Annotated in this window: 109 protein-coding genes; 88 read left to right on the top strand and 21 right to left on the bottom strand. The window is 58.2% G+C overall.

The window, feature by feature from the left end; genetic code table 11:
• The first annotated feature begins 13 nt into the window (after nt 1-13).
• From AC1DWM_RS15760 to AC1DWM_RS15745, 4 genes are all read left to right on the top strand, one after another.
• Nucleotides 14-673, top strand: coding sequence for a transglutaminase-like domain-containing protein (locus AC1DWM_RS15760; protein WP_477795586.1), 660 nt, complete (start codon nt 14-16; stop codon nt 671-673).
• Nucleotides 674-716: 43 nt separating this feature from the next.
• A complete protein-coding gene (locus AC1DWM_RS15755; RefSeq protein WP_477795585.1) occupies nt 717-1,340 on the top strand; it encodes a glutathione S-transferase family protein in 624 nt (207 codons plus the stop codon).
• 131 nt (nt 1,341-1,471) lie between these two features.
• Nucleotides 1,472-2,404, top strand: a complete 933-nt coding sequence (locus AC1DWM_RS15750; protein ID WP_223516884.1) for an ABC transporter ATP-binding protein — start codon at nt 1,472-1,474, stop codon at nt 2,402-2,404.
• Entirely contained in the window at nt 2,401-3,180 is a 780-nt protein-coding gene (locus tag AC1DWM_RS15745) for an ABC transporter permease (RefSeq protein ID WP_223516886.1), read from the top strand. The genes AC1DWM_RS15750 and AC1DWM_RS15745 overlap by 4 nt, the downstream gene beginning before the upstream one ends.
• Before the next feature lie 171 nt (nt 3,181-3,351).
• Here AC1DWM_RS15745 and AC1DWM_RS15740 read toward each other — a convergent pair whose 3' ends face one another.
• The gene (locus tag AC1DWM_RS15740) at nt 3,352-3,867 is read right to left on the bottom strand and encodes a DUF2062 domain-containing protein (protein ID WP_223516887.1); all 516 of its coding nucleotides are present in this window, start codon (nt 3,865-3,867) and stop codon (nt 3,352-3,354) included.
• A gap of 135 nt (nt 3,868-4,002) precedes the next feature.
• On the opposite strand from AC1DWM_RS15740, the gene AC1DWM_RS15735 reads away from it, so the two are divergent.
• The 12 genes from AC1DWM_RS15735 (at nt 4,003) to AC1DWM_RS15680 (ending at nt 15,479) form a co-directional block, all read left to right on the top strand.
• On the top strand, nt 4,003-6,237 hold the full coding sequence (locus AC1DWM_RS15735; RefSeq protein WP_477795584.1) for a DNA internalization-related competence protein ComEC/Rec2: 2,235 nt from the start codon (nt 4,003-4,005) through the stop codon (nt 6,235-6,237).
• 98 nt (nt 6,238-6,335) lie between these two features.
• Entirely contained in the window at nt 6,336-6,974 is a 639-nt protein-coding gene (locus AC1DWM_RS15730) for a MotA/TolQ/ExbB proton channel family protein (RefSeq protein WP_223516891.1), read from the top strand.
• Entirely contained in the window at nt 6,971-7,402 is a 432-nt protein-coding gene (locus AC1DWM_RS15725; protein ID WP_223516893.1) for an ExbD/TolR family protein, read from the top strand. The genes AC1DWM_RS15730 and AC1DWM_RS15725 overlap by 4 nt, the downstream gene beginning before the upstream one ends.
• Nucleotides 7,402-8,412 carry a tetraacyldisaccharide 4'-kinase gene (gene lpxK / locus AC1DWM_RS15720; RefSeq protein ID WP_223516895.1) on the top strand — a complete coding sequence of 337 codons (1,011 nt, stop codon included), beginning with the start codon at nt 7,402-7,404 and terminating at the stop codon, nt 8,410-8,412. The genes AC1DWM_RS15725 and lpxK overlap by 1 nt, the downstream gene beginning before the upstream one ends.
• 25 nt (nt 8,413-8,437) lie before the next feature.
• Nucleotides 8,438-8,623 (top strand): Trm112 family protein, encoded by a 186-nt coding sequence (locus tag AC1DWM_RS15715; protein WP_007945752.1) that lies wholly within the window; start codon nt 8,438-8,440, stop codon nt 8,621-8,623.
• Entirely contained in the window at nt 8,620-9,384 is a 765-nt protein-coding gene (gene kdsB / locus AC1DWM_RS15710) for a 3-deoxy-manno-octulosonate cytidylyltransferase (RefSeq protein ID WP_223516897.1), read from the top strand. Before AC1DWM_RS15715 ends, kdsB begins: the two co-directional genes overlap by 4 nt.
• Nucleotides 9,384-9,848 (top strand): low molecular weight protein-tyrosine-phosphatase, encoded by a 465-nt coding sequence (locus AC1DWM_RS15705; protein ID WP_223516899.1) that lies wholly within the window; start codon nt 9,384-9,386, stop codon nt 9,846-9,848. The genes kdsB and AC1DWM_RS15705 overlap by 1 nt, the downstream gene beginning before the upstream one ends.
• Nucleotides 9,845-10,864, top strand: a complete 1,020-nt coding sequence (gene murB, locus AC1DWM_RS15700) for a UDP-N-acetylmuramate dehydrogenase (RefSeq protein ID WP_223516901.1) — start codon at nt 9,845-9,847, stop codon at nt 10,862-10,864. The genes AC1DWM_RS15705 and murB overlap by 4 nt, the downstream gene beginning before the upstream one ends.
• Nucleotides 10,865-11,105: 241 nt before the next feature.
• Entirely contained in the window at nt 11,106-11,576 is a 471-nt protein-coding gene (locus AC1DWM_RS15695; protein ID WP_477795583.1) for a (2Fe-2S)-binding protein, read from the top strand.
• The gene (locus AC1DWM_RS15690) at nt 11,573-13,903 is read left to right on the top strand and encodes a xanthine dehydrogenase family protein molybdopterin-binding subunit (RefSeq protein ID WP_477795582.1); all 2,331 of its coding nucleotides are present in this window, start codon (nt 11,573-11,575) and stop codon (nt 13,901-13,903) included. Before AC1DWM_RS15695 ends, AC1DWM_RS15690 begins: the two co-directional genes overlap by 4 nt.
• A complete protein-coding gene (locus AC1DWM_RS15685; RefSeq protein WP_223516906.1) occupies nt 13,903-14,886 on the top strand; it encodes an XdhC family protein in 984 nt (327 codons plus the stop codon). The genes AC1DWM_RS15690 and AC1DWM_RS15685 overlap by 1 nt, the downstream gene beginning before the upstream one ends.
• A complete protein-coding gene (locus AC1DWM_RS15680) occupies nt 14,883-15,479 on the top strand; it encodes a nucleotidyltransferase family protein (RefSeq protein ID WP_223516908.1) in 597 nt (198 codons plus the stop codon). Before AC1DWM_RS15685 ends, AC1DWM_RS15680 begins: the two co-directional genes overlap by 4 nt.
• Before the next feature lie 194 nt (nt 15,480-15,673).
• On the opposite strand, the gene rne is transcribed toward AC1DWM_RS15680, so the two are convergent.
• Nucleotides 15,674-18,874 (bottom strand): ribonuclease E, encoded by a 3,201-nt coding sequence (gene rne / locus AC1DWM_RS15675; protein ID WP_477795581.1) that lies wholly within the window; start codon nt 18,872-18,874, stop codon nt 15,674-15,676.
• A 700-nt stretch (nt 18,875-19,574) separates the two neighbouring features.
• Here rne and rluC point away from each other — a divergent pair.
• From rluC to AC1DWM_RS15660, 3 genes are read left to right on the top strand one after another with little or no spacing between them, the layout of a single operon-like run.
• Nucleotides 19,575-20,537: a 23S rRNA pseudouridine(955/2504/2580) synthase RluC gene (gene rluC, locus AC1DWM_RS15670; RefSeq protein ID WP_007945738.1), complete on the top strand. Its 963-nt coding sequence runs from the start codon at nt 19,575-19,577 to the stop codon at nt 20,535-20,537.
• Entirely contained in the window at nt 20,524-21,186 is a 663-nt protein-coding gene (locus tag AC1DWM_RS15665) for an HAD-IA family hydrolase (protein ID WP_477795580.1), read from the top strand. The genes rluC and AC1DWM_RS15665 overlap by 14 nt, the downstream gene beginning before the upstream one ends.
• Before the next feature lie 24 nt (nt 21,187-21,210).
• Nucleotides 21,211-22,200 carry a S49 family peptidase gene (locus tag AC1DWM_RS15660; protein WP_477795579.1) on the top strand — a complete coding sequence of 330 codons (990 nt, stop codon included), beginning with the start codon at nt 21,211-21,213 and terminating at the stop codon, nt 22,198-22,200.
• 48 nt (nt 22,201-22,248) lie between these two features.
• On the opposite strand, the gene AC1DWM_RS15655 is transcribed toward AC1DWM_RS15660, so the two are convergent.
• Nucleotides 22,249-22,827, bottom strand: coding sequence for a Maf family protein (locus AC1DWM_RS15655; protein WP_477795578.1), 579 nt, complete (start codon nt 22,825-22,827; stop codon nt 22,249-22,251).
• 106 nt (nt 22,828-22,933) lie between these two features.
• Here AC1DWM_RS15655 and AC1DWM_RS15650 point away from each other — a divergent pair, with 106 nt between their 5' ends.
• The 22 genes from AC1DWM_RS15650 (at nt 22,934) to araH (ending at nt 42,958) form a co-directional block, all read left to right on the top strand.
• Nucleotides 22,934-23,461, top strand: a complete 528-nt coding sequence (locus tag AC1DWM_RS15650; RefSeq protein WP_004371317.1) for a YceD family protein — start codon at nt 22,934-22,936, stop codon at nt 23,459-23,461.
• Between the two features lie 13 nt (nt 23,462-23,474).
• On the top strand, nt 23,475-23,657 hold the full coding sequence (gene rpmF, locus AC1DWM_RS15645; protein ID WP_003179396.1) for a 50S ribosomal protein L32: 183 nt from the start codon (nt 23,475-23,477) through the stop codon (nt 23,655-23,657).
• A gap of 4 nt (nt 23,658-23,661) precedes the next feature.
• A complete protein-coding gene (plsX, locus tag AC1DWM_RS15640) occupies nt 23,662-24,672 on the top strand; it encodes a phosphate acyltransferase PlsX (protein WP_477795577.1) in 1,011 nt (336 codons plus the stop codon).
• 126 nt (nt 24,673-24,798) lie between these two features.
• Entirely contained in the window at nt 24,799-25,737 is a 939-nt protein-coding gene (gene fabD, locus AC1DWM_RS15635) for an ACP S-malonyltransferase (protein ID WP_477795576.1), read from the top strand.
• 16 nt (nt 25,738-25,753) lie between these two features.
• A complete protein-coding gene (gene fabG, locus AC1DWM_RS15630) occupies nt 25,754-26,497 on the top strand; it encodes a 3-oxoacyl-ACP reductase FabG (protein ID WP_223518981.1) in 744 nt (247 codons plus the stop codon).
• A gap of 192 nt (nt 26,498-26,689) precedes the next feature.
• The gene (acpP, locus tag AC1DWM_RS15625) at nt 26,690-26,926 is read left to right on the top strand and encodes an acyl carrier protein (protein ID WP_223518982.1); all 237 of its coding nucleotides are present in this window, start codon (nt 26,690-26,692) and stop codon (nt 26,924-26,926) included.
• Nucleotides 26,927-27,038: 112 nt separating this feature from the next.
• Nucleotides 27,039-28,283, top strand: coding sequence for a beta-ketoacyl-ACP synthase II (gene fabF / locus AC1DWM_RS15620; RefSeq protein ID WP_007945728.1), 1,245 nt, complete (start codon nt 27,039-27,041; stop codon nt 28,281-28,283).
• A complete protein-coding gene (gene pabC / locus AC1DWM_RS15615) occupies nt 28,283-29,098 on the top strand; it encodes an aminodeoxychorismate lyase (RefSeq protein WP_223518983.1) in 816 nt (271 codons plus the stop codon). Before fabF ends, pabC begins: the two co-directional genes overlap by 1 nt.
• Nucleotides 29,099-29,101: 3 nt before the next feature.
• Complete coding sequence (gene mltG / locus AC1DWM_RS15610; protein ID WP_477795575.1) at nt 29,102-30,355, top strand: endolytic transglycosylase MltG; 1,254 nt, start codon at nt 29,102-29,104, stop codon at nt 30,353-30,355.
• 19 nt (nt 30,356-30,374) lie between these two features.
• Nucleotides 30,375-31,007 carry a dTMP kinase gene (tmk, locus tag AC1DWM_RS15605; protein WP_223518987.1) on the top strand — a complete coding sequence of 211 codons (633 nt, stop codon included), beginning with the start codon at nt 30,375-30,377 and terminating at the stop codon, nt 31,005-31,007.
• Nucleotides 31,000-31,986, top strand: a complete 987-nt coding sequence (locus tag AC1DWM_RS15600) for a DNA polymerase III subunit delta' (RefSeq protein WP_223518989.1) — start codon at nt 31,000-31,002, stop codon at nt 31,984-31,986. The genes tmk and AC1DWM_RS15600 overlap by 8 nt, the downstream gene beginning before the upstream one ends.
• A 94-nt stretch (nt 31,987-32,080) precedes the next feature.
• Nucleotides 32,081-32,866: a TatD family hydrolase gene (locus tag AC1DWM_RS15595; protein WP_452625427.1), complete on the top strand. Its 786-nt coding sequence runs from the start codon at nt 32,081-32,083 to the stop codon at nt 32,864-32,866.
• Between the two features lie 343 nt (nt 32,867-33,209).
• The gene (locus tag AC1DWM_RS15590) at nt 33,210-33,848 is read left to right on the top strand and encodes a TetR/AcrR family transcriptional regulator (RefSeq protein ID WP_274072967.1); all 639 of its coding nucleotides are present in this window, start codon (nt 33,210-33,212) and stop codon (nt 33,846-33,848) included.
• 139 nt (nt 33,849-33,987) lie between these two features.
• Nucleotides 33,988-34,956 (top strand): GTP 3',8-cyclase MoaA, encoded by a 969-nt coding sequence (locus tag AC1DWM_RS15585; RefSeq protein WP_223518993.1) that lies wholly within the window; start codon nt 33,988-33,990, stop codon nt 34,954-34,956.
• A gap of 170 nt (nt 34,957-35,126) precedes the next feature.
• Nucleotides 35,127-35,732, top strand: a complete 606-nt coding sequence (locus tag AC1DWM_RS15580; protein ID WP_223518995.1) for a DUF4823 domain-containing protein — start codon at nt 35,127-35,129, stop codon at nt 35,730-35,732.
• 16 nt (nt 35,733-35,748) lie between these two features.
• A complete protein-coding gene (locus AC1DWM_RS15575) occupies nt 35,749-36,309 on the top strand; it encodes a DUF1285 domain-containing protein (protein ID WP_223518997.1) in 561 nt (186 codons plus the stop codon).
• A gap of 192 nt (nt 36,310-36,501) precedes the next feature.
• The gene (locus tag AC1DWM_RS15570; protein ID WP_477795574.1) at nt 36,502-37,218 is read left to right on the top strand and encodes a FadR/GntR family transcriptional regulator; all 717 of its coding nucleotides are present in this window, start codon (nt 36,502-36,504) and stop codon (nt 37,216-37,218) included.
• Nucleotides 37,219-37,353: 135 nt separating this feature from the next.
• On the top strand, nt 37,354-38,229 hold the full coding sequence (locus AC1DWM_RS15565; protein ID WP_477795573.1) for an SMP-30/gluconolactonase/LRE family protein: 876 nt from the start codon (nt 37,354-37,356) through the stop codon (nt 38,227-38,229).
• Between the two features lie 196 nt (nt 38,230-38,425).
• Nucleotides 38,426-39,244, top strand: a complete 819-nt coding sequence (locus AC1DWM_RS15560; RefSeq protein WP_477795572.1) for an SDR family oxidoreductase — start codon at nt 38,426-38,428, stop codon at nt 39,242-39,244.
• A 123-nt stretch (nt 39,245-39,367) separates the two neighbouring features.
• Nucleotides 39,368-40,369 (top strand): substrate-binding domain-containing protein, encoded by a 1,002-nt coding sequence (locus AC1DWM_RS15555; RefSeq protein WP_477795571.1) that lies wholly within the window; start codon nt 39,368-39,370, stop codon nt 40,367-40,369.
• Nucleotides 40,370-40,432: 63 nt separating this feature from the next.
• Nucleotides 40,433-41,977, top strand: coding sequence for an L-arabinose ABC transporter ATP-binding protein AraG (araG, locus tag AC1DWM_RS15550; protein WP_477795570.1), 1,545 nt, complete (start codon nt 40,433-40,435; stop codon nt 41,975-41,977).
• A 12-nt stretch (nt 41,978-41,989) separates the two neighbouring features.
• Complete coding sequence (araH, locus tag AC1DWM_RS15545) at nt 41,990-42,958, top strand: L-arabinose ABC transporter permease AraH (RefSeq protein ID WP_223519351.1); 969 nt, start codon at nt 41,990-41,992, stop codon at nt 42,956-42,958.
• Nucleotides 42,959-43,168: 210 nt separating this feature from the next.
• On the opposite strand, the gene AC1DWM_RS15540 is transcribed toward araH, so the two are convergent.
• From AC1DWM_RS15540 to AC1DWM_RS15525, 4 genes are all read right to left on the bottom strand, one after another.
• Nucleotides 43,169-43,423, bottom strand: coding sequence for a hypothetical protein (locus AC1DWM_RS15540; protein ID WP_223519008.1), 255 nt, complete (start codon nt 43,421-43,423; stop codon nt 43,169-43,171).
• Between the two features lie 47 nt (nt 43,424-43,470).
• Entirely contained in the window at nt 43,471-43,806 is a 336-nt protein-coding gene (locus AC1DWM_RS15535; RefSeq protein ID WP_223519010.1) for a hypothetical protein, read from the bottom strand.
• Between the two features lie 83 nt (nt 43,807-43,889).
• A complete protein-coding gene (locus AC1DWM_RS15530; protein WP_477795569.1) occupies nt 43,890-45,095 on the bottom strand; it encodes an MFS transporter in 1,206 nt (401 codons plus the stop codon).
• A 112-nt stretch (nt 45,096-45,207) separates the two neighbouring features.
• On the bottom strand, nt 45,208-45,861 hold the full coding sequence (locus AC1DWM_RS15525; RefSeq protein WP_477795568.1) for an HD domain-containing protein: 654 nt from the start codon (nt 45,859-45,861) through the stop codon (nt 45,208-45,210).
• Between the two features lie 116 nt (nt 45,862-45,977).
• On the opposite strand from AC1DWM_RS15525, the gene AC1DWM_RS15520 reads away from it, so the two are divergent.
• The 6 genes from AC1DWM_RS15520 to AC1DWM_RS15495 all read left to right on the top strand — a co-directional run bounded on the left by AC1DWM_RS15520 (nt 45,978) and on the right by AC1DWM_RS15495 (nt 51,805).
• Nucleotides 45,978-46,460 carry a GNAT family N-acetyltransferase gene (locus AC1DWM_RS15520; protein ID WP_150780608.1) on the top strand — a complete coding sequence of 161 codons (483 nt, stop codon included), beginning with the start codon at nt 45,978-45,980 and terminating at the stop codon, nt 46,458-46,460.
• A 156-nt stretch (nt 46,461-46,616) separates the two neighbouring features.
• Nucleotides 46,617-47,609, top strand: coding sequence for a 2-dehydro-3-deoxygalactonokinase (locus AC1DWM_RS15515; protein ID WP_477795567.1), 993 nt, complete (start codon nt 46,617-46,619; stop codon nt 47,607-47,609).
• A 19-nt stretch (nt 47,610-47,628) separates the two neighbouring features.
• Nucleotides 47,629-48,249 (top strand): 2-dehydro-3-deoxy-6-phosphogalactonate aldolase, encoded by a 621-nt coding sequence (locus AC1DWM_RS15510; RefSeq protein ID WP_477795566.1) that lies wholly within the window; start codon nt 47,629-47,631, stop codon nt 48,247-48,249.
• 61 nt (nt 48,250-48,310) lie between these two features.
• A complete protein-coding gene (gene dgoD / locus AC1DWM_RS15505; RefSeq protein WP_223519020.1) occupies nt 48,311-49,459 on the top strand; it encodes a galactonate dehydratase in 1,149 nt (382 codons plus the stop codon).
• Between the two features lie 172 nt (nt 49,460-49,631).
• The gene (locus tag AC1DWM_RS15500) at nt 49,632-50,942 is read left to right on the top strand and encodes an MFS transporter (RefSeq protein ID WP_223519022.1); all 1,311 of its coding nucleotides are present in this window, start codon (nt 49,632-49,634) and stop codon (nt 50,940-50,942) included.
• Between the two features lie 59 nt (nt 50,943-51,001).
• Nucleotides 51,002-51,805: an IclR family transcriptional regulator gene (locus AC1DWM_RS15495; RefSeq protein WP_223519024.1), complete on the top strand. Its 804-nt coding sequence runs from the start codon at nt 51,002-51,004 to the stop codon at nt 51,803-51,805.
• On the opposite strand, the gene AC1DWM_RS15490 is transcribed toward AC1DWM_RS15495, so the two are convergent.
• Nucleotides 51,802-52,854 (bottom strand): NAD(P)-dependent alcohol dehydrogenase, encoded by a 1,053-nt coding sequence (locus AC1DWM_RS15490; RefSeq protein ID WP_223519026.1) that lies wholly within the window; start codon nt 52,852-52,854, stop codon nt 51,802-51,804. The genes AC1DWM_RS15495 and AC1DWM_RS15490 overlap by 4 nt on opposite strands.
• A gap of 190 nt (nt 52,855-53,044) precedes the next feature.
• On the opposite strand from AC1DWM_RS15490, the gene AC1DWM_RS15485 reads away from it, so the two are divergent.
• Nucleotides 53,045-53,935, top strand: coding sequence for an AraC family transcriptional regulator (locus AC1DWM_RS15485; RefSeq protein WP_223519028.1), 891 nt, complete (start codon nt 53,045-53,047; stop codon nt 53,933-53,935).
• A 174-nt stretch (nt 53,936-54,109) separates the two neighbouring features.
• Here AC1DWM_RS15485 and AC1DWM_RS15480 read toward each other — a convergent pair whose 3' ends face one another.
• Entirely contained in the window at nt 54,110-55,774 is a 1,665-nt protein-coding gene (locus tag AC1DWM_RS15480; RefSeq protein ID WP_223519030.1) for an electron transfer flavoprotein-ubiquinone oxidoreductase, read from the bottom strand.
• Nucleotides 55,775-56,325: 551 nt separating this feature from the next.
• Between AC1DWM_RS15480 and AC1DWM_RS15475 the strand changes: the two genes are divergently transcribed.
• From AC1DWM_RS15475 to AC1DWM_RS15430, 10 genes are all read left to right on the top strand, one after another.
• Nucleotides 56,326-57,075, top strand: a complete 750-nt coding sequence (locus AC1DWM_RS15475; RefSeq protein ID WP_007945693.1) for an electron transfer flavoprotein subunit beta/FixA family protein — start codon at nt 56,326-56,328, stop codon at nt 57,073-57,075.
• A gap of 2 nt (nt 57,076-57,077) precedes the next feature.
• Nucleotides 57,078-58,007 carry an electron transfer flavoprotein subunit alpha/FixB family protein gene (locus AC1DWM_RS15470; protein ID WP_223519031.1) on the top strand — a complete coding sequence of 310 codons (930 nt, stop codon included), beginning with the start codon at nt 57,078-57,080 and terminating at the stop codon, nt 58,005-58,007.
• A gap of 211 nt (nt 58,008-58,218) precedes the next feature.
• Nucleotides 58,219-59,046, top strand: coding sequence for a substrate-binding periplasmic protein (locus AC1DWM_RS15465; protein WP_223519033.1), 828 nt, complete (start codon nt 58,219-58,221; stop codon nt 59,044-59,046).
• 9 nt (nt 59,047-59,055) lie between these two features.
• Nucleotides 59,056-59,412: a DUF4398 domain-containing protein gene (locus tag AC1DWM_RS15460; RefSeq protein WP_223519035.1), complete on the top strand. Its 357-nt coding sequence runs from the start codon at nt 59,056-59,058 to the stop codon at nt 59,410-59,412.
• Nucleotides 59,409-60,221: an OmpA family protein gene (locus AC1DWM_RS15455; protein ID WP_223519037.1), complete on the top strand. Its 813-nt coding sequence runs from the start codon at nt 59,409-59,411 to the stop codon at nt 60,219-60,221. Before AC1DWM_RS15460 ends, AC1DWM_RS15455 begins: the two co-directional genes overlap by 4 nt.
• 211 nt (nt 60,222-60,432) lie before the next feature.
• Nucleotides 60,433-61,872, top strand: coding sequence for an aminotransferase-like domain-containing protein (locus tag AC1DWM_RS15450; protein WP_123432724.1), 1,440 nt, complete (start codon nt 60,433-60,435; stop codon nt 61,870-61,872).
• Nucleotides 61,873-61,954: 82 nt separating this feature from the next.
• Nucleotides 61,955-62,413, top strand: a complete 459-nt coding sequence (locus AC1DWM_RS15445; RefSeq protein WP_223519039.1) for a translation initiation factor 2 — start codon at nt 61,955-61,957, stop codon at nt 62,411-62,413.
• A gap of 166 nt (nt 62,414-62,579) precedes the next feature.
• Complete coding sequence (locus tag AC1DWM_RS15440; RefSeq protein WP_477795565.1) at nt 62,580-62,834, top strand: YkgJ family cysteine cluster protein; 255 nt, start codon at nt 62,580-62,582, stop codon at nt 62,832-62,834.
• 40 nt (nt 62,835-62,874) lie between these two features.
• Nucleotides 62,875-63,480: an START domain-containing protein gene (locus AC1DWM_RS15435; RefSeq protein WP_477795564.1), complete on the top strand. Its 606-nt coding sequence runs from the start codon at nt 62,875-62,877 to the stop codon at nt 63,478-63,480.
• Between the two features lie 284 nt (nt 63,481-63,764).
• Nucleotides 63,765-65,858: an LTA synthase family protein gene (locus AC1DWM_RS15430; protein ID WP_477795563.1), complete on the top strand. Its 2,094-nt coding sequence runs from the start codon at nt 63,765-63,767 to the stop codon at nt 65,856-65,858.
• Between the two features lie 71 nt (nt 65,859-65,929).
• Here AC1DWM_RS15430 and AC1DWM_RS15425 read toward each other — a convergent pair whose 3' ends face one another.
• Nucleotides 65,930-66,088, bottom strand: coding sequence for a DUF3309 family protein (locus AC1DWM_RS15425; RefSeq protein WP_172825980.1), 159 nt, complete (start codon nt 66,086-66,088; stop codon nt 65,930-65,932).
• A 280-nt stretch (nt 66,089-66,368) separates the two neighbouring features.
• On the opposite strand from AC1DWM_RS15425, the gene AC1DWM_RS15420 reads away from it, so the two are divergent.
• From AC1DWM_RS15420 to csrA, 3 genes are all read left to right on the top strand, one after another.
• Nucleotides 66,369-67,184 (top strand): SDR family oxidoreductase, encoded by an 816-nt coding sequence (locus tag AC1DWM_RS15420; protein WP_223519046.1) that lies wholly within the window; start codon nt 66,369-66,371, stop codon nt 67,182-67,184.
• 64 nt (nt 67,185-67,248) lie between these two features.
• Nucleotides 67,249-67,581, top strand: a complete 333-nt coding sequence (locus AC1DWM_RS15415; RefSeq protein ID WP_477795562.1) for a YnfA family protein — start codon at nt 67,249-67,251, stop codon at nt 67,579-67,581.
• Nucleotides 67,582-67,734: 153 nt separating this feature from the next.
• Entirely contained in the window at nt 67,735-67,920 is a 186-nt protein-coding gene (gene csrA / locus AC1DWM_RS15410; RefSeq protein ID WP_477795561.1) for a carbon storage regulator CsrA, read from the top strand.
• Between the two features lie 5 nt (nt 67,921-67,925).
• Here csrA and AC1DWM_RS15405 read toward each other — a convergent pair whose 3' ends face one another.
• The 5 genes from AC1DWM_RS15405 to mnmC all read right to left on the bottom strand — a co-directional run bounded on the left by AC1DWM_RS15405 (nt 67,926) and on the right by mnmC (nt 75,371).
• A complete protein-coding gene (locus tag AC1DWM_RS15405; protein ID WP_007945785.1) occupies nt 67,926-68,153 on the bottom strand; it encodes a YheU family protein in 228 nt (75 codons plus the stop codon).
• Between the two features lie 191 nt (nt 68,154-68,344).
• Nucleotides 68,345-69,535: an osmoprotectant NAGGN system M42 family peptidase gene (locus tag AC1DWM_RS15400; protein ID WP_223519052.1), complete on the bottom strand. Its 1,191-nt coding sequence runs from the start codon at nt 69,533-69,535 to the stop codon at nt 68,345-68,347.
• A gap of 143 nt (nt 69,536-69,678) precedes the next feature.
• On the bottom strand, nt 69,679-71,427 hold the full coding sequence (ngg, locus tag AC1DWM_RS15395; RefSeq protein ID WP_477795560.1) for an N-acetylglutaminylglutamine synthetase: 1,749 nt from the start codon (nt 71,425-71,427) through the stop codon (nt 69,679-69,681).
• A 3-nt stretch (nt 71,428-71,430) separates the two neighbouring features.
• Nucleotides 71,431-73,203: an N-acetylglutaminylglutamine amidotransferase gene (locus AC1DWM_RS15390; RefSeq protein WP_477795559.1), complete on the bottom strand. Its 1,773-nt coding sequence runs from the start codon at nt 73,201-73,203 to the stop codon at nt 71,431-71,433.
• Between the two features lie 188 nt (nt 73,204-73,391).
• Nucleotides 73,392-75,371, bottom strand: coding sequence for a bifunctional tRNA (5-methylaminomethyl-2-thiouridine)(34)-methyltransferase MnmC2/FAD-dependent 5-carboxymethylaminomethyl-2-thiouridine(34) oxidoreductase MnmC1 (mnmC, locus tag AC1DWM_RS15385; RefSeq protein ID WP_477795558.1), 1,980 nt, complete (start codon nt 75,369-75,371; stop codon nt 73,392-73,394).
• Between the two features lie 129 nt (nt 75,372-75,500).
• Between mnmC and pap the strand changes: the two genes are divergently transcribed.
• The 3 genes from pap (at nt 75,501) to AC1DWM_RS15370 (ending at nt 79,561) form a co-directional block, all read left to right on the top strand.
• Nucleotides 75,501-77,015: a polyphosphate:AMP phosphotransferase gene (gene pap, locus AC1DWM_RS15380; protein ID WP_223519060.1), complete on the top strand. Its 1,515-nt coding sequence runs from the start codon at nt 75,501-75,503 to the stop codon at nt 77,013-77,015.
• Nucleotides 77,016-77,117: 102 nt separating this feature from the next.
• Entirely contained in the window at nt 77,118-78,302 is a 1,185-nt protein-coding gene (locus AC1DWM_RS15375) for a thiolase family protein (RefSeq protein WP_477795557.1), read from the top strand.
• A gap of 299 nt (nt 78,303-78,601) precedes the next feature.
• A complete protein-coding gene (locus tag AC1DWM_RS15370) occupies nt 78,602-79,561 on the top strand; it encodes a DMT family transporter (RefSeq protein WP_223519064.1) in 960 nt (319 codons plus the stop codon).
• A 112-nt stretch (nt 79,562-79,673) separates the two neighbouring features.
• On the opposite strand, the gene AC1DWM_RS15365 is transcribed toward AC1DWM_RS15370, so the two are convergent.
• The gene (locus AC1DWM_RS15365; RefSeq protein WP_477795601.1) at nt 79,674-81,068 is read right to left on the bottom strand and encodes a class II fumarate hydratase; all 1,395 of its coding nucleotides are present in this window, start codon (nt 81,066-81,068) and stop codon (nt 79,674-79,676) included.
• A gap of 192 nt (nt 81,069-81,260) precedes the next feature.
• Here AC1DWM_RS15365 and AC1DWM_RS15360 point away from each other — a divergent pair, with 192 nt between their 5' ends.
• The 7 genes from AC1DWM_RS15360 (at nt 81,261) to AC1DWM_RS15330 (ending at nt 89,112) form a co-directional block, all read left to right on the top strand.
• A complete protein-coding gene (locus AC1DWM_RS15360; RefSeq protein ID WP_223519066.1) occupies nt 81,261-81,785 on the top strand; it encodes a DUF2059 domain-containing protein in 525 nt (174 codons plus the stop codon).
• A 12-nt stretch (nt 81,786-81,797) separates the two neighbouring features.
• Nucleotides 81,798-82,097 (top strand): BolA family protein, encoded by a 300-nt coding sequence (locus AC1DWM_RS15355; protein ID WP_008151216.1) that lies wholly within the window; start codon nt 81,798-81,800, stop codon nt 82,095-82,097.
• 181 nt (nt 82,098-82,278) lie between these two features.
• Complete coding sequence (gene trhO, locus AC1DWM_RS15350) at nt 82,279-83,220, top strand: oxygen-dependent tRNA uridine(34) hydroxylase TrhO (RefSeq protein WP_223519068.1); 942 nt, start codon at nt 82,279-82,281, stop codon at nt 83,218-83,220.
• Between the two features lie 39 nt (nt 83,221-83,259).
• Nucleotides 83,260-83,862 (top strand): DsbA family protein, encoded by a 603-nt coding sequence (locus AC1DWM_RS15345; protein ID WP_223519355.1) that lies wholly within the window; start codon nt 83,260-83,262, stop codon nt 83,860-83,862.
• Nucleotides 83,855-85,672: an ABC transporter ATP-binding protein gene (locus AC1DWM_RS15340; RefSeq protein WP_223519070.1), complete on the top strand. Its 1,818-nt coding sequence runs from the start codon at nt 83,855-83,857 to the stop codon at nt 85,670-85,672. Before AC1DWM_RS15345 ends, AC1DWM_RS15340 begins: the two co-directional genes overlap by 8 nt.
• A gap of 140 nt (nt 85,673-85,812) precedes the next feature.
• Nucleotides 85,813-88,272: an EAL domain-containing protein gene (locus tag AC1DWM_RS15335; protein WP_477795556.1), complete on the top strand. Its 2,460-nt coding sequence runs from the start codon at nt 85,813-85,815 to the stop codon at nt 88,270-88,272.
• 78 nt (nt 88,273-88,350) lie between these two features.
• A complete protein-coding gene (locus tag AC1DWM_RS15330) occupies nt 88,351-89,112 on the top strand; it encodes an iron-containing redox enzyme family protein (protein WP_263288352.1) in 762 nt (253 codons plus the stop codon).
• A 73-nt stretch (nt 89,113-89,185) separates the two neighbouring features.
• On the opposite strand, the gene AC1DWM_RS15325 is transcribed toward AC1DWM_RS15330, so the two are convergent.
• The 5 genes from AC1DWM_RS15325 to AC1DWM_RS15305 all read right to left on the bottom strand — a co-directional run bounded on the left by AC1DWM_RS15325 (nt 89,186) and on the right by AC1DWM_RS15305 (nt 94,203).
• On the bottom strand, nt 89,186-90,112 hold the full coding sequence (locus tag AC1DWM_RS15325; protein WP_223519076.1) for a GGDEF domain-containing protein: 927 nt from the start codon (nt 90,110-90,112) through the stop codon (nt 89,186-89,188).
• A 373-nt stretch (nt 90,113-90,485) separates the two neighbouring features.
• Nucleotides 90,486-91,226 (bottom strand): YciK family oxidoreductase, encoded by a 741-nt coding sequence (locus AC1DWM_RS15320; protein ID WP_223519078.1) that lies wholly within the window; start codon nt 91,224-91,226, stop codon nt 90,486-90,488.
• A 210-nt stretch (nt 91,227-91,436) separates the two neighbouring features.
• Nucleotides 91,437-92,108 carry an N-acetylmuramic acid 6-phosphate phosphatase MupP gene (gene mupP, locus AC1DWM_RS15315; protein WP_223519080.1) on the bottom strand — a complete coding sequence of 224 codons (672 nt, stop codon included), beginning with the start codon at nt 92,106-92,108 and terminating at the stop codon, nt 91,437-91,439.
• A 4-nt stretch (nt 92,109-92,112) separates the two neighbouring features.
• The gene (gene ubiG / locus AC1DWM_RS15310) at nt 92,113-92,811 is read right to left on the bottom strand and encodes a bifunctional 2-polyprenyl-6-hydroxyphenol methylase/3-demethylubiquinol 3-O-methyltransferase UbiG (protein WP_007945809.1); all 699 of its coding nucleotides are present in this window, start codon (nt 92,809-92,811) and stop codon (nt 92,113-92,115) included.
• 57 nt (nt 92,812-92,868) lie between these two features.
• On the bottom strand, nt 92,869-94,203 hold the full coding sequence (locus AC1DWM_RS15305; RefSeq protein WP_477795555.1) for a TRZ/ATZ family hydrolase: 1,335 nt from the start codon (nt 94,201-94,203) through the stop codon (nt 92,869-92,871).
• A 109-nt stretch (nt 94,204-94,312) separates the two neighbouring features.
• On the opposite strand from AC1DWM_RS15305, the gene mtnA reads away from it, so the two are divergent.
• From mtnA to AC1DWM_RS15220, 17 genes are all read left to right on the top strand, one after another.
• Entirely contained in the window at nt 94,313-95,389 is a 1,077-nt protein-coding gene (mtnA, locus tag AC1DWM_RS15300) for an S-methyl-5-thioribose-1-phosphate isomerase (RefSeq protein WP_477795554.1), read from the top strand.
• Nucleotides 95,390-95,806: 417 nt separating this feature from the next.
• Nucleotides 95,807-98,461: a DNA gyrase subunit A gene (gene gyrA, locus AC1DWM_RS15295; protein ID WP_007945812.1), complete on the top strand. Its 2,655-nt coding sequence runs from the start codon at nt 95,807-95,809 to the stop codon at nt 98,459-98,461.
• Nucleotides 98,462-98,730: 269 nt separating this feature from the next.
• The gene (gene serC / locus AC1DWM_RS15290; protein WP_223519086.1) at nt 98,731-99,816 is read left to right on the top strand and encodes a 3-phosphoserine/phosphohydroxythreonine transaminase; all 1,086 of its coding nucleotides are present in this window, start codon (nt 98,731-98,733) and stop codon (nt 99,814-99,816) included.
• Nucleotides 99,816-100,910 carry a prephenate dehydratase gene (pheA, locus tag AC1DWM_RS15285; protein ID WP_033055815.1) on the top strand — a complete coding sequence of 365 codons (1,095 nt, stop codon included), beginning with the start codon at nt 99,816-99,818 and terminating at the stop codon, nt 100,908-100,910. The genes serC and pheA overlap by 1 nt, the downstream gene beginning before the upstream one ends.
• Nucleotides 100,911-100,920: 10 nt before the next feature.
• On the top strand, nt 100,921-102,033 hold the full coding sequence (gene hisC, locus AC1DWM_RS15280; RefSeq protein ID WP_477795553.1) for a histidinol-phosphate transaminase: 1,113 nt from the start codon (nt 100,921-100,923) through the stop codon (nt 102,031-102,033).
• Nucleotides 102,034-102,061: 28 nt separating this feature from the next.
• The gene (locus AC1DWM_RS15275) at nt 102,062-104,269 is read left to right on the top strand and encodes a bifunctional prephenate dehydrogenase/3-phosphoshikimate 1-carboxyvinyltransferase (protein ID WP_477795600.1); all 2,208 of its coding nucleotides are present in this window, start codon (nt 102,062-102,064) and stop codon (nt 104,267-104,269) included.
• Complete coding sequence (cmk, locus tag AC1DWM_RS15270; RefSeq protein ID WP_223519092.1) at nt 104,266-104,955, top strand: (d)CMP kinase; 690 nt, start codon at nt 104,266-104,268, stop codon at nt 104,953-104,955. The genes AC1DWM_RS15275 and cmk overlap by 4 nt, the downstream gene beginning before the upstream one ends.
• Nucleotides 104,956-105,076: 121 nt before the next feature.
• Nucleotides 105,077-106,768, top strand: a complete 1,692-nt coding sequence (gene rpsA / locus AC1DWM_RS15265) for a 30S ribosomal protein S1 (protein WP_046031753.1) — start codon at nt 105,077-105,079, stop codon at nt 106,766-106,768.
• 218 nt (nt 106,769-106,986) lie between these two features.
• The gene (locus AC1DWM_RS15260; protein ID WP_477795552.1) at nt 106,987-107,265 is read left to right on the top strand and encodes a hypothetical protein; all 279 of its coding nucleotides are present in this window, start codon (nt 106,987-106,989) and stop codon (nt 107,263-107,265) included.
• Nucleotides 107,266-107,406: 141 nt separating this feature from the next.
• Complete coding sequence (gene ihfB / locus AC1DWM_RS15255) at nt 107,407-107,703, top strand: integration host factor subunit beta (protein ID WP_003369729.1); 297 nt, start codon at nt 107,407-107,409, stop codon at nt 107,701-107,703.
• Between the two features lie 27 nt (nt 107,704-107,730).
• Nucleotides 107,731-107,970, top strand: a complete 240-nt coding sequence (locus AC1DWM_RS15250; protein WP_223519096.1) for a lipopolysaccharide assembly protein LapA domain-containing protein — start codon at nt 107,731-107,733, stop codon at nt 107,968-107,970.
• Nucleotides 107,971-108,605: 635 nt separating this feature from the next.
• Nucleotides 108,606-109,835: a glycosyltransferase family 4 protein gene (locus AC1DWM_RS15245; protein ID WP_223519098.1), complete on the top strand. Its 1,230-nt coding sequence runs from the start codon at nt 108,606-108,608 to the stop codon at nt 109,833-109,835.
• Nucleotides 109,836-109,843: 8 nt separating this feature from the next.
• A complete protein-coding gene (locus AC1DWM_RS15240; RefSeq protein WP_477795551.1) occupies nt 109,844-110,701 on the top strand; it encodes a dTDP-4-dehydrorhamnose reductase family protein in 858 nt (285 codons plus the stop codon).
• Nucleotides 110,702-110,731: 30 nt separating this feature from the next.
• Nucleotides 110,732-111,742, top strand: a complete 1,011-nt coding sequence (locus tag AC1DWM_RS15235) for a polysaccharide biosynthesis protein (protein WP_477795550.1) — start codon at nt 110,732-110,734, stop codon at nt 111,740-111,742.
• Nucleotides 111,735-112,862, top strand: a complete 1,128-nt coding sequence (wecB, locus tag AC1DWM_RS15230) for a non-hydrolyzing UDP-N-acetylglucosamine 2-epimerase (RefSeq protein WP_223519104.1) — start codon at nt 111,735-111,737, stop codon at nt 112,860-112,862. Before AC1DWM_RS15235 ends, wecB begins: the two co-directional genes overlap by 8 nt.
• A gap of 12 nt (nt 112,863-112,874) precedes the next feature.
• Nucleotides 112,875-113,837 (top strand): UDP-glucose 4-epimerase family protein, encoded by a 963-nt coding sequence (locus AC1DWM_RS15225; RefSeq protein WP_223519106.1) that lies wholly within the window; start codon nt 112,875-112,877, stop codon nt 113,835-113,837.
• Nucleotides 113,834-114,193: MraY family glycosyltransferase (locus AC1DWM_RS15220; RefSeq protein WP_477795549.1), on the top strand; the 360-nt coding region annotated here is incomplete at its 3' end. The genes AC1DWM_RS15225 and AC1DWM_RS15220, both read left to right, overlap by 4 nt.

The raw sequence follows: 114,193 nt of genomic DNA, 5'->3' as shown, positions 1-114,193 counted from the left end.
GGAGATTATTCTCATGCACGAGTACTTGAGTCCCGGCCGCTTCATCGATAGTGACCATCCCTCGGTGGTGGAGTTCGCCGAACAACATCGCGGCAGCCGTCGAGACCCGGTCGAACAGGCGATCCACCTGTATTACGCGGTGCGCGAGGCCGTGCGCTACAACCCCTACACGTTCAGCCGCGACCCGCAGACCCTGCGCGGCAGTTATGCGCTGGCAACCGGGGAAAGCTATTGCGTGCCCAAAGCCACTTTGCTGGCTGGTGCCGCGCGACATTGCGGGATCCCGGCGCGGATCGGTCTGGCCGACGTGCGCAATCACCTGTCGACCCCGCGTTTGCTCGAATTGCTCAAGAGCGATGTGTTCGCGATGCATGGTTATACGGAGTTGTATCTGAATGGCCGTTGGGTGAAGGCAACCCCGGCGTTCAACCAAAAACTCTGTGAACTGTTCAATGTCGCGCCGCTGGAATTCGACGGGATCAATGACAGTGTCTTTCATCCCTACAATCGCGATGGCGCGCAGTTGATGGAGTACCTGGTCGATCACGGCCAGTTCACCGATGTACCGGAAGCATTCTTTTTCGAGCACCTGGAAAAGTGCTATCCGCACCTGTTCAGCGAGCAACAGCCCGTGCTGCTAGGGGATATGCAGAGCGATTTGAGTCGCGCCTGATCCGGCGTATGCTGCCTGCCCACTTGTCGAAAAAGAGGCGGTCATGCTGAAGATCTGGGGTCGGAAAAACTCGTCTAATGTCAGAAAACCGTTGTGGGCCGCCGAAGAACTGGGGCTGGCCTACGAGGCCATCGACGCGGGCGGCGCCTTTGGTGTCGTCGATACGCCGCAGTATCGGGCGATGAACCCCAATGGCCGCGTGCCGGTGATCGAAGACGACGGTTTTGTGTTGTGGGAATCCAATGCCATCGTGCGTTACCTGATGGCCCTTCATGCCAACGGCAGCACTTGGTATCCGGCGGATATAAAAGCTCGCGCCACGGCCGACAAGTGGATGGACTGGACGACCTCAAGTTTCGCCGGCCCATTGCGCACCGTATTTTGGGGCGTGTTGCGCACCCCGGCAGACAAGCAGGATTGGTCGGCTATCAACGCCGCTATCAAGGAGTGCGAAGATCTGCTGTCACTGGCCGATCAGGCACTGGCCGCCCAACCGTACCTGTCCGGCGACGAAATCGGCATGGGCGACATCCCGCTCGGTAGTTTTATTTATGCCTGGTTCGAGATGCCGATCGAGCGCGTATCACAGCCGCACCTTGAAGCCTGGTACGCCCGGTTGAAACAGCGTCCGGCGTATCAAAAAGCCGTTATGACTGCGTTGACTTAATACTCACTATCGACACACTTGACTGTACTTGTGTGGCGGCGACAAGCACCATTGCGCTCACGCGCCGCGGTTGTACCTGTCGCCGCCGGCCGTCTTTTATTCCTTTCTTCCTTCTTGGTGCGTAATCCGATATGAGTTCCGCTCTGTCCATCCGGCAGCTAACCAAAACCTACGGCAACGGTTTCCAGGCCCTGAGTGGTATCGATCTGGATGTCGCCGAAGGTGACTTCTTCGCCTTGCTGGGCCCTAACGGCGCCGGCAAATCCACGACCATCGGCATTCTGTCGACCCTGGTGAACAAGACCAGCGGAACGGTGAATATCTTCGGTCACGACCTCGACAAAAATCCTGCGCAACTCAAGCGCTCCATCGGCGTGGTACCCCAGGAATTCAACTTCAACCAGTTCGAAAAGACCTTCGATATCGTCGTGACCCAGGCCGGTTACTACGGCATTCCGGCGAAAATCGCCAAGGAACGCGCCGAGCAATACCTGACCCAACTGGGGCTGTGGGACAAGCGCGATACACCGTCACGCTCGCTGTCCGGTGGTATGAAGCGTCGACTGATGATCGCTCGTGCGCTGGTTCATGAACCGCGCCTGCTGATCCTCGATGAACCGACGGCAGGTGTGGACATCGAACTGCGTCGCTCGATGTGGACCTTCCTCACCGAGCTGAACCAGAAAGGCATCACCATCATCCTCACCACGCACTATCTGGAAGAGGCTGAGCAGTTGTGTCGCAACATCGGCATCATCGACCACGGCACCATCGTCGAGAACACCAGCATGAAACAGTTGCTCAGCCAACTGCATGTGGAAACCTTCCTGCTCGATGTAAAAAACACGTTGACCAGTGCGCCGCAGTTGCTCGGCTACCCGACCAGGCTGATCGACAGCCACACCGTGGAAGTCCAGGTCGACAAAGCCATGGGCATCACCGCGCTGTTCACTCAGTTGGCGCAGCAAAACATTGAAGTACTGAGCTTGCGTAACAAAACCAATCGCCTCGAGGAGTTGTTCGTGTCTCTGGTGGAGAAAAATTTGTCGAAGGTGGCGGTATGAGTTCGGAGCTGCAACCCAACCTCGTTGCCCTCAATACCATCGTTTACCGTGAGGTCCGGCGTTTTACCCGGATCTGGCCGCAGACGCTGCTGCCGCCGGCCATCACCATGGTTCTGTACTTCGTGATCTTCGGCAATCTGATCGGTCGCCAGATCGGTGATATGGGTGGCTTCACTTACATGGAGTACATCGTGCCGGGGCTGATCATGATGTCGGTGATCACCAACTCCTACGGTAACGTGGTGTCGAGTTTCTTCGGCAGCAAGTTCCAGCGTTCCATCGAGGAATTGATGGTGTCGCCGGTCTCGCCGCATACGATTCTGATCGGCTACACCTTGGGCGGCGTGCTGCGCGGGCTGATGGTCGGGATCATTGTGACGTTGCTGTCGCTGTTCTTTACAGATTTGCAGGTGCATCACCTGGGCGTGACCATTCTGGTGGTGGTGTTGACGGCGACGATCTTCTCGCTGCTGGGCTTCATCAACGCTGTGTTTGCCCGCAATTTCGATGACATCTCGATCATCCCGACGTTCGTGCTGACACCGCTGACCTACCTGGGCGGGGTGTTTTACTCGATTTCCCTGTTGCCGCCGTTCTGGCAGACCGTGTCCCTGGCGAACCCGGTGCTGCACATGGTGAACGCTTTCCGTTACGGCATCCTCGGCGTTTCGGACATCAAGATCAGCATCGCGATTACCTTTATGCTGGTGGCGACCATCGTGTTGTACATCGGTTGCGCACGGTTGCTGGTCAGTGGTCGCGGGATGCGTACCTGATCAGGACCGCGGCGCGCCCTTCGCGAGCAGGCTCGCTCTCACATGGGATCTGTTGTGAACACAAAATCTGTGTTCAGCACCAAACCCTGTGGGAGCGAGCCTGCTCGCGATGGCGTCAGCACAATCACCGCAATAAAAACGGCCTCCAAAAATGGAGGCCGTTTTGTATTCCTACATTCTGCTTTTCTTGCGCCGCTTCCACTGCCGCGCCACCCACCAGCGCCAATACATCATGGTCAGGAAATAGGCGAGGGCACCCAGCACCACTCCGGTGACGATCGAGCCCAGCAAAAACGGCTGCCATAACGTAGACAACTCGCCGCTGACCCATTCCCAGGACAATGAGTCCGGCAACTGGCGGGTGGGCACATCCAACAGCCAGGCACCGGTCTGGTACGTGCAGAAAAACACGGCTGGCATGGTGATCGGGTTGGTCAGCCAGACCAGACTCACCGCAATCGGCATATTGCCCCGCACCAGGATGGAAAGCACGGCGGCCAACAGCATTTGCATCGGGATCGGCAAAAACGCCGCGAACAGGCCGACTGCCATCGCCCGGGCCACAGAGTGGCGGTTGAGATGCCAGAGGTTGGGGTCATGCAGCAAGCTGCCGAGAAAGCGTAAGGATTTGTGTTCCTTGATGCTGGTCGGGTCTGGCATGTAGCGTTTGAACAAGCGCCGGGGCATAAGGCTTCTCGGTCGGTTAAGGCGGCAAGTATGTCTGGATTCTGCGAACCACCCATTCAGACTTTGTGACAATTATTAACGGCGTCTGTGCAACTAGCCGGCTAAGCCTAGGTGGGAACTCTCCAGGATGAGTGTATGCGCACAGGGATGTTGGCGCTGGCGTTGGGTCTGTTGACCCTGCGTTTTTTGCCGGTTTTACCGCCGGTCGGGTTATGGATGTTACTGCCGCCAGTGGGTTTGATGTTGTTGCCGTTTCGGACGTATCCGTTGGCGTTTTTCCTGTTCGGCTTCAGCTGGGCGTGTGCGAATGCACAGTGGGCGCTGGATGATCGCCTGCCACTGAAGCTGGATGGCGAAACCCGCTGGATAGAAGGACTGGTGACGGGGTTGCCGCAGAATGCCGACGGCGTGGTGCGATTCGAACTGACGGACAGCCAATCACGCCGAACGAAGCTGCCCGCGAAACTTCGGCTGGCCTGGTACGACGGGCCGTCCATCAACAGTGGCGAGCGCTGGCGACTGGCGGTCAAATTGAAGCGACCCTCCGGGCTGCTCAATCCGCATGCCTTCGATTACGACGCCTGGTTGCTGGCGCAACACATCGGCGCGACCGGCACGGTCAAGGCGGGTGAGCGACTCAACGAAGCCCGAGGGGCTTGGCGCGACGGCATCCGCCAGCGTTTACAAGCAGTCGATGCCCAGGGCCGAACCGCAGCGTTGACGGCGCTGGTACTCGGAGATGGCGCCGGGCTGAGTCGTGAGGAGTGGCAAGTGCTGCAAGACACTGGCACCGTGCATCTGCTGGTGATTTCCGGGCAGCACATCGGATTGTTGGCGGGGTTGGTCTATCTGCTGATCGCCGGGCTGGCACGTTTTGGCCTGTGGCCAGGACGTTTGCCCTGGCTGCCCTGGGCATGCGGGCTGGCGTTCCTGGCAGCGCTGGCTTACGGGCTGTTGGCCGGCTTCGATGTTCCGGTGCAACGCGCTTGCGTGATGATCGGTCTGGTGCTGTTGTGGCGGCTGCGCTTTCGTCACCTCGGGGCCTGGTGGCCGCTGCTACTGGCTCTGAATGGCGTTTTGCTGCTGGATCCGTTGGCCAGTCTGCAACCGGGATTCTGGTTGTCCTTCGCCGCCGTGGCAGTGTTGATCTTCACCTTTGGCGGGCGATTGGGGCCTTGGCGATGGTGGCAAACCTGGACCCGGGCTCAATGGCTGATCGCAATCGGGCTGTGCCCGTTGTTGCTGGTGCTCGGCTTGCCGATCAGCCTCAGCGGCCCGGTGGCCAACTTGCTGGCGGTGCCCTGGATCAGTCTGGTGGTGTTGCCACCTGCCTTGCTCGGGACATTGTTGTTGCCTGTGCCTTATGCGGGCGAAGGGTTGCTGTGGCTGGCAGGCGGTTTGATTGACGGGCTGTTCAAGGCGCTGACTTTGATGGCCGGGCAATTGCCCGCATGGGTGCCGGTGGCGGTGCCGTTGTGGTGTTGGGGACTTGGTACTTTGGGGGCCTTTCTACTCTTGCTGCCGCGCGGTGTGCCGTTGCGCCCATTGGGGTGGCCGTTGTTGCTGTTGCTGGTTTTTCCGCCTCGGCCGTTGTTGCCTGAAGGCATGGCCGATGTCTGGCAACTGGACGTCGGCCAAGGGCTGGCTATCTTCGTGCGTACCCGCCATCACACGCTGTTGTATGACGCCGGACCGCGTTTCGGCGACCTCGACCTCGGTGAGCGGGTGGTGCTGCCGTCATTGCGCAAACTCGGGGTAAAGGCGCTCGACCTGATGCTGATCAGCCACGCCGATGCCGATCACGCCGGCGGTGCGCGAGCAGTGGTCAATGGCTTGCCTGTCAAGCGGGTACTCAGTGGCGATCCCGAGGGTTTACCTGTCGAACTGCAAGCCCAAGGGTGTGAAAGTGGCCGGCAATGGAACTGGGACGGTGTGAATTTCCAACTGTGGCAATGGACGTCCGCCCATGACAGCAATCAGAAGTCCTGCGTCTTGCAAATAGAGGCCAGCGGCGAGCGTCTGTTGCTGACCGGCGATATCGACATCGCTGCCGAACGGGCCTTGCTTGAGAGTCCTCTGGCGGTGGCCACTGATTGGTTGCAGTCACCGCATCACGGCAGCCGCAGTTCCTCGTCGATGGCCCTGTTGAGTGTGCTGCAACCCAAGGCAGTGTTGATTTCCCGTGGGCAGGGCAATTCTTTTGGCCATCCGCACCCCACGGTCGTGGCGCGCTATCAGAAACGTGGCATGGCGATTTACGACAGCGCCGAGCACGGAGCCATTCGTCTGCAACTGGGGCATTTCAAGCCACCGTGGACAATGCGTCTGGATCGGCGTTTCTGGCGCGCTCCGCCATCTATCAATAAATAGCCGGGAGTTATTAAAGCCCGACCGGAAGCGACATCACGGTCTTCGGTGCGCTCACCCCCTATGTTAGAGTGGCGCACTTTTTCGAGGGGACTGTCACTGTGTGGGAATTGGTCAAATCCGGCGGTTGGATGATGCTGCCGATCATTCTGAGTTCCATCGCGGCCATGGCGATTGTCGCCGAGCGTCTCTGGACCCTGCGAGCCAGCCGTGTGACCCCGGAGCATCTGCTCGGGCAGGTCTGGGTGTGGATCAAGGACAAGCAACTCAATAAAGAAAAACTCAAGGAACTGCGCGCCAACTCACCGTTGGGCGAGATCCTGGCCGCAGGCCTTGCCAACTCCAAGCATGGTCGCGAGATCATGAAAGAGTGCATTGAAGAAGCCGCCGCGCGGGTGATTCACGAGCTTGAACGTTACATCAACGCGCTGGGCACCATTGCCGCCATGGCCCCGTTGCTCGGGTTGCTCGGCACGGTGCTGGGCATGATTGATATCTTCAGTTCGTTCATGGGCACGGGCATGACCACCAACGCCGCGGTGTTGGCCGGCGGTATTTCCAAAGCCCTGATCACCACGGCTTCGGGCCTGATCGTCGGTATCCCGGCGGTCTTCTTCCACCGGTTCCTGCAACGGCGCATCGATGAGCTGGTGGTGGGGATGGAGCAGGAAGCGATCAAACTGGTCGAGGTAGTGCAGGGTGACCGTGACGTGGACCTGTCCGAGGGCAAAAAAGCGTGAAATTCCGCCGCAAGCAACGGGAGAACGTGGACATCAATCTTGTGTCGCTGATCGACGTGGTGTTTGTCCTGCTGCTGTTTTTCGTTGTCACGACCACCTTTACCCGTGAAACCCAGTTGCGCGTCGAACTGCCGGAAGCGATCAGCGGCTCGCCGGCTGAAGATCAACAGGTCAAGCAACTGGACATCGGTATCAACGCCGAAGGCGTGTTCTCGGTGAACAATCAGGTGTTGCCCAAGAGCGACCTGACAACCGTGATGGAAGCGCTGCAAAAAGAATCCAACGGCGACACCAACCTGCCGCTGTCCATCAGCGCTGACGGCAAGACCCAGCATCAATCCGTCATCACCGCCATGGACGCCGCCGGGAAACTCGGTTTCAGCCACCTGCGCATGACCACCGTCGAGGCAGCGGCGCCCGCGCCCTGATGGCCATGTCTGATCGCCTGCTCGCCGCGTGGTACGAAGGTCATCCGGCCCTGAAACTGTTGCAGCCACTGGAGTGGTTGTATCGGCGGGTGGTCATGAACAAGCGCAAGCGGTTTCTGGCGGGTGAGGGCGATATCTATCAGCCGCCCGTGCCGCTGATCGTGGTCGGCAATATCACGGTAGGTGGCACCGGCAAGACGCCGCTGATTCTGTGGATGATCCAGCATTGCCAGCGCAGCGGTTTGCGGGTGGGCGTGGTGAGTCGCGGTTACGGCGCCAAACCGCCGCAACTGCCGTGGCGTGTTGAAGCGGATCAAAGCGCGGATATGGCGGGCGACGAACCGTTGTTGATCGTCCAGCGTACCGGCGTGCCGTTAATGATCGACCCGGAACGCAGCAGCGCGGTCAAGGCACTGCTGGCGAGCGAGCCGCTGGACCTGATTCTTTCTGACGACGGCATGCAGCATTACCGCATGGCACGCGATCTGGAACTGGTACTGATCGATGCCGCCCGAGGCTTGGGCAACCAGCGTTGCCTGCCTGCCGGACCATTGCGCGAGCCGGTCGAGCGCCTGCAAAGCGTTGACGCGGTGCTCTACAACGGCGCTGCGGATGATCGCGATGGCGGATTTGCCTTCCAGCTGCAACCCACCGCCTTGATCAATGTGCAAAGCGGTGAACGGCGTCCCCTCGACCACTTCCCCGCAGGCCAGGCGCTGCACGCCGTGGCCGGGATCGGTAATCCGCAGCGTTTCTTCACAACCCTCGAAACGCTACACTGGCAGCCAGTCCCGCATGCGTTTGCCGACCACGCCGAATACAGCGTGCAAGCCTTGAATTTCACACCGTCATTGCCGTTGGTGATGACTGAAAAAGACGCGGTGAAGTGCCGTGCTTTCGCTGCCGCCGATTGGTGGTACCTGGCGGTCGATGCTGTGCCATCGCCGGCCTTCGTGGCCTGGTTCGATACGCAGCTGATGCGCCTGTTGCCGGATCGTCTTTTGCCTTAACTCCGTTTTTACCCAGGGAATGCTCATGGACACCAAATTGCTCGACATCCTCGCTTGCCCGGTCTGCAAAGGCCCACTCAAGCTCAGCGCCGACAAGACCGAGCTGATCAGCAAGGGCGCTGGCCTCGCGTACCCGATCCGCGACGGCATCCCGGTGATGCTCGAAACCGAAGCGCGCACCTTGACCACCGACGAGCGTCTGGATAAATGACCACAGCCTTTACCGTTGTAATTCCATCGCGTTACGCCTCCACCCGTTTGCCGGGCAAACCGCTGCTGTTGATCGCCGGCAAGCCGATGATCCAGCATGTCTGGGAACAGGCCAGCAAAAGCAGCGCACAGCGAGTGGTCGTTGCCACTGACGATGCGCGCATTGCCGAAGCATGCAACGGGTTCGGCGCTGAAGTCGTGATGACTCGCGAAGACCACAATTCCGGCACCGACCGCCTTGCCGAAGTGGCAGCGAAACTCGGCTTGGCGCCCGACGCCATTGTGGTCAACGTCCAGGGTGACGAACCGCTGATCCCGCCGAGTGTGATTGATCAGGTCGCGGCCAACCTCGCAGCCCACACCGAAGCGCGCATGGCCACCCTGGCCGAGCCGATCGAAGACGTGGAAACCCTGTTCAACCCTAACGTGGTCAAGGTCGTCAGCGACCTCAATGGCATGGCGCTGACCTTCAGTCGCGCGCCGTTGCCGTGGGCCCGGGATGCGTTCGCCAAAAGCCGCGAGCAATTGCCCGAAGGCGTGCCGTATCGCCGCCATATCGGCATTTATGCCTACCGCGCCGGTTTCCTGCATGACTTCGTCAGCTGGGGCCCGTGCTGGCTGGAAGACACCGAATCCCTGGAACAACTGCGTGCCCTGTGGCATGGCGTGCGGATTCACGTCGCCGACGCGCTCATCGCGCCGCCTGCTGGTGTGGATACCATTGAAGACCTTGAGCGCGTTCGTCGCCTGCTGGAGGCCTGATGCGCGTTTTGTTCGTGTGCCTGGGCAACATCTGCCGTTCTCCAACGGCCGAAGGCGTGCTGCGGCGCAAACTGCGCGAAGCGGGGCTGGCCGATCAGATTGAAGTTGCCTCCGCCGGCACCGGTGACTGGCACGTTGGCAAGGCACCGGACAAACGCAGCCAGGCCGCGGCCAAATTGCGCGGTTACGACCTGTCCGCCCAGCGCGCCCAGCAAGTCACCCGTGCCGATTTCGCCACCTACGACCTGATCCTGGCAATGGACAACAGCAACCTGCGCCACCTCAAGGCCTTGCAACCGGCCAAGGGTAAAGCCGAGCTGGACTTGTTCCTGCGTCGCTACCAGTCGGAACTCGATGAAGTGCCGGACCCGTACTACGACGGCGACCAGGGCTTCGAACAGGTGCTGGACCTGATCGAGCGCGCCAGTGATTTGCTGGTGATCGAATTGAAGGGACGGTTATGAGTTTGCAGGTTCAATCGCAGGTTTCACTCAAACCGTTCAACAGCTTTGGTGTCGACGTTCAGGCTCGCCTGTTCGCCGAGGCCCACAGCGATGCCGACGTGCGTGAAGCCTTGGCTTACGCATCGGCACATGATGTGTCACTGCTGGTGATTGGTGGCGGCAGCAACTTGCTGCTGACCGCCGATATTCAATCGCTGGTGCTGCGCATGGCCACACGCGGGATTCGCATCCTCAGTGATGACGGCAGCAAAGTCGTGATTGAAGCCGAGGCCGGCGAGCCTTGGCATCCGTTCGTCCAGCACACCTTGGCGCAGGGCCTTTCGGGCCTGGAAAACCTCAGCCTGATCCCTGGCACCGTCGGAGCGGCGCCAATGCAGAACATCGGCGCGTACGGGGTCGAGATCAAGGACGTGTTCGCCGGCCTGACCGCGCTGGATCGCCGGACCGGTGAACTGCGCGATTTCACCCTGCAAGAATGCAACTTCGCTTACCGCGACAGCCTGTTCAAGCAAGAGCCGGGGCGCTGGTTGATCCTGCGCGTTCGTTTCACCCTCGATCGTGCTGCGCACCTGCATCTGGAATACGGCCCGGTGCGTCAGCGCCTGACCGAGCAAGGCATCGAGCAACCGACGGCCACGGATGTCAGCCAGGCGATTTGCAGCATCCGTAATGAAAAGCTCCCGGACCCCGCCGTGCTGGGCAACGCCGGTAGCTTCTTCAAGAACCCGTTGGTGCCCGCGGCGCTGGTCGCGCAGTTGAAGGGTGAATACCCTGATCTGGTGGCTTATGCGCAACCCGACGGGCGAATGAAGCTGGCGGCAGGCTGGTTGATCGAACGGGCAGGGTGGAAAGGTTTCCGTGACGCCGACGCCGGCGTGCATAAGTTACAGGCGCTGGTGCTGGTCAACTACGGCAGCGCGACCGGCCTGCAATTGCTCAATCTGGCGCAGCGTATCCAGAAAGACATTTCGGAACGTTTCCATGTCGACCTGGAAATGGAGCCCAATCAGTATTGAAGCTAAGCTTTCAAGTCTGAACTCAAAGCCCTGTACACCTTCAACTGTGCAGGGCTTTTTTGTTAATGCTGGGTTAACTTAGCCACCTAACGATGCAAGCATTTGCTCCACTAAAGGCCCGGTGCAGATATTCCCGTTGCATAAGAGAGCCTCATTAGCCTGAGTCGATCTGCGTGTAACCAATCAAGATCCCACGGCAGATTGCTCGACCCCATAACTCAAGAACTATGCGGGCGTGCCCATGATTACCCTGAAGCTCAACGGTCAAGACCATCCACTCGACGTCACCGAGGACATGCCGCTGCTGTGGGCAATTCGCGACGTGGCCGGTTACAGCGGCACCAAATTCGGCTGCGGCATGGGCCTGTGTGGCGCTTGCACGATTCACATCGACGGATCGCCCGCGCGCAGTTGCATCACGCCGATTGGCTCGGTGGTCGGGCAGAACATCACCACCATTGAGAACTTGCACGCCGACCCGATCGGGCAGGTGGTCCAGCAAGCCTGGCTCGATACCGCCGTCGCGCAATGCGGTTTCTGCCAGGGCGGGCAGATCATGTCAGCGACAGCGCTGCTCAAAACCAATCCGAACCCCACCGACGCGCAAATTGAAGAAGCGATGGTCGGCAACATTTGCCGTTGCGGGACTTACAACCGCATCAAAATCGCCATCCGTCAGGCTTCGTCTCACTTGAAGGAGGCCAAGGCATGAGCCAGTTATCGAATGATTTTGCCCTGAGCAATCTCAGCAACCTGAGTCGACGCGGTTTCCTCAAAGGTGTCGGCGCTACCAGTGCATTGGTGCTGGCGGCCAGTTGGGGCTGGCAGGACGCTTTCGCCGAAGAGACATCGAAGAAGTTCGGCGCCGACGGCATGCCCCACGGCGCGATTGATGATCCTAAGGTGTACGTCAGCATCGCCACCGATGGCACGGTGACCGTGGTTTGCAACCGCTCGGAAATGGGCCAGGGCGTGCGCACCAGCCTGACAATGGTGGTGGCCGATGAACTGGACGCCGACTGGGCGAGGGTGAAAGTGCAACAGGCGCCGGGCGACGAAGTGCGTTTCGGCAACCAGGACACCGACGGCTCGCGCAGCATGCGTCACTGGTACGAGCCAATGCGCCGTTGCGGCGCCGCCGCTCGAACCATGCTGGAACAGGCCGCCGCCGAGCAGTGGAAAGTGCCGGTTGGTGAGTGCCATGCGCAACTGCATAAAGTCATCCATACACCGACCGGTCGTGAGTTGGGTTACGGCGAGCTGGCCGTGGCGGCCGGTGCGCTGGCGGTGCCCGCTCGCGACAGCGTACGGCTCAAGGATCCGTCGCAGTTTCGCTACATCGGCAAGGAAGGCACCAAAGCCATTGATGGCGCCGACATCGTCAACGGCCGCGCCATTTACGGGGCCGACGTGCATTTCGACGGCATGCTCTACGCCACCATTGCGCGTCCGGCGGTATACGGCGGCAAGGTCAAAACCTTCGATGCCAGCGCTGCGATGAAAGTCCCCGGCGTGATTAAGGTGTTGCAGATCGGCGCCAGTCCGGTGCCGTCCGAATTTCAACCCTTGGGTGGCGTGGCCGTGGTGGCCAAGAACACCTGGGCGGCAATCAAGGGCCGCGAGGCGCTGAAGATCGAGTGGGATGACGGCCCGAACGCCAGTTATGACTCGATTGCCTATCGCAAGGAACTGGAAGCCGCGTCCCTCAAACCCGGCAAAGTGGTGCGCAATACCGGCAACATCGAGGAGGCCATGGACAGCGCCGACACTATCCTCGAAGCGTCCTACTACCTGCCGCACCTGGCGCAGGCGCCAATGGAACCTATGGTCGCCATTGCCCGCTTCAAGGACGGTGTCTGCGAAGCCTGGGGGCCGAGTCAGGCGCCGCAAGTCACCCGCACACGGATTGGCGAGCGCCTCGGCATCCCGTTCGATAACGTCACGTTCAATGTCACCTTGCTCGGCGGCGGCTTCGGTCGAAAATCCAAGCCTGACTTCATTATTGAAGCGGCGATCCTCGCTAAAGAGTTCCCTGGCAAGGCGGTGCGGGTGCAATGGACCCGTGAAGACGACATCCACTGTTCCTACTTCCACACCGTGTCGGCGGAGTATCTGAAAGCTGGCCTGAACAAGGACGGCCTGCCTTCCGCCTGGCTGCACCGCACCGTGGCGCCGAGCATCACTGCGCTGTTTGCACCAGGCATGAACCATGAAGCGGCGTTTGAGCTGGGCATGGGGTTCACCAACATGGCCTACGCGATTCCCAACGTGCGCCTGGAAAACCCGGAGGCGACGGCTCATACCCGCGTCGGCTGGTATCGCTCGGTGTCGAACATCCCGCACGGCTTTGCGATTCAAAGTTTTGTCGATGAACTGGCGCACAAGGCCGGGCAGGATCCGCTCAAGTACCAGATCAAATTGCTCGGCCCGGACCGTCAGATCGATCCGCGCACCTTGAGTGACGAGTGGAACTACGGCGAATCCCCCGAGCGTTATCCGATCGATACTGCACGGCTGCGCACGGTACTGGAAACCGCCGCCAAGGCCGCCGGTTGGGGGCGCGAGCTGCCGAAGGGCCGAGGCTTGGGGCTGGCGGTGCAATACAGCTTCGTCACCTATGTGGCGGCGGTGATCGAAGTCGAAGTCAAAGACGACGGCACTCTGATCGTGCACAAGGCTGACATCGCCGTGGATTGCGGGCCGCAGATCAACCCCGAGCGCATCCGCTCGCAGTTCGAGGGCGCCTGCGTTATGGGGCTGGGCAATGCAGTGTTGGGGGAAATCAGCTTCAAGGATGGCAAGGTCCAGCAGGACAACTTCCACATGTACGAAGTGGCGCGCATGTCGCTGGCGCCCAAGGAAGTCGCTGTTCATCTGGTCACCCCGCCAGGCGTTGTGCCATTGGGCGGTGTCGGCGAGCCTGGCGTGCCGCCGATTGCGCCGGCGCTGTGCAACGCGATCTTCGCCGCCACCGGTAAACGTATCCGCAGCCTGCCGGTTCGCTATCAACTGCAAGGTTGGCAGAAGGCACAAGCCTGATGGACAGCGTCGATCTGAATGTCCTGCGCAGCGTGCTCGAATGGCGCCGCGCCGGTCAGCGGGTGGTGTTGTACAGCGTGGTCCAGACCTGGGGCACCGCGCCTCGGGCACCTGGCGCCATGCTGGCCTTGCGTGAAGATGGCGTGGTGATCGGCTCGGTGTCGGGCGGTTGTGTCGAGGATGATTTGATTGCCCGGCTGCACGACGGGCGTATCCCGGCTGACGGGCCGCCCGTGCAGTTGATCACCTATGGCGTCACTCGCGAGGAGGCCGCGCGGTTTGGTTTGCCCTGTGGCGGTACGTTGCGCCTGACCGAGGAGCAGGTTGGCGATCCGCGTTGGGTCGCCGAGTTGCTGACGCGCTGTGAGGCGCATGAAATTGTCGCTCGTGCGCTTGATATTGCGACGGGTGAAGTGGTGTTGCAGTCAGCGGACAAGGCCGATGTGCTGAGTTTCGACGGCAACACGCTGCGCGCGATTTATGGTCCGCGTTGGCGCCTGTTACTGATCGGCGCGGGGCAATTGTCCCGTTACGTCGCGGAGATGGCCCGGCTGCTGGACTTCGAAGTATTGATCTGCGATCCACGCCCCGAGTTCGTTTACGGTTGGGAAGAGCAGCACGGTCGCTTTGTCTCGGGCATGCCTGATGAGGCTGTGCTGACCATTCAGGCCGACGAGCGCACGGCCATCGTCGCCCTGACTCACGATCCTCGTCTGGATGACATGGCGCTGCTCACGGCCCTGGACTCCAAGGCTTTTTATGTTGGCGCGCTGGGTTCGCGGGTCAACAGCCTGAAGCGCCGGGCAAACCTTGCAGAGCTAGGCTTGTCGCCACAGGCGATCGAGCGTCTGCATGGCCCGATCGGGTTGCACATTGGCAGCCATAGTCCGGCGGAAATCGCCTTGTCACTGATGGCCGAAATTGTCGCGATCAAGAACGGCGTCGAACTGAAGCAAAAGAAACCGTTTCAGGAGGTGGTATGAGTGAACCCATCGGCGTCATTGTGCTGGCGGCGGGGCAGGGCAGTCGTTTTCGTCAGGTGGCGGGGGCTGACAAGGACAAGCTGTTGGCGGATTGCACGGGGCGCGACGGCACTGTGCGTTCGGTGATCGAGCAGGTGTTGGTGAACGTGCCGACTTCGCTGGATAAACGCGTGCTGGTGACCACAGAGGATCGTCCGCAGGTAATTCGCATGGCTCAGGCCTACGATTTCGAGGTTGTATTGATCGAAACGACGGGCATGGGTGACAGCATTGCAGCTGGCGTGGCGGCATGTCCGCAGCTCGATGGCTGGTTGATTGTGCTGGGGGATATGCCGTTTATCCTGCCATCGAGTATTGAGCGGGTGGTGGCAGGGATTGCTGAAGACTCCGTCAGTGTGCCGGTGCATGCGGGCGATTACGGGCATCCGGTCGGGTTCGGTCGCAGCTTTGGGCCGGGGTTGACGGGATTGTCCGGTGATCACGGCGCCAAGCCGCTGTTTGCGCAGGGAAGGGTGGTTGAAGTGGCGGTGGATGATCCCGGGGTGTTGTGGGATGTGGATGTGCCTGAGGCGCTGACCTTCAAGCCAGCATAGATCCCCCCTGTGGGAGCGAGCCTGCTCGCGAAGCGAGCCTGCTCGCGATAGCGGTGGATCAGTCAGCATCAATGTTGAGTGATAAATTGCTATCGCGAGCAGGCTCGCTCCCACAGGGGATCGCAGTGAAATTCGGAGATATAAAAAAGCCCCGCTTGGGATTACCAAGCGGGGCTTTTTAATGGCCTGGGGAATTAGACGAGGGGTTTAGGCTCATGCTCTTTTTCCTGGGCTTGTTCGTGTTGCTCTACGGCTTCCTGAACGGAGCGCGGTGCTTCTTCGATGACCGACTCGGCAGGCGCCGCTTCGACCACTTCAGCTTCAACCGGAGCAGCAGCGGCAGCCAGTTCGGCTTCCTTCTGCAGACGCTCGGCTTCACGCTTGCGACGACGCACTTCACGTGGATCGTTCGGCGCACGGCCGCTAGGCGTCAGGGCGCTGACCGGGGCCGCTTCAACGGCCGGTTCCGCCACTTCGGCAACCACTGGAGCCGGCGCTTCAACGACTGGAGCAGGTTCGGCTGCCACAACCACTGGTTCGGAAACCATCGCTTCAGCCACCGGGGCTTCAACGACTGGCGCTGGTGCTTCGACGGCTGTCTCGGCAACCCAGTTGAACGCGGTTTGTTCTTCACGAACTTCGCGGACAGCTTCGGTCACAGTTTCAGTGACGGTTTCGGCAGCAGGTTCGGCAGCAACCACTGGCTCGGCGACAGGTTCAGCGAAGGTAGCATGCTCGGCGGCAGCTTCAACAACCGGCTGTGCTTCACGAACCGGAGCCACTTCGATTTCCGGAGCGGCAGTCGCTTCGACCGGAGTCGTTGCTTCAACCACTGGCGCTTCAACCGGAGCAGTTTCCTGAACAGCAGCAGTCGCGCGTTCGGCTTGCTCGTGAGCTTGTGCTTCAGCTGGAGCGCTGATCACGGTGCTGGCAACGGCTGCGGTCACAGCCAGGCCGGCGGCCAGATCAGAAGTGCTTGGCGCTTCATTGCTTTCGCCAGCTTCGCTACCTTCGGCGGACTCGGATTCTTCCGAACCTTCGATCACGTTACCGTTGGCATCACGCTGACGCTCACGACGGTTGCTGCGACGACGCTGGCCACGGGAGCGGCGGCGTGGACGATCGCCTTCGGCGCCTTCCTGACCTTCCTCCTGCAGTTGCTCTTCGTTTGAGGTCAGCTCTTCTTCAGCGACGGCGGCAGCGGCTTGTTCTGCACGTGGCTGACGTTCTTCACGCGGTGGGCGTGGAGCGCGTTCTTCACGTGGCTGGCGAGCTGGACGCTCTTCAGCGGTAGCAGTAGCGGCAGCAGCGGCCGGAGCGGTATCCAGAGGCTCGCGCAGTTCACGAACCGGACGCTCTTCGCGATCGCCACGTGGCTTGCGGTCTTCGCGTGGAGCGCGCGGTGCACGTTCTTCACGAGGCGCGCGAGGGGCGCGTTCTTCACGTGGAGCACGTTCTTCGCGGGCTACGGCCGGGGTTTCTTCGCGGGCTTCGCGCGGCTCACGGGGTGCGCGTTCTTCACGCGGTGCACGTTCCTCACGAGGCTTGCGCTCTTCATCGCGGCGACCATTACGGTTGCGGCTCTGCTGACGACCGGTGCGACGCTCTTCGTTACGGGCCGGACGCTCGGTGGTCGCTGGTTTTTCAACCACAACCGGAGCAACAGGCTCTTCCTTGGTGGCGAACAGACTGACCAGCGTCTTTACCAGGCCTTTGAACAGGCTTGGTTCTGGCACGGCAACCGGTGCAGCCACGGGGGCGGCAGCGACGACTTCGGTCGGAACCGGAGCGTTGGCGCGGGCCGGAGCGGTCTTGACCGCCGCTTCCTGGCGAACCAGGGTGCGGGTCGCAGCAGCTGGCTGGACTTCTTCAACTTCGGCAGCGGCAGCGGCGATTTCGTAGCTGGACTGATTGATGCTGGCTTCCGGGCTGTCATCGCGCAGACGCTGAACTTCGAAGTGCGGCGTTTCGAGGTGATCGTTCGGCAGAATGACGATGCGGGCGCGGGTGCGCAGTTCGATCTTGGTGATCGAGTTGCGTTTTTCGTTGAGCAGGAACGCGGCAACCGGAATAGGCACTTGTGCGCGAACTTCGGCGGTGCGGTCTTTCAGGGCTTCTTCTTCGATCAGGCGCAGGATGGCCAGCGACAGCGATTCAACATCACGGATGATGCCGGTGCCGTTGCAACGCGGGCAAACGATGCCGCTGCTTTCGCCCAGGGATGGACGCAGGCGCTGACGGGACATTTCCAGCAGGCCGAAGCGCGAGATGCGACCGACTTGCACGCGAGCGCGGTCGGCTTCCAGGCATTCGCGGACTTTCTCTTCCACGGCGCGCTGGTTCTTGGCAGGGGTCATGTCGATGAAGTCGATGACGATCAGGCCGCCGATGTCGCGCAAGCGCAACTGACGGGCGATTTCTTCGGCGGCTTCAAGGTTGGTCTGCAGTGCGGTTTCTTCGATGTCGCTGCCTTTGGTGGCGCGCGCCGAGTTGATGTCGATGGACACCAGGGCTTCGGTCGGATCGATAACGATGGAACCGCCGGAAGGCAGTTCAACGACGCGCTGGAAGGCGGTCTCGATCTGGCTTTCGATCTGGAAACGGTTGAACAGCGGAACGCTGTCTTCGTACAGCTTGATCTTGCTGGCGTACTGCGGCATCACCTGGCGGATGAAGGTCAGGGCTTCGTCCTGGGCTTCAACGCTGTCGATCAGCACTTCGCCGATGTCCTGGCGCAGGTAATCGCGGATGGCGCGGATGATCACGTTGCTTTCCTGGTAGATCAGGAACGGCGCGGAACGATCCAGCGAAGCTTCTTTGATGGCGGTCCAGAGTTGCAGCAGGTAATCGAGGTCCCACTGCATTTCTTCGCTGCTGCGGCCCAGGCCGGCAGTGCGCACGATCAGACCCATGTCGGCCGGGGCAACCAGACCGTTCAGGGCTTCACGCAGTTCGTTGCGCTCTTCACCTTCGATGCGACGGGAGATACCGCCGGCACGTGGGTTGTTCGGCATCAGAACGAGGTAACGACCGGCCAGGCTGATGAAGGTGGTCAGGGCGGCGCCCTTGTTGCCACGTTCTTCTTTTTCGACCTGAACGATGACTTCCTGGCCTTCGCTCAGGACGTCCTTGATATTGACGCGGCCTTCGGGGGCTTTCTTGAAGTATTCGCGGGAGATTTCTTTGAGGGGCAGGAAGCCGTGGCGCTCGGAGCCGAAATCGACAAAGGCAGCCTCAAGGCTTGGTTCGATGCGAGTAATCCGGCCTTTATAGATGTTGGCCTTCTTCTGCTCGCGTGCACCGGATTCGATGTCCAGGTCGTAGAGGCGTTGGCCATCTACCAGTGCAACACGCAACTCTTCGGGTTGAGTTGCGTTAATCAGCATTCTTTTCATGTAGTACCGTCGGTTTCCGGGCTGCCGGAAACGGCGTTCGGCACACACGACTTCTCACGGTCGGTGTCAGGTGCGTCAGGAGTGGTTGGCCACTCCAGTGTCTAGCGAACCCCGACCAATTGGGCCGGTGTCGCGACGTACGCGTCCTGCTTGCTGTGGCTACTTAAGCACTCAGTCAGGAGGAGGAATCAACCAGCGGCTGTGGACGAGATGAAGCGTCTTGATAAAGCCTATTGCTACACAGTCCAGCGGTTGTGCATCTCCACCCTACACGTATCCCTGATAATTCGGGTGCTGCCGCGCGCAGAATCCGCAGCGGGTTGGCATTTACCGTGAGCTCCGAAGGGGGAGGTCACGCATCATGGCTAATTTAGGCGTTGTTTCCGAAGCGTTCGCCCAGGGTCGTTCGTGGCTGACTGCACTTTGTGAACTGGCCGTGAATATTTGCTCGCAAGGCGAGTGAAAACTCTGCTTTGCGGCATGATTCAGGCCTCATGTCACCTGCGCTTGTTACAGCTGCAAACTCCACCTTTACGTAGCGAAAGCCCCGTAGGACGGCCTCGCGTCCTGGTGAATTGCGTTGGTCAGGGCCGGTTTTTGACCGTTGGTCCGCTGTCCAGGCCGCTTTTGGCGGCGTTCGCGACTATAGCAGCAATGATTAAGTGCTTCAATTCCATAAAAAATTGTTATCATCCGCGCCATGACGACTACAGCCCCTTCGACCCCAGCCGTACAACTGCTGGAGGTCTCGCCGGAATATGCCGGCCAACGTATTGATAACTTCCTTCTCGCTCGGCTTAAAGGCGTGCCCAAGACCTTGATTTACCGCATTTTGCGCAAAGGCGAAGTGCGAGTGAACAAAGGTCGGATCAAGCCCGAATACAAGCTGCAGGCGGGCGATATCGTGCGCGTGCCGCCGGTTCGCGTGCCTGAGCGCGACGAGCCGGTGCCGCTGGCCCAGGGCCTTCTGCAACGCCTCGAAGCCTCGATTGTTTTTGAAGACAAAGCACTGATCGTGATCAACAAGCCTTGCGGCATCGCGGTTCATGGCGGCAGCGGCCTGACTTACGGGGTGATCGAAGCCTTTCGTCAGTTACGTCCCGATTGCAAGGAACTCGAACTGGTTCACCGTCTCGACCGTGATACCTCCGGCCTGCTGATGATCGCCAAGAAGCGCAGCATGTTGCGTCACTTGCACACGGCATTGCGCGGCGATGGCGTCGATAAGCGCTATATGGCGCTTGTCCGCGGTAACTGGGCGGCCTCGATCAAGCAAGTCCGTGCGTCGCTGGGCAAAAGCAATCTGCGCTCCGGCGAGCGCATGGTCGAGGTCGACGAGGAGGAGGGTAAGGAGTCCGTGACCGTGTTCAAGGTCCTGCGCCGCTTCGGCGACTTTGCCACCCTGATCGAGGCTAAGCCGATCACTGGCCGGACTCACCAGATCCGCGTCCATACCCTGCACGCCGGGCATTGCATCGCCGGCGATACCAAGTATGGCGACGAAGGTTTCAGCAAGGAAATCCGCGATCTGGGCGGCAAGCGCCTGTTCCTGCACGCCTACATGCTGACGGTGCCGTTGCCCGATGGCAGCGAGTTGAAATTGCAAGCGCCTGTGGACGAGATGTGGGCCAAGACCGTGGAGCGATTGAGTGCGCCACTCTGATTACAAGCTGCTGATTTTCGATTGGGACGGCACGTTGGCCGACTCCATTGGTCGGATTGTCGAGGCAATGCATGTCGCGTCCGAGCGCTCCGGATTTCCGTTGCGTGATGATTTTGCGGTCAAAGGCATTATCGGCCTGGGTTTGCCAGAGGCGATTCGCACGTTATATCCCGAGATAGGCGATGCCGAATTGGCCGCATTTCGTCAGCACTATGCGGATCACTATATCGCCTCGGAAGCCGTGCCTTCGCCGCTGTTCGAAGGCGTAGTCGAGTCGATGGAGGCGTTCCGTGCCGAGGGGTATCATTTGGCTGTTGCGACCGGCAAGGCCCGTCGCGGGCTGGATCGGGTGCTGAAGTCGCACGGTTGGGGAGATTATTTCGATATCACTCGCGCCGCCGACGAAACCGCGAGCAAGCCGCATCCTCTGATGCTCGAGCAGATTCTCGCGCATTGCGAGGTTCGCCCCGAGCAGGCGCTGATGGTCGGCGATTCGTCCTTCGACTTGCAGATGGCGCGCAACGCCGGCATGGATTCGGTGGCGGTCAGCTACGGCGCGCAATCGATCGAGGCGTTGAAGTTGTTCGAGCCGGCACTGGCCATTGATCGTTTTTCAGAATTGCATGCCTGGCTGGGTCAGCGGGCTTAATAGGTTTTTGCTGGGGTAGATGTCATGACCGACGAATGGAAAGCGCCCGCCAAGGCGAGCGCAGAGAGCGGTGACGAAAAAAGCTGGAAGCTGCTGGAAAAGACCCTGCTGGCTGGTGTGCAGGAGCAGCGCCGATCGCGTCGCTGGGGGATTTTCTTCAAGCTGCTGACCTTTGTGTACCTGTTTGTCGCGCTGATCCTGTTCAYGCCGCTGATGGACATGGAAAAGAGTGCGACCAGCAGCTCCAACTACACGGCGTTGATCGACGTGACGGGCATGATTGCCGACAAGGAACCGGCCAGCGCTGACAACATCGTCGGCAGTCTGCGTGCGGCCTTCGAGGACGAGAAGGTCAAAGGCATCATTTTGCGCATCAACAGCCCTGGCGGCAGTCCTGTGCAGTCGGGTTATGTGTATGACGAAATCGTCCGTCTGCGCGGCCTGCATCCGGACACCAAAGTGTATGCAGTGATCTCGGATCTGGGGGCTTCGGGCGCTTACTACATTGCCAGCGCGGCGGATCAGATCTACGCCGACAAGGCGAGCCTGGTGGGCTCCATTGGTGTGACGGCGGCTGGCTACGGCTTTGTCGGCACCATGGAGAAGCTGGGTGTCGAGCGTCGTACTTACACGTCGGGTGAGCACAAGTCGTTCCTCGACCCGTTCCAGCCACAGAAGCCAGAGGAAACTCAATTCTGGCAGGGCGTGCTGGACACAACGCATCAACAGTTCATCAACAGCGTCAAGAAGGGTCGCGGCGACCGCCTCAAGGACAAAGAACATCCTGAGCTGTTCTCTGGTCTGGTCTGGAATGGTGAGCAGGCGCTACCGCTTGGTCTGATTGATGGTCTGGGTAATGCCAGTTCGGTTGCGCGTGACGTGATTGGCGAGAAAGAGTTGGTGGACTTCACCGTTCAGGAGTCGACGTTCGATCGCTTTTCGAAAAAGCTCGGAGCCAGTGTTGCTGAGCAATTGGCGATGTGGATGGGCTTTCACGGTCCATCGATGCGCTGATTCTGTGGCTGCATAAAGAAACCGGCCTTCGTGGCCGGTTTTTTGTGTTCAGGGAATTTGCACGCCTTCGGCCAGCAGCATGTCGATCAGGCGGATCAGTGGCAGGCCGATCAGGCTGGTGGCGTCAGGGCCTTCGGTGCTTTGAAACAGACTCACCCCCAAACCCTCGGCCTTAAAGCTGCCAGCGCAGTCGTAGGGCTGTTCGGCGCGCAGGTAGCGTTCGATGCGTGCCTGATCGAGTGCGCGCATGTGGACGGTGAACGGCACGCAATCAACCTGGCAGTCGCCAGTCTGGCTGTTGAGCAGTGCCAGTCCGGTGAGGAAGGTCACGCTGGCACCGCTGGCGGCCAGCAGTTGTTCGCGGGCCTTTTCGAAGGTGTGGGGTTTGCCGATAATCCTGTCACCGAGTACCGCGACCTGGTCGGAGCCGATGATCAGATGGGCGGTATGGCTGCCCGCAAGTGCCAAGGCTTTTTCTTTGGCGAGGCGTTTGACCAGTTCAATGGCCGGCTCGCCCGGTCGATGGCTTTCGTCGATATCCGGCGAGCTGCAGGTGAATGGCAGCTGCAAGCGGGCCAGCAATTCCCTGCGATACACCGAGCTTGAAGCGAGTAATAAAGGCAGCATGCGCAACTCCAAAAGTCAGGCGTGAATTCTAGCGGAGGCTTGCAAGTGACGGACAGGGCTGAATTTCCTTTGACATGGCTGGGGGCATCCCTATAATGCTGCGCCTATGTTGAATGACCCGATTCCACCTCACGTTGACCCGCGCAAATTGGCTGATCGTGGCACCACCCTTCAAGGTGAACTGCTGCTAGCCGATTTGGAGAGACTCTGCGACCCGCTTTCCGACACTGTCGGTACGGTGCAGGCTAAATTCGTTTTTGAACGAGATGAACGTAAATCTGTGGTCATCCACAGCTTTATCGACACCGAGGTCAAAATGGTTTGCCAGCGTTGTCTTGAGCTGGTCACCCTGCCGATCCATAGCGAATGCAGTTATGCTGTGGTGAAGGAGGGTGCGAATACCCAGTCGTTGCCGAAAGGTTATGACGTGCTGGAACTGGGCGAAGATCCTTTGGATCTGCAGTCACTGATCGAGGAGGAGCTTCTGCTCGCCTTGCCCATTGTGCCTGCTCATCATCCGGAAGAATGCCAGCAGCCGGCGGGTCTCGATGAGCCCGAACCGAGCGAGGACGAGGTAACGCGGTCCAACCCGTTCAGTGTATTGGCGCAGTTAAAGCGTGACCCAAACGTTTAGGAGTTAATCAATTATGGCTGTTCAGCAGAACAAAAAATCCCGCTCCGCCCGTGACATGCGCCGTTCGCACGACGCTCTCGAGGCTAGCACCCTGTCTGTAGAAAAAACCACCGGTGAAGTTCACCTGCGTCACCACGTATCGCCAGAAGGCGTATACCGTGGCCGTAAAGTGATCGACAAGGGCGCTGACGAGTAATCACTTGTCCGCTCAAGTCATCGCGATTGACGCAATGGGCGGGGACTTCGGTCCCCGCAGCATTGTTCAGGCCAGCCTCGCTTGCCTGTCTGCTACACCCTCGCTGCACCTGACCCTCGTCGGTCAACCCTCCCTTCTTGAAGAATTGCTCTCTGGCCAATCGGCTGTGGATCGCTCGCGCCTGTCGATTGCGCCCGCGTCTGAAGTCATCACCATGGACGAAAAGCCTGCGCAGGCCCTGCGCGGCAAGCCCGGCTCGTCGATGCGCGTGGCGCTTGAGTTATTGCGCGATGGCAAGGCTCAGGCTTGTGTCAGTGCCGGCAATACCGGCGCGCTGATGGCGTTGTCGCGGTTTGTGCTCAAGACCTTGCCGGGCATTGATCGTCCGGCAATGGTGGCGGCGATTCCGACGCAAAAGGGCTACTGCCAGTTACTCGATCTGGGCGCCAATGTTGATTGCAGTGCCGAGCACTTGTTGCAGTTCGCGGTCATGGGCTCGGTGGCGGCGGAAGCGCTCGGCATTGCTCGTCCGCGTGTCGCGCTACTGAACATCGGTACCGAAGACATCAAAGGTAATCAGCAGGTCAAGCTGGCGGCCACCTTGTTGCAGGCTGCTCGTGGCATCAATTACATCGGTTTTGTCGAAGGTGACGGTTTGTACCGTGGCGAGGCGGATGTGGTGGTGTGTGATGGCTTTGTCGGCAATATCCTGCTCAAGTCCAGCGAGGGGCTGGCGACCATGATTGCCGGGCGCATCGAAGCCTTGTTCAAGAAAAACCTCGCGTCGAAAATGGTGGGGGCCTTGGCGTTGCCGCTGATGAAGCGTCTTCAGGCTGAGCTCGCACCTGCGCGGCATAACGGCGCCAGCTTCCTTGGTTTGCAAGGGATTGTGGTGAAAAGCCACGGTTCGGCCGGGGTTCAGGGGTTTCAAAGCGCCATTTCCCGTGCGTTGATCGAAATTCAGGAAAATCTGCCGGAGCGGATTCACGGTCGTCTGGAGGATTTGTTGCTTTAGGCGTTTTCGTCGGACAATGCTTAAATGTGACCGCTTTGGTCAATTGGCCATCCAACTGTCAGTTTCTTGCGTCCCCCCACTTGGGACATCAATTCTCCGACGACAAGATCATTAGGGGCTTGTTAAATGTCTGCTTCCCTCGCATTTGTCTTTCCAGGGCAGGGTTCGCAGTCCCTCGGCATGCTGGCCGAGTTGGGCGCGCAACATCCGGTTGTCCTCGAAACATTCAAAGAAGCTTCCGATGCTCTGGGTTACGACCTGTGGGCACTGACCCAGCAAGGGCCGGAAGAGCAACTCAATCAAACCGATAAAACCCAGCCGGCCATTCTGACCGCCTCGATCGCCTTGTGGCGTCTGTGGCTGGCTGAAGGCGGCGCGCGTCCGGCTTACGTTGCCGGTCATAGCCTGGGCGAGTACAGCGCTCTGGTTGCTGCGGGCAGCCTGAGCCTCGGCGATGCGGTCAAGCTGGTTGAACGCCGTGGTCAGTTGATGCAGGAAGCCGTTCCGGCCGGGCAGGGTGGCATGGCCGCCATTCTCGGTCTGGACGATGCTGACGTGCTGGCAGCCTGTGCCGAAGCGGCGCAAGGCGAAGTGGTCAGCGCGGTGAACTTCAACTCCCCGGGCCAGGTGGTGATCGCCGGTGCCAAGGCGGCAGTGGAGCGCGCCATCGAAGGCTGCAAGGCTCGTGGTGCCAAGCGCGCCATGCCGTTGCCGGTCAGCGTGCCGTCGCACTGTGAGCTGATGCGCCCGGCGGCCGAGCGTTTTGCCGAGTCCATCGCTGCAGTCGACTGGCAAGCGCCGCAGATTCCTGTCGTACAGAACGTCAGCGCCAATGTGCCGGCCGATCTGGATACCCTCAAGCGCGATCTGCTTGAGCAGCTCTACAAGCCGGTGCGCTGGGTTGAATCAGTCCAGGCGCTGGCCGCCAAGGGCGCGACCCAACTGGTCGAATGCGGTCCTGGCAAAGTGCTGGCCGGTCTGAACAAGCGCTGCGCCGAAGGCGTGTCGACATCCAACCTCAATACCCCAGACGCTTTCGCTGCCGCCCGTGCAGCGCTGGCCTGAATCAGGAGAAACTTGCATGAGTCTGCAAGGTAAAGTTGCACTGGTCACCGGCGCGAGCCGCGGGATCGGCCAGGCCATCGCCCTGGAACTGGGTCGTCAGGGCGCCACCGTGATTGGCACCGCGACCTCCGCTTCCGGTGCCGAGCGCATCGCCGCAACCTTGAAGGAAAACGGAATTCAAGGCACCGGTCTTGAGCTCAATGTCACCAGCGACGAATCCGTTGCTGCAGTACTGGCGAGCATCACTGCACAGTTCGGTGCTCCGGCGATCCTGGTCAACAATGCCGGTATCACCCGCGATAACCTGATGATGCGTATGAAAGACGACGAGTGGCATGACGTTGTCGATACCAACCTGAACAGTCTGTTCCGCCTGTCCAAGGGCGTTTTGCGCGGTATGACCAAAGCCCGTTGGGGACGAATTATCAGTATTGGCTCGGTTGTGGGTGCCATGGGCAACGCAGGCCAAGTAAACTACGCAGCCGCCAAGGCCGGTCTGGAAGGTTTCAGCCGCGCACTGGCGCGTGAAGTCGGTTCGCGTTCGATTACGGTAAACTCGGTGGCCCCAGGGTTCATCGACACCGATATGACCCGTGAGCTGCCTGAGGCACAGCGTGAAGCCTTGCAGACGCAGATTCCGCTGGGCCGTCTGGGGCAAGCTCAAGAGATCGCGTCTGTGGTCGCTTTTCTTGCGTCCGACGGTGCGGCTTACGTTACTGGGGCTACAATCCCGGTGAACGGCGGGATGTACATGAGTTAAATGTGACGGATCGCTTCAAAAAAATGTCATACGAGCTGTCTAAAATCCGTTATAAAGCTGCAATCTATTTTATAGGCAGAGGGCTGTCGGGTTTGAGGAGTGAAGCTTTCAGTTGAAAAGCTGAAAAGTCTTTCTATACACTTACCCACTGGCCAGCTGCCTGAATTTGTCCATTAGGAGTGAAAACAAGGTATGAGCACCATCGAAGAGCGCGTCAAGAAAATCGTTGCTGAGCAACTGGGCGTTAAAGAAGAAGAAGTGGTCAACACTGCTTCCTTCGTTGAAGACCTGGGTGCCGACTCCCTTGACACCGTTGAGCTGGTGATGGCTCTGGAAGAGGAATTCGAGACCGAAATTCCTGACGAAGAAGCTGAGAAGATCACTACTGTACAAGCCGCAATCGATTACGTTACTAACCACCAGGGTTAATAGCTTGTAATCGTTGCTTGCTGTCATGGAAAAACCGCACTGCCATCACGGCGTGCGGTTTTTTCTTTAGGCATGATGCAAAGTCGTCATTTGAAAAAAAAAGGAGAGTGCTGTGTCGCGTAGACGCGTCGTAGTCACCGGTATGGGTATGTTGTCGCCACTGGGCACGGATGTGCCGAGCAGTTGGCAGGGCATTCTGGCTGGCCGCAGTGGCATTGGTCTGATCGAACACACCGACCTTTCTGCCTATTCCACCCGTTTTGGCGGCTCGGTAAAGGGCTTCAATGTCGAGGAATACCTGTCGGTCAAGGAAGCTCGCAAGCTCGACCTGTTTATTCAATACGGTCTGGCCGCAGGTTTTCAGGCTGTACGCAATTCCGGTCTGGAAGTCACTGACGCCAACCGCGAGCGTATCGGCGTGGCGATGGGGTCGGGTATTGGCGGTCTGACCAATATCGAAGAAACCAGCCGCACCCTGCATGATACTGGCCCACGACGGATCTCTCCGTTTTTCGTGCCTGGCTCGATCATCAATATGATTTCCGGTTTCCTGTCCATCCACCTGGGTGCACAGGGACCTAACTACGCCATCGCCACCGCGTGTACCACCGGTACTCACTGCATTGGCATGGCAGCCCGTAACATCATGTACGACGAAGCCGACGTGATGATTGCCGGCGGTGCCGAAATGGCAGCGTGCGGGCTGGGCATGGGGGGCTTTGGTGCTTCCCGCGCACTGTCGACCCGCAACGATGAGCCGACCCGTGCCAGCCGCCCTTGGGATAAGGGCCGTGATGGCTTTGTCTTGTCCGACGGTGCCGGTGCTCTAGTGCTAGAAGAACTGGAGCACGCCAAGGCGCGCGGCGCGACCATCTACGCCGAGCTGATCGGCTTCGGCACCAGTGGCGATGCTTACCACATGACCTCGCCACCGGCGGACGGTGCAGGTGCTGCACGTTGCATCACCAACGCCCTGCGCGATGCCAAGGTCAACGTCGATCAGGTTCAATACGTCAACGCCCACGGTACTTCGACCTCGGCCGGCGACCTTGCCGAAGCCTGTGCGATCAAGTCGGTGTTTGGCGATCACGCCTACAAGCTGGCCGTCAGTTCGACCAAGTCCATGACCGGTCACTTGCTGGGCGCAGCGGGCGCAGTCGAGGCAATCTTCAGCGTGCTGGCGATCAACAGCCAGGTAGCGCCGCCGACCATCAACCTCGATGAGCCGGACGAAGGCTGTGATCTCGACTTTGTTCCGCACACTGCGCGCAACATGGACATCGATGTGGTGCTGTCCAACTCCTTCGGTTTTGGCGGGACCAACGGCTCGCTGGTGTTCCGCCGGTTCGCTGACTGATGGACAGCTGGGTCGACGGTCAGCCGGCAGACGCTCTGTCGCTGAAAGATCGCGGCCTGGCTTACGGCGATGGTCTGTTCGAGACCATTGCTGTGCGTGGCGGGCAGCCGCTGTTGCTGGACCGGCACCTGTCGCGTCTGGCGCAAGGCTGTTCGCGCCTGGCGATCGCTGTTGATCACGAGCTGGTTCGCAACGAATTGCTGGCCTACGCCGCAGCGCTCGGTGAGGGTGTGCTCAAGCTCATTCTCACGCGCGGCGACAGCTTGCGCGGTTATGCTCCCGATCCTTCGGCGCAAGCCCGACGCATTCTGCAAGGCAATCCTCCTGCTGCTTATCCGTTTGTTCATGCAGAGCAGGGCGTCCGTCTGTTCCCCTGCGTCACGCGACTTTCCAGACAACCCTTGCTCGCCGGGCTTAAACATCTGAACCGTCTTGAGCAAGTGATTGCCCGTGGCGAATGGCAAGACACCGAACATGCCGAAGGCTTGATGCTCGATCAGGCCGGTCGCGTCATCGAAGGTGTGTTCAGTAATCTGTTCCTAGTGCGCGATGGCGTGCTGATCACCGCCGATTTAAAACGCTGTGGCGTGGCCGGCGTGATGCGTGCCGAATTATTGTTTCAAGCCGAGTCACTGGGGATTCCCACGCAAATCACCGACATCAGCCTAGATCAGCTGCAATGGGCCGATGAAGTCTTTGTCTGCAACAGCGTGTATGGCGTTTGGCCGGTGCGTGCCTATGCTGCGTTGAGCTGGCCGGTTGGGCCGCTCACCCGTAAACTCCAAACCATTGCCCGTGCGCTACTGGATGCTTGATACGTGAGACGTAAATTCTTGCTGCTGCTGGAAACCGGATTGGTTCTGGCCGGGCTGTGTCTGGGCGCTTCTGCCTGGAAAATCCATTCGGCGCTGGAACAGCCGCTGAACATCACCCAGGAAGAACTGCTGGAAGTGCCCAAGGGCACGACGCCAACCCGCACCTTCTATCGACTCGAAGCCAAGGGCGTCATCAAGGATGCGTTCTGGCTGCGCGTTTACTGGCGCTTCAATCTCCCCAAGCAACCTTTGCACAGTGGCGAGTACCGCATGATTCCGGGCATGACGGTTGAGGGGCTGATCGAGCTGTGGAAACGCGGCGAAATGGTTCAATACAGCCTGACCCTGGTCGAGGGCTGGAATTTCCGTCAGGTTCGCGCAGCCCTGGCCAAAGACGAAAAACTCGAGCAGACCCTCGACGGGTTGAGTGACGGTCAGGTGATGGAGAAGCTCGGTCACCGCGGGATCTTTCCGGAAGGTCGCTTTTTCCCCGACACCTATCGGTTTGTGCGTGGCATGAGCGACGTCGATCTGCTGAAAAAAGCCTATGACCGCCTCGACGAGGTCCTCGGCAAAGAGTGGGATCAGCGCGCTGCTGACGTGCCATACACCGAGCCCTATCAGGCGCTGATCATGGCCTCGCTGGTGGAAAAGGAAACCGGCGTGCCGCAGGAGCGCGGGCAGATTGCTGGCGTCTTCGTTCGACGCATGGCGATCGGCATGTTGCTGCAGACCGACCCGACGGTGATCTACGGTCTTGGTGATCGCTATAGCGGTAAATTGACCCGTGCCCACCTCAGGGAAGCGACCCCGTACAACACTTATGTGATCTCGGGCCTGCCGCCGACACCGATTGCCATGGTCGGTCGCGAAGCCATCCATGCCGCGTTGAACCCGGTGGCCGGCAACAGTCTGTATTTCGTCGCGCGTGGCGATGGCAGTCATGTGTTCTCAGATGATCTGGATGCTCACAACAACGCGGTGCGCGAGTTCCAGATCAGGCGTCGAGTCGACTATCGTTCCAGCCCGGCGCCGATCCCTGCGCCAGAGACGGCGAATGGCGAATCGCTGGACACCGAGGCGCCGATTCCGGCGGCTTCGCCGGGTCCCGATCCCGAGGCTTTGCCATCCGTGGCGCCGCAAGAACCGGCTCCTGAGCCGGCTCCTGCGCCTACACCTGAAGCGGCTCCTGCACCGACGCCTGAACCTGCACCTGAGCCCGCGCCGGATGCAGCCGCTCCGCAAAGCCCGCAATAATTCTGACTAAGGACTGCCCGTGACTGGCTTGTTTATTACCCTGGAAGGCCCGGAAGGTGCTGGCAAAAGCACCAATCGCGAATACCTGGCCGAGCGCCTGCGCGCTGCCGGTATCGAAGTGGTGCTGACCCGCGAACCGGGCGGTACGCCGTTGGCCGAGCGGATTCGCGACGTGCTGCTGGCGCCAGCTGATGAAGTCATGAACCCCGACACCGAATTGTTGCTGGTATTCGCCGCGCGCGCCCAACACCTGGCCGAAGTGATTCGCCCGGCGCTGGCCCGTGGTGCGGTGGTCCTGTGTGATCGCTTTACGGATTCTACCTACGCCTATCAGGGCGGCGGTCGCGGTTTGTCGCTGGAACGCATCGCGACCCTGGAAACTTTCGTCCAGGGCGATCTGCGCCCGGATTTGACGCTGATCTTCGACCTGCCGGTGGAAGTGGGACTGGCCCGTGCCAGCGCTCGCGGTCGACTGGACCGTTTTGAACTCGAAGGCCGAACCTTTTTTGATGCGGTGCGTAGTGCATTTCTCAAGCGCGCTGAAGCGGACCCTGCGCGGTATGTACTGGTCGATGCGGCCCAGCCACTGGCGCAGGTTCAGCGGTCTCTGGACGTTCTGCTGCCGCGTCTGCTGGAGTTGACACGTGGCTGAAGCCTATCCGTGGCAAGACAGTCTCTGGCAGCAGTTGGCCGGTCGTAAGCAACACGCTCATGCCTATCTGCTGCATGGCCCGGCCGGGATCGGCAAGCGCGCGCTGGCCGAACGGTTGATGGCCAGTTTGCTGTGCCAGCGCCCGACCGCGCAGGACGCTTGCGGTGAATGCAAATCCTGTCTGCTACTGAAGGCTGGCAGCCATCCCGACAATTACATCCTGGAACCGGAAGAAGCCGACAAGGCGATCAAGGTCGATCAGGTGCGCGAGTTGGTCAGCTTCGTGGTGCAGACCTCGCAGATGGGCGGGCGCAAAGTGGTGTTGATCGAGCCGGTCGAGTCGATGAATGTCAATGCCGCCAACGCCTTGCTCAAAAGCCTTGAAGAGCCGTCGGGCGATACCGTTTTGCTGCTGGTCAGCCACCAGACCAGTCGACTGTTGCCGACCATCAAAAGCCGCTGCGTCCAGCAAGCCTGCCCTTTGCCAAGCGAGGCGATGAGCCTTGCCTGGCTGGCCAAAGCCTTGCCGGACTGCGCGGAAGAAGAACGTATCGAACTGCTGACCCTGGCCGCCGGTTCACCACTGGCTGCGGTCACCCTGCAAGCCCAAGGCGTGCGCGAGCAGCGGGCACTGGTGGTCGATGGGGTGAAAAAGTTGCTCAAGCAGCAACAATCGCCAACGCAACTGGCCGAAGGCTGGAATGCGATCCCGCTATTGCTGTTGTTCGACTGGTTTTGTGACTGGTCGAGCCTGATTCTGCGTTATCAATTGACTCAGGATGAAGAAGGCCTCGGGCTGGCGGACATGCGCAAGGTGGTTCAGTACCTGGCGCAGAAAACCAGTCAGGACAAAGTCCTCGGTATTCAGGACTGGATCCTCGCCCAGCGCCAGAAAGTGATGAGCAAGGCGAACCTGAACCGGGTGTTATTGCTGGAAGCGCTGCTGGTGCAATGGGCGTCCTTGCCTACCCAGAAGTGACCGTCTGCGCCTAGACTCTGTGCATCTGCACCCACCTGGCCGGAGCCCTCAAGTCCGACCGTCCCACTCATACGATGTAAGTTGCAGCCCTTTTATGCTCGTAGATTCCCATTGTCACCTTGATCGCCTCGACCTCGCCGCCCACGACGGCTCTCTGGATGCCGCACTCGATGCGGCTCGTCAGCGCGGGGTAGGGCACTTCCTGTGCATCGGCGTCAGCGTCGACAACGCCGCCGACGTCAAAGCCCTGGCCGAACGTTATGACGACGTCGACTGTTCGGTCGGCGTGCATCCGCTGGATGTGCAACCGGGCGCTGCGCCCGCGCTGGATTGGCTATTGCGCGAGCTCAATCACCCCCGTGTGGTCGCGATTGGTGAAACCGGTCTGGATTATCACTACGAACCGCAAGCGGCAGAGTTGCAGCAGGAGTCGTTTCGTCTGCACCTGCAAGCGGCCCGGCAGACTGGCAAGCCAGTCATCATCCACACCCGTGGTGCCCGCGCCGATACCCTGAGCTTGTTGCGTGAAGCGGCACTGCCTCAGGCCGGTGTACTGCATTGCTTTACCGAAGACTGGGATATGGCCAAGGCTGCCTTGGACATGGGCTATTACATTTCCTTGTCCGGTATTGTCACTTTTCGCAATGCCGATGCATTGCGCGATGTGGCCAGCAAGGTGCCGGCCGACCGTTTGCTGGTGGAAACCGACTCACCGTACCTCGCGCCGATCCCGTATCGCGGCAAGCCGAATCTGCCGCAGTACGTGCGTGAAGTTGCGGAGTTTCTGTCAATGTTGCGAGGCGAGCCCTACGAGCGATTTGCCGAGCAGACCACTGAGAACTTCAAGCGGCTGTTCCCGCTGGCGCATGTGAAAGGTTAAATCGCAGGCAAAAAAAACCCGGGTTCTGGGGGGTGAATCCGGGTTAAGACCATTAGGAGTAAAACAATGGCACGCGGTCCGTTGGTACCAATATCGGCGAAACACTTGGGGGAGATGTCTCGCCGACAGTTCAAGTATTGATCACTATTGCGCCTCGTCCAGTTTACCGGTCGCGATTTTTAAACAATTTTGGAATACGGCCGCTTCGGAAGAGTTCTCATCAGTGGGCGACCCTGCTGGAAATCATCACGAAACACAGATATGGTCGGATGATCCGTGCATTTTTGCGTAAGTTAGGCATAATACGCGGCTTCGAATTTTGACCCCCAACAGACCTTTTCTTATGCATAAAGAACCTCGTAAGGTCCGTGAGTTTCGTCGCCGCGAGCAAGAAATTCTCGATACCGCGCTCAAGCTGTTCCTCGACCAAGGTGAAGACAGTGTCACCGTCGAGATGATTGCTGATGCCGTCGGTATCGGCAAAGGCACGATCTACAAGCACTTCAAATCCAAGGCGGAGATTTATCTGCGCCTGATGCTCGATTACGAGCGTGATTTGAACGAGCTGTTGCATTCGGCCGATGTCGACAAGGACAAGGAAGCGCTGTCCCGGGCTTACTTCGAATTCCGCATGCGTGATCCGCAACGCTATCGTTTGTTCGACCGACTGGAAGAGAAGGTGGTCAAGGGCAATCAAGTGCCGGAGATGGTCGAGGAACTGCACAAGATCCGCGCCTCCAACTTTGAACGCCTGACCCTGCTGATCAAAGGCCGGATCAGCGAAGGCAAGCTCGAAGACGTGCCGCCTTACTTCCATTACTGCGCGTCCTGGGCGCTGGTGCATGGCGCCGTGGCGCTGTATCACTCACCGTTCTGGAGCAATGTGCTGGAAGATCAGGAAGGCTTCTTTCAGTTCCTGATGGACATCGGCGTGCGCATGGGCAACAAGCGCAAGCGCGATAACGACACTCCGAGCAGCTGAATCATTCAGCTGCCTGATTGCGCCATGATTTAGCTATATGGCGCAGTACCGCAGGAATATACTCAGGCATGGGACTTGCTAAAACTTGAATTCTGAGTCAAGTTTTGCGCGTTCCAATTTCCCATCGCCGGAGTGATCCATGATCGTTGACCGTCAAGGCAGGCGTTTTCGCAATTTGCGGATCAGTCTGACTTCAGCCTGCAACTACGCTTGTACCTACTGCGTGCCTAACGGCAAGCGTCTGGTGGCTGCGCAGGATGAATTGTCGGCCGAGGCGATGGCGCGCGGCGTGGCGTATTTGATTGAAGCGGCGGGCATCGAGCGTTTGCGCATCACCGGTGGCGAGCCGCTGGTCAGCCCCAAACTCGAAGCCTTCATGACCGCCGTCGGCCAGATGGGCCTGCAAGACATCAGCCTGACCACCAATGGTCAATTGCTGGCGAAAAAGCTGCCGTTGCTGGTAGATGCCGGCATTCGTCGTATCAACGTTTCCCTCGACACCCTGGACGCCAGCGCTTTTCGCAGCATTGCGCGCGGCGGTGATCTGGCGACCGTACTTGACGGTATGGATCAGGCCAGCGCAGCGGGTATCAAGATCAAGGTCAACATGGTGCCATTGCGCGGACAGAACCTTGATCAGGTGATGCCGCTGCTCGATTACTGCCTGGAGCGCGGCTATGAGTTGCGCTTCATCGAACTGATGCGCATGGGCCATCTGGCCACCGACTCCAATGCTTTCCTGCAACAGTTCGTCAGCCTCCAGCAGTTGCTGAGCCTGATTGGCGAGCGCTATGAATACCTGCAAGCCGATGCGCCGGTCGATGCCACTGCGGTACGTTATGAAATTCCAGGGCTGGGTCACTTCGGCGTGATCGCCAACGAAAGCGTTCCGTTCTGCCGTACTTGCTCACGTTTGCGTCTTTCATCCACGGGTTGGCTGCATGGCTGCCTGTCGTCGAGCAATCGCCATTACGTCGGCGACTTGCTGGACAAGCCTCGCCATCAAGCGCTGCCTGCTTTGCAGCGGCTGCTGGTGAAGGCCTTGGGTGACAAGCAGGAAGTGGCGTTTTCGGGTGGTGCGACGATCATGAAGATTATTGGCGGCTGACTCTCCCTCATCGCGAGCAGGCTCGCTCCCACAATGATTTGCGCAAAACCTGTGGGAGCGTGGCTTGCCCGCGATTGCGATCTATAAGGCGATAATCAACTTGAGCTGGCGCGGAAGCTGCATCCAATGGCCATTCGCCGGTTTTCCGTCACCGGCCTCTGGAGGGTAGGATGCGTAGTCTGGTTTTGCTTCTGGCAGTTTTGGCGCTGGGTGGCTGCATGAATGTCAGCGACATGGCTGAAGAGACTCGCTACCAGATGAGCGACGTGGGACTGCTGGATCACAGCAACAGCCGTCGGGTAAACAACCTGCGCATTCAGCCGGACTCGTTCATCTACATCGCCCAAGGTCCGTTCGCGCCACCGGGCAGTGTCTATCCGCGCCCTAACGCGGTGGCCGAAGAGGCCTTCAACGGCTTTATCGAATACTTCCCGATGGTACGCCGCGCCCGCACACCCGAAGGTATCGACCGAGCCATGGCTGAAGCCCGCGCCGCCGGTGCCCATTACCTGCTTTACACCCGGTTCGCCAACGCTGACGACCGCATCGGCAACATGGATGACTGGATCGATCAGGAATACGTGGATCGCCTCGGTATCGACAGCGGCGTGATTCAGATCATGTTGATCGAGACCAACACCCAGTATTTGATTGATACTGCAACCATCAAGAGTCGTGGCGGTTTACTGACGTTCCACGACAACAGGCCAGAAGACCTGATTGGCCCGCCGCTGCAGCAATATGCGCGCAGCCTGATCGGGATCAGCGACCAGTAAATTCAAGGAGTACGCCATGAGTGACCCGCAAAAAGCCAACGATTTGTTGGGGCAGATCCCCAAAACAAAAGGCTTGCCGCCGGTTCACCTGTGGAACCCTGATTTCTGTGGCGACATCGATATGCGCATCGCCCGCGACGGCACCTGGTATTACCTGGGCACGCCGATCGGGCGCAAGCCGATGGTCAAACTGTTCTCTACCATCATTCGCCGCGATGGCGATGACTATTTCCTGATCACGCCGGTCGAGAAGGTCGGGATCAAGGTCGATGATGCACCGTTTGTGGCGATCACCGTGGATGTGGAAGGCGAGGGCGAAGCTCAGCTCCTGCGGTTCACCACCAACGTTGATGAAACCAGCGAGGCGGGCGCAGAGCACCCGATACGCGTGGTAATCGACCCTGTCACCCAAGAGCCGGCGCCCTATGTCCACGTGCGCACCAACCTCGAAGCGCTGATTCATCGAAACGTGTTCTACCAACTGGTGGAACTGGCAGTGACCCGTGAAATCGACGGACAGCGCTGGCTTGGGGTGTGGAGCGGTGGCGAGTTCTTTCCCATCGGTCTCGAACCTTAAGCAACTCAAAATGTAGGAGTGAGCCTGCTCGCGATGGCGGTGTGACATTCAACATTAATGTTGAAAGTTATGGCCTCATCGCGAGCAGGCTCGCTCCTACATTTGATCTCCATGTTTCCCGAAGAATCCAATTGACACTCAATCATATGATGATTAGCGTGTTGCTACTTCGCGCGCGGTTTTGAGGTTTCCATGTCCAGCAGTTTTCATGCATCGACCGTTGATTGGCTGGGTTGCTGGATTGCCGCTGGCCAAGTGAAGCCCGGCGAAACGCTCAAGGTTGAAGCCGATCTGGGCGAGCAGCTCGGTGTCAGTCGCACGGTCATTCGCGAAGCCATCAAAACCCTGGTCGCCAAAGGCATGCTCGAAGTCGGGCCGAAAGTCGGCACCCGAGTGTTGCCGGTGCGCCGCTGGAACCTCTTCGATCCACAAGTCGTCGGCTGGTTGTCACGCAGTGGTTTGCCGGAAAACTTCGTCGACGATTTGCTAGATCTGCGCCGCACCATCGAACCCATGGCCGTACGCTGGGCCTGTGAGCGGGCGACGGTCGAGCAAGTGCAGGCGGTGCTTCTGGCCTACAACGCGCTGGAGCGGGCAGTGGAAAGCGGTGTCGATTACAACCGCGCGGACCAGATTTTCCACGAGTGCATCCTTGCCGCCAGCCACAATCAATTCATTGAGCAAATGGTCCCGGCCCTGGGCGCGCTGCTAGCGGTGTCGTTCGAAGTCTCTGCGGCCGATCCTGACGAACTGCGCCGTACGCTGCCGATTCACAAAGACATGGCCGACGCCATCGCCGCCCGCGACACCGCGCGTGGGGTGTGGGCCTGCATGACCCTGATCGATAACGCGGACCTGGCGATCAAGCGCTTTTACCCGCAAGTCATGGCCGACAAAAAAGCCGGCTGACCCCACAAATCCCTTGTAGGAGCCGAGCTTGCTCGCGATAGCGGTTTGTCATCCGACATCATTGTTGCCTGATCCACCGTTATCGCAAACAAACCCGCTCCCACACATAAAAACAAGAACAAGGCAGGAGGTTTCATGACGTTGAATGCGTTGACCCAGCACCGCGCGCGACTTGGCGAAAGCCCGTTCTGGGACGTACCGACACAGGCGCTGTATTGGGTCGATATCGCCGGCAAACAAGCGCTTCGGCTGATAGGCGCCAACGTCGAGATCTGGGAAATGCCGGAACATATCTCCGCATTCATCCCCTGCGAAAGCGGTGACGCGTTGGTCGCGTTGAGCAGTGGCGTCTATCGGCTGGACCTCGACTCACCGGGCCTTGAACCGCGCCTGACCCTGCTCTGCGTGGCCGACCCGCAACCCGGCAATCGCCCCAATGAAGCCCGTTGCGATGCGCAGGGTCGGCTCTGGCTCGGCACCATGCAAAACAACATCGGCGAAAACGGTGAAGACCAGCCTGTCACCCGTCGCTCCGGCGGCCTGTTTCGTATCGACCGTGATGCGCGGGTGACGCCACTGCTTCGAGGGCTGGGGATTCCCAACACACTGCTATGGAGCGAAGACGCAACGACGCTGTTTTTCGCCGACAGCCTCGACGCCACGCTGTACCGGTATTTCATCCATGCCGACGGCAATCTGGATACCGCTTACGTCTGGTTCGGTCCGGATAAGCGTGGGGTTCCCGATGGCTCGGCCATGGACGCCGAAGGCTACATTTGGAACGCCCGCTGGAATGGCAGCTGTTTACTCCGGCTGACCCCGGACGGTCATGTTGATCGAATCATCGAACTGCCCATCAGCCGTCCCACCAGTTGCGTATTCGGCGGCGAAGACCTGAAAACCCTGTACATCACCAGCGCTGCGAGTCCGCTCAACCATCCGCTGGATGGTGCGGTGTTATCGATTCGAGTGGATGTGGCCGGAAAGCCATGCGTGCGTTTTGCTGGTTAAATCCCAAAATATGGGATGCGAAATTATATATTGAGATTGTTTGGTGGGCGGGTTTATAGTCGGCCATCAGTTACACGCACTCACACTTAAAAAAACAAAACAGGTGAAGTGATGCAGCGATTTTCCAAACAGTCTTTTGACCGGACATCGACAGATGCCCGGTTTTTGTTGTGCCGGCAAAAAGGAGCGTTGATTCATGGCTGAATCTCTTTCCTTGCCACCGGTGGCTGAACCGCCCAAGGGCGAGCGCCTGAAAAACAAAGTGGTGCTGCTGACCGGTGCCGCTCAAGGCATCGGTGAGGCCATCGTTGCAACGTTTGCAGCCCAGCAGGCCAAGTTGATCATCAGCGACATCCAGGCTGAAAAAGTCGAGAAAGTCGCGGCGCATTGGCGCGAACAAGGCGCCGATGTGGTGGCGATCAAGGCTGACGTATCGCGCCAGCAAGACCTGCACGCCATGACCAGACTGGCGATTGACCTGCACGGCCGGATCGACGTATTGGTCAACTGCGCCGGGGTCAACGTGTTCCGTGATCCTCTGGAAATGACCGAAGAAGACTGGCATCGCTGCTTCGCCATCGACCTCGACGGCGCTTGGTACGGTTGCAAGGCAGTATTGCCGCAAATGATCGAGCAGGGCATCGGCAGCATCATCAACATCGCTTCGACCCATTCCACCCACATCATCCCCGGCTGCTTCCCGTACCCGGTGGCCAAACACGGTTTGCTCGGCCTGACCCGCGCACTCGGCATCGAATATGCGCCGAAGGGCATTCGCGTCAACGCCATCGCACCGGGCTACATCGAAACCCAATTGAACGTGGATTACTGGAACGGTTTTGCCGACCCGCAGGCCGAGCGCCAGCGCGCGTTTGACTTGCATCCACCGCGTCGCATCGGTCAACCGATTGAAGTAGCCATGACCGCCGTATTCCTGGCCAGTGATGAAGCGCCGTTCATCAATGCCTCGTGCATCACCATCGATGGCGGGCGCTCAGTGATGTATCACGACTGAACAAAACGGCTTTCAGGCGCGGAACTCCGTCTGAAAGCCAATCATCATACGATATGACTATTAGCTTCATCGTTTACACCGGCTTTCAAATAACGCTCAAAAAAAATAACAAGGAGTCAGCTTATGAATCGTCGTCGGATCCGTTCCCTGTGCTGTGCCGCTTTGGCGGTCACCGCGGTTAGCCTGAGCAGTACGCTGCTGGCGGCCGAGGAAGTGAAAATCGGTTTCCTGGTCAAGCAAGCGGAAGAGCCCTGGTTTCAGACCGAATGGGCATTCGCCGAAAAGGCCGGGAAAGAGAAGGGCTTCACGTTGATCAAGATTGCGGTGCCGGACGGCGAAAAAACCCTCTCGGCCATCGATAGCCTTGCCGCCAACGGTGCCAAGGGCTTCGTGATCTGCCCGCCCGACGTGTCCCTGGGCCCTGCGATCATGGCCAAAGCCAAGCTGAACGGTTTGAAAGTGATCGCCGTCGATGACCGCTTTGTCGATACCAGCGGTAAGTTCATGGAAGACGTTCCGTACCTCGGCATGGCTGCGTTCGAAGTCGGCCAGAAACAAGGCAGCGCCATGGCCACCGAAGCGAAGAAACGTGGCTGGGAATGGAAAGACACCTACGCGGTGATCAACACCTTCAACGAACTCGACACCGGGAAGAAACGCACTGACGGTTCGGTCAAAGCGCTGGAAGACGCCGGCATGCCCAAAGACCACATCCTGTTCTCGGCGCTGAAAACCCTCGACGTACCGGGCAGCATGGACGCCACCAACTCGGCGCTGGTGAAACTGCCGGGCTCGGCGAAAAACCTGATCATCGGCGGCATGAACGACAACACCGTACTCGGCGGCGTGCGCGCCACCGAAAGCGCCGGTTTCGCTGCTGCCAATGTCATCGGGATCGGCATCAATGGCACCGACGCCATCGGCGAACTGAAGAAAGCCCACAGCGGTTTCTTCGGCTCGATGCTGCCTAGCCCCCACATCGAGGGCTACAACACCGCCAGCATGATGTACGAGTGGGTCACCACCGGCACGGAACCGGCGAAATTCACCGCGATGGACGACGTAACGCTGATCACGCGCGACAACTTCAAGCAGGAACTGGAAAAGATCGGCCTGTGGAACTGAGGCTCGGTTGATTTCAACGGTGGCCCCGGCGACGGGGCTGCCTGACCTGTGAAGAGGTGTTTTATGCACGCGCAAGTACAGACATACGAACACAGCGTTGGCGGCAGCCTGCGCTTCAACGGGATCGGCAAGACCTTTCCCGGGGTGAAGGCGCTGGATGGCATCAGCTTCGTTGCGCACCCGGGGCAGGTTCACGCGTTGATGGGCGAGAACGGCGCCGGCAAATCCACACTGCTGAAAATCCTCGGCGGCGCTTACACGCCCAGCAGTGGCAACCTGCAGATCGGCGAGCAGACGATGGCATTCAAATCCACCGCCGACAGCATCGCCAGCCGCGTCGCGGTGATCCATCAAGAGTTGCACCTGGTGCCCGAAATGACCGTGGCAGAGAACCTGTTTCTCGGCCACCTGCCGGCCAGTTTCGGCCTGATCAATCGCGGCGCGTTGCGCCAACAGGCATTGGCTTGCCTCAAAGGCCTGGCCGATGAAATCGACCCGCAAGAGAAAGTCGGGCGCCTGTCCCTTGGTCAGCGGCAACTGGTGGAAATCGCCAAGGCGCTGTCCCGTGGCGCGCATGTGATTGCCTTCGACGAACCGACCAGCAGTCTGTCGGCGCGCGAGATCGACCGTTTGATGGCGATCATCGGACGCCTGCGCGATGAAGGCAAAGTGGTGCTGTACGTCTCCCATCGCATGGAAGAAGTGTTCCGCATCTGCAACGCGGTGACGGTGTTCAAGGACGGTCGTTACGTGCGCACCTTCGAGGACATGAGCGAACTGACCCACGACCAATTGGTGACGTGCATGGTCGGTCGCGACATTCAGGACATCTACGATTACCGTCCTCGCCAGCGTGGCGCGGTGGCGTTGAAAGTCGATGGCCTGCTCGGCCCCGGCTTGCGCGAGCCAGTGAGTTTCGAGGCACACAAAGGCGAGATCCTGGGGTTGTTCGGACTGGTCGGTGCCGGGCGCACAGAGTTGTTCCGTCTGCTCAGCGGGTTGGAGCGCAACACCGCCGGACGCCTGGAATTACGCGGCCATGAACTGAAACTGCGCTCACCTCGTGATGCAATTACGGCCGGGATTTTGCTGTGCCCCGAGGACCGCAAGAAGGAAGGCATCATCCCGCTCGCCAGTGTCGCCGAGAACATCAACATCAGTGCACGCGGCGCCCACTCCACCTTCGGTTGTCTGTTGCGCGGCCTGTGGGAAAAGGGCAATGCCGACAAGCAGATCAAGGCGCTGAAGGTGAAGACGCCGAATGCGGCGCAAAAAATCATGTACCTGTCCGGTGGCAATCAGCAGAAGGCCATTCTCGGCCGATGGCTGTCGATGCCGATGAAGGTCCTGTTGCTGGACGAGCCTACACGCGGCATCGACATCGGGGCCAAAGCCGAGATCTACCAGATCATCCATAACCTGGCCGAAAGCGGCATCGCGGTGATTGTGGTGTCCAGCGACCTGATGGAAGTGATGGGTATTTCCGACCGCATTCTGGTGCTCTGCGAAGGCGCGATGCGCGGCGAGTTGTCTCGCGCCGAGGCCAATGAATCCAACCTGCTGCAACTGGCTTTGCCGCGCCAACGCGCTGACGGCGTGGCGAACTGAGAGGTGACTATGATGACAACCCAAAACAACGCTCTGCCGACCCAGCGTAAACCCCTGGACCTGCGGCGCTTTCTCGATGACTGGGTGATGCTGTTGGCGGCGGTCGGGATCTTCGTGCTCTGCACGTTGCTGATCGACAACTTCCTCTCGCCACTGAACATGCGCGGCCTCGGGTTAGCGATTTCCACTACCGGGATCGCCGCGTGCACCATGTTGTATTGCCTGGCGTCCGGGCACTTTGACTTGTCGGTGGGTTCGGTGATCGCTTGTGCCGGCGTGGTCGCGGCAGTGGTGATGCGCGACACCGACAGCGTGTTCCTAGGCGTGAGTGCCGCGCTGGTGATGGGGCTGATTGTCGGGCTGATCAACGGGATTGTGATTGCCAAGCTGCGGGTTAATGCGTTGATCACCACGCTGGCGACCATGCAGATCGTTCGCGGTCTGGCTTACATCTTCGCCAACGGCAAAGCGGTCGGCGTGTCGCAGGAGCAGTTCTTCGTCTTCGGTAACGGCCAGATGTTTGGCGTGCCGGTGCCGATCCTGATCACCATCGTCTGCTTCCTGTTTTTCGGCTGGCTGCTGAATTACACCACCTACGGGCGCAACACCATGGCCATCGGCGGCAACCAGGAAGCGGCATTGCTGGCCGGGGTCAACGTTGACCGGACCAAGATCATCATCTTCGCCGTGCATGGCGTGATTGGTGCGCTGGCCGGGGTAATTCTGGCGTCGCGCATGACCTCCGGGCAGCCAATGATTGGCCAGGGTTTTGAGCTGACAGTGATTTCGGCCTGTGTGTTGGGCGGGGTGTCGTTGAGTGGCGGGATCGGCATGATTCGGCACGTGATTGCCGGGGTGTTGATTCTGGCGATTATTGAAAATGCGATGAACCTGAAGAACATCGACACGTTTTACCAGTATGTGATTCGCGGTTCGATTCTGTTGCTGGCGGTCGTCATTGACCGCCTGAAACAGCGCTGATACCCCGTACTGGTAGGAGCGGCGGTGCGGCGATCGACTTGACCGCGAAAGCGGTATGTCTGACGCATTAGTATTGGATGTGCCGACGCCTTCGCGGGCAAGCCCGCTCCTACAGTGGATCTGCGTCACACACAGATCCCTTGTGGGAGCGAGCCTGCTCGCGATGGGGCCAGTAAATTCAACAACAATCCTGAGTTTTACCCAGAGTGTTCAGCTATCCAGTTTGCGTGCCGCCTCAACCCCGGCACTGCTGAGTTTGATCGGCAGATTCACCGTGTGCTCGCCAGCCTCATCGCAGGTCACATGGCCGTGTTGAATCAGCCCCCGGTCCTGCAGGGCTGCGAGGGTACTGGCCACGACTTTCTCCCCCCGATAATTGTCCAGAACCTCTTTGCCCAAGCCACTCGGGTGGGCATGCAACAGGCGGATCAGGACTTCTTTTTCCAGTTTTTTATCGTCGTTCATGCTTACCTCTTGATGTGTGTGGAGAGGTCGCTCGCGTGGGCGAACTATTAATAGGCACCGCCCTCGGAGCCCGAGCCACCGGTGGTGGTTTTCGAGCCGATGCCGCTGCCGGCATTGTCGGGTGTCTGGGTGTCGGGCATGTTCAGTCCGCTTTGACGGCCCGCGTCATTGCCCTGGATCCGTGGGTCAGTGCCCGTCGCGGGCGGCAGGTTACTGTCGATACCGGTGCCGTGGGTGTTCATGCTGGGTGCGCTCTGGATGGCGGGCGCTTTCGGGCCCTCGACCGGGTTGGTCGGGCCCGTTCCTTCAGCGAGTGTGGCGGCGAACGCAGCAGAGGACAGCAGTGTGGCGAGAGCGAGGGCGGTCAACCTGGACATGAACATGGCATCGTCTCCGTTTAATAGAGTCTCTACCTGATATTGGTCCGCCTCGCGTTCGGATTGGTGCCTGATGAATGACGAACGGTTCAGGCCTGCTGCACGGATTTAACCGGCGCGACGCGACGCCAGATCAACCGGCCTACGGTGATCAACCAGTTCAGTATAGCCACGGCCAGCACGGTCAGGAGCAACGCGGGCATCCCTTGTTCGACTATGATTTTTCCGGCCAGCAAGGGAAAACCAAACACGCCGATGAAGTAGGAGAGGCTGAACAACAGCAAGGCTTGCGAGGTCGTGCCGTGCGGCGCTTCGTTGGCCGCCAGGCCGTTGATCACCGAATAGGTCAGACCGTATCCGACCCCGAGCATCACGGCTGCCAGTACATAACTGAGCCCGCTGTCGACCACGAAACCAAACAGCACAATCGACCCCATCATCAGGCCCGACAACAGGCACGATGCGCGGAACGGGTCACGTTTGACCACGATGCCGGCAATCAGCATTCGGCTGCTGATCGCCGCGCCCATGAAGCCAAAAAAGAACAGCGAATAATCCAGCGAGCGGGATTCGGCGTAACTGGTCTGGAAGCTCGACAGGCCGCCGAACACGCAACCACCAAGACCGACCATGAGGATCGGGAACACGGCCCGGGACGACAGCACCTGGGCCGTTGCGCGCCAGGAAATTCGCGCGACCGAGGTGGCGGGCGCGGGCGTTTTTCTGATCTGTGCATCCAGTCGCCAGAACAGTAAAACGCCGATCAGGCTGGCCATTGCAGCGAGGTAAAACGCGGCGGTTACCGGATAGCCGAGGGCGCTGGCAGCGCGGCCCAGTAAAGGGCCGCTGCCGATCCCGGTCATCATGCTGCCCGACAGCAGCGCAAAGTATTTGGCCCGTAGGGCCGGTGTCACCAAGCTGGCCACAATGATCGGCCCGAGGGTGTAAAACACGCCCCAACCCAGCCCCAGCAACAGTCCAAAAAACAACAGCGCAGTGCCGAAGCCCGGGGTCAAGGCGAAGCCGAGGCTGGCCGCCACCAGTAAGACGCCGAACAAGGCAATCGAGCGCGCGGCACCGAGCCAGTCAGACAAATGCCCCGAGACGATCACCGCCGCGAACGTGCTGAGCATGGCCGCCGAAATCACACTGCCTGCATCGTGTTCATTGCCACCGCGTGAGCCGATCAGCAACGACAGCAAAAAAGTCGAGCCGTAGGACAGCGACAGCAAATAGCTGGCAAGGCAAAACAGGCCGAACAACCGGCTGGAGACTGGGGGTGTTGCGCTGGACATGACGCGGTTCCTTGAGCCGATAGAAATGAGCGTCTGATATCTATCACGCATCGCGCCGATGTTAGGTCCTGGGTTAGCGATTTCAGGATTAGCGCTGGCCGGAGTATTGCCTTCAGCAGACGCCGATCTCTTCCTTGAACTRCTCCATGAAACCTTTCAGACGCTCATGCCTGAGCTGTGCCAGGCGTCGACCGGTGGCGGTCTGGAAACCGTTTGCCAGGTGCAGCAACTTGGTCTGGAAATGATCGAGGCAAAAGCGTGTGTCGTCGTAGTCACGGTACTTTGCTTCTGGATCCTGCGGGTCGTACAACGCGCTGCCCATGCGCCCGGCAACGTAGAACGTGCGCGCGACACCGAGCAAGCCGAGGGAATCGAGGCGATCGGCGTCTTGCATGATTTTCGCTTCGAGCGTAGTGGGGGTGATGTTGGCAGAAAAGCTGTGTGCTTCGATAGCGTGGGCTACTGCGCTGATTCTTTCGTTCGGCCAATGTAGGTCGGCCAACACGCCGGACGCTTTTTCGGCAGCCAGTCGAGACGCCTGCGAACGCAACGGCGAGTTCTTCTCCACCGCCACGCAATCATGCAACAGCACCGCTGCCAGCAGCACCTCAAGCTCGCCACCTTCTTGCGTATGAATCGTGCGCACGTTGTGCCAGACCCGCTGCAAGTGCGACAGGTCATGAGCACCGTCCTCTGAGGGCTCCAGCGCGTAGGGCAGCAATTGAGCGGCGAGGTTTTGCAGGGGGGCGAAAGTATCAGTGGTCATAACAGTCCTTTGAATGTGAAAACGTTGCACCATAGTTCAGCTTTGAATTTCCAGTGTGACGGACGCAGCCTGGCAACTTAGTATGGCGTTTTCAACCTTTGACGAAGGCACGTCCCATGACGATCGAGATCCGCCCGGCGACCCCCAGCGATGCACCGCAAATCCTCGGGTTCATCACTGAACTGGCCGACTATGAACGTGCCCGCCACGAAGTCATCGCCAGCGTCGCCGACATCGAGCGCAGTCTGTTCAGCGAAGGCGCCACCGCTCACGGCCTGATCTGCCTGCGCGACGGTCAGCCGATCGGCTTCGCCGTGTTCTTCTTCAGCTATTCCACCTGGCTCGGCAGCAACTGCCTGTACCTCGAAGACCTCTACATCACCCCCGAACAACGCGGAGGTGGTGCGGGCAAAACCTTGCTGCGCCACCTGGCGAAAATCGCCTGCGCCAATGATTGCGGGCGTTTTGAATGGAGCGTGCTGGACTGGAACAAACCGGCGATCGAGTTCTATAAATCGTTGGGTGCGCAACCACAGGAAGAGTGGGTGCGATACCGGATGGATGGGGCGGTGTTGCGCGAGTTTGCCGAGGGTAATTAAACGCCAGCATCGCCGGTTAAAAGATCGCAGCCTTGAGTTGCGATTTTTTTTGCGTTAATCCCAATATATGGGAGTGATATTTATATATTGAGATTATTGCGCTTCCCGGTTTATAGTCCCGCTCACTCACTGCCAATAAACAAAACAGGTGAAGCGATGCTGGCGCAATTGATCGCGCTCGATTGGGGGACAACCTCATTACGTGCTTACAAACTCGCTGCGGATGGCCTGGTGCTCGAACAACGTTCGTTGTCTTCGGGGGTCATGCAGCTGCCCCGGACGCTGCGAATCATCAAAGGTCAGGAATGTTCAGACGGTTTTGAACTGGCCTTCGATGAGGCCTGTGGTGACTGGCTCGACGCGCAGTCGGATTTACCTGTGATTGCCTGTGGCATGGTCGGCAGCGCTCAGGGCTGGCGCGAAGCGGCCTACCGCGATACGCCGGCGAACGTCGCCAATCTCGGAACTTCCCTACAAACGGTTCGCAGTCTTCGCGGTGTCGATGTGCACATCGTGCCGGGTGTGATTCAGCGTTCGCCGTTGCCGAACGTGATGCGCGGCGAAGAAACCCAGGTACTTGGCGTTCTGCACACTCTTCAGGGCGAGGCGGGCAACGATCTGCTGATCGGCTTGCCAGGCAGTCATTCGAAATGGGTGGAAGTGGCCGACGGCTGCATCGTGCATTTCGATACGTTCATGACCGGCGAAATTTTTGCCGTGCTCAGCGAACACAGCATTCTGGGGCGCACCCAGCAAAAAGGCGTGTCTTTCGATGGCCAGGCTTTTGATCGTGGGGTGCAAGTGGCCTTGTCGGTGGACGGCGAGATCGGCCCGTTATCGACATTGTTCAGTGCCCGCAGCCTCGGGCTGATCGGTGATCTGAGCGCCACGGCCCAGGCGGATTACTTGTCGGGGCTGTTGATCGGTCATGAACTGTCAGCGCTGGCGACCGCCCAGCGACGTCGGCGCAATAGCGTACACCTGCCTTCGATCATCCTCATCGGTAATGCCCAACTCTGTGCCCGCTACAGCCGGGCCCTCGACGCCTGCGGTTTTGCTCGGGTGCTGCTGGCTGAGCAAGCCACCGAACGCGGGTTGTGGCAATTGGCGCTCGCCGCTGGACTGATCACACCCAACCCATCCCGTTAAACCTGACTGGAGGTCTGACATGCTCAAACACGCCTTGGCGCAAAACGGCCTGATCGCGATCCTGCGTGGCCTGCGCCCGGAAGAAGCGGCGGCCATCGGCGAAGTCCTGTACGCCGCCGGATTTCGTGTCATCGAAGTGCCGCTCAATTCCCCTGAGCCGTACGAAAGTATCCGCATCCTGCGCAGTACCTTGCCTGCCGATTGCCTGATCGGTGCGGGAACGGTGCTGACACCGGAACAGGTCGAGCAAGTGAAAGCCGCGGGCGGCCAAGTGATCGTCATGCCGCACAGCGATCCCAAGGTGCTGCGCGCGGCGAAAGCGGCGGGGTTGTTCCTGTCACCGGGTGTGGCGACGCCGACGGAAGCCTTCGCCGCATTGGCCGAAGGTGCGGACGTGCTGAAGATGTTTCCCGCCGAGCAGATGGGGCCGGCCGTCGTCAAAGCCTGGCTCGCGGTATTGCCTGTCGGAACCGTTCTGGCGCCGGTCGGCGGTATCACGCCGGACAACATGCAGGTGTTTATCGACGCGGGCGTCAAAGGCTTCGGCCTTGGTTCAGGTTTGTTCAAGTCGGGGATGACGCCAGCGGACGTGGCCGTCAATGCCAACGCCTACGTGACTGCCTGGAAAGCCCTTCGCTAAGACTTTTTGGCGCTGTGAGCGCTGCATCTATAAGAGCTGCATTTATAAAAAGAGAGCAGAGATGAAAATTACTAAACTCACCACCTTCATCGTTCCACCGCGCTGGTGCTTTCTCAAGGTCGAAACCGACGAGGGCGTGACCGGTTGGGGCGAGCCCGTGGTTGAAGGCCGCGCCCACACGGTTGCGGCTGCGGTTGAAGAATTGTCCGACTACCTGATCGGCAAAGACCCACGCAACATCGAAGACATCTGGACTGTGCTGTATCGCGGCGGCTTCTACCGGGGCGGCGCGATCCATATGAGCGCGCTGGCCGGTATCGATCAGGCGTTGTGGGACATCAAGGGCAAGGCGCTGGGCGTGTCGGTCAGTGATTTGCTCGGTGGTCAGGTGCGGGACAAGATTCGTGTGTATTCGTGGATCGGCGGCGACCGGCCAGCGGACACTGCGCGCGCGGCGAAAGAAGCGGTCTCCCGTGGTTTTACTGCGGTAAAAATGAACGGTACCGAAGAACTGCAATTTCTCGATTCCTTCGAGAAAGTCGACCTGGCCCTGGCCAATGTCGCCGCCGTGCGTGACGCGGTCGGACCGAACGTCGGCATCGGCGTCGACTTCCATGGCCGGGTGCACAAGCCCATGGCCAAGGTGCTGATGAAGGAACTCGATCCGTACAAACTGATGTTCATCGAAGAGCCGGTGCTCAGCGAAAACTATGAAGCGCTGAAGGAACTGGCGCCGCTGAGCAGCACCCCGATTGCCCTCGGTGAACGGCTGTTCTCGCGCTGGGATTTCAAGCGCGTACTGAGCGAAGGTTACGTCGACATCATCCAGCCGGATGCGTCGCACGCCGGTGGCATCACCGAAACCCGTAAAATCGCCAACATGGCCGAAGCCTACGACGTGGCGCTGGCGCTGCATTGCCCGCTGGGGCCGATCGCCTTGGCGGCGTGCCTGCAACTGGACGCGGTTTGCTACAACGCGTTCATCCAGGAACAGAGCCTGGGCATCCATTACAACGAGAGCAATGACCTGCTCGATTACGTGAAAGATCCGCGGGTGTTCGACTACGACAAAGGCTTCGTGAAGATCCCGAATGGCCCGGGCCTGGGTATCGAGATCAACGAGGAATACGTGATCGAACGCGCCGCCGTCGGCCACCGCTGGCGCAACCCGATCTGGCGTCATGCCGATGGCAGTTTTGCTGAGTGGTGAGTTCTCTCTGACCCACCTCAAATCCCCTGTAGGAGCTGGCTTGCCAGCGAAAGCGTCCTGTCAGTCACATCAATGTCGGACGTCATGCCGCCTTCGCTGGCAAGCCAGCTCCTACAGGGGGCGCTGCAAGTCTTCTAGACGACCTCAATAAACATAAGAAGAGGCACTCCTCATGCAATCGCAAACCCTCACCGGGCAAGCGTCGTTGGTGACGCCCAGTCGCAAGCGATTTTTCATCATGGTCCTGCTGTTCATCACCGTGGTGATCAACTACCTGGACCGCAGTAACCTGTCCATCGCAGCCCCGGCGCTGACCAGCGAACTGGGCATCGATCCGATCCACGTCGGGCTGATCTTCTCGGCCTTCGGCTGGACCTACGCCGCGATGCAAATTCCCGGCGGCTGGCTGGTGGACCGTGTTCCACCGCGCATCCTCTACAGCGTCGCCTTGTTGCTGTGGTCGATCGCCACGGTCATGCTCGGTTTCGCCGCGAGTTTCATCGCGCTGTTCGTCTTGCGCATGGCGGTCGGTGCCCTGGAAGCCCCGGCCTATCCGATCAACAGTCGCGTGGTCACCACTTGGTTCCCCGAGCGCGAACGCGCCACTGCCATCGGTTTCTACACCTCTGGGCAGTTCGTCGGCCTGGCATTCCTGACGCCGGTACTCGCATGGTTGCAGCATGAATTTGGCTGGCACATGGTGTTCATCAGCACCGGTGCGGTGGGCATTCTGTGGGCGGTGATCTGGTACGCGGTGTACCGCGAGCCTCGGGATTTCAAAGGCGTCAACGATGCTGAAATCGACCTGATCCGCGAGGGTGGCGGGCTGGTGGATATCCAGGCCGAGCAAGCCAAAGTCAAAGCGAAGTTCAGCTGGACTGACCTCGGGATTGTTCTGACTAAACGCAAACTGTGGGGCATTTACCTCGGCCAGTTCTGCCTCAACTCGACGCTGTGGTTTTTCCTGACGTGGTTCCCGACTTACCTGGTGAAATATCGCGGCATGGACTTCATCAAGTCTGGCCTGCTGGCGTCGCTGCCGTTTCTCGCCGCCTTCGTCGGTGTGTTGTGTTCGGGGTTCTTCTCTGACTTCCTGATCCGTCGCGGTTACACGGTAGGTTTCGCCCGTAAATTGCCGATCATTGGCGGCCTGCTGATTTCCACCTCGATCATCGGCGCCAACTTCGTCGAATCGACGCCGCTGGTGATTGCCTTCCTCGCGCTGGCCTTCTTCGGCAACGGTCTGGCGTCGATCACCTGGTCGCTGGTTTCAACCTTGGCACCGGCACGATTGTTGGGACTGACCGGAGGGGTGTTCAACTTCATCGGCAACTTGTCGGCGATCACCACGCCGATTGTCATCGGTTTCCTGGCGACCGGTGATTCGTTTGCCCCGGCGATTACCTACATCTCGGTTCTGGCATTGATTGGCGCGCTTTCCTACATCTTGCTGGTGGGCAAAGTCGAGCGTATCAAGTTGTAGTTGCGGGCATCGGGCGACCATAATGCCGCCCGTCACTCGCTCAACGGTAAAGGCTGGATATGCAGGAAGACGCCCCAAAAATCGCCAAGGACGCCGCGCCGACCGGCACCCAGACACTGCTTCGTGGTTTGGGTGTGGTTCAGGCTGTGGCCAGCGGCGCCCGCGATCTCAAGGAAATCGCCCGGCTGATCGGCACGACGCGCAGCACCACCCATCGTCTGGCCAGTTGTCTGGTGGACGAGCGTTACCTGCGTGTGGTGCCGCAGGTCGGCTACCTGTTGGGGCCAAAGCTGATCGAACTGGGTTTCCAGGCGCGCGAAGAGTTGCCACTGGTGACGTTGGCCGGGCCGTATCTGGATGAATTGTCGGCGTTGACCGGCGACACCATTCACCTGGCAATTCGTGAGGGCGACGAGGTGTTGTACCTGCACAAGAATCCGGGTCGCAATGGCCCGGAAATGCGTTCGCGGGTCGGCCATCGCATGCCGTTGGCGCGCACCGGGATCGGCAAGGCGCTGATGCTGGATGACACTCAGGAAGAATGGCAGCGGCTGTACGAAATCAGCTTGCCGGCGGGTGGGAAAAATCTGTTTTGGCCGCAGCACCCGGAGCAATCCTGGGAGCAGTTTCAGCAGCGCATGGTCGAGTACGTGGCGGGCGGTTATGCCTTTGATCTGGAAGACAACGAACCGTCGATCCGTTGTGTGGCGGCGCCGATTCGTGATGCCAGCAAGCGCATCGTCGCCGGCATCAGCATCGCCAGCACCGTGCCGTACATGCCGCTGGAAAAAATGGCCGAGCTGATTCCCCTGATCAAAGGGGTCACAACCCGGCTGTCGGCAGAACTGGGCTTGAAGGTTTAGACCTTCAAGGTCGCCATGTCGATAACGAAGCGGTATTTCACATCCCCGGCGATCATGCGGGCGTAAGCCTCGTTGATCTGGCGGATGTCGAGCATTTCGATGTCGCAGGTGATGTTGTGCTCGGCGCAGAAATCCAGCACTTCCTGGGTTTCGGCAATACCGCCGATCAACGAACCGGCGAGCACGCGACGTCCCAACACCAGTTTGGCGGCGTGGACCGGTGGATCGATCGGTTCAATCAAACCCACCAGAATGTGCACGCCGTCGAAACGCAGGGTGTCGAGGTAGGGGTTGAGGTCGTGCTGCACCGGAATGGTGTCGAGCAGGAAGTCGAATTGGCCAGCTGCAGCCGTCATCTGCTCGGCATCGGTAGACACGATCACGTGGTCTGCGCCCTGGCGACGACCTTCTTCGGCCTTGCTCGCCGAACGGGTGAACAGGGTGACTTCGGCGCCCATCGCCTTGGCGAACTTGATGCCCATGTGACCGAGGCCGCCCATGCCGAGGATCCCGACTCTATCACCGGCCTTGACGCCGTAATGCTTGAGCGGCGAGTAGGTGGTGATGCCGGCGCAGAGGATCGGCGCGGCGCTGGCCAAGGCGAGTTTTTCCGGGATGCGCACGACAAAGTGCTCGCTGACCACGATGCTGTCAGAGTAGCCGCCCATGGTGTTGCTGCCATCGACCCGGTCCGGGGTGGCGTAGGTCATGGTCGGACCTTCGAGGCAATATTGTTCAAGGTTGGATTGGCAGGCTTCGCAGCTGCGGCAGGAATCGACCATGCAGCCGACGCCAACCAGATCCCCGACCTTGTGCCGGGTCACATTCGCACCGATGGCGGTCACTTTGCCTACGATCTCGTGACCGGGCATCAGCGGGTAAACGGCAATGCCCCACTCGTTGCGCGCCTGGTGGATGTCGGAATGGCAGACGCCGCAGTAGAGAATCTCGATCGCCACATCATCGGCTCGCGGGCTGCGGCGTTCGAATTTCACGGGGGCGAGGGGAGTGGTGGCCGACTGGGCGGCGTATCCGATGGCGGTGTACATGAGGAACCTCGCAAAAGCTGTGACAGGTGAGGCGGTGCATTCTGGGCGCCGCACCTTGCACCGGCCATGGCGATTCCTCCGGGTGTCATGCCTATTCCTCCGGCATCCACGTGCGATTGATCAAATGGATGATCAGACCTGCGAAGATGCTTTCATCCCTTTTTCCGCGACTTTTTTGTGAAGAGCTCCCATGTTGTTGACCCGTCATCTCGATGCCAATGCCACGCTGGTTTCGTTGATCCAGCCGCTGACCACTCGCGACGGCTTCGCGCCCACCGCGTTGCCGGGAGTGCAGGTGTTGCGTGCCAGTTGCGATGTCGCCCGTGGCCCGCAGATTTATGAGCCGAGCCTGGTCATCATCGTCCAGGGCAGCAAATTGGCGTACCTGGGCCCGCGAACTCTGGAGTACGGCGCTGGGCATTATCTGATTCAGGCATTGCCGGTGCCGTTTGAGTGCGAAACCTTTGCCGCGCCGGATGGGCCGATGCTGGGCATTTCCATCGCGATAGACCGGATTTTGCTCGGTGAATTGGTGTTGGCCATGGGGCTCGTGTCCGGGCGCAGTATTGCTGCGCAAACGCTGGAGTCCATGACCTCGACAGTGCTCGACGACGCGATGCGTGGATGCGTGGAACGGTTGCTGCGTTGCCTGCACGATCCGCTGGAATGTCAGGTCATGGGCCAGGCGCGTTTGCGTGAGTTGTTGTTCGTCGCGTTGCGCGGGCCGCAAGCCGATGTGTTGCGCGCGCTGGTGGAGCAGCAGGGGCAATTCGCCCGGGTTGCGGCATCGCTTAGCCATCTGCATGCGCATTACACCGAGCCGCTGAATGTCGAGACCCTGGCCAGTTGCGCGAATATGAGTGCGTCGACGTTTCATGAGCATTTCAAACGCAGCACGTTGTTGTCGCCGGTGCAGTACTTGAAGCGTTTGCGCTTGCTCAAGGCGCAGCAGTTGTTGCTGTCTGAAGGCTTGGGGGTGGCGCAAGTGGCGCATCGGGTGGGTTATCAGAGTACGTCGCAGTTCAGCCGGGAGTACAAGCGCTACTTTGAGCGTAATCCCGGAGAAGAACGCGCTGCCTGAGTTGGCAAAAGATCCCCTGTAGGAGCCGAGCTTGCTCGCGATAGCGGTGTGTCAGCCAACATCACGGTCGACTGACACGCCGCTATCGCGAGCAAGCTCGGCTCCTACAAAAACGGGAATCGCGGGCAACAAAAAGGCCCCCATTTCGGGAGCCTTGATGTTCAGGCGTTCAACTTACATGTTCGGGTAAGTCGGGCCGCCAGCACCTTCCGGCGTCACCCAGGTAATGTTCTGTGCAGGGTCCTTAATGTCGCAGGTCTTGCAGTGAACGCAGTTCTGGGCATTGATCTGGAAGCGCTTCTCGCCGTCTTCCATGGTGATCACTTCGTACACGCCAGCCGGGCAGTAGCGCTGGGCAGGCTCATCGTACAGCGGCAGGTTTTTGCTGATCGGGATGCTTGGGTCGGCCAGCTTCAAGTGGCACGGCTGTTCTTCTTCATGGTTGGTACCGGAGATGAACACCGAGCTGAGTTTGTCGAAGCTGATCTTGCCGTCCGGTTTCGGGTAGTCGATCTTCTTGCAGTCGGCGGCGAGCTTGAGGCAAGCGTAATCCGGCTTGGTGTCGTGCAAGGTGAACGGCAGTTTGCCGCCGAAGATATTCTGGTCCAGCCAGTTGAAACCACCGCCGACGATCGCGCCGAACTTGTGAATCGCCGGGCCGAAGTTGCGGCTGGCGAACAGCTCGTCATAGAGCCAGCTTTTCTTGAACGCGTCGACGTAAGTGGTCAGTTCTTCGGTGCCATCTTTCTCGGCGAACAGCGCGTCGGCCACGGATTCAGCGGCGAGCATGCCGGACTTCATCGCGGTGTGGCTGCCTTTGATCTTGGCGAAGTTCAGGGTGCCGAGGTCGCAACCGATCAGCGCGCCGCCCTTGAAGACCATTTTCGGCAACGAGTTCAGGCCGCCTTTGCTGATGGCACGGGCGCCGTAGCTGATGCGCTTGCCGCCTTCCAGGTACTGCTTGAGCACCGGGTGGTGCTTGAGGCGCTGGAACTCATCGAACGGCGACAGGTAAGTGTTGCTGTAGGACAGATCGACGATCAGGCCGACAACCACCTGGTTGTTTTCCAGGTGATAGAGGAAGGAGCCACCGGTGTTCTCGGTGCCCATGATGTCCAGCGGCCAGCCGGCGGTGTGAACCACCAGGCCTGGTTGGTGCTTGGCCGGGTCGACTTCCCAGATTTCTTTCAGGCCGATGCCGTAGTGCTGGGCGTCGGCTTCGCTGTCGAGGTTGAAACGCTTGATCAACTGCTTGCCGATGTGGCCACGGCAACCTTCGGCGAACAGCGTGTACTTGCCACGCAGTTCCATGCCCGGGGTGTACAGGCCTTCTTTCGGATTGCCTTCGCGATCAACGCCCAGGTCGCCGGTAATGATCCCGCGCACCACGCCGTTCTCGTCGATCAGTGCTTCCTGAGCGGCGAAGCCAGGGTAGATTTCTACGCCCAGGTTCTCGGCCTGCTGGGCCAGCCAGCGGCACAGGTTGCCCAGGGAGATGATGTAGTTACCTTCGTTGTGCATGGTCTTGGGCACAAAGAGGTCAGGAATTTTTTGCGCGCTGTCTGCGTTTTTCAGAACGAAGATGTCATCGCGGGTGACCGGCGTGTTCAGCGGGGCGCCGAGTTCTTTCCAGTCCGGGAACAATTCGTTCAGGGCGCGTGGTTCGAACACGGCGCCAGACAGGATGTGAGCACCGACTTCGGAGCCTTTTTCGACCACGCAGACGCTGATTTCCTTACCGGCTTCAGCAGCCTTCTGCTTCAAGCGGCAGGCAGCGGAAAGACCAGCGGGGCCGGCACCGACGATGACGACGTCGAATTCCATGTATTCGCGTTCCACAGGTTATCTCCTACTCAAGGCTCAACAGTTTTTTTTCTAATTTTGGAGGTTTGGTGTCGCATCCATGAATCCCTGCGCGAGCGCGGAACAGGACAATCGATAGTCCACCTTTCTCTCTGGGTGGCGCATTATATCTACACCACTCCCAGCGTCCAATACAAACGTTTGTTTGAATTGGCTCAAAGCCAGAGAAATCAAAGTCACGCGGCTTACGAACGGCCATTTTACCGTATTGACCGGAATAGGCGTTCCGGTCAAGATACGGTCGGTTTTGCGCTCGCCGTAGGCACACTGTTGGTTTCAAGAGCACCTCTAAAGACAGGGCGATGGCAGTACAAGGTGATGCGCAGTGCACGTATAGCGCGCAGTTTACACGCCGCGATAATGAATGACTCGTCGGTCACCACTGACAAACGGTCATCATCATCATTGTGAGCGATGGTCACTTGACACTTTTGCCAGCGTTTTTAGAGGTGCCCTTGCGCCGATGAGCATCAACCGCCAGGTTCGCCTAGGCGACTTTCTTTTCACCGGAGAGTAACGAGGAATCCATGAAGGTTCTTGTAGCTGTCAAACGCGTTGTGGACTACAACGTCAAGGTCCGCGTCAAGGCGGACAATTCCGGCGTCGATCTTGCCAACGTCAAGATGTCGATGAACCCGTTCTGCGAAATCGCCGTGGAAGAAGCCGTACGCCTGAAAGAGAAAGGTGTTGCGACTGAAATCGTCGTCGTCTCCGTCGGCCCGTCCACCGCTCAAGAGCAACTGCGCACCGCGCTGGCTCTGGGTGCCGACCGCGCCATCCTCGTCGAATCCGCCGAAGACCTGACTTCGCTGGCCGTTGCCAAACTGTTGAAAGCTGTTGTCGACAAGGAACAGCCTCAGCTGGTGATCCTTGGCAAACAAGCCATCGACAGCGACAACAACCAGACTGGCCAGATGCTCGCTGCATTGAGCGGCTACGGTCAGGGCACGTTCGCGTCCAAAGTTGAAATCAGCGGCGACAGCGTTGCCGTGACTCGCGAAGTCGACGGCGGCGCGCAGACAGTTTCCCTGAAACTGCCGGCCATCGTCACCACCGACCTGCGTTTGAACGAGCCGCGCTACGCGTCTCTGCCAAACATCATGAAAGCCAAGAAGAAGCCTCTCGAAGTGCTGACTCCGGACGCTTTGGGCGTTTCCACCGCCTCTACCAACAAGACCGTGAAAGTCGAAGCGCCTGCTGCACGCAGCGCGGGTATCAAGGTCAAGTCGGTGGCTGAACTGGTCGAGAAACTGAAAAACGAAGCGAAGGTAATCTAATCATGACTATCTTGGTAATCGCTGAGCACGACAACAAGGTTGTGGCTCCTGCCACCCTGAACACCGTTGCTGCTGCCGCCAAAATTGGTGGCGACATTCACGTTCTGGTCGCTGGCCAGAATGTGGGTGCTGTTGCAGAAGCCGCGGCGAAAATCGCTGGCGTGTCTAAAGTGCTGGTGGCCGACAACGCCGCCTACGCTCACCAACTGCCAGAAAACGTCGCGCCGCTGGTTGCAGAGTTGGGAGCTGGTTACAGCCACATCCTGGCTGCCGCCACTTCCAACGGCAAAAATATCCTGCCGCGCGTTGCTGCGCAGCTGGACGTTGACCAGATCTCCGAGATCATCTCGGTCGAAAACGCTGACACCTTCAAGCGTCCGATCTACGCCGGTAACGCCATCGCTACCGTTCAGTCCAACGCTTCGGTGAAAGTCATCACTGTGCGTGCTACCGGTTTCGACCCGGTTGCAGCTGAAGGTGGTTCGGCTGCCGTTGAAGCCGTTGCCGCTGCTCACGACGCTGGCACTTCCAGCTTCGTCGGCGAAGAACTGGCCAAGTCCGATCGTCCGGAACTGACCGCTGCCAAAATCGTCGTTTCCGGCGGTCGCGGCATGCAGAACGGCGACAACTTCAAACACCTGTACGCACTGGCTGACAAGCTGGGCGCTGCCGTCGGTGCTTCCCGCGCCGCGGTCGACGCAGGTTTTGTACCCAACGACATGCAGGTCGGTCAGACCGGCAAAATCGTTGCGCCACAGCTGTACATCGCGGTCGGTATCTCCGGCGCGATCCAGCACCTGGCCGGCATGAAAGACTCCAAAGTGATCGTTGCGATCAACAAGGACGAAGAAGCGCCGATCTTCCAGGTGGCCGATTATGGCCTGGTAGCTGACCTGTTCGAAGCTATCCCAGAGTTCGAGAAGCTGGTCTAATCCAGCGGCCTGACTTATAAAGAGCCCGACCTTTTGGTCGGGCTTTTTTTTTGTTCTTCTGTAGGAGCTGTTGTAGGAGCTGTCGAGTGAAACAAGGCTGCGAATTTTCAGGTCCGCTCGAATCCCAAGCGGAAGATCAAAAGATCGCAGCCTCGTTTCACTCGACAGCTCCTACAGGCGATATAACAGGGTTTTAGTGGAGAGTGTTGCCATGGATCTGCGTCGCGTGTGCGGCTGGCCATTACTGCTGGGTTTGATGATGTTGCCGGCGCTGTCCAATGCGGCGGGCAAGTGCGAGCGACTGGTCGTGACCGGCAGCCCGGACGCACCTCCGTACCTGTGGCAAGACCCGCAAAATCCTGAAAAACTGATCGGTGCCAGTGCTGATCTGTTGCAGCACGTGGCGGGGGAGTTGGGCATCAAGGTTGAACTGCTTTATGCCGGCAAACGCTCCCAGGCGCTGGACGAAGTGCGCAGCGGGCGCATGGACATGTTGGCCGATGCACCGTTGACTGTCAGCGAACTGGAAACCCTGGATTACATTCATCCGTCGCTGCTGGAAAACGACTACCTGGTCTGGACCCGCAAGAATTCGACATTGATCTACAACGAAGCTCAGGACCTTCACGGTCATCCCGGCGCAGTGTCGGAAAAGTCTCGAATGACCCCGGCATTCGGCACTTTTGCCGAGCAGCAATTGACCCTCATCCGTACACCCAACCTGACCCTGGCCTTCCAGAAGTTGCTCCTGGGTGAGGTGGAATTTGTCCTTGCTGGACGCTATTCAGGTATGGCGGTCGCGCAGACGCTGAGCATGGCCAACGACCTGATCGCCTACCCGCAACCGATCGACAAGCCCGGTCTGTACCTCGCGGTTTCCCATAACTCCGCTTGCAACGATCCGTGGTTGCGCGGACAGCTGGCCAAAAAGATGACAGAATTGCCCGCCTCAGGACTGACGGACGCCGCGTTGCAACGCAATATCGAGCGTTGGAAGGTGCAGCAACAGCAACAACCTGTCAGTACCCCAAAACAGTAGGGATTTTTAGTGAGTATTCGACCTCTTTTCGCTGCCCTGGCCGTTCTGGCTCTGGCGGGTTGTGCAGCCGATCCGGCGCCGAATGAACAGATTCGCCTGACCGAACAGGCACTCGTACAAGCCAAAGCCGTGGGCGCCACCGCCGATGACATGCCGGAAATGAAACTGGCCGAAGAAAAATTCGCTCGTGCCCAAAGCAACATGACCGAGCAGTCCTACAAACGTGCGCGCATGCGAGCCGAGCAGGCCGAACTGGACGCGCGCCTGGCCGAAGCCAAGGTGCTGACCCTCAAGAGCGAGGAGCAATTGAACGTGCTCAATACCCGCATCACTCGTCTGCGCAAGCAACTGGGAGATGCCCAATGAGCCTCAAGTCAAAAGTGCTCGGCAGCTTGATCCTCGCCGGTTGCGCCAGTCTGTATGGCTGCGCCGGGCAACACAGTGAAGCCGCGTTGCAAGAAGCGGGCGCCGACTTCCAGAAGGTCAAGGAAGATTCCAATGTGCTGCGTATCGCGCCCAAAGACGTGATCCGCGCCGGTGAATCCCTGGCCCGCGCAGATCGTCTGTCCAGCTATTGGGGCAGCGGTTCGGACGTGGTGCATTACGCCTACCTGAGCCAGCGCTACAGCGAAATCGCCCGTGAACACACCAATCAAGTGCTCAACGAAGAGCGTGCGGCGAAGCTCGAACTGGAGCGTCAGCGTCTGCAATTGGCGCTGCGCGAATCCAAATTGCTCAGCGTTCAGCAGCAGGGCAAGTGGCTTGAAGAACAGATTGTCGCATTGGCGACCACCCAGACTGACCGGGGCCTGGTGATGACATTGGGCGATGTGCTGTTCGATACGGGTGAGGCCGAGCTCAAAAACTCGGCGAACCGTGTGGTGCTGAAGATTGTTCAGTTCCTGCAGCTCAATCCGAAACGCGTGGTGCGGATCGAAGGCTACACCGACAGCACCGGCGGTAAACACGACAACCTCAAACTTTCGCGTGACCGTGCGCAATCGGTGGCTGACGTCTTGATGGACTTGGGCATCGACGACAAACGCATCCAGGTCGAAGGCTACGGCGATGAATACCCGGTGGACGTGAACGCTTCCGAGCGTGGCCGTGCGCAGAACCGTCGGGTGGAAATTGTGTTCTCCGACGAAAAAGGCCAGCTCGGCGCTGCCCGCTAAGGGTCGCGTCTCTGGAAAACCCGGCCTGCCAGACAGCGCCGGGTTTTTTTGCGCCTGCCAATTGTCTGGGTACATGGAAAAAAGCAGTACAGATTTTGCTGACACTGCACTGTACGGTCGACTATTGTGGCAACTGTCCCCGTACACTTCTAAACTGTTCCGGTATTGTTTCACACAAGAATAAAATGCCCGTGAAATCGAGTGCTGCGTCATGACCAATCTCTTGCTCTACCAACGTATTGCTCAACAACTGGCCGAAGACATCCGTCGTGGTGTCTATCAACCGGGGGAGCGCGTGCCTTCGGTGCGCAAGATGAGTTCGCAGCTCAACGTCAGCCATGCGACGGTGTTGCAGGCGTATGCCAATCTTGAAGACCAGGGGCTGATCCGGGCCCGGCCGCAGTCGGGCTACTACGTTCACCAGACGCCAGCCCTGACCGCGCCGACGCCGGACATCGCCCGGGTCGAGCGTCCGGGTCTGGTCACGCGCAGCAGCATCATTCAACAAGTGTTGGTCGAATCCCGCCGCGAGGGTGTTTTTCCGCTGGGCGCCGCAGTGCCCAGCGTCGATTACCTGCCGGTTCGGGCGCTGCATCAGCAATTGGCCAAAGTCACCCGATTCCATAGTCCGCGGGCGTTCAGCTACATGTTCAGCCCCGGTTTTGAGCCATTGCGCCGGCAAGTGGCGATCCGCATGCGCGATGCCGGCGTGGTGGTTGACCCCTCCGAAGTGGTCATCACCCATGGCTGCGTCGATGCGTTGCAGATGTCCCTGCGTGTACTGACCCGTCCTGGCGACCTGATCGCCGCCGAGTCGCCAACGTATTATGGCCTGCTGCAACTGGCAGACTTGCTCGGCCTCAAAGTGATCGAAATTCCGAGCGACCCGGCCACAGGCATGAGCCTCGAAGCCCTGCAACTGGCGGCCAACCAGTGGTCGATCAAGGCGCTGGTGCTGACCACGCGCTTGAGCAATCCATTGGGTGGGACCATGCCCGAGGAGCGGCAAAAACAATTGCTGCGCCTGGCGTCGGATTTTGATATCCAGATTGTCGAAGACGATATTTACGGCGAGTTGATGTTCGAGCAGGGGCGCACCAAATCGCTCAAGGCCTACGATCGGCTGGATCGGGTCATCTATTGTTCAAGCTTCTCCAAAACCCTGTCGCCAGGCGTGCGGATCGGCTGGATGATTGCCGGCAAGTACCAGCAGGAAATCCAGCGGCTGCAGACGTTCAGTACCCATTCGGCCTGCAGCGTCACGCAAATGGGCATTGCGGCCTATCTGGAAAACGGTGGTTACGACCGTCACTTACGTTACATCCGTCAGGAATACCGCAAGAACCTCAGCGCCTTCCAACTGGCAGTCCAGCAGTACTTCCCTGAAGGCACGCAGATGACCCGGCCGACTGGCGGCTTCATTTTGTGGGTCAGTTTGCCGGGGCGGGTCAACACACAGGAATTGCACGTGCGGGCGTTGCAACAGGGCATCAGTATTGCGCCGGGGCTTATCTTCAGTAACACCGAGCAGTTCAATCACTGCATTCGGCTGAATTGCGGCACACCCTGGAACCGTGAGGCCGAGCGTGCATTGATGACCCTTGGGATGTTGGCCACGCAACTTTGCCAGGAAACGGCCGGCGGCTTCTGAGTCGGTCGTTCACTGCGGTGCTTGTCATGTGGCGTGCAACAGGGGAGCATATGGCCCTCTGCCGTTTTTTGCTGTTGGGTTCATGAAACCGATTTTTTCTGCCGCCTGCCTGTTTTTTTGCCTCTTGATGAGCGTTCACGCTGAAGGCGTCATGGCGGCGGGTCATGAAGAACCGGCGACCGGCGAAACCGCGGAAGAACCGGCGCCTGCCAAAAAAGCCGAGCCTGTCAAGGTGGTGAAAAAGCGTCCCCCCACTGCCTCCAAGTCAAAAGCGGCCAGCGAAGTGGTGAAAACCCAACTCCCGCCCGCCAAACTTGATTTGAAGTTGCCCCCGCAAATGGCACAAGAACTGAAACCGATCGGTACGATGCCATTGCCCCAAAACGATGCACTGCTGCCACCCATGTTTGGCGAAAAGACCGGCAGCAGCCCGTTTCAGCTCAACGGTCGGCTGCTCAATAACGAAATGCAGCTGCAACTGCGCAATGATGAGCGCCACGAAGTCGAAGGCGCGGCGCTGGATTTCGAGTTCAAGCGGTAAATCCTTCACTGTCCGTGACCCGCTGGCCAGACGCTTTGTCGGAGACTGGTCAGTCACGTTGATTTGAACGGAAAAACCCCGGTTCAGGTAATTTTAAACAACTGTTTTAGCGGTTACTCTGTGCCCGTCCTTTTTACACATCACTCCTCGTGAGGAGCCCGTCATCATGAAATGCCGTGAAGGCTGTGGCGCCTGTTGCATAGCCCCTTCCATCAGCTCAGCGATTCCCGGTATGCCCAATGGCAAAGCCGCTGGCGAACGTTGCGTACAACTTTCGGTCGATAACCTGTGCCTCATTTTTGGCCGTCCACAACGCCCGGCGGTGTGTTCGGCCTTTGAAGCTGATGTCGAGGTGTGCGGAAGCAGCCGTGACGAAGCGATCAAATTGCTGGGATGGTGGGAGCAAATGACGGCGGTGTGATGTGTTCAACAACGGAACTTCAACAACAAGGAATAAAACTATGGGTTCGCTGCATCGTATCGCTGTGTTGTGTGGATTGACCGCTGTGCTCGCCGCGACGGCCGCCCAGGCTGAAGACTGGAAGGTCGCCAAGAACGAAGACGGCATCAAGATCTCCCTGAGCGAAGTGCCTGGCTCGGACTACAAGTCCTATCAGGGTGTAACGTTGATGAAGACCACCGTTGCCAAACTGCGCGCACTGCAAGAAGACGTGGCCGGCGCCTGTGCCTGGATTCACGAGTGCAAAATGCAGAAGCTGCTCAAGCACGAGGGCGACCAGAGCTGGACCTACACCCAATTCAACACCCCATGGCCGGTTACCCCGCGTGACTCGGTACTGCACGTCACCACCGTTGAAGGCGCCGATGGCAGCCTGACCCGCAAGCTCGAAGGCGTACCGAAGTACATTCCGGAAGTAGAAGGTTTCGTGCGCGTCGCCAAGGTCGACGGGTTCTGGAAGTTCGTACCCAAGGGTGACCAGGTTGAAGTGACCTATCAGGTGCACACCGAGCCAGGCGGCAGTGTGCCGTCGATGGTCGCCAACAAGTTCGTGGTCGATGCGCCGTTCAATACCTTGAAAGCCCTGAAAGAACGCGCCGAGAAGTAATCGCACCGTTGTTCTGCAAAACGCCCCGACTGGTTCGGGGCGTTTGTGTTTTTACCAGTGCGCGGCTTTATTGTGTTTCCGGATATGCGTTGCACAAAATTTTCACAAAGCCTCCAAGACAATCCGCCCCGCATCTGCCAGCCAAACAGTAATCAATGGCAATGAGGCGGGTGATCGTGCAACATTTGCGCACCGCGCAAGCCCCGGGGTCAGGTATTGGCCAATAGAGGGCAATGCGCCGCCGTATTTTTGAAACTTCAACTTCCAATGGGTCCTAAAACGACATGGCAATCCCGGACGCCCTGAATCAGCAGCGAGCTTCTAGTCGCCTGCTGCAACCGACCGTCAAATCGCATCTGGCCTATACGCTGTTGTGCGCCTTGATCATGATGGTCATGTTCAGCCTGCTGCGTGTTGCGCTGCTGGTCTACAACCGCTCGATGATCCTCGACACACCGGCTGCGACCTTTCTTGAAGCGTTCGCCAACGGCCTGCGTTTCGACCTGCGTCTGGTGGTCTACCTCTGCATTCCGCTGTTGCTGGCACTGTTCAGCGCCCGGGCGATGGCTGCTCGCGGGTTCTTCCGCTTCTGGCTGACCCTCGCTTCGAGCATCGCGCTGTTCCTCGGCCTGATGGAAATGGACTTCTACCGCGAGTTTCACCAGCGCCTCAACGGCCTGGTCTTCCAGTATGTGAAAGAAGACCCGAAAACCGTGATGAGCATGCTCTGGTACGGTTTCCCGGTGGTTCGCTATCTGCTGGCGTGGGCCTTTGGCACATTGATCCTGACTTTGGCGTTCAAGGGCGCCGATCGTGCGACCCGTCCTCGCGGCCCGTTCAGCGGTGGCAGCATCAGTACGCGCCAGATCGCCCCGTGGTATGCACGCATCGGCGTGTTCGTCGTCTGCCTGCTGATTTGCGTGGTCGCTGCTCGTGGCACTCTGCGTCAAGGCCCACCGATGCGTTGGGGTGACGTCTACACCACTGACTCGATCTTCGCCAACCAGTTGGGCCTCAACGGCACGCTGTCGCTGATCGCGGCGGCCAAGAGCCGGATGTCCGAAGATCGCGACAACATCTGGAAAGCCACACTGCCGCAGCCGGTGGCTCAGCAGACCGTGCGTGACATGCTGGTGATGAAAGACGAAAAACTGGTGGATGCCGAGACAGCCGCCGTGCGTCGTGATTACACGCCACCGGCCGACAAGACCCTGCCAATCAAGAACGTGGTCGTGATCCTGATGGAAAGCATGGCTGGTCACTCGGTCGGCGCGCTGGGTGGACCGGGTAACATCACGCCGTACCTCGACAAACTGTCGAAGGAAGGCCTGTTGTTCGACCGTTTCTTTTCCAACGGCACCCACACCCACCAGGGCATGTTCGCCACCATGGCCTGCTTCCCGAACCTGCCGGGTTTCGAATACCTGATGCAGACCCCGGAAGGCAGCCACAAACTGTCCGGCCTGCCGCAATTGCTCAGTGCCCGTGACTTCGAAGACGTGTACGTCTATAACGGCGACTTCGCCTGGGATAACCAGTCGGGCTTCTTCAGCAACCAGGGCATGACCAACTTCATCGGCCGTAACGACTACGTGAACCCGGTGTTCTCTGATCCGACCTGGGGCGTGTCTGACCAGGACATGTTCGACCGTGGCCTGGTGGAGCTCAAGGCTCGGGAAAACGGCAAGCCGTTCTATGCCTTGCTGCAAACGTTGTCCAACCACACGCCGTATGCCTTGCCGACACCTTTGCCGGTCGAGCGCGTCACCGATCGCGGCAACCTCAACGAACACCTGACCGCCATGCGTTACTCCGACTGGGCGCTGGGTCAGTTCTTTGAGAAGGCGCGTAAAGAGCCGTACTTCAAGGAAACCCTGTTTGTCATCGTGGGTGACCATGGTTTCGGTAACGAGCAGCAAATCACCGAAATGGACCTGGGTCGCTTCAACGTGCCGATGCTGATGATCGCACCGGGTATCCAGGAAAAGTTCGGCCAGCGTGACCACACCGTGGGCACTCAGATCGACATCGTGCCGACCATTATGGGCCGCATCGGTGGCGAAGTGCGCCATCAGTGCTGGGGTCGTGACCTGCTCAACCTGCCGGAAGGTGACGCCGGTTTTGGCGTGATCAAACCGTCGGGCAGCGAACAGACCACGGCCATTCTCACGGCTGACCAGATTCTGGTGCTACCGAAAGACAAGGATATGGAGCCTAAGATGTACCGCTACGAGCTGGGCGCCAATCCGCGTTCCGAGATCGTTCCTAACGATCCACACACTGCGGAGTTGAAGCTTAAGCTCGAATCGTTCCTGCAAACAGCGACCAAAAGCCTGCTCGATAACACCGCTGGTGTGGTTGATGGCAAGCCGGACTAAGTTTTCGGCGCAATAAAAAAGAGGCCCTTTTTCAAGGGCCTCTTTTTTTGTCTGTTAACTCGTTATGTCCGTTATATCCGGCCAAGCAATAGCAGGATCAACAGCACCACCAGCACCACACCGATGATACCCGACGGGCCATAACCCCAACTTCTGGAGTGTGGGAAAACCGGCAGACCACCGATCAGCAAGAGGATCAGAATAACGATCAGAATTGTGCCCATGTCTATTTCCTTGTTGAAAGTCTTCTGGAATGACCTGTCTTTAAACTGTCAGCTGGAAAGCAATAATTTCTAGCTGCTTACAAAATCCGACTGGTGCGCGAGTMGGAAAATTCCATGTTTTTTTAATGTTTTTCGAAGACAGACTTATTTCATTTGTTCCAGTGTTAGTTGAATCACACGCGCCCACGGTTTGCTCGGGCCATTCAGCAATCTGATGGAGCGTGGGTCGGGCAATGTCCTTCGCTACACTCAGCGAATCTTCCCCGGAACCACAAGGCTGTTTGCTATGCAAAATCGCATGATGATCACTGGCGCGGGCTCGGGCCTGGGTCGCGAAATCGCGCTGCGCTGGGCGCGCGAAGGCTGGCAACTGGCCTTGTCAGATGTCAGCGAACCCGGCTTGCAGGAAACCCTGAAACTGGTTCGCGAGGCCGGGGGTGACGGATTTACCCAGCGCTGCGACGTGCGCGATTACAGCCAGCTGACCGCATTCGCTCAGGCCTGCGAAGAAAAGCTGGGTGGCATCGATATCATCGTCAATAACGCCGGTGTTGCTTCGGGCGGTTTCTTCAGTGAACTGTCGCTGGAAGACTGGGACTGGCAGATCGCGATCAACCTGATGGGGGTGGTCAAGGGCTGCAAGGCGTTCCTGCCGCTGCTGGAAGAAAGCAAAGGCAAAATCATCAACATCGCGTCGATGGCCGCCCTGATGCAAGGCCCGGCCATGAGCAACTACAACGTGGCCAAGGCCGGCGTGGTGGCGTTGTCCGAAAGCCTGTTGATCGAGCTGGCACAGCAGGAAGTGAGCGTGCATGTGGTGTGCCCGTCGTTCTTCCAGACTAATTTGCTCGACTCTTTCCGCGGTCCGACCCCGGCGATGAAGGCGCAGGTCGGTAAATTGCTGGAAAGTTCGCCGATCACCGCCTCTGACATTGCCGACTACATCTACCAACAGGTGGCCGCCGGTGAGTTTATGATCCTGCCTCACGAACAGGGCCGCATGGCCTGGGCGATCAAACAGAAGAACCCGCAACTGCTCTACAACGAAATGACCGTCATGGCCGATAAAATGCGCGCCAAGGCCAAACAAAACGCTGGCTGAACTTGCCCGTAGGCAACAGCGTCGTTAGGGTGGCCGCCACCGGCCATCCTCACGAGGCATCTGCATGCTCAATTACTTGTGGTTTTTCCTCGCGGCGCTGTTTGAAATCGCCGGCTGTTTCGCGTTCTGGATGTGGTTGCGCCAAGGCAAAAGCGTTGTGTGGGTGTTTCCGGCGCTGCTCAGCCTGACCTTGTTCGCGCTGCTGCTGACGCGTGTCGAGGCCTCCTACGCAGGGCGCGCCTATGCCGCCTACGGTGGCATTTACATCATTGCTTCAATTGGCTGGCTGGCGGTCGTCGAGCGAATCCGTCCATTGAGCTCGGACTGGATTGGTGTGGCGCTGTGCGTGATCGGGGCCAGCGTCATTTTGTTTGGCCCGCGCTTTACCGCGTCCTGAAGGAACGGTCCTGCATTCAATCGATTTGTCGGACGCATCCGTCAGAGGTGATCGTCCAGCGCTGTAGGGCTGGGCTGATTTGCCGTCCTCGCCTTGAAGACCCGCTAAACGCCGGGCATCTTCAAGGACCGGCAATCCTCAAGGACCAATACCATGCTTGTACTCAGTCGCGTTGTGGGCGAGGTGATTTCCATCGGTGACAACATTTCACTGCGTGTCCTCAACGTCAGCGGCAACAGTGTGCGCTTTGGCGTCGAAGCGCCGCTGAACGTCAATGTGCATCGGGCTGAAGTCTATGAGCGCATCCAGGCAAAACTGGCCAAGACCAAGGGGCGCTGAGCCGTTCAGTCAAACAGGTGCTTGGGCACATCGTGCTTGAGCATCAATTGGCATTGCTCGCTTTCCGGGTCGAAAACGATCAGTGCCTGGCCTTTGGTCAATGCCTGGCGGACCCGCAACACACGGGTTTCCAGCGGCGTGTCATCACCATTGTCCGTACCGTCACGAGTCACGAAATCCTCGATCAGGCGGGTCAGGGTGTCGACTTCAAGTTGGTCGTAGGGGATCAGCATAGGCACCTCGGCTAAACAATGGCGCGATGCTACGGCGAATGATCGGTGGCGGCTAGCCTCGGCCTGATGTGTCGCCTGTGCGGCCGCCTTCGTCGGAACGCCGCCCGGAGCAAGCTCGCTCCCACAGTTGACCGCAGTTCCCTGTGGGAGCGAGCCTGCTCGCGATAGCGCAAGATCAAACAATGAAGATGTCAGCTATCGGAGCGCTGCCCCACCAGGCTATCCACCGATGGCACCCGCGTATCACTTTCCATCTGCGTGTCATGTTCGATCTGATGACTGAACCGGTCCAGCGACCCCTTCGCCGGTTGCGCATCGCTGGCAAAAACCGGCGGGCTCAGAATGTAGGCACCCAGTAAGCGGCTCAATGCCGCCAGGCTATCGATATGCGTACGCTCATAACCGTGCGTCGCATCGCAACCAAAGGCGAGCAGGGCGGTGCGAATGTCGTGCCCGGCGGTCACCGCCGAGTGCGCATCGCTGAAGTAGTAACGGAACAGGTCGCGGCGCACCGGCAATTCGTTGTCACTGGCCAAGCGCAGCAAATGTCGCGACAAGTGATAGTCATAAGGTCCACCGGAATCCTGCATCGCCACACTGACGGCGTGTTCGCTGGAATGCTGGCCGGGCGCGACGGGCGCAATATCGATGCCGACGAATTCGCTGACGTCCCACGGTAATGCTGCCGCCGCGCCGCTGCCGGTTTCCTCGGTGATGGTGAACAGCGGATGGCAGTCGATCATCAATTCCTCGCCACTGTCGACGATGGCTTTCATCGCCGCAAGCAATGCAGCAACACCGGCCTTGTCGTCCAGATGGCGGGCGCTGATGTGACCGCTTTCAGTGAATTCCGGCAAGGGGTCGAAGGCCACGAAATCGCCAACGCTGATCCCCAGCGAGTCGCAGTCGGCACGGGTGGCGCAATAAGCGTCCAGTCGCAACTCGATGTGATCCCAACTGATCGGCAACTCGTCCACGGCGGTGTTGAAGGCGTGCCCGGAAGCCATCAGCGGCAATACGCTGCCGCGAATCACGCCGTTGTCGGTGAACAGGCTGACCCGGCTGCCCTCGGCAAAACGGCTGGACCAGCAACCGACCGGCGCCAGTGTCAGACGACCGTTATCTTTGATGGCGCGAACCGCCGCACCGATGGTGTCCAGGTGGGCGGAAACTGCGCGGTCGGGACTGTTTTTCTTGCCTTTGAGGGTCGCACGGATGGTCCCGCGACGGGTCATTTCGAATGGAATACCCAGCTCTTCAAGGCGTTCGGCGACATAGCGCACGATGGTGTCGGTGAACCCGGTCGGGCTGGGAATGGCGAGCATTTCCAGCAGGACTTTTTGCAGATAGTTGAGATCCGGTTCGGGAATTTTGCTGGTCATGGAAACTCCTGATGGGTACAGAACTGATCGTTCCCATGCTCTGCGTGGGAATGCAGCCGGGGACGCTCTGCGTCCCAAGGGCGGACGCGGAGCGTCCGGTGAGGCATTCCCACGCAGAGCGTGGGAACGATCAAGACACATCACTAGGAAACCGCCGGCTGACTATGCGGAAACAACAAATCCACAAACCGCTCAGCCGTCGGCTGTGGTTCATGGTTGGCCAATCCGGCGCGCTCATTCGCCTCGATAAACACATACGCCGGCTGATCGGCAGCGAGCACCATCAAGTCGAGTCCGACCATCGGGATATCCAGCGCCCGCGCCGCACGCACCGCAGCATCCTCCAGAGTTGGATGCAGAATCGCCGTGACATCCTCCAGAATCCCGCCTGTATGTAGATTCGCCGTACGCCGTACGAACAAATGCTCGCCCGCCGGCAGAATGCTGCTGTAGTCGTAACCCGCCGCATGTAACGTGCGCTGGGTCTCATGATCCAGGGGTATTTTGCTCTCTCCGCTGGTCGCCGCCTGTCGACGCCGGCTCTGGGCTTCGATCAGCGCACCTATAGAATGCTGGCCGTCGCCGACCACCTCTGCCGGCCGCCGAATCGCCGCCGCCACCACCTCAAACCCGATCACCACAATCCGCAGGTCGAGGCCTTCGTGAAAACTTTCCAGCAGCACTCGACTGTCGAACTGGCGAGCGGCTTCGATGGCTTGCTGCACCTCTTCAATCGTCCGCAAATCCACGGCAACCCCTTGACCTTGCTCGCCATCCAGCGGCTTGACCACCACCCGCTCGTGCTCATCGAGAAACGCCAGGTTGTCATCGGCATTGCCCGCCAGTTGTTGCGAAGGCAGGTTCAGCCCTGCGCCTTTGAGCACTTTGTGCGTCAGGCTTTTGTCCTGACACAGGCTCATGCTGATGGCGCTGGTCAAGTCGCTCAACGATTCGCGGCAGCGCACCCGGCGCCCGCCGTGGCTGAGGGTGAACAGGCCGGCATCGGCATCATCCACGTGCACATCAATGCCGCGCCGATGGGCTTCCTCGACGATGATCCGTGCATAGGGATTGAATTCGGCCTGCGGCCCCGGCCCGAGAAACAGCGGCTGATTGATGCCGTTCTTGCGCTTGATGGCAAAGGTCGAGAGGTTGCGGAAACCAAGTTTGGCGTAAAGGCTTTTCGCCTGCCGGTTGTCGTGTAAAACCGACAAGTCAAGGTAACTCAGCCCACGGCTCATGAAGTGTTCGATCAAATGTCGCACCAACACTTCACCGACACCGGGCCGCGAGCAGCAAGGGTCGACCGCGAGGCACCACAGGCTGCTGCCGTTTTCCGGGTCGTTGAACGCCTTGTGGTGATTGAGGCCCATGACACTACCGATGATCGCGCCGCTGTCTTCATCCTCGGCCAGCCAATACACCGGGCCACCCAGATGGCGCGGGGTCAGCAGACTTGAATCGATGGGCAACATGCCGCGGGCCTGATACAGCTGATTGATTGCCAGCCAGTCCGCATCACTTTGTGCCCGACGGATACGAAAACCGCGAAACACGCGCGTCGCCTGACGGTAATCACTGAACCACAACCGCAAGGTGTCGGACGGGTCAAGAAACAGCTGTGCGGGTTCAAGCCCCAGCATTTGCTGAGGCGCGGCAACGTACAACGCAATGTCGCGTTCGCCCGGCTGCTCATTGAGCAACTCTTGGGCGAGGCTGGCCGGATCGGGAAAGGTGTGCCCGATCAGCAACCGGCCCCAGCCGCAATGCACGGCGATCGGCGCGGCACTCAGTTCGCTGCCGTCTTCGGCCAGACGCGCCTGCAAGCGTTCATAGGAAGGCGTCTGGCCGCGCAACAAGCGTTGGCTGTAAGCCGTGGCGTTGGGTTTCATCGATCAGATTCCTTGCTCGCTGAGCCACAGGTTCAGGGCCGCCAATTGCCACAGCTTGGAGCCGCGCAGCGGGGTCAATTGACCTTGCGGATCTGTCAGCAGCCGGTCGAGCATGGCCGGGTTGAACAGGCCGCGATCCTGACTGGGATCGAGCAGCAATTCGCGCACCCAGTTCAGCGTATCGCCCCGTAAGTGCTTGAGGCCGGGCACCGGGAAGTAACCCTTCTTGCGATCGATGACTTCACTCGGAATCACCAGTCGCGCCGCTTCCTTGAGGACTTGTTTGCCGCCGTCCGGCAGTTTGAATTTACCCGGCACGCGGGCCGACAATTCCACCAGCCGATAGTCGAGAAACGGCGTGCGTGCTTCCAGACCCCAAGCCATGGTCATGTTGTCGACGCGTTTGACCGGGTCGTCGACCAGCATCACCGTACTGTCCAGACGCAGGGCCTTGTCCACCGCCGCGTCGGCACCGGGTTGTGCGAAATGTTCCTTCACGAAGTCACCGGCGGCGTCATTGGCTGTCAGCCATTTCGGCTGCACGGTGGCTGCGTAATCGTCGTAGCTACGGTCGAAGAACGCCTCTCGATAGGCCGTGTACGGATCGGCAGCACCGTCGACCTGCGGGTACCAGTGATAACCGGCAAATAACTCGTCCGCGCCCTGGCCGCTCTGGACCACTTTGCAATGTTTGGCCACTTCGCGGGATAGCAGATAGAAGGCGATGCAGTCATGGCTGACCATCGGCTCGCTCATGGCGCGGAACGCTGCCGGCAGTTGCTCGATAATCTCTTTTTCGTCGATGCGCAATTGATGGTGTTGGGTGCCGTAGTGCCTGGCGATCAGGTCCGAATACTGAAATTCGTCGCCACGCTCGCCGCCGGCATCTTGAAAACCGATGGAGAAAGTCGCCAGGTTTTCCACGCCGACTTCACGCAACAGCCCGACCAGCAGGCTCGAATCGACACCGCCCGAAAGCAATACGCCGACGTCAACCGCCGCACGTTGACGAATCGCCACTGCGTCGCGAGTGCTGTCGAGCACACGGTCACGCCAGTCTTCGAGGGTCAGGTTCATTTCGTCAGCGTGTGGGCCGTAGGGCAGGGTCCACCAGGTTTTCTGCGTGGTGCTGCCATCAGCTTCGATACGCATCCAGGTGGCTGGTGGCAGTTTTTCGATGCCGGCCAGCAGGGTGCGTGGCGCCGGGACCACGGCGTGGAAGTTCAGGTAATGATTGAGCGCCACCGGGTCGAGCATCGGGTTGATGTCGCCACCTTTGAGCAACGCCGGCAGTGCCGAGGCAAAGCGCAGTCGTTGACCGGTGCGCGACAGGTACAGCGGCTTCACGCCGAGGCGGTCGCGGGCGATGAACAAGCGCTGGGCGTCACGTTCCCAAATGGCGAACGCGAACATGCCGTTGAGCTTGGGCAGCAAGGCTTCGCCCCAGGCGTGATAGCCCTTGAGCAGCACTTCGGTGTCACCGCCAGAGTAGAAGGCATAACCGAGGCTTTCGAGCTCGGCGCGCAGTTCCGGGAAGTTATAGATTGCGCCGTTGAAGGCCAGGGACAAGCCCAATTGATTGTCGATCATCGGCTGCGCCGAGCCGTCCGACAGGTCCATGATTTTCAGGCGCCGATGGCCCAGGGCAATCGGCCCTTGAGCGTGAAAGCCCCAGGCATCCGGGCCGCGAGGGGCCAGGTGATGAGTGATTCGTTCAACGGCCGCGAGGTCCGCCGGTTGATGATCAAAGCGTAACTCGCCAGCTAATCCGCACATAAAATCCTTACCGGTTTTCCGTTGGGGAGGGTCAATCGATACCCGGCCAAAGCGGCGGGTACTCAGAAACTGACCCAGTGGGGTAGCGGGAGTTTTAGATCGATAAGTAATAAGCCCGTGGGACGGGCAAGGAGGGCAACGCCACCGGGACCGTGCGCCTGACCCGGGGCATCATGAGTCGAGTGGATTCACTTACCTCGGATCAAACGCCGCAAGGTAAAACGGTTTGGATGACAGGCTTCGGCCACCGCTCTGGGCAATGGCAGTGGTTCGTCATCCAGCCACGCAGCCAGCAACTCGCCCGACAACGGCGCGGTGATCAGCCCTCGTGAACCGTGGCCGCTGTTGACGTACAAGCCGTCCAGCCATGGGCAAGGGATGTCCGGGGTTTGCCGGGCATCCTTGCTCAGGGCGATGTAGGCGTCGGCAAAAGCCTGGCTGTCCGCCAAGGGGCCGACAATCGGCAAGTAATCCGGGCTGGTGCAGCGAAACGCTGCGCGACCTTCAAGTGCTTCAGGTTGCAAGGTGTCTGCGCCGAGCCGAGCAACCAGATCCACCGAAATTTCTTCAAGCATGTGCAGGTTGCCGGCATGCTCGGCCGCCGTTGGCGTCAGGTCATCGTTGTTGAAATCGAAACTGGCGCCCAGCGTGTGTTCACCCAATCGAGCCGGTGCGACATAACCTTCGGCGCAAACCACGGTGCTCAGGCTTTGGCTCTCAGGTGTCTGATGCAGGCGAGTGATTTGTCCGCGAATACGTTTGAGCGGCAGTTCGCTGCTGTAGGGGAAGCGCTTGATCTCGGCGGCGCCGGCGAGCACCACCACCGGTGCGTCAGCTAATAATGATTCGCCATCCCAGGCTTGCCAGTGCCCGTCGACGCGGCGCAGTTCCAGCACCTCACGATGGGTCAGAATCTGGATGTTCGGATGCGTCGCTTGCCAGTGGCACAGGGCGGGCGGATGCACCCAGCCGCCTTCGGGGTAAAACAGACCGCCTGATTGCAGTGCGATACCGGCGTGAATCTCGGCGTTTTCTCGATCCAGCACGTGCAGCAGATCTTCGGGAAACGCCGCCGCCAATTGCGCCTGACGTTGCGCTTCCTTGGCGTTAAAGGCCAGTTGCAGCACGCCGCAGTCGTCCCAGTCGACACCGCGTTGCAAATGCTCCAGCAAGCGTCGGGTGTGGCCAAAACCACTGACGATCAACTGAGACAATGCGGTGCCATGGGCGGAAAGCTTGAGGTACAACACGCCTTGTGGGTTACCTGAGGCTTCCTGGGCCAGTGCGTCATGTCGCTCCAACAAACTGACTTGCCAACCCCGCGTGGCGAGGCTGGCGGCTGTGGCGCAACCGGCCAGGCCGCCACCGATTACCAAGGCTCGACGTTCGCCAGTCAAGGCTGTCGGTCGAGCAAACCAGGGTTTTGCAGCAACGGGTGCCTCGGTGTCTTCGGGCCAGCCAAGGAACACACCCCGCAGGATTTCCCACTTGTGGCCAATGCCCGGTGTGCGCTTCATCTTGAAGCCTGCCGCATTCAGCAAACGGCGAACCCAACCGGTGCTGGTGAACGTACTGATGGTCGAGCCTGGCGCTGCCAGCCGTGCCAGTTCGGCAAACAATTCGGCGGTCCACATGTCGGGGTTTTTCGCCGGGGCGAAACCGTCGAGAAACCAGGCGTCAATCTGCGCGTCCAGTTGCGGCAGCTGCTCAAGAGCATCGCCGATCAGCAAGGTCAGCGTCACGCGGCCGTTGTCCAGGATCAATCGCTGGAAGCCTTGATGGATCGCTACGTACTGCGCGAGCAATTGATCGGCGAACCGTTTGAGTTCTGGCCATAACGCCAGGGCGCGTTGCAGATCGGGCAAGCTCAGCGGATATTTTTCGACGCTCACAAAGTGCAGTCGCGCACCCGCCACCGCATGCTGTTCAAATAATTGCCAGGCACACAGAAAATTCAACCCGGTGCCGAAGCCGGTCTCACCAATGACCAGTCGACCGCCGTCCGGTAACGCGGTGAAACGTTCACGCAGATTGTTTTGCTCAAGGAACACGTAACGGGTTTCTTCAAGGCCCGACTTGTCCGAAAAATACACGTCGTCGAACACCCGCGAATACGGGCGACCCTGGTCGTCCCAGTCGAGTTGGGCGTGAGGCAATACAGGTTTCATGGCAGGCTCGGCGGCGGCAAGGTCGCCATTCTAGCCCCCTCGCCACAAAAGCCCACATCGCAGGGGATTTCTCTGCTTGCTATCGGCCCAATCCGCTAGTCTTGTTCAATCTGGAAAGGGAGCCGTCCAATGTTCGAATCCGCTGAAATCGGTCACGCCATCGACAAAGAAACCTATGACGCCGAGGTGCCGGCGTTGCGCGAAGCCTTGCTTGAAGCGCAGTTCGAACTTCAGCAGCAAAAACGTTTCCCGGTGATCATCCTGATCAATGGCATCGAAGGCGCCGGCAAGGGCGAGACGGTCAAGTTGCTCAACGAATGGATGGACCCGCGTCTGATAGAGGTCCGCACCTTCGACCAGCAAACTGATGAGGAACTGGCGCGACCACCGGCCTGGCGTTATTGGCGGATGCTGCCGGCCGCGGGGCGCATGGGGATTTTCTTCGGCAATTGGTACAGTCAGATGCTGCAAGGCCGGGTTCATGGCCTGTTCAAAGACGCGGTGCTGGATCAGTCGATCAACCAATCCGAGCGTTTTGAAAAGATGCTGTGCGACGAAGGTGCGCTGATCTTCAAGTTCTGGTTCCACCTCTCCAAAAAGCAAATGAAAGCGCGCCTCAAGGCCCTTGCCGACGATCCGCTGCACAGCTGGCGCATCAGTCCGCTGGACTGGCAACAATCCAAGACATACGACAAATTCGTGAAATACGGCGAGCGTGTGTTGCGCCGCACCAGTCGCGACTACGCGCCGTGGCATGTGATTGAAGGGTTGGACGCCCATTACCGTAGCCTGGCGGTGGGCAAGATCCTGCTTGAAGGTCTGCAAACTGCGCTGAAACGCCCCGATGTCCATCCCGACAAGGTCAATGCCGCACCGCTGCCGATTCATATCGATCAGATCAACCTGCTCGACAGCCTCGACTTGACCCTGCAGCTGGACAAGGACGATTACGAAGAACAACTGATCACCGAGCAGGCGCGGTTCTCTGGCCTGATGCGCGATAAACGCATGCGTCGGCACGCGTTGGTGGCGGTGTTCGAAGGCAACGATGCGGCGGGCAAGGGCGGGGCGATTCGGCGAGTCGCGGCGGCGCTCGATCCGCGTCAGTACAGCATCGTGCCGATCGCCGCGCCGACCGAAGAGGAGCGGGCACAGCCGTATCTGTGGCGGTTCTGGCGCCACCTCCCGGCCAAGGGCAAGTTCACGGTTTTTGATCGCTCCTGGTACGGGCGGGTGCTGGTGGAGCGCATCGAAGGCTTTTGCCCGCCGACGGACTGGCTGCGGGCTTACAGCGAGATCAACGACTTCGAAGAACAGATTTCCGACTCGGGCGTCATCGTGGTCAAGTTCTGGCTGGCCATCGACAAGCAGACACAACTGGAGCGTTTCCAGGCCCGGGAAGAAATTCCCTTCAAGCGTTTCAAGATCACCGAAGACGACTGGCGCAATCGAGATAAGTGGGACGCTTACCGCGCTGCGGTGGGTGACATGGTCGATCGCACCAGTACCGAAATCTCGCCCTGGACGCTGGTGGAGGCCAATGACAAGCGCTGGGCGCGGGTCAAAGTCTTGCGCACGATTAATCGGGCGCTGGAAGCCGCGTTCGAAAAGTCCGACAAGAGGGCCAGGAAGCACAAGAGCTGAGTCGATGGTTACGCATACGCGGGATGAATGATTGTCGCGGTCAGTTATGAGGTGGACTTATGCTCGGTCCACTCTCAACCGATAACAACAATGAGGTATGCCATGCGTGAAGTGGTGATCGTCGACAGCGTGCGGACTGGCCTGGCCAAATCCTTTCGCGGCAAGTTCAACCAGACCCGGCCAGATGACATGGCGGCGCATTGTGTCGACTCGTTGTTGGCACGAAATGGCATCGACCCGGCCAGCGTCGAAGACTGCATCGTCGGTGCGGGCTCCAACGAAGGCGCGCAGGGCTACAACATCGGTCGCAACGTCGCCGTGTTGTCGCGTCTGGGCATCGGCACCGCCGGCATGACCCTTAACCGCTTTTGCTCCTCGGGCTTGCAGGCGATCGCCATCGCCGCCAACCAAATTGCTTCGGGTTGCAGCGACATCATCGTTGCCGGTGGCGTCGAATCCATCAGCCTGACCATGAAAAGCGTCAATACCGATAACCTGATCAACCCGTTGCTGAAGGAGCAGGTGCCGGGCATCTACTTCCCGATGGGCCAGACCGCCGAAATCGTCGCGCGTCGTTACAACGTCAGTCGCCAAGAGCAAGACCTGTATGCCCTGCAAAGTCAGCAGCGCACCGCTCAGGCTCAGGCCGCCGGTCTGTTCGATGATGAAATCGTGCCGATGGCGGTGAAGTACCGGGTTGAAGACAAAAACACCGGTGAAATTCAAATTCTCGATGGCGTCGTCGATCGCGACGACTGCAACCGCCCGGACACCACGCTGGAAAGCCTGGCGGGCTTGAAACCGGTGTTTGCCGAAGACGGTTCGGTCACGGCGGGCAACTCGTCGCAACTGTCCGACGGGGCGTCGATGACGCTGGTGATGAGCCTGGAAAAAGCGCTGGAACTGGGCTTGAAGCCCAAAGCGTTCTTCCGTGGTTTCACGGTCGCCGGGTGCGAGCCGGATGAGATGGGCATCGGTCCGGTGTTCTCGGTGCCCAAGTTGCTCAAGGCCAAGGGTTTGCAGATCGTCGACATTGATCTGTGGGAACTCAACGAAGCGTTTGCTTCGCAGTGCCTGTACAGCCGCAATCGGCTGGGGATCGATAACGAGAAGTACAACGTCAGTGGCGGGTCGATTTCCATTGGCCACCCGTTCGGCATGACCGGTTCGCGTCAGGTCGGGCATCTCGTGCGCGAATTGCAGCGGCGCAAATTGCGTTACGGCATCGTCACCATGTGCGTGGGTGGCGGGATGGGCGCGACGGGGTTGTTTGAAGCAGTACGTTAAATCCGGAAAACTGTGTCGCCTGATCAACCGCCATCGCGAGCAGGCTCACTCCTACAGTTGACCGAGTTCTTCCTGGAGAAATGCGATCAACTGTAGGAGTGAGCCTGCTCGCGATGGCTGCGCCTCGGTTTATCGGCGGGCACTTAAAATCCGCATCTGCTCGATATACACCCGAATCTCCAGCTCCGCCGCCTGCGACCTGCACAGTTTCATTCGCGCCTGCTCGCCAACTGTCCCTGTGTGCCAGACGCCTCTGCGCCTAGAATGACGATTCTCGCCTTCTGGCTGTTGGGGTTCGCATGCACATTTCATCCGGTCGCTGGGTCTACGGTCTGTTTCTGGCCTTGTTGACTGCGCTGTTGTGGGGAATCCTGCCGATCAAACTCAAGCAAGTGCTGCTGGTGATGGACCCGGTGACCGTCACCTGGTTTCGCCTGATCGTGTCCGGTGGGTGCCTGTTTGTGTATCTGGCGGCGACCAGGCGTTTGCCGACTCGTAAAGTCCTCGGCCCGCGAGGTGGCTGGCTGGTGTTGATGGCGGTGCTCGGTCTGGTCGGCAACTACGTGCTGTACTTGATGGGCCTGAACCTGCTCAGCGCCGGCACTGCGCAATTGGTGGTGCAGATGGGCCCGATCATGTTGCTGATCGCCAGTCTGTTTGTGTTCAAGGAACGTTTCAGCATGGGTCAGGGGATTGGCCTGTTGGTGCTGCTGATCGGTTTCGCCCTGTTTTTCAATCAGCGCCTGGCCGAGCTGCTCACTTCGTTGACCGAATACACCACCGGCGTGCTGTTGGTGTTGTTGGCGTCCACGGTCTGGACCTTCTACGCCTTGGGGCAGAAGCAACTGCTGACGGTGTGGAATTCGTTGCAGGTGATGATGGTGATTTACCTGTTCTGCGCGTTGTTGCTGACACCGTGGGTGCATCCGCTTGAAGCGCTGCAATTGAGCCCGCTGCAAGGCTGGTTGTTGCTGGCGTGCTGCATGAATACCCTGATCGCCTATGGCGCGTTTGCCGAAGCGCTGGCCCATTGGGAAGCGTCGCGGGTGAGTGCGACGCTGGCGATCACGCCATTGGTGACGTTTGTCGCGGTGGCCGTGGCCGCGTGGTTGTGGCCTGACTTCGTACAGGCCGAAACGATCAATGGTTTGGGTTATGGCGGGGCGGTGCTGGTGGTGTTGGGGTCGGCGCTGGTGGCGTTGGGGCCTTCGCTCATTGCAGGGCTCAAGGCGCGAAAAGCCAAAATGGCGCTAGGCTGAACATCTTCATCGCTGCCAATCGCGAGCAGGCTCGCTCCCACAGGAAAATGCGATTCCCTGTGGGAGCGAGACCGGCTTGCCGGCGATGGCAATCTAACTGACACTACAAATCTCAGCCCTTGGCCCCTGCCTCCAGCATATTCTCCGGCCGCACCCAGGCATCAAACTCTTCATCCGTCAGATACCCCAGCTGCAACGCCGCCTCCCGCAACGTCAGCCCTTCGGCGTAAGCCTTCTTGGCAATCTCCGCCGATTTGTCGTAGCCAATATGCGGATTCAGCGCGGTCACCAGCATCAACCCCTGCTCCAGATGTTCAGCCATTTTCTCTGCGTCCGGCTCAAGTCCGGCAATGCAATGCTGTTGGAAGTTGCTGCAGCCATCCCCCAGCAGTCGGATCGATTGCAGCAGGTTGTGAATGATCACCGGTTTGAACACGTTCAATTGCAGATGACCCTGACTTGCCGCGAACCCGATCGCGACGTCATTCCCCATGACCTGACATGCCAGCATCGACAGCGCCTCGCACTGTGTCGGATTGACCTTGCCCGGCATGATCGAGCTGCCCGGCTCGTTGGCTGGTAATTTCACCTCGGCGAAACCGGCCCGGGGACCAGAGCCCAGCAGGCGCAGGTCGTTGGCGATTTTCATCAGCGTCACCGCCAGGGTCTTCAGCGCACCCGACAGGGTCGTCAACGGTTCATGACCGGCCAGCGCGGCGAATTTGTTCGGCGCGGTGATGAAGGGCAGACCGGAGAGGGCGGCCAGTTCGGCAGCAATCGCTTCGCCAAAACCGTGAGGTGAATTCAGGCCCGTGCCGACAGCAGTGCCGCCCTGGGCCAGTTCACACACGGAAGGCAGCGCGCTACGGATTGCCCGTTCGGCGTAATCCAGTTGCGCGATAAACGCCGAGATTTCCTGGCCGAAGGTAATCGGCGTGGCGTCCATCATGTGTGTTCGACCGGTCTTGACCAGTTTCATGTGTCGCACCGCCAGCTCGGACAACCCGCCCGACAATTCACTGATGGCCGGCAGCAAGTCTTGCTGCACCGCTTGGGCTGCCGCGATGTGCATGGCGGTGGGGAAGCAGTCGTTGGAGCTTTGTGAGCGATTGACGTGATCGTTGGGGTGCACCGGCGACTTGCCGCCGCGGGGGTTGCCTGCCAGCTCGTTGGCGCGACCGGCGATCACTTCGTTGACGTTCATGTTGCTTTGGGTGCCGCTGCCGGTCTGCCAGACCACCAGAGGGAACTGGTCGTCGTGGTCGCCATCGAGCACTTCGTCGGCAGCCTGTTCGATCAGCCGGGCGACATCGGCGGGCACGTCGCCGTTACGGTCATTGACCCGCGCTGCGGCTTTCTTGATGAGCGCCAGGGCATGCAGCACCGCAAGCGGCATTTTCTCGCTGCCGATGGCGAAGTTAATCAGCGAGCGTTGCGTCTGAGCGCCCCAGTAAGCTTCATCCGGGACTTCCACCTGGCCAAGGCTGTCGGTTTCGATACGGCTCATCATGCACACTCCTGTAGGTCTGATAGCGCAGTTTAGGCTGTGATCGGCGGCTGTGGTTCCATCTGATCGGTTTTTGCCCCTTCAACCCCTCTAATTCAGTCCCGACAAGGCTTGGGGTTGAGCGACACACTTTTTTAGGCGCAGAATGGACGCCCTTGGGGTTTTACCTCGCCTGCTAGAAAAGGAAACTCGATGACTCGTCTTCGTGCCATCTGTACCGCGGTTGCACTGGTCTGCGCCAGCGGCCCAGTTTTTGCCGATACCGCCAGCCACAACGCCAGTGCCGAAGCTTTCCTGACCCTGGCGCACGCTGACAAATTGGGCACTCCGGTGTACATGCAAGTGCAGCAAATGTTCGCTCAGCGCTTTGAACAGACCAAAGCTCCTGAATCGAAAAAAGCCGTGCTGGAAACGTATCAGGCCAAAGCCAACGCCGCGCTGGACCAAGCCATTGGCTGGAATAAGCTGAAGCCGGACATGGTCAAGCTCTACACCACCAACTTCAGCGAATCCGAGCTTAAAGACCTGGTTGCGTTCTACCAGTCGCCACTGGGCAAGAAAGTCCTGGAAAAAATGCCACAGCTGACTCAGCAATCGGCCCAGATGACTCAAGCCAAGCTGGAAAGCGCGGTGCCTGTGGTCAACAAGCTGCTGGCTGACATGACCGCCGAGCTGGAGCCTAAAGGCGCCGCCGCTCCAGCCAAGAAAAAGCCTTAAGCGGAGTTCGGTATGACCATGCAACAACGCATTGAATCGACGCTGGGCCTGTTACAGCCACAGCATCTGCAAGTGCTGGATGAGAGCCACATGCACAGCCGTGGGTTGCAGACCCACTTCAAGGCCGTGGTGGTCAGCCAGCAGTTCGAAGGGCTGAATCGGGTCAAGCGTCATCAAAAAGTCTACGGCACGCTCGGCGAGCTGATGGGCGAGTTTCATGCGTTGGCGCTGCATACCTACACGCCTGAGGAATGGGCACAGATCGACGCGGCCCCGGCCTCACCGACCTGTGCTGGCGGCAGCAAACACTGAATTCACCACCTGTAGGAGTACGGCTTGCCGGCGATGGCGATCTTGAATACGCCATCGCCGGCAAGTCGTGCTCCTACAGGGGGGGTTATTTTTGTTAGACTGCACAACGCGCCGCTCACCCGGCGCGTTTTTTTTGAATCCGGTTCACCCTTTGCGAGGGTAGCCACCTGGAGAAACACCCATGACACAACAGATTGTCGTGGCGGCACTGTATAAGTTCGTCACCCTGGAAGATTACGTCGCTCTGCGCGAGCCACTGCTGCAAGCAATGGTCGACAACGGCATCAAAGGCACGCTGCTGATCGCCGAAGAAGGCATCAACGGCACCGTGTCCGGCAGTCGCGAAGGCATTGACGGGCTGATGGCCTGGCTCAAGAACGACCCACGCATGGACGACATCGATCACAAAGAGTCGTACTGCGACGATCAGCCGTTCTATCGCACCAAGGTCAAACTCAAGAAAGAAATCGTCACCCTCGGCGTTGAAGGCGTGGACCCGAACAAAAAGGTCGGCACCTACGTTGATCCACAGGACTGGAATGCGCTGATCAGCGATCCGCAAGTGTTGCTGATCGACACCCGTAACGATTACGAAGTCTCGATCGGCACCTTCGAAGGCGCCATCGACCCGAAAACCACCAGTTTTCGCGAATTTCCCGACTACATCAAAGCCAACTTCGACCCAGCCGTGCACAAGAAAGTCGCGATGTTCTGCACCGGCGGCATCCGCTGCGAGAAGGCGTCGAGCTTCATGCTCAGCGAAGGCTTCGATGAGGTCTATCACCTCAAAGGTGGCATTCTGAAGTACCTCGAAGAGGTGCCGCAGGAAGAAACCAAATGGCAGGGCGACTGCTTTGTGTTCGACAACCGAGTGACCGTGCGTCATGACCTCAGTGAAGGCGACTACGATCAATGTCATGCCTGCCGTACGCCGATCAGCGTCGAAGACCGCGCCTGCGAGCATTACGTGGCCGGTATCAGCTGCCCGCATTGCTGGAACACGCTGAGCGAGAAAACCCGCCGCAGTGCCATTGATCGGCAGAAGCAGATCGAACTGGCCAAGGCTCGCAACTTGCCGCACCCGATCGGTTACAACTATAAGCAAACCCCTTCCGAGGCTTGAATCATGTCTGCGCGCCGCCTGCTCTATGTGATGGATCCGATGTGTTCCTGGTGCTGGGGCTTTGCGCCAGTGGCTAACGCCTTGGTCGAACAGGCGCACGCAGCGGGCGTAGAGGTGCATCTGATCGTCGGTGGTTTGCGCACCGGCAGTGGTGCGGCGCTGGAGCCGACCACCCGACGCTACATTCTTGAGCATTGGCAAGCGGTTACCGAGGCCACCGGCCAACCGTTCAAAACCGAAGGCGCTCTGCCCGACGGCTTTGTCTACGACACGGAGCCTGCGTGTCGGGCGTTGGTGACCGCGCGCAGCCTGGCGCCGGATTGCGCGTGGAAGCTGCTGGGCCTGATTCAGCACGCGTTCTACGTCGAAGGTCGCGACGTCACCCACGCCAGCGTGCTGGTGGAGCTGGCCGAGCAGGCTGGTCTGCCGCGCATTGAATTCGCTGCTGCGTTCGACCGTGCGGATATGCACACCGCCACGGCGGCCGATTTCACTTGGGTCCAGGACCTGGGCATCGCCGGGTTCCCTACGTTGCTGGCTGAGCGTAATGGTCAATTGGCGTTGCTGACCAATGGCTATCAACCCCTGAGTGAATTGTCCCCGTTGCTCGGCCGCTGGCTGGAGCGCGCTGCCTGTGCATGATGTGCCCGATGACGCCCCGGTTCCCAAGCGTGTCGATCGACTGAGCTGGGCCGAAATCCGCCGATTGGCCCTGCACCATAAAAAATCCCTGTGGATCGCCAATGGCGTCGCGGTGCTGGCTACATTGTGCAGCGTACCGATACCGTTGCTGCTGCCGTTGCTGGTGGACGAAGTGTTGTTGGGGCACGGCGACACCGCGCTGAAGGTCATGAACCACTTCCTGCCCGATGGCTGGCAGAAAGCGGCGGGCTACATTGGCCTGATGTTGCTCGTGACCTTGTTGCTGCGCTGCGGCGCCTTGTTGTTCAACGTGGTGCAGGCCAAATTGTTCGCGGCGCTGGCCAAGGACATCGTGTATCGCATTCGCACCCGGCTGATCGAGCGGCTCAAGCGCATTTCCCTGGGCGAATACGAAAGCCTGGGCAGCGGCACGGTGACCACGCACATGGTCACCGACCTGGACACGCTGGACAAATTTGTCGGTGAAACCCTCAGTCGTTTCCTTGTGGCGATGCTGACCCTGGTCGGCACCGCGAGCATTCTGATCTGGATGCACTGGAAGCTGGCGCTGCTGATCATGTTGTTCAATCCGTTGGTGATTTACGCCACGGTGCTGTTGGGCAAACGGGTCAAACACCTGAAGAAACTCGAGAATGACAGCACCTCGCGTTTCACCCAGGCACTGACCGAAACCCTCGACTCGATCCAGGAGGTGCGCGCTGGCAACCGCCAGGGATTCTTCCTCGGTCGCCTTGGCCTGCGGGCCCGGGAAGTGCGCGACTACGCGGTCAACTCGCAATGGAAAACCGATGCCTCGAACCGGGCCAGCGGCTTGCTGTTCCAGTTCGGCATCGATATTTTTCGCGCGGCAGCCATGCTCACCGTGCTGTTCTCCGACCTGTCCATCGGCCAGATGCTGGCGGTGTTCAGCTACCTGTGGTTCATGATCGGTCCGGTGGAACAGCTGCTCAATCTGCAGTACGCCTATTACGCCGCCAGTGGTGCGCTGTCGCGGATCAACGAGCTACTGGCCCGGGCCGATGAGCCGCAATACCCCGGCGGCGTCGATCCGTTCCAGGGCCGTGATACCGTGGGCATTGAAGTCCAGGGCCTGAGTTTCGGTTACGGCGATGAGTGGGTGCTGAACAAAATGGACCTGTCCATCGCCCCCGGTGAAAAAGTCGCGATTGTCGGCGCCAGTGGTGGCGGCAAAAGCACGTTGGTGCAACTGTTGTTGGGCTTGTACACGCCACAGGCCGGGACCATCCGCTTCGGTGGCTCGACCCAACAGGAGATCGGCCTGGAAACCGTGCGCGAAAATGTCGCGGTGGTTCTGCAACATCCTGCGCTGTTCAACGACACCATCCGCGCCAACCTGACGATGGGCCGAGTGCGCAGCGACGAAGCCTGCTGGCAAGCGCTGGAAATTGCGCAGCTGCACCAGACGGTTCAAGCGCTGCCAAACGGTCTGGACAGCATCGTCGGACGCTCCGGTGTACGTTTGTCCGGAGGCCAGCGCCAACGCCTGGCGATTGCGCGGATGGTCCTGGCCGAACCCAAAGTGGTGATTCTCGACGAGGCCACTTCAGCGCTGGACGCCGCCACGGAATACAACCTGCATCAGGCGCTGGCGCGGTTCCTCAGCCACCGCACCACGCTGATCATTGCCCACCGATTGTCGGCGGTGAAGCAGGCCGACCGGGTGCTGGTGTTCGATGGCGGACAGATTGCCGAGGATGGCGACCACCAGCAATTGATAGCTGATGGTGGTTTGTACGCCAAGCTTTACGGGCATTTACAACAGCTATAACGCCGGTAGTAATTCAGTGCGTCTTTGTCAGTGCAAGTCTTGAAGTTGGACGGTTTGCTTGCCGGGATCGAGATCGCACCCTAGTCTAGCGGTAGCGATCACGTTGGGATGATGATCTGGCAGTGCTAAAAAGGGACCTCATGAATCAAACCCGGACTCTCGGAACGCCACGGTTGTTGGGCATTGTCTGGCCATTTATTGCCGTCGTGCTGTTTCAGGCCCTGTTGGGGGGCGTCAGCCTGTACGTTCTGTCGGCAGTGCGCGGCTATGTTGCCGGTGAGAGTCTATGGTCGAAGGGGCAAAAAGACGCCATCTATTACCTAAACCTCTACGCGGACAGTCGCGACGAGGCGATTTTCCTCAAATACCAGAACGCCATTGCCATACCTCAGGGGGGGCACGAGTTGCGCCTGGCGCTGGATCACCAGCCACCTGAAATCGAAACCGCGCGAGAGGCGATCCTCAAAGGGGGCAATCACCCTGACGACGTTTCCAGTCTGATCTGGCTCTACCTCAACTTCCGGCATTTCTCTTACCTTGAAAAAGCCATCGACCGCTGGACGGTGGGTGACGCGTACTTGCTGCAACTCGATGATGTTGCGCAAGAGATGCACCAGCGCGTTGCCGACAAACAGGTCTCACCCGCTGATATCTGGCGCTGGAAAGACCAGATACTCGTCATCAACGATGCAGTGACACCCGCCGCCAAAGCGTTCAGTGATGCATTGGGCGAGGGCTCGCGCTTGATCCTCCAGTTGCTGCTGGTGACCAACCTCGCCACGGCGCTGGGCTTGATCGCGCTTGCGTTGCTGCGTACCCACAAGTTGCTCAAGCAGCGGCATGAATTCGCCGAAGCGCTGCAACTGGAGAAAGACCGGGCGCAGATCACTTTGCAATCCATTGGCGACGGCGTGATCACCACGGATGTCGAAGGCGCTATCACCTACATGAATCCCGCCGCCGAGGCGCTGACCCACTGGAAAGCCGAACGGGCGACGGGTTTGCCGCTGGCGGCGCTGTTCAATTTGCTGGATGAAAACGCTCAGGCTGACGGGTTCACATTGATCGAACATATTTTGAGCGGTCAACTCAGTGGTGGCAGCGAACATTCCAAACTGATTCAGCGTCTGGATGGCAGTACGGTTTCGGTAACGTTGGTGGGTTCGCCGATTCGCAATGTGGGCAAGGTCAGTGGCACCGTGCTGGTGTTGCATGACATGACGCAGGAGCGCCAGTACATTGCCAATCTGTCCTGGCAGGCGACTCATGACGCCTTGACCGGGCTCGCCAACCGACGCGAGTTCGAGTTTCGACTGGAGCAGGCACTGCAAAATCTGGCGCGGCATACCGGGCGCCATGCCCTGATGTTTCTCGATCTGGATCAATTCAAACTGGTCAATGACACGTGCGGTCATGCGGCGGGAGATGAGCTGCTGCGGCATATCTGTGCGTTGTTGCAATCCGGGTTGCGCGAAGGTGACACCTTGGCTCGGCTGGGTGGCGATGAGTTCGGCATCTTGCTGGAAAACTGTGCATCGGACGCTGCCGAGAAGATTGCCGAAAGTTTGCGCCTGACCGTACAAAACCTGCACTTTGTCTGGAAAGGCCGACCCTTTGTCACCACGGTAAGCATAGGGCTGGTGCATGTCGCGCAACCTCCTACGACGCTGGAAGCATCACTGCGCGCCGCTGATATGGCGTGTTACATGGCCAAGGAAAAAGGACGAAATCGGGTTCAGGTCTATCACGCCGATGACTCGGAACTGACATTGCGTTTTGGCGAAATGGCCTGGGTGCAGCGCCTGCACATAGCGCTGGAAGAGAATCGCTTTTGCCTGTATTCCCAGGAAATCGCGCCGTTGGGGCATACCGAGCGCGGCGGCGGTCATATCGAAATCCTGTTGCGTCTGCATGACGAAGCCGGCCGCATGATCTTGCCGAACAGTTTTATTCCGGCCGCCGAGCGTTATGGGTTGATGACTGCACTGGATCGCTGGGTGGTGGAGAACGTCTTCAAGATCATTGCCCAATGCAGGGCTGAAGAGCGCCAAGGTCCATTAGCCATGTGTGCGATTAATCTGTCAGGCACAACTATCGGAGATGAGGCGTTTCTGGACTTCCTGCGTGAACAATTCGTTAACTATTCAATTCCACCTGAAATGATTTGTTTTGAAATCACAGAAACCAGTGCAATTTCCAATTTGGGCAGTGCAACTAGATTTATCAATGAACTCAAAGGTTTAGGTTGTCACTTTTCATTAGATGATTTCTGTGCCGGAATGTCCTCGTTCGCTTACTTGAAACATTTACCTGTAGACTTCCTGAAGATCGACGGGAGTTTCGTAAAGGATATGTTGGACGACCCGATTAACCGCGCCATGGTCGAAGTGATTAACCACATCGGGCATGTCATGGGTAAGCGCACTATTGCCGAGTTTGTAGAATCACCCCAGATTGAGCAGGCATTGCTGGAAATCGGGGTCGATTTCGCTCAAGGGTATGTGATTGAACGCCCGAATCCGTTTACCTGCGATAGTTTGCAAAGTCGTCCTGCCAGGCCTCAGCCTTTGTTATTCAAGGCCCCTGGCACGTTCCGTTGAAATCTCTTGCTGATCCGAACAATCACAATCAAAAGGAGCTCGACAGTGATCGACACATTCAACCGAACCGGACCACTCATGGAAGCGGCAAGTTATCCCGCCTGGGCTCAGCAGCTCATCAAGGATTGCAGCGAGAGTAAGCGCCGGGTTGTTGAACACGAACTGTATCAGCGCATGCGAGACAACAAACTCAGCGCAAAAACCATGCGCCAGTACCTTATTGGTGGCTGGCCGGTTGTTGAGCAGTTCGCGTTATACATGGCACAGAACCTGACCAAGACTCGCTTTGCCCGTCATCCCGGCGAAGACATGGCACGTCGTTGGCTGATGCGCAATATTCGCGTGGAGTTGAACCATGCCGATTATTGGGTGCACTGGAGTCGGGCTCATGGGGTCAGCCTGGAAGACCTGCAAGCGCAACAGGTTGCCCCCGAACTTCACGCCTTGAGCCATTGGTGCTGGCACACCAGTTCGGCCGATTCGTTGATCGTGGCCATCGCTGCGACCAACTACGCCATTGAAGGCGCGACTGGAGAGTGGTCGGCCCTGGTCTGCTCCAGTGGCGTCTACGCCGCGGCATTCCCGGAAGAAGATCGCAAGCGAGCCATGAAGTGGTTAAAGATGCATGCCCAATATGACGATGCCCATCCATGGGAAGCACTGGAGATCATCTGTACCCTGGCGGGCATGAACCCGAGCAAATCCCTGCAAGTGGAATTGCGACAGGCAGTGTGCAAGAGCTACGACTACATGCACCTGTTTCTGGAGCGCTGCATGCAGCTGGAGCATTCGGAAAAAGCACCGGTGGTGCGTGAGCGCCTGGCGCTGGCTGAAAGCTGATCCATAGGCAACACAAACCAATGTGGGAGCGGGCTTGCTCGCTCCCACATTGGTTATGCGGTGTTGCGAAAACTCAACCGGCCATCGTCAGCCGGTTACGTCCTTCGCGCTTGGCGACATACAGCGCACTGTCGGCCCGCCGCAACAAGCTTTCGGCAGATTCGCCAGGCAGCAGGGTCGAGCATCCGAGGCTGACGGTCAGCTCTATGGCATTGCCATCGGCCTGATAATCCTGGGCCTGAGCTGCCACCCGTAGTCGCTCACCGACCATGGCTGCTGCTTCCCGCGTGGTGTTGGACAGCAGGATCAGGAACTCTTCGCCACCAAACCGGAACACCATGTCGACATTGCGCAACTGGTTTTTGATCGCGGTGGCGACAGCCTTGAGCACATCGTCGCCCGCATTGTGGCCATAACTGTCGTTGACGTTTTTGAAGTGATCGATGTCCAGCATCAGCAATGACAAAGGCATCAAGTGGCGTCGCGACATCTCGATTTCGCGTTCCAGGGTCTGATCCATGGCAATGCGGTTACCGGTATCGGTCAGCGGATCGCGCAATGCGATTTGGGTAGCGGCTCGGTAAAGAAGCGCATTGCGCATCGGGAAGAGCAGTGCGGACAGCAACGACTCCAGATTGCCTTGATCCAGCTCGCTGAATCGCTCATTGCGCCGGAACACCAGTTCACCGAGCTGTTCGCCTTCATGGCTGAGGCTGTAACTGACCGAGTGATGACCACGCTGACCAAACTCCAGGCGCAAGTCGCTGGCTTGATGCTGATAGGTCAAGGCATCCAGTGGCACCAGGCGCTGAATTTCGCGGAAGAAAAGTCCGAGAATGCGTTGTGGCTCAAGACTGGTTTGCAGCTGCTGACCCAGTTGCTGGCGCAATTGCGCAAGGCTGACGGGCCGCTCCAGAAGGGGAGGCTGCTGTCCAAATCCCAGGCGTTGCAATTTGGCACTGTCGAAGTCAATTGCGTTGGTCTGGGAAGGTGATTTCATATGGCGTGCGCCCCTAAGCAGTAAAGCTGTCTTACAGGCTGGGTGAGAGCGGCTTTGGGCTGCGCGACATACTGGTCCATCAGTCCCGTAGGACATATGCCGCAAGTTTAGTCCGCTTCGCCGATGATTAATGAACTATCGACCCAAGCGTCCGCCCGTCTGCTTTCACACTGCTGTCTGAGCAGCTTTAGAGCGAAAGTCGTGCCATTCGGTTCATTCAGATAAAAATCTATATAAATCATTAGGTTGAATTCGATGGTGAGGGCGGGTGATGAAATGTGTGACAGTTGTTTGACTGGCAAGGGGGTATGGTTGTGGCGCACTTTGTGTGCCGCGCCGGGAAATCGGCACGGCACAAAAGCGACGCACGGTGTTACTGGGCGTTGAACGCCTGGCCATTGATGCCGGTACTGTCTGGGCCCATCAGGTAGAGATAGACCGGCATGATCTCTTCCGGGGTCGGGTTGTTGAGCGGATTTTCCGCTGGGTAAGCCTGGGCCCGCATGCTGGTGCGCGTGGCGCCCGGGTTGATGCTGTTGGAGCGTACCGGAGCCACGGTGTCCACTTCGTCGGCCAGGGTTTGCATCAGGCCTTCAGTGGCAAATTTGGACACGCCATACGCGCCCCAATAGGCACGCCCCTTGCGGCCGACGCTGCTGGAGGTAAACACCACCGAGGCGTCCTGCGACAGCTTTAGCAGAGGCAGCAGGGTGCTGGTGAGCATGAACATGGCGTTGACGTTGACATGCATGACGCGCATGAAGTTTTCGCCGGACAGCTGTTCGATCGGCGTGCGCGGACCAATAATCGACGCGTTATGCAGCAAACCGTCGAGATGGCCGAATTCGGTTTCGATCATGGCGGCCAGTTCGTCGTACTGGTGGGGCAGGGCGGTTTCCAGGTTGAACGGAATCACCGCCGGCTGTGGATGCCCGGCCGCTTCGATTTCGTCATAAACCTGAGTCAGGTTGGCTTCGGTCTTGCCCAGCAGCAATACGGTGGCGCCATGGGCTGCGTAGGTTTTCGCAGCCGCCGCGCCGATGCCGCGACCAGCACCGGTGACCAGAATGACCCGGTCTTTGAGTAATTCAGGGCGGGCGGAGTAATCAAACATAAGAAACCTCAACAAAAAAGAAAGCAGACCCTGTAGGAGCATGGCTTGCCAGCGATGACGTTTTCAGAATCGCTATCGCCGGCAAGCCGTGCTCCTACAATCAGCAACTGCACAAAGCGCTATCGAGCACCTTGCTGACCCTGTAGGAGCATGGCTTGCCAGCGATGACGTTTTCAGAATCGCTATCGCCAGCAAGCCGTGCTCCTACAATCAGCAACTACACAACGCGCTATCGAGCACCTTGCGCAATTCCAGCGGATGATCCACCACCACGTCCGCGCCCCAGTGTCGCGGGTTGTCGTCAGGGTGAATGTAGCCGTAGGTCACCGCAGCCGTCTTGGTGCCGGCATCGCGACCGGATTCGATATCTCGCAGATCATCGCCCACAAACAACACACTGGCCGGGTCCAGGTCGAGCATCTTGCACGCCAGAATCAGCGGCTCCGGGTCTGGCTTGCTGTTCTTCACGTGATCGGGGCAGATCAGCAGTGCGGAACGCTCGGCCAGCCCCAGTTGCTGCATGATCGGCTCGGCAAAACGCAGAGGCTTGTTGGTGACCACGCCCCAGATCAGGTTGGACTTCTCGATGTCGGCCAGCAGTTCGCCCATGCCATCGAAGAGCTTGCTGTGAACCGCGCAACCGGCGAGATAGCGTTCCAGGAACTCGAGTCGCAGCTCTTCAAAGCCCGGCGATTCGGGGTCCATCGAAAAGGTTACGGCGACCATTGCCTTGGCGCCGCCGGAGATCTCGTCACGAATGTGCTTGTCATTCATGGGTGGCAAGCCACGATCGGCGCGCATAGCCTGACAGATGGCGATAAAGTCCGGCGCGGTGTCGAGCAGCGTGCCGTCCATGTCAAAAAGGACTGCTCTGATACGCATCGGCTTACTCCTCGCGCAGGGTCTGGATCATGTAGTTGACGTCCACATCGGCCGCCAGTTTGTAGTGCTTGGTCAGCGGGTTGTAGGTCAGGCCGATGATGTCTTTGACGGTCAGGCCAGCCATGCGACTCCAGGCGCCAAGCTCGGAAGGGCGGATGAATTTCTTGAAATCGTGCGTGCCGCGCGGCAGCAGCTTCATGATGTATTCGGCGCCGACGATAGCGAACAGGTACGCCTTCGGATTGCGGTTGATGGTGGAGAAGAACACTTGGCCGCCGGGCTTGACCATGCGGAAGCAGGCGCGGATGACCGAAGACGGATCCGGTACGTGCTCAAGCATTTCCAGGCACGTGACGACGTCGAATTGCTCGGGCATTTCCTCGGCGAGGCCTTCAGCGGTGATCTGGCGGTACTCGACGTTCACGCCCGATTCCAGCTGATGCAACTGCGCGACTGCGAGCGGCGCTTCACCCATGTCGATGCCCATGACGGTAGCGCCGCGCTGGGCCATGGCCTCGCTGAGAATCCCGCCGCCGCAACCGACGTCCAGCACCTTCTTGCCGGCCAGATTGACGCGTTCATCAATCCAGTTGACCCGCAGCGGGTTGATGTCGTGAAGCGGCTTGAACTCGCTTTCACGGTCCCACCAGCGATGGGCCAGGGCTTCGAATTTGGCGATCTCGGCGTAGTCGACGTTGCTCATGGTTCAGTCCTCTAAAACTTGAAAATTCCTGTTGCCCCGGTGTTTGGTCCGGGGATCTTACGATTCGGTGTGGCCACTGATGCGCTGGCCCCAGGCCTTGGCGGTGGCACATAACTGTTCTTCATCCAGGCGGGTCAGGCGCCGGTCGTCGAGCAGTTGCTTGCCGGCGACCCACAGGTGTTTCACGCAGTCCCGGCCGGTGGCGTAGATCAGTTGCGAAACCGGGTCATAGACCGGTTGCTGCGCCAGGCCGGACAGGTCAAACGCCACAATGTCGGCCGCCTTGCCGACTTCCAGCGAACCCGTTTCAGCCTCGATCCCCAAGGCGCGGGCGCCATTGAGCGTGGCCATGCGCAAGGCGCGATGAGCATCCAGCGCGGTGGCCGAGCCGGCGACGGCCTTGGCCAGCAACGCAGCGGTGCGGGTTTCGCCGAGCAGGTCGAGATCGTTGTTACTGGCGGCACCGTCGGTGCCGACGGCCACATTGACGCCTGCCTGCCACAAGCGCTCGACCGGGCAAAATCCGCTGGCCAGCTTGAGGTTGGATTCCGGGCAATGAATCACATTGGTGTTGCTTTCTACCAGCATCACCAGGTCTTCATCGCTGATCTGGGTCATGTGAACCGCCTGGAACCTCGGCCCGAGCAGGCCCAGGCGGCCGAGGCGAGCCAGTGGGCGTTCACCGCGCTGCTCGACCGATTGCTGCACTTCGAAGGCCGTTTCATGGACGTGCATGTGGATCGAAGCGTCCAGCTCTTCGGCGATCATGCGGATTTTTTCCAGGTTTTCGTCGCCCACGGTATAGGGCGCATGGGGGCCGAAGGTGATTTTGATGCGCTCGTGGTGTTTGAGATCGCCAAACAATTCCACGCCCTGACGAATGGCTTCGTCCGCCGTACTGGCGCCCGGGATCGGGAAATCGAGGATCGGAATCGCGATTTGCGCGCGAATACCGCTGTTATGCACGCGCTCGCTGGCAACCTTTGGGAAGAAATACATGTCAGAGAAGCAGGTGATGCCACCTTTGATCTGTTCGGCGATGGCCAGGCCCGTACCATCTCGTACAAAGGCTTCATCGACCCACTTGGCTTCTGCCGGCCAGATATGGTTTTCCAGCCAGGTCATGAGTGGCAGATCATCGGCCAGGCCACGAAACAGCGTCATGGCGGCGTGCCCGTGAGCGTTGATCAGCCCGGGGCTGAGTAACATGTCCGGCAATTCACGGACTTCAGTTGCGTTAAGCTTCAACGCAGCCGAGCGTGGGCCGATAAACACGATGCGTCCGTCAAGGATGCCCAGGCCATGCTCTTTGAGGACAACACCAGCGGGTTCGACGGGTACCAGCCAGGTCGGCAGCAACAACAGGTCGAGCGCAGCGGCAGTGTTCGGCATCGAGGGTGGGGTTCCAGTGCTTTTGTAAAGGATGGCGAAGTATACCCGAGCGTCTTCGCGGGGGGCTCGCTATAATCGGCGGCTTTTGTGCTTGAGTGCGGGGTGAGGGATGCGCGATCGACTGTTGGCTGCGGAGAAGGTGAAGGCCATCGATTGGCGTGATGGCGCCCTGTACCTGCTGGATCAGCGTATTTTGCCCTTCGAAGAAACCTGGATTGCCTACACCAGTGCAGCCGGTGTGGCCGAGGCCATTCGTTCGATGGTGGTGCGCGGTGCGCCAGCGATTGGCATCAGCGCGGCGTATGCCATGGTGCTGTCAGCCCGCGCCCGAATTGCCGAGGGCGGTGACTGGCAGGCAGCGTGGGAAGAGGATTACGCGTTACTGGCCGATTCCCGTCCAACAGCGGTGAATCTGTTCTGGGCCTTGAGTCGAATGCGTGACCGCCTGGATCGTCTCAAGGGGGACGCAGACCCTCTGGTGGCGCTGGAGGCAGAGGCCATCGCCATTCATGAAAGTGATCGCGAAGCCAACTTGACCATGGCCCAGCTGGGTGTGGACTTGATCCGCAAGCACCAGGGTAACGCCCAGGCGATCCTGACCCACTGCAACACCGGCGCGCTGGCTACGGGTGGCTTCGGCACGGCGCTGGGCGTGATTCGCGGGGCCTTTATCGAAGGCATGGTTGAGCGCGTTTACGCCAACGAAACCCGGCCGTGGCTGCAAGGTTCGCGTTTGACCGCATGGGAGCTGGCCAATGAAGGCATTCCCGTGACCCTGAATGCCGACTCCGCCGCCGCGCACATCATGAAAACCAAAGGCGTGACCTGGGTGATCGTCGGTGCGGACCGAATCACCGCCAATGGCGATGTGGCGAACAAGATTGGCACCTATCAACTGGCGGTCAACGCCATGCACCATGGCGTGCGCTTCATGGTGGTCGCACCAAGTTCGACCATCGACCTGAACATGGCCAGTGGCGACGAAATTCCTATCGAAGAGCGTGACGGCCGTGAGTTGCTGGAGATTGGCGGCAAGCGGGTCGGAGCGGATGTCGATGCGTTCAACCCGGTGTTCGATGTGACGCCCGCGGACCTGATCGACGTGATCGTCACCGAAAAAGGCATCGTCGAGCGGCCGGATACCGCGAAAATGGCGCAGTTGATGTGCCGCAAGCGTCTGCATTAATAATTTCTGGCGCCTGAAAGATTGCCATCGCGAGCAGGCTCGCTCCCACAAGGGATTTGTGAACGATGCAGATCCTGTGTGGGAGTGAGCCTGCTCGCGATGAGGCCCTGACAGCCAACAAATACGCTTCATTCACCTCTGAAATTTTCCTCTAAGCCTCTCTCGTCTCCCTCAAGCCTGTCATCGGTCAACTAACTATGCTCCATGCGCGTCTGGGGGATAGGTGCGTGGCGGCTCTTGTGATAACATCCGGCGTTTTCCGAGGCAGCCCCACGGGGTTGTCTTTACTGCGCAAATCCATGGTTCATTTGTTGATTTGTCGTAAGTCGGTGTATGGCACTCAGCCTGCAGCGGCGAGCTTCGTTCGTCCCATATGGATGTGACGAAGTTTCACCAGAAAAAGGAATCGAGCTTCTCATGGGCGAACTGGCCAAAGAAATCCTCCCGGTCAATATCGAAGACGAGCTGAAGCAGTCCTACCTCGACTACGCAATGAGCGTAATTGTCGGGCGGGCCCTGCCGGATGCGCGCGATGGCTTGAAGCCCGTGCACCGGCGTGTGCTGTTCGCGATGAGCGAGCTGGGCAACGACTTCAACAAGCCGTACAAGAAATCTGCCCGTGTTGTCGGTGACGTAATCGGTAAGTATCACCCGCACGGTGATACGGCGGTGTACGACACCATCGTCCGCATGGCGCAGCCGTTTTCGCTGCGCTACCTGCTGGTAGACGGTCAAGGCAACTTCGGTTCGGTGGACGGCGACAACGCCGCGGCCATGCGATACACCGAAGTGCGCATGACCAAGCTGGCGCACGAACTGCTGGCTGACCTGCACAAAGAAACCGTGGACTGGGTGCCGAACTACGACGGCACCGAAATGATCCCGGCGGTCATGCCGACCCGTATTCCCAACTTGCTCGTCAACGGCTCCAGCGGTATCGCCGTGGGCATGGCGACCAACATTCCGCCGCACAACCTCGGTGAAGTCATCGACGGTTGCCTGGCCCTCATCGACAACCCAGAGTTGACCATCGATGAGCTGATGCAATACATCCCCGGTCCGGACTTCCCGACCGCCGCGATCATCAACGGTCGCGCCGGCATCATCGAAGCCTACCGTACCGGTCGTGGCCGCATTTACATGCGCGCCCGCTCGACGATCGAAGACATCGACAAGGTCGGTGGCCGTCAGCAGATCGTCATTACCGAACTCCCTTACCAGCTCAACAAGGCCCGTCTGATCGAGAAGATCGCCGAGCTGGTTAAAGAGAAGAAGCTTGAAGGCATCACCGAGTTGCGCGACGAGTCCGACAAGGACGGTATGCGCGTCGTGATCGAACTGCGTCGCGGCGAAGTGCCTGAGGTGATCCTCAACAACCTCTACGCCCAGACCCAGCTGCAAGCGGTGTTCGGTATCAACATCGTTGCGCTGATCGACGGCCGTCCACGGATCCTGAACCTCAAAGACCTGCTGGAAGCCTTCGTTCGCCACCGTCGCGAAGTCGTTACGCGCCGTACCGTGTTCGAACTGCGTAAAGCCCGCGAACGTGGTCACATTCTGGAAGGTCAAGCGGTTGCCCTGTCGAACATCGACCCGGTCATCGCCCTGATCAAGGCCTCGCCAACGCCGTCGGAAGCCAAGGAAGCGCTGATCAGCACCGCCTGGGAATCCTCTGCCGTGGTGGCCATGGTCGAGCGCGCCGGTGCCGATTCTTGCCGTCCAGAGACCCTGGACCCGCAATACGGCCTGCGCGACGGCAAGTACTTCCTGTCGCCAGAACAGGCGCAAGCCATTCTGGAACTGCGACTGCACCGTCTGACCGGTCTGGAACACGAAAAGCTGCTGGCCGAGTATCAAGAGATCCTCAACCAGATCGGCGAACTGATCCGCATCCTCAGCAGCGCCACGCGCCTGATGGAAGTGATCCGCGAAGAGCTGGAAGTGATCCGCGCCGAGTACGGCGATGTGCGTCGCACCGAGATCCTCGATGCCCGTCTCGACCTGACCCTGGGTGACATGATCCCGGAAGAAGAGCGCGTCGTGACCATTTCCCACGGTGGCTACGCCAAGACCCAGCCATTGGCTGCGTACCAGGCTCAACGTCGTGGCGGTAAAGGTAAATCGGCGACTGGCGTCAAGGATGAGGATTACATTGCTCACCTGCTGGTTGCCAACAGCCACACCACGCTGCTGCTGTTCTCCAGCAAAGGCAAAGTGTACTGGCTGAAAACCTACGAAATTCCGGAAGCGTCCCGCGCTGCCCGTGGTCGTCCGCTGGTCAACCTGCTGCCGCTGGACAGTGATGAATACATCACCACCATGCTGCCGGTCGAGGAATACACCGAAGGTCACTTCATCTTCATGGCGACTGCTAAAGGCACTGTGAAGAAGACCCCGCTGGAATCCTTCAGCCGTCAACGCAGCGTCGGTCTGATCGCGCTGGAGCTGGACGAAGGTGACGTACTGATCTCTGCCGCCATTACCGATGGCGAGCGCGAAGTCATGCTGTTCTCCGACGGCGGCAAGGTCACTCGCTTCAAGGAAACCGACGTTCGCGCCATGGGTCGTACCGCTCGCGGTGTTCGCGGCATGCGTCTGCCGGAAGGCCAGAAGCTGATTTCCATGCTGATCCCGGAAGAAGGCAGCCAGATCCTCACCGCTTCGGCGCGTGGTTTCGGCAAGCGCACGGCGATCACCGAGTTCCCTGAGTACAAGCGTGGCGGTCAAGGCGTTATCGCCATGGTCAGCAACGACCGTAACGGCCGTCTGGTCGGCGCGGTCCAGGTGCTCGATGGCGAGGAAATCATGCTGATTTCTGACCAGGGCACGTTGGTTCGTACCCGTGTCGACGAAGTTTCCAGCCTGGGTCGTAACACTCAGGGCGTGACCCTGATCAAGCTGGCCAGTGATGAAACACTGGTCGGTCTGGAGCGGGTTCAGGAACCGTCGGAAGTCGAAGGTGAAGAGCTGGAAGGTGAAGAGGGTGCAGAGTTCGTTGGCGAAGTCGTGATCGACGACGTTGTTGACGATCAGCAACTCGATGCCGCCGCCGACGAAGAGCCACAAGAGTAAGCGAACAAACAGGGGGCGGATGAGAATTCGCCCCCTTGTTGTTTGTCCTGTATGAAAATATCGACACCCACGAGGGTCCTGTGTGAAGGGGCTTTTTGTAGGAGCTGGGCTTGCCCGCGATTGCAGGCGCCGCAGTGCACCTCCAGTACCGCGGTGATGCATTCGCGAGCAGGCTCGCTCCCACAGGTTTTCTGCTTCGGCAGGGACTCTGTGTCGATTGATGTTGTGATGTATTGCGTGATTACCACCAAATCAGAGCGAGATTGGATGTGAGCAAGAGAGCCTATAACTTCTGTGCCGGTCCTGCGGCACTTCCCGAAGCTGTCCTGCAGCGCGCCCAGGGTGAACTCCTTGATTGGCACGGCAAGGGCCTGTCGGTCATGGAAATGAGCCATCGCAGTGATGAGTTCGTGTCCATCGCCACCAAGGCCGAGCAGGATCTGCGTGATCTGCTGAATATCCCCTCGAACTATAAAGTGCTGTTTCTGCAAGGCGGCGCCAGCCAGCAATTTGCTCAGATTCCTCTGAACCTGTTGCCGGAAAACGGCACTGCCGACTATATCGATACCGGTATCTGGTCGCAGAAAGCCATCGAAGAAGCTTCGCGCTACGGCAACGTAAATGTCGCCGCGACCGCCAAGCCTTACGACTATTTCGCTATTCCCGGTCAGAACGAATGGAACCTGTCGAAAGACGCGGCCTACGTTCACTACGCGCCGAACGAAACCATCGGTGGTCTGGAATTCCAGTGGATCCCCGAAACCGGTGATGTTCCGCTGGTGGCCGACATGTCTTCGGACATTCTGTCGCGCCCGATCGATGTTTCGCGCTTTGGCATGATCTACGCCGGCGCCCAGAAAAACATCGGCCCGAGCGGCGTCGTGGTCAACATCGTTCGCGAAGACCTGCTGGGTCACGCCCGTTCCATGTGCCCGACCATGCTCAATTACAAGGTCGCGGCCGATAATGGTTCGATGTACAACACCCCGCCGACCCTGGCCTGGTATTTGTCCGGTCTGGTGTTCGAGTGGCTGAAAGAGCAGGGTGGTGTTGAAGCCATCGGCAAGCTCAATGAAGTGAAGCAGCGCACGCTGTATGACTTCATCGACGCCAGTGGCTTGTACAGCAACCCGATCAACAAATCGGATCGCTCGTGGATGAACGTGCCGTTCCGTCTGGCTGACGACCGTCTGGACAAGCCATTTTTGGTCGGTGCCGACGAGCGTGGCCTGTTGAACCTCAAAGGTCACCGTTCCGTGGGCGGCATGCGCGCCTCCATCTATAACGCCGTCGACATCGTTGCGGTCAACGCTTTGATTTCGTACATGGCAGAGTTCGAGAAGGAACACGGCTAATGTCTGAGCAAGAACTCAAGGCACTGCGCCTGCGCATTGATGCCCTGGACGAGAAAGTCCTGGAGCTGATCAGTGAGCGCGCACGCTGCGCCCAGGAAGTTGCGCGAGTAAAGATGGCCTCGCTGGCCGAAGGCGAAGTGCCGGTGTTCTATCGTCCTGAGCGCGAAGCTCAGGTGCTCAAGCGTGTGATGGAGCGTAATAAAGGGCCGCTGGGTAACGAAGAGATGGCGCGGTTGTTCCGCGAAATCATGTCCTCGTGCCTGGCGCTCGAGCAGCCGTTGAAAGTGGCTTACCTCGGTCCTGAAGGCACGTTCACGCAGGCGGCGGCCATGAAACACTTCGGCCACGCTGTTATCAGCAAGCCGATGGCGGCGATCGACGAAGTGTTCCGCGAAGTGGCGGCCGGTGCGGTGAACTTTGGCGTGGTTCCGGTGGAAAACTCCACCGAAGGCGCGGTCAACCACACCCTCGATAGCTTCCTCGAACACGACATGGTCATCTGTGGCGAAGTCGAGTTGCGGATTCACCACCACCTGTTGGTCGGTGAAAACACCAAGACTGACAGCATCAGCCGCATCTATTCCCATGCCCAGTCGCTGGCCCAGTGCCGCAAGTGGCTGGACGCCCATTACCCGAATGTCGAGCGCGTGGCGGTGTCCAGCAATGCCGAAGCGGCCAAGCGGGTTAAGGGTGAGTGGAACTCGGCGGCAATTGCCGGCGACATGGCCGCAGGTCTGTACGGGCTGACCCGACTGGCCGAGAAAATCGAGGATCGTCCGGATAACTCCACGCGATTCCTGATGATCGGTAGTCAGGAAGTGCCGCCAACGGGCGACGATAAAACCTCGATCATCGTCTCCATGAGCAACAAGCCCGGCGCGCTTCACGAATTGCTGGTGCCGTTCCACGACAATGGCATCGACTTGACGCGAATCGAGACGCGTCCATCGCGCAGCGGTAAATGGACCTACGTGTTCTTCATCGACTTCGTCGGCCACCATCGCGATCCATTGATCAAAGGTGTGCTGGAAAAGATCAGTCAGGAAGCAGTGGCACTCAAAGTGCTGGGTTCCTACCCGAAAGCAGTTCTCTAAGGGGTAGCAAATGAGTGATGACTTCCTCGCTCTGGCACAGCCGGGCGTGCAACAACTTTCGCCTTACGTCCCAGGCAAGCCTGTGGATGAACTGGCGCGCGAGCTGGACCTTGATCCGGCAAGCATCGTCAAACTGGCCAGCAATGAAAACCCGTTGGGCGCGAGTCCCAAAGCGCTGACGGCGATTCAGAATGCGCTGGCCGAGCTGACCCGGTATCCGGACGGTAATGGTTTTGCACTCAAGACCCTGTTGGCCGAGCAGTGCCGCGTCGAACTGAATCAAGTGACGCTGGGCAATGGCTCCAACGACATTCTGGAGCTGGTCGCACGTGCCTATCTGGCGCCGGGCCTCAACGCTGTGTTCAGCGAGCACGCATTTGCGGTCTACCCGATTGTGACCCAGGCCGTTGGTGCTCAGGCCAAAGTGATTCCCGCCAAAGACTGGGGGCATGACCTGTCGGCCATACTGGCGGCAATCGATGCTGACACTCGCGTAGTCTTCATTGCCAACCCGAACAACCCGACCGGGACCTGGTTCGATGCCGAGGCGCTGGATGAATTCCTCCAGGATGTTCCGGCGCATGTGCTGGTGGTGCTGGACGAGGCCTACATCGAATACGCCGAGGGCAGCGATTTGCCGGACGGTCTGGACTATCTGGCGGCTTATCCGAATCTGCTGGTTTCACGCACGTTCTCCAAGGCTTACGGTCTGGCGGCGTTGCGAGTCGGTTATGGTTTGTCCACCGCCGTGGTCGCGGACGTGCTGAATCGCGTGCGTCAGCCGTTCAACGTTAACAGTCTGGCACTGGCCGCTGCCTGCGCTGCGCTGCAAGACAGCGAATACCTGGCTGAAAGCCGTCGCGTGAACGAGTCCGGCATGCTGCAACTGGAAGCCGGTTTCCGTGAGTTGGGTTTGAGCTGGATTCCGTCCAGAGGCAACTTCATTTGCGTCGACCTCGGTCGCGTTGCTGCGCCGGTGTTTCAGGGCTTGTTGCGCGAAGGCGTGATCGTGCGTCCGGTGGCCAACTACGGCATGCCGAACCACCTGCGCATCACCATTGGTTTGCCGGCTGAAAACAGCCGCTTCCTTGAGGCACTGACCAAGGTTCTGGCTCGTGGTTGATGTCACTGCACTGCAATCTGCTGCACCTATGATCGGTCGCCTGGTGGTGGTCGGTCTGGGATTGATCGGTGGTTCGTTCGCCAAGGGCTTGCGTGAAAGTGGCGTGTGCCGCGAAGTGGTTGGGGTCGATCTCGATCCGCAGTCGCGCAAGCTGGCAGTCGAGTTGGGCGTGGTGGATCGCTGCGAAGAAGACCTGGCGATAGCTTGTCAGGGCGCCGACGTGATCCAGTTGGCCGTGCCGATCCTTGCCATGGAAAAAATGTTGGTGCGCCTGGCTGCAATGGATCTCGGTTCGGCCATTCTGACCGACGTCGGCAGCGCCAAAGGTAATGTCGTCCGTGCGGCGACCGAAGCCTTTGGCGGGATTCCGTCGCGGTTTGTGCCGGGGCATCCGATTGCCGGTTCCGAGCAGAGCGGGGTGGAAGCCTCCAACGCCGAGCTGTTCCGTCGTCATAAAGTGATTCTGACGCCGCTGGATCAAACCGATCCGGCCGCGCTGGCGGTGGTCGACCGTTTGTGGCGCGAATTGGGCGCCGATGTCGAGCACATGCAGGTCGAGCGCCACGATGAAGTGTTGGCGGCGACCAGCCATTTGCCGCACCTGTTGGCGTTCGGTTTGGTCGATTCGTTGGCCAAGCGCAATGAAAACCTAGAGATCTTCCGTTACGCTGCCGGCGGTTTTCGCGATTTCACAAGAATCGCGGGAAGCGACCCGGTCATGTGGCACGACATCTTCCTCGCCAACCGCGAAGCTGTCCTGCGCACACTTGATACATTTCGCAGCGACCTCGACGCCTTGCGCGACGCGGTCGATGCAGGGGATGGGCACCAATTGTTGGGCGTGTTCACTCGCGCCCGGGTTGCCCGCGAGCATTTCAGTAAAATCCTGGCCCGCCGGGCCTATGTGGACGCTATGAACTCCAACGACCTGATTTTCCTGGCACAACCTGGTGGCCGCCTGACTGGGCGGATTCGTGTACCGGGCGATAAATCGATTTCCCACCGTTCGATCATGCTCGGTTCCCTGGCCGAAGGCGTCACCGAAGTCGAAGGCTTCCTGGAGGGCGAAGACGCTCTGGCGACCCTGCAAGCCTTCCGTGACATGGGTGTTGTGATCGAGGGTCCGCACCATGGTCGCGTGACCATTCACGGTGTCGGCCTGCATGGCCTGAAGCCAGCGCCGGGCCCAATCTATCTGGGCAACTCCGGCACCTCGATGCGCCTGCTGTCTGGCCTGCTGGCTGCGCAGAACTTCGACAGCACCCTGACCGGCGACGCTTCGCTGTCCAAGCGTCCGATGAATCGCGTGGCCAATCCGCTGCGTGAAATGGGCGCCGTGATCGAGACTGCCGCTGAAGGTCGTCCGCCAATGACCATTCGCGGCGGCAGCACGCTCAAAGGCCTGACCTACACCATGCCGATGGCCAGTGCTCAGGTGAAATCCTGTCTGTTGCTGGCCGGTTTGTACGCCGAAGGCAAGACCACCGTTACCGAGCCTGCACCGACGCGCGACCATACCGAACGCATGCTGCAAGGCTTTGGCTACCTGGTCACCGTCAATGGCGCGACTGCGTCGGTCGAGTCCGGGCACAAACTGACTGCGACCCATATTGAAGTGCCGGGCGATATCTCGTCTTCTGCGTTCTTCCTGGTGGCCGCATCGATCGCCGAAGGTTCGGAGCTGGTGCTGGAACACGTCGGCATCAATCCGACCCGTACCGGCGTGATCGACATCCTGCGTCTGATGGGCGGCGATATCACCCTGGAAAACCAGCGTGAAGTCGGTGGCGAGCCTGTCGCGGACTTGCGCGTACGTGCAGCTAAACTCAAAGGTATCGAGATTCCCGAGGCGCTGGTTCCACTGGCCATCGACGAATTCCCGGTGCTGTTCGTGGCTGCGGCCTGTGCCGAAGGGCGCACGGTACTACGTGGTGCTGAAGAGTTGCGGGTCAAAGAGTCGGACCGGATTCAGGTCATGGCTGATGGCTTGCTGGCGCTGGGCGTCAAATGCGAACCGACCCCGGATGGCATCATTATCGACGGCGGCCAGATCGGCGGCGGCGAAGTGCATGGTCATGGCGACCACCGGATTGCCATGGCATTCAGCGTTGCATCGCTGCGCGCTACTGCACCGATCCGCATCCATGATTGCGCCAACGTCGCGACGTCGTTCCCGAACTTCCTCGCGCTGTGCGCGCAGGTCGGTATCCGGGTAGCTGAAGAGGCTCAGTCGTGATCAACAAGTCGCCAGTCATTACCATTGATGGCCCGAGCGGTTCCGGTAAAGGTACGATCGCCGGGATACTGGCGAAGCGTCTGGGCTGGAACCTTCTGGATTCCGGTGCGCTGTACCGTTTGCTGGCGTTCGCCGCGCACAATCATGGTGTTGATCTGACCAATGAAGAGTTGCTGAAGGCGCTTGCAGCGCATTTGGACGTGCAATTCATCGGTGCGACGGACGGTCAGCTGCAGCGAATCATTCTAGAAGGCGACGAAGTCAGCGATGTGATTCGTACGGAAAGTGTTGGTGCTGGCGCGTCCCAAATCGCTGCATTGCCCGCAGTACGCGAGGCGCTACTGCAGCGTCAGCGTGCTTTTCAGGAAATGCCGGGACTGGTAGCCGATGGCCGAGATATGGGCACAGTGGTTTTTCCGGACGCGCCGTTGAAGATTTTCCTCACTGCCAGTGCCGAGGAGCGTGCGCGCCGTCGATACTTGCAGTTGAAGGGCAAAGTCGATGGTGTTAGTCTGTCGAGTCTGCTAGATGAGATACGTGTCCGCGATGAGCGTGACACCCAGCGAGCGGTAGCCCCGCTCAAACCGGCGGCTGACGCCATACAGCTGGATTCCACGGAATTATCCATCGATCAGGTGCTGGAACGCATCATGAGCGAGATCGCCATTCGCGATATCGCCGGGTGACCAAGAAGCCTCGCAGGGGACCAGTCATAGTCTTGCGGGTGCTTCTTCTAATGAACATAACCCACGTCGTCTGGGATGTGGAGATGGGCGTATCCTTCGCCCTTATTCAACAGGAATTAAAATGAGCGAAAGCTTTGCGGAACTCTTTGAAGAAAGCCTAAAAACCCTGAACCTTCAGGCAGGCTCCATCATCACCGGTGTTATCGTTGATATCGATTACCAAGCTCGCTGGGTAACCGTTCACGCTGGCCTGAAGTCTGAAGCACTCATCCCGCTTGAGCAGTTCTACAACGACGCTGGCGAACTGAACATCAACGTCGGTGACGAAGTTCACGTTGCTCTGGACTCGGTTGAAGATGGCTTTGGTGAAACCAAGCTGTCCCGTGAAAAAGCCAAGCGCGCTGAATGCTGGATTGTTCTGGAAGCAGCCTTCGCAGCCGAAGAAGTGGTCAAGGGCGTTATCAACGGTAAGGTTAAAGGCGGCTTCACTGTCGACGTTAACGGCATCCGTGCGTTCCTGCCAGGTTCTCTGGTTGACGTCCGTCCTGTGCGCGATACTACGCACCTGGAAGGCAAAGAGCTGGAATTCAAGGTCATCAAACTCGACCAGAAACGCAACAACGTTGTCGTTTCCCGTCGCAGCGTCCTCGAAGCCGAGAACTCCGCCGAGCGTGAAGCTCTGCTGGAATCCCTGCAGGAAGGTCAGCAAGTCAAAGGTATCGTCAAAAACCTCACCGATTACGGCGCATTCGTCGATCTGGGTGGCGTCGATGGCCTGCTGCACATTACCGACATGGCTTGGAAGCGTATCAAGCATCCTTCCGAAATCGTCAACGTTGGCGACGAGATCGATGTCAAGGTTCTGAAGTACGATCGCGAACGCAATCGTGTTTCCCTGGGCCTCAAGCAACTGGGCGAAGATCCATGGGTTGCTATCAAAGCCCGTTACCCAGAAAGCACTCGCGTTACCGCTCGTGTAACCAACCTGACCGACTACGGCTGCTTCGCTGAGCTGGAAGAAGGCGTTGAAGGTCTGGTACACGTTTCCGAAATGGACTGGACCAACAAGAACATCCACCCTTCGAAAGTCGTACAAGTCGGCGACGAAGTGGAAGTTATGGTTCTGGATATCGACGAAGAACGTCGTCGTATCTCCCTTGGCATCAAGCAGTGCAAATCTAACCCATGGGAAGATTTCTCTGGCCAGTTCAACAAGGGCGATAAAATCTCCGGCACCATCAAGTCGATCACCGATTTCGGTATCTTCATTGGTCTGGACGGCGGCATCGACGGTCTGGTTCACCTGTCCGACATCTCCTGGAACGAAGTGGGCGAAGAAGCCGTTCGCCGCTTCAAGAAGGGCGACGAACTGGACACCGTTATCCTGTCGGTTGACCCAGAGCGCGAGCGCATCTCCCTGGGTATCAAGCAACTGGAAAGCGATCCGTTCTCCGAGTACGTTCAAGAGAACGACAAAGGCGCAATCGTTAAAGGCATCGTGAAAGAAGTTGACGCTAAAGGCGCCATCATCACTCTGGCCGACGATATCGAAGCGACTCTGAAAGCCTCCGAAATCAGCCGTGACCGCGTTGAAGACGCGCGTAACGTTCTGAAAGAAGGCGAAGAAGTAGAAGCCAAGATCATCAGCGTTGACCGCAAGAGCCGTGTAATCCAGCTGTCGATCAAGTCGAAAGACGTTGAAGACGAGAAAGAAGCAATCCAGAGCTTGAAAGACAAGCCTGCTGCTGACGTCGCTGCTGGTCCTACCACTCTGGGCGACCTGTTGCGTGCACAAATGGAAAAACAGAACTAAGTTCTGTCAGACCATAGAAAAAGGGCGACTTCGGTCGCCCTTTTTTGTGCCTGCGATTTGATGGGCATCGTTGGTGCTTGCGGCTGCAATCGTTGTTTGTGAAGCCAATATCTGCGATGCGCTGTCTCTTTCTTTAACCAGATCAATCGTTTGTTTGCAGCTAACCTTTGGCCTGAAGTGAGCGGCAGTCGGGTGGGGTTTCTGGCATAAGGAAGTGAATGAACAAGCTCATTGTCGCAATAGCAGTACTGACATTGGCGGGTTGTACTACTAATGCCAAGACTCACGTCGTACGTGGGGTCAGTGGAATCGAGATTGATTGTTCGGGGCTGGGCTCCGGGTGGGAAAAATGCCGCAAGCGTGCGGAAAAGGAGTGTAAGGCGTCGGGGTATAAAATCCTGGCAAGGTCCGATGATGTGAAGGAAGAAGATGTATTTCCTTTTGGTTTCAATCCTGCAGGATATCTGACACGGACCTTGCTGGTGGTCTGTCATTGAGGTTGATCTGTGTTGTAGCTGTTTGAGATTGGCTGGCTTCCTTGGTAAAGATATGTCAGCGCTCAGGCTGTTCAAATTCTTCCTGGCATGCTAAAACCTTTGAAGCGCTTTTCCTAGCTGCTTGAAAAAGAAGGGAAAAATATGACGAAGTCGGAGTTGATAGAACGAATTGTCACCCATCAAGGGCTGCTCTCGTCCAAGGATGTGGAGTTGGCCATCAAGACCATGCTTGAGCAAATGTCACAATGCCTGGCCACAGGGGATCGTATTGAGATCCGTGGGTTTGGCAGTTTCTCTTTGCACTATCGGGCGCCGCGGGTTGGGCGTAATCCGAAAACCGGTCAGTCGGTTAGCCTGGATGGAAAGTTTGTCCCGCATTTCAAGCCGGGGAAAGAACTGCGTGATCGTGTGAACGAGGACGAGGAGGAAGGGCTTTGACAGTGGCCGAAATCCTGGGAGGCGCTCATGCATAATCTCAAGCGCGTACTAATGGCATTGTTCGCTTTGTTGATGATTTTGGCGATTCTGGCTTTTATTCTCGAGAATCAGCAATCGGTTTCCTTGTTGTTTCTTGGTTGGGCGGGGCCGCAACTGCCAGTATCGCTGGTGATTATTCTTGCTTTGCTAATCGGCATGGTTATAGGCCCGATTCTCGGTTGGCTGCTGGGGCGTACGTCTAGGGCTTCTCGCAAGCGCCTTGTCTGATTGAGACGGGCACGAGGAGCACGTCGTATTTGCGTCGCAGATTGTCTGTAACTATTAGTAAAACCAGCACTAAGCTGTAAAATAGTGTGTTTTTCCGAGTGGTGGTATATGGCCACTCCAGTTGAGGTTAGCTCTGTCAGAGGCCTCAGTTAGCACGGATGGCTTTGCATTCATGGATTGGGCAGTGGTAGATCGATGGCTGTCGGGAACTCAAGGGTATAGTTTTGCATGAAAACGCTCGTAACCTGCGTCGCTGGATTTATCAGTTCGGTATTCATTCGTCATATCATCCCCAGTAAGAGCGACTCGGTAGTTAACGCCGATAAGCTTGCTTTCGCAGGCAGTCTTGAAGCGCCGGTCGACGTTAGCCAGAAGCCTCGTTATGTTTTGGATGGGCTTTATTGTCTTGTGGCGTCTATTCGTCAGTTATTTCCCTTGGGTCTCCAATTCTCGCTGATTGGGTGTTTACGTGTCGATTTGTCGAGAGTTGTTGGAGTTTTGCAGAGGTATAGCTCTGCTACTTATGCAGTGTTTTTTTATGTTTACTAGTTGGCTATTTTTTTAATTTTCGAAGGTTTTCGCGGAATGAAGTTATTACTAATAGCGCGCTTATTTAACAGGTTTGATTAGCGTATATGCGTATTTTGCTGATGTCCCAGTATTTTTGGCCGGAATCATTTGTAATAAATGATTTGGCGATCAAGCTTGCCAGTAAGGGGCATGAAGTTACCGTTGCCACAGGGAAGCCCAATTATCCCGATGGGGATATTTATGACGGTTACAGTGCCAAGGGGGTGCAGTGCGAGCGCTATTCCTCGCTGATCGATGTGGTTCGTGTGCCAGTTTATCCTCGTGGCAAGGGAGGGGCTAAAAAACTGGTATTGAATTACTTGTCATTTGTTGTGATGGGGCTTTGGTATTTCCCTAAACTCCTTAAGGGGAAAAAATTCGATGCGATTATAGTTTTTGCCCCTTCGCCTATTGTCCAGGTAATACCCGCGATACTCTTAAAGTGGGCCAAGCGCGCACACTTAGCTGTCTGGGTGCAGGACTTATGGCCGGAAAGTCTTTCTGCGACCGGGTTTGTTAAGAAGTCGTGGGTGCTCAAGTCAGTGGGGTATATGGTTCGTGGTATTTATAAGTGTTGTGATACTCTGTTGCTGCAGTCTCGGGCTTTTTTTGAACCGACAAAAAAGTATGCTAGTTCGGAAAAATTGGTCTATTTTCCAAATTCAATAGATGGCAAAAATTTTTCAGTTATAGGGAATGTCATTCCCGAAACTCTGAAAAGTGAGCTCGAAAGCCATTTCAGCGTGGTGTTTGCGGGTAACATTGGTACGGCTCAGTCAGTGGAAAGTATTGTTGAGGCCGCGTCGTTATTAAAGCAAGAAGCAGGGGTGAGGATATTCATTGTCGGCAGTGGCAGCATGCTCGAATGGGTGGCAAGCCAAAAAAAATCACTTCATCTGGATAACCTGGTGTTGCCTGGTCGCTTTCCGGCGGATGCCATGCCTGAATTATTTGAATGTGCTGCTGCGTTGTTGGTTTCTCTGAATGATGAGGAAATTTTCTCTTATACTATTCCTAGCAAAATTCAGGCTTATCTTGCCGCTGGTCGCCCGATTATTGCGGCCTTAAGGGGGGAGGGGGCTCGGGTGATCAGTGAGTCAGGCGCCGGATTGGTGTGCCCCCCTGCAAGTGGTCAGCTGTTGGCTGCAACCATTTTAGCATTGAAAGAGAGCTCAAGCGTTGAGCGTGATAAAATGGGGCTGGCAGGATTGAAATATTTTAATGAAAATTTTGATATGGATTTTCAAAGCGGTCGATTGATTGATATCTTGACTGCGCGTCTCAACAGAAAATAGGTGCTGGAATGCGTGTATTGGTCTTGGGTGCAACAGGTATGCTGGGTAATGCTGTTTTCAAAGTGCTCAGCAGTTCGTCTGCATTGAGTGTTATTGGGACAGTTCGTAATGCTAAAGCAATTGATAGTTTTGATGGCAAAGTTAAAGGTAATTTGATCTCGGGCGTTGATGTTCTTGATCAAGACTCTTTAGTCGATGTCTTTGAGCGCTCTAAGCCTGATGTTGTAATTAACTGTATTGGGCTGATTAAGCAATTAAGCTCTGCTAAAGATCCTTTGTCTGTATTACCCATTAACGCAATGTTGCCCCATCGGCTGGCCAAACTGTGTGCTTTGGTCGGGAGCCGCTTAGTACATATTAGTACTGATTGTGTTTTTTCCGGTCGAAAGGGTATGTATAAAGAAAACGATGTTTCTGATGCTGAAGATTTGTATGGAAAATCTAAGTATATCGGAGAAATTGTTGACCAATCGCATGTTGTTACTCTTCGTACTTCAATTATCGGACATGAGCTGAATAGTCAATCATCGCTCATTGACTGGTTTCTTTCGCAATCCGGCTCTGTCAAAGGGTTTTCAAAAGCTGTTTTTTCCGGGTTACCAACAGTTGAACTGGCTCGCGTCATTCTAGATTTTGTAATCCCGCAGCCTGCCCTCCAAGGGTTATACCATGTCTCTGCAGAGCCAATCGATAAGCTGACGTTGTTGCGCCATGTCGCCAAGACTTATCAAAAAGAAATCAGCATTGTCCCGGATGAGCAGCTACAAATTGATCGGTCATTAGATTCGTCTCGGTTCCGAACGGCTACAGGGTATGCGCCTCCACAGTGGCCTGATCTAATTGAAGCTATGCGCGCTAACCGTTAGACTTCCATTTTTTAAATTTTGGTGATCAATATGTTCGACGATAAGATTCTGATGATAACGGGCGKTACTGGTTCGTTTGGAAACACTGTTCTCAAGCGTTTTCTCGATACAAACGTCAAGGAGATTCGTGTTTTTAGTCGTGATGAAAAAAAACAGGAAGACATGCGTATAGCGTTAGGTAATGACAAAGTCAAATTTTATATCGGCGATGTCAGGGACTACGCTAGTGTTTCCCAAGCGATGGTCGGTGTGGACTACATATTTCACGCCGCGGCGCTTAAACAAGTTCCATCTTGTGAGTTTTACCCGATGGAGGCCGTTAAAACCAACGTAATTGGTACTGAAAACGTACTCAATGCGGCTATTGCCAATAATGTCAGTCGAGTCGTTGTACTTAGTACTGACAAAGCCGTATACCCCATTAACGCAATGGGTATCTCCAAGGCTATGGCTGAGAAGCTTGTAGTTGCCAAGTCCCGGATCATTCCCGAAACCGGACCTGTCATCTGTTCTACCCGTTACGGAAATGTTATGGCATCTCGAGGGTCGGTAATTCCTCTTTTTGTCAAACAGCTTAAGGACGGTGATGAACTGACTGTTACAGATCCAAGTATGACGCGTTTCCTGATGTCACTTGATGACTCTGTAGATTTGGTTCTTCACGCATTTGAGCATGCCGAGCAAGGCGACATTTTTGTTCAAAAAGCACCGGCATCCACTGTTGCTGATTTGGCTCAGGCGCTTAAAGAGCTTTTCTTGGGCGATAACGCAATCAAAGTCATCGGTACTCGTCACGGCGAAAAATTGTACGAATCACTAATTTCACGTGAAGAAATGGCTAAAGCCGAGGATATGGGGCGGTACTATCGTATTCCTGCCGATAATAGGGATCTTAATTACAAGAAATACTTTGTCGAAGGCGAGCAAAATATTTCCGAATTGGATGACTATACTTCGCATAATACCGAGCGTTTGGATGTTCCTGGCATTARAGAACTTTTATTGAAGTTGGACTTCATTAAGGAGCAATTAGATGCTTAAGGTAATGACGCTGGTGGGAACACGGCCCGAACTTATTAAGATGAGTCGTGTTATTGCAGAATTGGATAAGCAGACTGATCATGTTCTCGTTCACTCTGGTCAAAACTATGACTATGAGTTGAATCAGGTTTTTTTTGATGATCTTGAAATTCGAAAGCCCGACCATTTTCTTGGTGCTGTGGGTGAGACAGCAGCACAGACTATTGCTGAAGTTATCTCGAAGTCAGACGCGATATTCGAACTGGAAAAGCCTGACGCGCTTTTGTTGTATGGAGATACCAACACCTGCTTGGCCGTGATCGCGGCTAAGCGTCGAAAAATTCCGGTTTTTCATATGGAAGCAGGCAATCGTTGTTTTGATCAGCGAGTGCCCGAAGAATTGAATCGTAAGGTTCTTGACCATCTGAGTGATATTAACCTGGTTTTGACTGAGCATGCTCGTCGGTATCTCTTAGATGAAGGCATTAGGCCTGAAACGATCATTAAAACCGGGTCGCACATGGAGGAAGTTCTTGATCATTATATGCCGAAAATTTTGGCGTCTAATATCTTGGAGCGAGAGCAACTTGAGGATGGCAAATTTTTTGTAGTTAGTGCTCACCGCGAGGAAAATGTCGATACACCTGAAAACTTGATCGATCTCCTAGGGTCGCTTCGTGCATTGGCCGATAATTATGGATTTCCAGTTATTGTCTCTACGCATCCACGCACGCGTAAACGTCTTGAAGCATTGGGTGAGTCCCTTGAACATCCATTGATTCGGTTTGTCAAGCCTTTTGGTTTGCTAGATTATATCAAGCTGCAGATGGGTTCGTTTTGTGTCCTGTCTGACAGCGGAACCATTACCGAGGAGGCCTCTTTGTTGAACCTCCCGGCGGTTACAATTCGTAATGCTCATGAGCGCCCCGAAGGAATGGATGAGGGAACGCTCATCATGTGTGGGCTTAAAGTTGACCGGGTGCTGGATGCCGTGCGGGTTGTGACAAGTCAGCATCACCGTGGGGCTCGTGTCATTCCTGTTGTAAAGGACTATCTTGGCGGCCCAGTCTCAAAACAGATAGCACGAGTTATTTATAGTTATACGGACTATATTAATCGTACCGTATGGTCTAAGGCATAAAAGGGTGGACGCATGCGCGTATTGGTGACGGGATCGTCTGGATTTGTTGGCAGTAGGCTGCTTAAGGTTTTAGCAAACAAAAAAAATGTTGAGGTTTTTGCAGCCGCGCGTCGTGAGTCTATCGATTGTCCTGATACGGTGCGCATGCTAAAAAATTTTGAACTTTCCTCTTCTGTGGATTGGACGCCAAATTTGATTGGTATGGACGTTATCGTCCATACGGCGGCTCGAGTTCATGTTATGAACGATCAAGCATTAGATCCTCTCGAGGCGTTTAGAGCAGTTAATGTTAAAGGGACGCTAAAGCTTGCTGAGCAGGCGGCCTCAGCTGGTGTTCGTCGTTTCGTTTTTATAAGCTCTATAAAGGTCAATGGAGAGAGCACGACAAAGAGTGATGCTTACTCACCTGAGACAGCACCTGCACCTTTAGATCCGTATGGTGTTTCCAAAATGGAAGCAGAATTAGGGCTGAAAGCTATTGCAGAAAAGACAGGGATGGARGTTGTAATAATCAGACCTGTATTGGTTTATGGGCCTGGTGTTAAGGCGAATTTTCTGAAGATGATGCAGTGGCTTGATAAAGGCGTTCCTTTACCATTTGGCGCGATTCGAAATAGTCGAAGCCTTGTTGCGTTAGATAACTTGGTTGACCTTATTGTTTTATGTATGGAACACCCTGCGGCTGCCAATCAAACCTTCATGGTAAGTGACGGTGAAGACCTGTCGACTTCTGAACTATTGCGGAGAATGGCGCGTGCGTTGGACAAGCCCGCGCGCCTACTTCCTGTGCCAGTATGGATACTTCGCTTAGGCGCTCGCCTTCTTGGGAAGTCAGATCTGTCGCAACGGCTATGTGGGTCGCTGCAGGTAGATATAAGCAAGACTCGCGAAGTTTTAGGCTGGAAACCATTAGTTTCGGTGGATTCCGCCTTGAAGGAGGCGGCTATACACTTTCAAGAGAGTCGCAAACAATGATTTACTGGTGGTTAATTCCTGCTGTGGCCATTGCTTCGTTATGTCTTACTGCGGGATTACGTCGCTATGCGCTTGCGTTAAGTATTATTGATATTCCCAACGCTCGTAGTTCCCATTCGGTTCCTACTCCTCGGGGTGGAGGGGTTGCAATCGTTGTAGCTTTCCTGCTCTCACTACCATTATTGGGTTGGGCAAATTTAGTTCCCTGGGAAGCCCTGGTGGCTTTAGGCGGTGCTGGAGGATTGGTTGCGGTCATCGGTTTTATGGATGATCACGGCCATATAGCCGCTCGATGGCGCCTACTTGGCCATTTTAGTGCTGGTGCTTGGGCGTTGTTCTGGTTTGGTGGGCTTCCT

Source organism: Pseudomonas sp. P4_C8, from assembly GCF_056401975.1.
This window is presented reverse-complemented; position numbering and strand designations above follow the sequence as displayed.

What these genes read in the sequence shown, in the direction of transcription:
- AC1DWM_RS15495 (WP_223519024.1), top strand. Translation starts at nt 51,002, where the DNA reads ATGCAGGAAGACGCCCCAAAAATCGCCAAGGACGCCGCGCCGACCGGC.
- AC1DWM_RS15485 (WP_223519028.1), top strand. Translation starts at nt 53,045, where the DNA reads ATGTTGTTGACCCGTCATCTCGATGCCAATGCCACGCTGGTTTCGTTG.
- AC1DWM_RS15530 (WP_477795569.1), bottom strand. Translation starts at nt 45,095, where the DNA reads ATGTCCAGCGCAACACCCCCAGTCTCCAGCCGGTTGTTCGGCCTGTTT.
- AC1DWM_RS15240 (WP_477795551.1), top strand. Translation starts at nt 109,844, where the DNA reads ATGCGTGTATTGGTCTTGGGTGCAACAGGTATGCTGGGTAATGCTGTT.
- AC1DWM_RS15735 (WP_477795584.1), top strand. Translation starts at nt 4,003, where the DNA reads ATGCGCACAGGGATGTTGGCGCTGGCGTTGGGTCTGTTGACCCTGCGT.
- AC1DWM_RS15755 (WP_477795585.1), top strand. Translation starts at nt 717, where the DNA reads ATGCTGAAGATCTGGGGTCGGAAAAACTCGTCTAATGTCAGAAAACCG.
- araH (WP_223519351.1), top strand. Translation starts at nt 41,990, where the DNA reads ATGACAACCCAAAACAACGCTCTGCCGACCCAGCGTAAACCCCTGGAC.
- AC1DWM_RS15370 (WP_223519064.1), top strand. Translation starts at nt 78,602, where the DNA reads ATGCACATTTCATCCGGTCGCTGGGTCTACGGTCTGTTTCTGGCCTTG.
- AC1DWM_RS15500 (WP_223519022.1), top strand. Translation starts at nt 49,632, where the DNA reads ATGCAATCGCAAACCCTCACCGGGCAAGCGTCGTTGGTGACGCCCAGT.
- ubiG (WP_007945809.1), bottom strand. Translation starts at nt 92,811, where the DNA reads ATGAGCAACGTCGACTACGCCGAGATCGCCAAATTCGAAGCCCTGGCC.
- mnmC (WP_477795558.1), bottom strand. Translation starts at nt 75,371, where the DNA reads ATGAAACCTGTATTGCCTCACGCCCAACTCGACTGGGACGACCAGGGT.
- AC1DWM_RS15580 (WP_223518995.1), top strand. Translation starts at nt 35,127, where the DNA reads ATGCGTAGTCTGGTTTTGCTTCTGGCAGTTTTGGCGCTGGGTGGCTGC.
- AC1DWM_RS15325 (WP_223519076.1), bottom strand. Translation starts at nt 90,112, where the DNA reads ATGAAATCACCTTCCCAGACCAACGCAATTGACTTCGACAGTGCCAAA.
- AC1DWM_RS15705 (WP_223516899.1), top strand. Translation starts at nt 9,384, where the DNA reads ATGCGCGTTTTGTTCGTGTGCCTGGGCAACATCTGCCGTTCTCCAACG.
- AC1DWM_RS15475 (WP_007945693.1), top strand. Translation starts at nt 56,326, where the DNA reads ATGAAGGTTCTTGTAGCTGTCAAACGCGTTGTGGACTACAACGTCAAG.
- AC1DWM_RS15535 (WP_223519010.1), bottom strand. Translation starts at nt 43,806, where the DNA reads ATGTTCATGTCCAGGTTGACCGCCCTCGCTCTCGCCACACTGCTGTCC.
- araG (WP_477795570.1), top strand. Translation starts at nt 40,433, where the DNA reads ATGCACGCGCAAGTACAGACATACGAACACAGCGTTGGCGGCAGCCTG.
- AC1DWM_RS15680 (WP_223516908.1), top strand. Translation starts at nt 14,883, where the DNA reads ATGAGTGAACCCATCGGCGTCATTGTGCTGGCGGCGGGGCAGGGCAGT.
- AC1DWM_RS15540 (WP_223519008.1), bottom strand. Translation starts at nt 43,423, where the DNA reads ATGAACGACGATAAAAAACTGGAAAAAGAAGTCCTGATCCGCCTGTTG.
- AC1DWM_RS15400 (WP_223519052.1), bottom strand. Translation starts at nt 69,535, where the DNA reads ATGACCAGCAAAATTCCCGAACCGGATCTCAACTATCTGCAAAAAGTC.
- AC1DWM_RS15365 (WP_477795601.1), bottom strand. Translation starts at nt 81,068, where the DNA reads ATGAGCCGTATCGAAACCGACAGCCTTGGCCAGGTGGAAGTCCCGGAT.
- AC1DWM_RS15595 (WP_452625427.1), top strand. Translation starts at nt 32,081, where the DNA reads ATGCTCGTAGATTCCCATTGTCACCTTGATCGCCTCGACCTCGCCGCC.
- rne (WP_477795581.1), bottom strand. Translation starts at nt 18,874, where the DNA reads ATGAAAAGAATGCTGATTAACGCAACTCAACCCGAAGAGTTGCGTGTT.
- mtnA (WP_477795554.1), top strand. Translation starts at nt 94,313, where the DNA reads ATGCGCGATCGACTGTTGGCTGCGGAGAAGGTGAAGGCCATCGATTGG.
- rpsA (WP_046031753.1), top strand. Translation starts at nt 105,077, where the DNA reads ATGAGCGAAAGCTTTGCGGAACTCTTTGAAGAAAGCCTAAAAACCCTG.
- AC1DWM_RS15305 (WP_477795555.1), bottom strand. Translation starts at nt 94,203, where the DNA reads ATGCCGAACACTGCCGCTGCGCTCGACCTGTTGTTGCTGCCGACCTGG.
- AC1DWM_RS15405 (WP_007945785.1), bottom strand. Translation starts at nt 68,153, where the DNA reads ATGCTGATCCCCTACGACCAACTTGAAGTCGACACCCTGACCCGCCTG.
- AC1DWM_RS15390 (WP_477795559.1), bottom strand. Translation starts at nt 73,203, where the DNA reads ATGTGCGGATTAGCTGGCGAGTTACGCTTTGATCATCAACCGGCGGAC.
- AC1DWM_RS15345 (WP_223519355.1), top strand. Translation starts at nt 83,260, where the DNA reads ATGTGTTCCTGGTGCTGGGGCTTTGCGCCAGTGGCTAACGCCTTGGTC.
- dgoD (WP_223519020.1), top strand. Translation starts at nt 48,311, where the DNA reads ATGAAAATTACTAAACTCACCACCTTCATCGTTCCACCGCGCTGGTGC.
- AC1DWM_RS15555 (WP_477795571.1), top strand. Translation starts at nt 39,368, where the DNA reads ATGAATCGTCGTCGGATCCGTTCCCTGTGCTGTGCCGCTTTGGCGGTC.
- AC1DWM_RS15520 (WP_150780608.1), top strand. Translation starts at nt 45,978, where the DNA reads ATGACGATCGAGATCCGCCCGGCGACCCCCAGCGATGCACCGCAAATC.
- AC1DWM_RS15330 (WP_263288352.1), top strand. Translation starts at nt 88,351, where the DNA reads ATGGAAGCGGCAAGTTATCCCGCCTGGGCTCAGCAGCTCATCAAGGAT.
- AC1DWM_RS15420 (WP_223519046.1), top strand. Translation starts at nt 66,369, where the DNA reads ATGCAAAATCGCATGATGATCACTGGCGCGGGCTCGGGCCTGGGTCGC.
- AC1DWM_RS15275 (WP_477795600.1), top strand. Translation starts at nt 102,062, where the DNA reads ATGATCGGTCGCCTGGTGGTGGTCGGTCTGGGATTGATCGGTGGTTCG.
- AC1DWM_RS15760 (WP_477795586.1), top strand. Translation starts at nt 14, where the DNA reads ATGCACGAGTACTTGAGTCCCGGCCGCTTCATCGATAGTGACCATCCC.
- AC1DWM_RS15565 (WP_477795573.1), top strand. Translation starts at nt 37,354, where the DNA reads ATGACGTTGAATGCGTTGACCCAGCACCGCGCGCGACTTGGCGAAAGC.
- AC1DWM_RS15575 (WP_223518997.1), top strand. Translation starts at nt 35,749, where the DNA reads ATGAGTGACCCGCAAAAAGCCAACGATTTGTTGGGGCAGATCCCCAAA.
- AC1DWM_RS15470 (WP_223519031.1), top strand. Translation starts at nt 57,078, where the DNA reads ATGACTATCTTGGTAATCGCTGAGCACGACAACAAGGTTGTGGCTCCT.
- AC1DWM_RS15715 (WP_007945752.1), top strand. Translation starts at nt 8,438, where the DNA reads ATGGACACCAAATTGCTCGACATCCTCGCTTGCCCGGTCTGCAAAGGC.
- gyrA (WP_007945812.1), top strand. Translation starts at nt 95,807, where the DNA reads ATGGGCGAACTGGCCAAAGAAATCCTCCCGGTCAATATCGAAGACGAG.
- acpP (WP_223518982.1), top strand. Translation starts at nt 26,690, where the DNA reads ATGAGCACCATCGAAGAGCGCGTCAAGAAAATCGTTGCTGAGCAACTG.
- wecB (WP_223519104.1), top strand. Translation starts at nt 111,735, where the DNA reads ATGCTTAAGGTAATGACGCTGGTGGGAACACGGCCCGAACTTATTAAG.
- AC1DWM_RS15355 (WP_008151216.1), top strand. Translation starts at nt 81,798, where the DNA reads ATGACCATGCAACAACGCATTGAATCGACGCTGGGCCTGTTACAGCCA.
- AC1DWM_RS15560 (WP_477795572.1), top strand. Translation starts at nt 38,426, where the DNA reads ATGGCTGAATCTCTTTCCTTGCCACCGGTGGCTGAACCGCCCAAGGGC.
- kdsB (WP_223516897.1), top strand. Translation starts at nt 8,620, where the DNA reads ATGACCACAGCCTTTACCGTTGTAATTCCATCGCGTTACGCCTCCACC.
- fabG (WP_223518981.1), top strand. Translation starts at nt 25,754, where the DNA reads ATGAGTCTGCAAGGTAAAGTTGCACTGGTCACCGGCGCGAGCCGCGGG.
- AC1DWM_RS15335 (WP_477795556.1), top strand. Translation starts at nt 85,813, where the DNA reads ATGAATCAAACCCGGACTCTCGGAACGCCACGGTTGTTGGGCATTGTC.
- AC1DWM_RS15585 (WP_223518993.1), top strand. Translation starts at nt 33,988, where the DNA reads ATGATCGTTGACCGTCAAGGCAGGCGTTTTCGCAATTTGCGGATCAGT.
- AC1DWM_RS15435 (WP_477795564.1), top strand. Translation starts at nt 62,875, where the DNA reads ATGGGTTCGCTGCATCGTATCGCTGTGTTGTGTGGATTGACCGCTGTG.
- AC1DWM_RS15250 (WP_223519096.1), top strand. Translation starts at nt 107,731, where the DNA reads ATGCATAATCTCAAGCGCGTACTAATGGCATTGTTCGCTTTGTTGATG.
- AC1DWM_RS15360 (WP_223519066.1), top strand. Translation starts at nt 81,261, where the DNA reads ATGACTCGTCTTCGTGCCATCTGTACCGCGGTTGCACTGGTCTGCGCC.
- pap (WP_223519060.1), top strand. Translation starts at nt 75,501, where the DNA reads ATGTTCGAATCCGCTGAAATCGGTCACGCCATCGACAAAGAAACCTAT.
- AC1DWM_RS15375 (WP_477795557.1), top strand. Translation starts at nt 77,118, where the DNA reads ATGCGTGAAGTGGTGATCGTCGACAGCGTGCGGACTGGCCTGGCCAAA.
- rluC (WP_007945738.1), top strand. Translation starts at nt 19,575, where the DNA reads ATGACGACTACAGCCCCTTCGACCCCAGCCGTACAACTGCTGGAGGTC.
- AC1DWM_RS15695 (WP_477795583.1), top strand. Translation starts at nt 11,106, where the DNA reads ATGATTACCCTGAAGCTCAACGGTCAAGACCATCCACTCGACGTCACC.
- AC1DWM_RS15515 (WP_477795567.1), top strand. Translation starts at nt 46,617, where the DNA reads ATGCTGGCGCAATTGATCGCGCTCGATTGGGGGACAACCTCATTACGT.
- AC1DWM_RS15450 (WP_123432724.1), top strand. Translation starts at nt 60,433, where the DNA reads ATGACCAATCTCTTGCTCTACCAACGTATTGCTCAACAACTGGCCGAA.
- ngg (WP_477795560.1), bottom strand. Translation starts at nt 71,427, where the DNA reads ATGAAACCCAACGCCACGGCTTACAGCCAACGCTTGTTGCGCGGCCAG.
- AC1DWM_RS15650 (WP_004371317.1), top strand. Translation starts at nt 22,934, where the DNA reads ATGTTGAATGACCCGATTCCACCTCACGTTGACCCGCGCAAATTGGCT.
- AC1DWM_RS15590 (WP_274072967.1), top strand. Translation starts at nt 33,210, where the DNA reads ATGCATAAAGAACCTCGTAAGGTCCGTGAGTTTCGTCGCCGCGAGCAA.
- AC1DWM_RS15455 (WP_223519037.1), top strand. Translation starts at nt 59,409, where the DNA reads ATGAGCCTCAAGTCAAAAGTGCTCGGCAGCTTGATCCTCGCCGGTTGC.
- AC1DWM_RS15740 (WP_223516887.1), bottom strand. Translation starts at nt 3,867, where the DNA reads ATGCCCCGGCGCTTGTTCAAACGCTACATGCCAGACCCGACCAGCATC.
- AC1DWM_RS15690 (WP_477795582.1), top strand. Translation starts at nt 11,573, where the DNA reads ATGAGCCAGTTATCGAATGATTTTGCCCTGAGCAATCTCAGCAACCTG.
- AC1DWM_RS15685 (WP_223516906.1), top strand. Translation starts at nt 13,903, where the DNA reads ATGGACAGCGTCGATCTGAATGTCCTGCGCAGCGTGCTCGAATGGCGC.
- AC1DWM_RS15745 (WP_223516886.1), top strand. Translation starts at nt 2,401, where the DNA reads ATGAGTTCGGAGCTGCAACCCAACCTCGTTGCCCTCAATACCATCGTT.
- AC1DWM_RS15570 (WP_477795574.1), top strand. Translation starts at nt 36,502, where the DNA reads ATGTCCAGCAGTTTTCATGCATCGACCGTTGATTGGCTGGGTTGCTGG.
- AC1DWM_RS15260 (WP_477795552.1), top strand. Translation starts at nt 106,987, where the DNA reads ATGAACAAGCTCATTGTCGCAATAGCAGTACTGACATTGGCGGGTTGT.
- AC1DWM_RS15655 (WP_477795578.1), bottom strand. Translation starts at nt 22,827, where the DNA reads ATGCTGCCTTTATTACTCGCTTCAAGCTCGGTGTATCGCAGGGAATTG.
- AC1DWM_RS15430 (WP_477795563.1), top strand. Translation starts at nt 63,765, where the DNA reads ATGGCAATCCCGGACGCCCTGAATCAGCAGCGAGCTTCTAGTCGCCTG.
- murB (WP_223516901.1), top strand. Translation starts at nt 9,845, where the DNA reads ATGAGTTTGCAGGTTCAATCGCAGGTTTCACTCAAACCGTTCAACAGC.
- rpmF (WP_003179396.1), top strand. Translation starts at nt 23,475, where the DNA reads ATGGCTGTTCAGCAGAACAAAAAATCCCGCTCCGCCCGTGACATGCGC.
- trhO (WP_223519068.1), top strand. Translation starts at nt 82,279, where the DNA reads ATGACACAACAGATTGTCGTGGCGGCACTGTATAAGTTCGTCACCCTG.
- hisC (WP_477795553.1), top strand. Translation starts at nt 100,921, where the DNA reads ATGAGTGATGACTTCCTCGCTCTGGCACAGCCGGGCGTGCAACAACTT.
- AC1DWM_RS15750 (WP_223516884.1), top strand. Translation starts at nt 1,472, where the DNA reads ATGAGTTCCGCTCTGTCCATCCGGCAGCTAACCAAAACCTACGGCAAC.
- lpxK (WP_223516895.1), top strand. Translation starts at nt 7,402, where the DNA reads ATGGCCATGTCTGATCGCCTGCTCGCCGCGTGGTACGAAGGTCATCCG.
- pabC (WP_223518983.1), top strand. Translation starts at nt 28,283, where the DNA reads ATGGACAGCTGGGTCGACGGTCAGCCGGCAGACGCTCTGTCGCTGAAA.
- csrA (WP_477795561.1), top strand. Translation starts at nt 67,735, where the DNA reads ATGCTTGTACTCAGTCGCGTTGTGGGCGAGGTGATTTCCATCGGTGAC.
- AC1DWM_RS15440 (WP_477795565.1), top strand. Translation starts at nt 62,580, where the DNA reads ATGAAATGCCGTGAAGGCTGTGGCGCCTGTTGCATAGCCCCTTCCATC.
- AC1DWM_RS15490 (WP_223519026.1), bottom strand. Translation starts at nt 52,854, where the DNA reads ATGTACACCGCCATCGGATACGCCGCCCAGTCGGCCACCACTCCCCTC.
- fabD (WP_477795576.1), top strand. Translation starts at nt 24,799, where the DNA reads ATGTCTGCTTCCCTCGCATTTGTCTTTCCAGGGCAGGGTTCGCAGTCC.
- pheA (WP_033055815.1), top strand. Translation starts at nt 99,816, where the DNA reads ATGTCTGAGCAAGAACTCAAGGCACTGCGCCTGCGCATTGATGCCCTG.
- ihfB (WP_003369729.1), top strand. Translation starts at nt 107,407, where the DNA reads ATGACGAAGTCGGAGTTGATAGAACGAATTGTCACCCATCAAGGGCTG.
- AC1DWM_RS15245 (WP_223519098.1), top strand. Translation starts at nt 108,606, where the DNA reads ATGCGTATTTTGCTGATGTCCCAGTATTTTTGGCCGGAATCATTTGTA.
- AC1DWM_RS15320 (WP_223519078.1), bottom strand. Translation starts at nt 91,226, where the DNA reads ATGTTTGATTACTCCGCCCGCCCTGAATTACTCAAAGACCGGGTCATT.
- mupP (WP_223519080.1), bottom strand. Translation starts at nt 92,108, where the DNA reads ATGCGTATCAGAGCAGTCCTTTTTGACATGGACGGCACGCTGCTCGAC.
- AC1DWM_RS15465 (WP_223519033.1), top strand. Translation starts at nt 58,219, where the DNA reads ATGGATCTGCGTCGCGTGTGCGGCTGGCCATTACTGCTGGGTTTGATG.
- AC1DWM_RS15445 (WP_223519039.1), top strand. Translation starts at nt 61,955, where the DNA reads ATGAAACCGATTTTTTCTGCCGCCTGCCTGTTTTTTTGCCTCTTGATG.
- AC1DWM_RS15415 (WP_477795562.1), top strand. Translation starts at nt 67,249, where the DNA reads ATGCTCAATTACTTGTGGTTTTTCCTCGCGGCGCTGTTTGAAATCGCC.
- AC1DWM_RS15510 (WP_477795566.1), top strand. Translation starts at nt 47,629, where the DNA reads ATGCTCAAACACGCCTTGGCGCAAAACGGCCTGATCGCGATCCTGCGT.